Below are 112,277 nucleotides of genomic sequence, written 5' to 3'. Positions count from 1 at the left end.
CGTTGCGGGAAGAGCGCATTGTCATGCCTGAAGAACCGGACCAGACAGGCGGGGACGCATACGAGGCATGGGAACTCGCAGCGAACGCGGCTGAAGCCAATCCGCGCTATCATCCTGCCTCCCACGCGACGGAAGATGAAGCCGATTTCCTTGAAGACGGCGAGACCCCGGCCCCGCTGTCGGAACCAGATTTCGTGGACATGACGTCGGAAGATGAGGCGAATATTCGCGGTGCATAACGCCCTGTCATTCGGTAGGCCCGCCCGTTCTTGGCGGGCCTATTCGTTCAAATATCCTTCAGGCCCTCAAGTTCCTTGAACCGATACCAGTCAAGCAGCAGCATTGCGGGAAACATAATTGTTGACCAAGATGCGTTTGACTTTCAATTTTATTGTAATCTCAAACTGATTGTGCAGAAAATCGATCGCTATCGACTCGGGGCCGACGAATGCCAACTATTGATCTGAACGCGCGTATAATTCCCATTGAGACGCGCTGCTGGCGGTTGTTCCCCGGCAGCAGCTACCGTTTCTTAGATGTTTTCAGACACAGCGAAGTAGCGTTTCTCGATATGCCTGGCTTGGTTCTACCGGAAGGAAAGTTGGGCCAAAGCAAGGACCTACCTAAGCTTATTCGGCGCTCAGAGATCGTCCTTGAGAAGCTTGCGAAAGAGGGGAAGGAGCAGGCGCCGACTGTCACAGAAGACGAACTAAAGAACTTCAAAGTGGGAAGACGCCGGCAGCGTAACCAACAGGCATTGATCAACTTCTTCGATCACGCCGCAAAAGGTGATCTGATTATCACGCCTGAACCACTCTATCGCGGAAAGATACTTATTGGGGTCTTCCTAGACGAAAGCAATACAGCAGTTGAAGCGAAGTCTCCGCGCCACTATGGCCCCACGCCAGTTCCTGCGCGACGGATTCGTTGGCTCAAGGAAATTGAAGAGAATACTGTTTCATCTTCGTTATCCCAAAGCCTTCGCCACCAGCATCCGTTCAGTCTTATTGAGAGAAGCCGTTTCCCGGAGGTGTTTTCGCTTGCGTATGACTCCTTCGTCTATGGGGAAAGACACAGCAGCGTTCTCTTCAACAGGAAAGTGGATTACACCGACAGAGAAACCTCGTTGATCGGCCTCGTCTCCAGCATATCTGCCGTTTTCTGCGAAGCCGTTTCTACCGGAGATCAAGACGAAATAGACTTGCTCACGGCACTCCTTTCTCAAGCGAGCATGGAGTATCATTGTCAACAAGCGGCCGACATCCATTCCCCGGGTTTCAACCGCTTTATAAGCTCGACGGCAACGGCGCTGGTTATCGCAGCCTTCGTGGCGTCGTTGAGCCTGCTATCGGCCTGCGACAGCGCTGAATCGATGACAGCGACTCTGGCAAACATCGATTACGTCAACTCGTCGGCGCCAGCCGACGACGCCTGCACCGCACTAGTGTCTGAGACTACCGATCGGATACTGAAGACGATCGGGAGTGACAAACTCTGGAAAATGTGTCAGGCTATGAAAGATGCTGAAGCACGCGCAGGACTTGAGTCTAGCGCAAAGATCATCAAGTGATGGCCATGTCCAATGAATTGAAGGCTGCATTATATGGTGCCGTCGCTGGCTCTTTTATGAGCGCAGTTATCGGTTTCGGCTTCCAGTATCTCGGTGACGACATAACCATCAAGAAAACGGCACGCCTTGAGACGGTGCTAGATTATACTAAAGTCGATTCTCCGATCACGCCCATTGCGGCCAGATATATCTCAGTGCTGACCGACGGCGGCGAAATCGCTCCAGTTCAGATTGAGCTTCGAGGAAAACTGGCCGATGAAATCCTCAGAGCGGAAAAGCTTCGGTCGCTGTTTGCGGACGCGGGTCCGGCAATCGAGCAGTATCAGGATGCATTGCAGGGTTTCTCCAACACGATTGATTCCGCCAAAAGCGTAACATCGATGCGCGAATGGGCCGAGAACTTCGGTCGAGTCATTGATAGCCGTCAGATTCTAGATAACGCATTGCTCAACGAAGTTGGCGTAGGATCTGGGGCGTAGCCAATAGACATTCAGTTGGTGAGACTTAACACGTAGTGCGCCGCTAGGTCCGAGGTCGCGCCGTCGCGAGCGGCGAATTGCCGCAAAGTTTGATACACGCAACGCTGTAGAGCAGTCCATCGTAATACTGCGCACCTCTTCTTCACCACGTATTTGCGCGCTCCGCTCGCGTGAGATTGGTTTTCCAACCTCTCTTGAATGTTTGCTTCAAACTCACGTGCGGCTTTGGCAATGGGGAGGGGAACACCGTGCTAATTGGCAAGCCTCCGCGCTACGGGCGTCACAAATTTCCCGCCGTCACAATGTCACAAATTACATAATTCTAATATTATTTTTATTATTCTATTTCAATAACTTATTATGTCACATTTTGAGAGATTCGAGTTTTCGAGTCTCTCATCGCCCACCATTTTCTGTTTTCATTTCAAACATCTACAAGAGCGTGACTGTGCTGCGGCGTAGCAGTCTCTAAGGTATCCCATGTGTGGCAGTCATGCTCACCTACAAGATACCGCCCGAAAGATAGTCCGCCCAGGCAGCAGCAGCCTCTGCAACGGCATTAAGCGCCGCTTGCACCTCTTGTGGATTTGCAGCCACCCACACTATGCCAGCCGGTATTGCCCACTGAATTCCAGCATCGACGGCAGCGTCCGCCTTTCTACCGCACCAAGCAGCGATTGCCCCTGCAACTCTTCGGAAGAGTGAAGCTTTCGCTTCAAGCCTTACTGGGTCTGGCCGTTCCTGCAGAGCATCGCCCTTGAGTTCAATAACTGCTTCGACAATGATCTTGAAATCGGAAGGCGCAATGGGGTCGGGCTCGACCAACTCCGGCGGGCGATTATGATCACGCGGCGCGAGGTTGTTGCTGTAGGTTTCGAGGGCAATCTCCAACCGTTCGATACGCGAACGAAGCTCTTGCTGATAAGCTGCGTTCCCATCGTTGTTCGGCGTGGGACTGGGCACTAGACCGTTTTCGTTTACATCAACGATGCCGCCACCATTTTCCGTCGCGAACGAACCTCCTGCATATGCCGGGCCGTTTATGACGTATTCATTGAGTGCCCCCGCGGCAAGCGCTCCTGGCGTACCTACTATCAGCGGACGAGCATGCTCGTCCGTCAGAACACGCCCCTGCTCATCAGTCAGATAATCCTGACCTGGCGGCAACTCCGGAAACTGAGCCTCGTCATCCTCATCATCGATGAACTCGCTGATATCGGGTAACGGCTCATCGAGTGAATAGATTCCATCGTCGTGATCGTGGCTGACCGAGTCGTCGCCGTAATCCTCATCAGGATGGTCATTATGACGGATTGGTGCCCACTCATAAATACCGTCACTGGTCACTTCATCCACGGCTTGCTGGATGATCTCGAAGTCGACAAGGTCGGAAAATTCGCCTTGAAGTTCGGCGTCAGCATCGTATGGGCCACCGTGAACCCATAGAAAGCCGCCTTCACGACCGTTATACGGCGTCTCTTGCGCCGGGTCTTCGTATTGAGACTGGAACCATTGGACCATGGCTACAATCTGCCGGGCTTTGGATAGCCGGCGAAACTGCGACGGCGTGAACCGTTTGTCTTCTATGAAATACTCTCTGCCAGTCGCCATTATCCCGGTCCAGGTAGCTCGCCGTGTTGGTTGCATACTAGATGGCGGGCCTACCTTGGACCAACATCGTGCACCAGTTTACCAACAGCTACTTGTAACGATGTCCGCATATAAAGACATGAATGCTCTTGCCGTTGCGTACCCCAGTTCCCCCTAGCCCCCCTAAAGCCCCAGTTCCTCGCGGTGTTCGAGATACCATTCGACGAAGCGGCGGACGCCGGTGTCGACGCCGGTTTCGGGCTTCCTGCCGGTGAGCGCGACGAGGAGGTCGGGGCTCGCATAGGTGCGCGGCACGTCGCCCTGCTGCATCGGCAGCATCTTGCGCCTCGCCGGCTTGCCCATGGCGCTCTCGATCACCTCGATGAAATCGAGAAGTCCGACCGGCTGGCCGCCGCCGATATTGACGACGCGGAACGGCGCCTGGTGCGAGAGCGTGTCCTTCACGCTTCCTTCGACGCGATTTTCCTCCGACGGCGCGATCCGCGAGAGGTCGACGATCGAATCGACGAGGTCGTCGATATAGGTGAAGTCTCTGCTCATCTTGCCTTCGCCGTAGACCTCGATCTCGCGCTCCTCGATCATCGCCTTGACGAACTTGAAGAGCGCCATGTCCGGACGCCCCCAGGGGCCGTAGACGGTGAAGAAGCGGAAGGCCGTGGTCGGCACCCGGTAGAGGTGCGAATAGCTGTGAGCCATCAGCTCCGTCGCCTTCTTGGTGGCGGCGTAGAAGGTCAGCGGCTCGTCGGCGCGGTCAGTCTCGCGGAAGGGCACTTCCGGGTTCGCGCCATAGACCGAGGAGGTGGAGGCGAGCATCAGGTGACCGACCTTCAGGGTCTTCGCGAGTTCCAGGATGTTCCAGGAGCCGATGAGGTTGGAATCGAGATAGGCCTTCGGGTTTTCGAGGCTGTAGCGCACGCCCGCCTGGGCGGCGAGATGGACGATCACGTCGGGCTGGAAGTCGATCATCGCCTTTTCGAGCGCCGCGCGGTCTTCCAGCATGGCGAGCGTCGGGCGGAAGGCCGGGAACTGCGCAAGGGCTGCGTGCCGCGCCTCCTTGAGGCGGAGATTGTAGTAGGCCGTCATGCCGTCAAAGCCCGCGACCTCGTGGCCGTCCTGCAGCAGCCTGCGTGCCAGATGAAAGCCGATGAAGCCGGCGGTGCCCGTAATGAAATAGCGCATGATGTGACCTCGAAGAGAAAAAGCGGTCCCGCCGGGCCGACCCGCCCGCACGTTTGCCCTGAAAAGAGGGGCAAGAGGCATTAGCGCCGGTTGCAGCCGCCTGTCCAGCGCTCGCCGCCCCACCGCATTGCCGCAGGCGGGAATGAAGGGGACCTGTGGCCGCCGCGCCACCGGAGCGCCCTCACCCTCGTCCTTGGGTCGCCTTGCTCCGGCCCTTTCGGCCTGCTACTGGCAGGCAGGACCGGAGACATAGAGGAGACACTATGCGACACCATTCGTTTGGAAAGACGCCCTTCACCGTCAGCGAGATCGGCTTCGGGGCCTGGCAGATCGGCGGCTCCTGGGGCGATGTCTCCGAGGCCGACGGACGCGCGGCGCTCAATGCAGCGCTCGACGCCGGCGTCACCTTCATCGATACCGCCGACGTCTACGGCGACGGACGCTCGGAAAAGATCATCGCCGACGTGCTGAAGTCGCGCGGCGGTCAGCGCCCGATGGTGGCGACCAAGGCCGGCCGCCGCCTCGATCCGCACGTCGCTGAGGGCTATACCAAGGCCAATATCGAACGCTTCATCGACCGCTCGCTCACGAACCTCGAGGTCGATTCGCTCGACCTCGTGCAGCTCCACTGCCCGCCGCAGGACGTCTACTATGATCCGGCACTCTTCGAGGGCATGGAGGAACTGCGCAAGGCCGGCAAGATCCGCCACTACGGCGTCAGTGTCGCGCGCGTCGAGGAAGCCCTGAAGGCGATCGATTATCCCGGCGTCGTCAGCGTCCAGATCATCTACAACATCTTCCGCCAGCGGCCCGCCGACCTCTTCTTCAAGGAAGCGAAGCGGAAGAACATCGCCGTCATCGTCCGCGTGCCGCTCGCAAGCGGCCTGCTCTCGGGCAAGATCACTGCCGGGACCGCCTTCTCCGCCGACGACCACCGCAGCTTCAACCGCCACGGCGAAGCCTTCGACGTCGGCGAGACCTTTGCCGGCGTTCCGTTCGAGGTCGGCCTGCAGGCGGTGGAGGAAATCCGCAAGCTGGTGCCGCAAGGCGCGTCGATGGCGGCCTTTGCGCTCCGCTGGATCCTGATGAACGAGGCCGTGACTGTGGTCATCCCCGGCGCCCGCAACGCCGAGCAGGCTCGCGCCAATGCGGCAGCGGCCGAGCTGCCGGCGCTTTCGGCGGACGTGATGAAGGCTGCCCGCGACACCTACGACCGGCTGGTCGCACCGCACGTGCATCACCGCTGGTAACAGCAGCGCAAGTCCGGAAAAGGCGGAGGCCGGGTGATCGCTCACCCGGCCTCCAATCGTCTTGGGAGGACGATGATCAGTTGGTGCCCTTGAGGTCGACTGCGAAGAACAGCGTCTCGCCGGACGAGTCGTCGACGCCGTCATTATCGGTGACGGCGTAGGCGGTGCCGGCGGCGTCGAAGGCGAAGCCTTCAAGCTTGTCGACGACATAGCCGCTGGTGGCGGCCTTCAGGTCCGGAACGAAGTCGTGGACCTCTTCCTTGGCGACGGTGGGAAGCGCGCTGCCGATCGCGGCCGGCTTCAGGTCGGCGATAGCGACGCGGTAGAGCTTCTTGATTTTCGCCTGGTCGCCGATCTGGTTGTCGCGCTCGATGAGGTAGAGGTGGTCGCCATGAGCGGTGATCTCCGAAAGGCCGACCCAGCCGGCTTCGGTCTTCTCCAGCGGATAGCGCACGGCGCCCCATTCCTTGGCCTCCGGCTTGTAGGCGAGGAGCTTGACGGTGCCCTTCTCGTCGTCCTTCCACTCGCGCTGCACGGCCATCCACAGCACCGCGTCGTCGCCGGTGCCGACCCGCGTCACGCCTTCGAGGCCGAAGCGGGTCTCGCCCTTCAGCAGTTCGGCGGGGAGCGCGATCTCTTCCTTGATCTCACCCTTGGCGTTCACATGGTAGAGCGCATGCGGCACCAGCTTCTCGCTGTTGCCTTCCGAGGCGAGCCAGAAGCCGCCCTCGCCGTCGAGCGTGATGCCCTCGATGTCGAGCTTCTGGGCGGGCTCGCCATTGCGGGTCACGGCGAGCGCATCGGTGATCCGGGCGGGCTTCCTGGTTGCGTCGATCGTGAAGATCCGCGGCTGCATGCTGTAGAAGCTGTCATTGACGGCATAGAGCTGACCTGCCTTTTCCGCGTCGCCGACGAGGCCGGAGAGCGCGCCCCAGCCGATCGGGTTGCCGTCGACCGTTTCCGAACGGATCGTCGGATAGGCGGCTTCGCCTTCGCCGAGTTCGTAGAGCATCACGTGCGAGCGGGCGGCGCCGTCCTCGACGAGATCCGCCTCGTTGGCGGTGGCGAGAAGATTGCGGCCGGGAATGGCGACCGCTCCCTCCGGAGAAATGCCGGACGGCAGCAGGCCGAGCAACTGCGGCTCGGCGCCGGTGTCCTTGTAAACGCCGACCACCGAGGCACGCTCGGAAAGGACGAAGATGTAGCGGTCGTCGCCGAAGCGTGCGACTTCCAGGCCTTCAAGCTCGACGCCCTTCGACTTCGCGCGCTTGTCCGGGAAATGGCCGATCGCGGCAATCTCTCGCTCGAGCGAAGGACCCGATTCGAAGAGCACCTTGCCGGTCTTGTCGAAGATGGTGAAGCTGCGCGAGCCACCTTCGTAGTCGCCCTCGTTGGCGACGACGAGACGATCGTCATCGAGCCACTTGACGGCATCCGGCTCGCGCTTGACGCCCGCCTTCTTGCCGGTGAAGTTCAGCGCGCCGTCCGACTTGGTGTCGATGCCTTCGAGGTCGACGGTGCCGGCGGAGAAATGCGACACGACTGCACCGGTCTTGCCGTCGACGATCACGATGTGATTGTTCTCCTGCAGCGTCAGGGCAATCTCGCCGCGGCCGTTGATCGAGACGAATTCGGGTTCCGGGTCGTCGCCGCCGACCTCGGCAAGGCCGGTCAGCGTGACGTGCTTCATCGTGGCGCAATCGGCAGCACCGTCCTTCAGCGCGACGATTGCGAGATCGCCCGCCGGCATCTGCGGCAGCTTGCCGTCGTTCAGCTCCTCATCGCGCTCGTTCTCGATGGCGATGGCGGCGAAACTCTTGTCAGGGGAGACGGCGACGGAATCGGGCTGTCCGCCGAGGTCGCAGCTGGCCTCGACCGTCTTCGAGGCGATATCGACGATCGCGAGCTTGCCCGAGGGCTTCACATAGCTTTCCGAGGTGTTGACTGCCGCGAGCACCTTGCCGCCGGCGACGGCGACCGAGGTCGGCTCTCCGTCCATCATCAGCGCACCGCCGGCCTTCGGAGCGCGGGCGTCGGAGATGTCGATGAAGCCGATCGCGCCGAGCGGGCTGTCGGAATAGACAAGCGTGTTGCCGTCCTCCGTCGCGGCGATGATCTCCGCCGAGGTGACGGTGGACTTTTCCTTGTCGGCGGCAAGATTGGCGGCGACCGGGAAGGATGCGATACGATTGAAAACCTGTTCTGCGGCGGCGGGCATGGCCACGGACGTCAGCAGCGCAGTCATGAATGCTGCGCGCGAAATGCGGTACTTCATCGGAAAACCTCCTGCTTCCTCAAATGAGACAGGAGGCTTGTGCGCGTTTCCCGTTACACGCCTGTGACATCCCCGCCGAAATACCGGGATATTGCGTCGTGCCCGCGTCGAGGCTTACCCCCTGCCCTTCTCCCCGGCAAATTCGCTCGCCATCAGGAAGAGCGAAGCACCGAGGATCATCACGGCGCCCACCCAGAGATAACCGGCCGGCGCATAGCCGAAGGCGATCCAGCCGGCCAGCACGTTGAGCGGCAGCTTCAGATCGTCGAAGGGCTGGACGTAGGCGGCGTCGGCCGCCTTGTAGGCTGCCGTCAGGAAATACTGTCCGGCCGCCGTCAGCAGGCCGGCGACGAGGAGCACGGCAAGCCCACTGCCGGTCGGGACGGCGAAGCCTGCGACCGCTGCAAGTCCGGCATTGATCGGCGTCAGCAGCACGAGGAGCCAGATGGTGATCATTTCGGGCCGCTCATGTGCGGTCAGGTCCTTGACGAGCAGCGAGGACGCGCCCCAGAGCAGGGCAGCGACCACAGGCAGCAGCGAGGCCATGGTGAAGGCCTCCGACCACGGTTGCAGGATGACCATCGCACCTGAAAAACCGGTGAGCGTCGCCGCCCAGCGTTTCCAGCCGACCTCCTCTCCGAGGAAAAGCTTCGCGCCGACGATGATGAAGAAGGGCGAGGTCATCGCGAGTGCGATCGCCTGCCAGATCGGCACCGTGGCGAGCCCCTCCACCCAGGCCTGGACGCCGAAGGCCGCGAGCAGCACGCGCGCCAGGTGACGGCCCGGAAAGCGGGTGCGCATGGCCCGCAGGCCGAGCCGCCGCAGCAGCGGGACCGACAGGACGAGCGCGAAGGCATATTGCCAGAAGGCGATCGAGGTGGCAGGAAAGCCCTCGACCATCGCCACCCACTGGGTCGCGACGTTGACCACGGCGAAGGCGATGCCCGCCAGAACCATGAAAGCGGCGCCGAGGACGGCGCCGGACCGGGTGAGCGCAAGGCGGCTCTGATTCATGTCTTTTCCCTTCGACACAAAGGACCAGCACAAACCAGGACGCATGAGGGGTGACGCACAGGCGTGCGGGCAACGCTACGGCCCACGGCCGGCGCGCCTTCCCGTGCACGAAGCGAACCGTTCGTCCCGAAGCCGGGACCAACAGTTGCCACATCCTCATTCTCTTCCATCCGGACTGTGACCGTCGGCTCCGGCATCGCACCGGATCTGCTGACCCGCCCTCATCGGAAAGCGGCGCTCGCGGGCTCGAGGGCGAACCTCATACCGCCGGTGGGGAATTTCACCCCGCCCTGAGAACGAATTGCCGGTCTTCGGCCGGCGCAAGAAGGGATAGGCCAGAGTGGCTCGATATGCAATCGCCGGAAAAGGAAAAGCCCGGCCGTCGAGGCCGGGCTTCGTCAGGTCGATTCCAGGCGCTTGCGGAGGACGCCGGGTCCATCCGCCTGCGCGGGCGGAAATCAGCTGTTGACGGCGTCCTTCAGGCCCTTGCCGGCCGTGAACTTCGGAACGTTGCGCGCCGGGATGTCGACTTCCGCGCCGGTCGAGGGATTACGGCCCTTCGAAGCTTCGCGGCGGGAAACGGTGAAGGCACCGAAACCAGCGAGGCGAACGTCGCCGCCCTTCTTCAGCTCGCCCTGGACCGTTTCAAAAACGGCGTCGACGGCAGAAGCGGCGTCAGCCTTGGTCAGACCGGCCTTCTCGGCAACCGCGGATACGAGTTCGTTCTTATTCATGTTTCCACCCTTTCTGATTGGTATGAAACGACTCAATGGATAAGTCAGGCGGAGAATACGTAAGCATCTGCCCTGAGCAACCCAAAAGCACCGCAATCGCCCGGAAAACAAGGGGTTTCGGCTTATTTACACAAAAAAGGCTGGCAAAAATGCCAGCCTTTTCGATGTCGATGTGCCATTTTGACGAGACTATGGCCGAAAGTCCTCAGTGAGCGATGGTCTGCCCGGCGTCGTCGGTGACGTCGACCGCAGCCACGGTCGGGCCTTCGACGGTGCCGTCCCACTCGATCCGCTCGGGAACCCGGACCAGCGCCTGGCGGATCACCTCGCCCATCCGCGAAACCGGAACGATCTCCAGACTGTTCTTCACGTTGTCCGGAATGTCCGCCAGATCCTTGGCGTTTTCTTCCGGGATCAGGACCTTCTTGATACCGCCCCGCAGCGCCGCGAGGAGCTTTTCCTTGAGCCCGCCGATCGGCAGGACGCGCCCGCGCAGCGTGATCTCGCCGGTCATCGCGATATCCTTGCGGACCGGAATGCCGGTCATCACGGAGACGATGGCGGTCGCCATCGCGACACCGGCCGAAGGACCGTCCTTCGGGGTGGCGCCTTCCGGCACGTGGACGTGGATGTCCGACTTGTCGAAGCGCGGCGGCTCGATGCCGAAGTCCACGGCGCGCGAGCGGACATAAGACGCCGCCGCCGAAATGGACTCCTTCATCACCTCGCGCAGGTTGCCGGTGACCGTCATGCGGCCCTTGCCCGGCATCATCACGCCTTCGATCGTCAGCAGTTCGCCGCCGACCTCGGTCCAGGCCAGCCCGGTGACGACACCGACCTGATCCTCGCCCTCGGCCTCGCCATGACGGAAGCGCGGGACGCCGAGATAGTCGTGGATGTTCTGCGCGGTGACCGCGACCGACTTCACGTTGCCCTTGATGATCTCGGTGACCGCCTTGCGGGCGACCTTCATCAGCTCGCGCTCGAAGTTACGGACACCGGCCTCGCGGGTGTACTGCTGGATGATCGACACGATCGCGTCATCCGAAAGCGAGAACTCCTCGGGGCGCAGGGCGTGTTCCTTGATCGCCTTCGGCAGCAGGTGCCGCTTGGCGATTTCCAGCTTCTCGTCCTCGGTGTAGCCGGCGATACGGATGATCTCCATGCGGTCCATCAGCGGCGCCGGAATGTTCAGCGTATTCGCCGTGGTGATGAACATCACGTTCGACAGATCGTATTCGACCTCGAGGTAGTGGTCCATGAAGGTCGCGTTCTGTTCCGGATCGAGCACCTCGAGCAGCGCTGCCGACGGATCGCCACGGAAGTCCATGCCCATCTTGTCGATCTCGTCGAGCAGGAAGAGCGGGTTCGTGCGCTTCGCCTTCTTCAGCGACTGGATGACCTTGCCGGGCATCGAGCCGATGTAGGTGCGGCGGTGACCGCGGATCTCGGCTTCGTCACGGACACCGCCGAGCGCCATGCGGACGTATTCACGGCCGGTGGCCTTGGCGATCGACTTGGCGAGCGAGGTCTTGCCGACGCCCGGAGGGCCGACGAGGCAGAGGATCGGGCCTTTCAGCTTCGTCGCACGCGCCTGCACGGCGAGGTATTCGACGATCCGCTCCTTGACCTTGTCGAGGCCGTAATGATCCTCGTCGAGGATCTTCTCGGCGGCGTTGAGGTCGATCTTGACCTTCGACTTCTTGCCCCAGGGCAGACCGAGCAGCCAGTCGAGATAGTTGCGCACGACGGTCGCTTCCGCCGACATCGGGCTCATGTGACGCAGCTTCTTCAGCTCCGCCTCGGCCTTTTCCTTGCCTTCCTTGGAAAGCTTGGTCTTGTTGATGCGCTCCTCGAGTTCGGCCATCTCGTCGCGGCCGTCCTCGCCCTCGCCGAGCTCCTTCTGGATCGCCTTCATCTGCTCATTGAGGTAGTACTCGCGCTGGGTCTTCTCCATCTGGCGCTTGACGCGCGAGCGGATGCGCTTTTCGACCTGCAGAACGGAGATCTCGCCTTCCATGAAGCCGAGAGCCTTTTCAAGGCGCGCCTTGACGCTCACCGTTTCGAGCATTTCCTGCTTCTCGGTGATCTTGATCGACAGGTGCGAAGCGACCGTGTCAGCGAGCTTCGAGTAGTCCTCGATCTGGCTTGCGGCGCCGACGACTTCCGGCGAGATCTTCTTGTTAAGCTTGACGTAGTTCTCGAATTCCGAGACCACCGAGCGGCTCAGCGCCTCGATCTCGACGGCATCCTCGGCGGGCTCGGCCAGGATATGGGCACGGGCTTCGTAGAATTCCTCGCGGCCGGTGTATTCCTCGATGTTCGCGCGGGCGCGGCCTTCGATGAGCACCTTCACGGTCCCGTCGGGGAGCTTCAGCAGTTGCAGGACGTTGGCGACGGTCCCGACCTGGTAGATCGCCGAGGGTTCCGGATCGTCATCGCCGGCGTTGATCTGAGTCGCCAGCATGATCTGCTTGTCGGAACCCATGACTTCCTCGAGCGCGCGAATGGACTTCTCGCGGCCGACGAACAGCGGCACGATCATGTGCGGGAAGACCACGATGTCGCGCAGCGGCAGCACCGGATAGGTATTGCTCTCGGGCGCGACAGACGTAACTTCGGTCATGTTGTTTCCTTTCCATAGTCCCCCCTGTCGGGGGGACTGCTCCCGTAAGGCAAAGGCCGGACGGGCATTCCTTTTTTTGCTCCCCCAACAAGTGGATAGGCGCGGGGGTGAATTCAAGCCTGCTTAAACACCGCCCGCCCAGTTTGTGACGGAAGCGTTACAAATAGAAAGTCATCACCCCGGGTAACGCCCGGAGCTAGTCCGAGGCTGAAGCCGGGGCGAATACCGCATGTGCTGGTGACGCAGGATACCGGATTCGGGGCCGGGCACGCCACTCGGACACATGCATGTCGCTCGTGTTTTCTAGCCGATGTCCGAGGCAGGCGAAACCGGCACGGAATATAAAGGCAGTGTTCTGGCGCAGATTCTCGACGGATTCGCCCAAAACGAAAGAGGCCCGCGGGAATGCGGGCCTCTTCGACAAACTCTGATTGCAGCCGGCACGCCTTACGCAGAGGCGTTCGCCTTTTCTTCCTGCCGGTCCGCATAGATGTAGAGCGGGCGCGAAGTGCCGCGCACGACGTCTTCCGAGATGACGACCTCGCGGACGCCTTCCAGTTCCGGCAGCTCGAACATGGTGTCGAGCAGGATCTTCTCCATGATCGAGCGCAGGCCGCGGGCGCCGGTCTTGCGGACGATCGCCTTCTTGGCGATCTCGCGAAGGGCGTCCTCGTGGAAGTTCAGTTCCACGTCCTCCATCTCGAAGAGGCGCTGGTACTGCTTGACGAGCGCGTTCTTCGGCTCCGACAGGATCTGGATCAGCGCATCCTCGTCGAGGTCCTCGAGCGTCGCCAGCACCGGCAGACGGCCGATGAACTCGGGGATAAGGCCGAACTTCACCAGATCCTCCGGCTCGAGGTCGCGAAGGACCTCACCGACGCGGCGATCTTCCGGAGAAGACACCGTCGCGCCGAAGCCGATCGACGTCTTCTCGCCGCGGGCGGAGATGATCTTGTCGAGGCCCGCAAAGGCGCCGCCGCAGATGAACAGGATGTTCGTCGTATCGACCTGCAGGAACTCCTGCTGGGGATGCTTGCGCCCACCCTGCGGGGGAACGGAAGCGACCGTGCCTTCCATGATCTTCAGGAGCGCCTGCTGAACACCCTCGCCCGAGACGTCGCGGGTGATCGACGGGTTGTCGGACTTGCGCGAAATCTTGTCGACTTCGTCGATGTAGACGATGCCACGCTGGGCGCGCTCGACGTTGTAGTCGGCGGCCTGCAGGAGCTTCAGGATGATGTTCTCGACGTCCTCGCCGACATAGCCGGCTTCGGTGAGCGTCGTGGCATCCGCCATGGTGAACGGCACGTCGATGATGCGTGCGAGCGTCTGGGCGAGATAGGTCTTGCCGCAGCCGGTCGGGCCGACGAGCAGGATGTTCGACTTCGCGAGCTCGACATCGCCGCCCTTGGAGGCGTGCGCCAGGCGCTTGTAATGGTTGTGCACGGCGACCGACAGGATCTTCTTCGCCTGCTGCTGCCCGATGACGTATTCATCGAGAATCTTGATGATGTCCTGAGGCGTCGGGACGCCGTCGCGGGACTTCACCATCGAGCTCTTGTTCTCCTCGCGGATGATGTCCATGCACAATTCGACGCATTCATCGCAGATGAACACGGTCGGTCCGGCAATCAGCTTCCGGACTTCGTGCTGGCTCTTGCCGCAGAACGAACAATAGAGGGTATTCTTGGAGTCACCGCCGTTGCTTCCGCTGACCTTGCTCATGTCTCTTTCCTTCCAGCACGCCGCGCCGCCCTCGAAACGGAACACGGACCACTTACACCGCCCCAACCACAAAACGCCGCAATCGGCTGGAGCCAGTTCGATCTGGGGGTACTAACCGGCAGACGCACTATGCGCCTGTTGACCGGCGGCAACGAAAACCCCTTCAAACCGCAAGGCTATGTCACAAAACTTCAACACAGCCTTAATTGCTACTATTAGCGCGTTCCCCGGGAGATTAAACCCCCTCCTTCGTTCACAAGGGGGTCAACGGTCCATCCCGAACCGCGCAAACGGGCGGCCGTCAGGCCGCCGGTATTCCTTCGATTTCCTGGCGGGAGGTCAGGATCTTGTCGACGATACCCCAATCCTTCGCCTCGCTCGCCTCCATGAAATGGTCCCGGTCGAGGGTTTGTTCAACCTCGTCATAGGTGCGGCCGGTGTGCTTCTCATAGATTTCGTTCAGGCGGCGCTTCATCTTGATGATGTCGCGGGCATGCCGCTCGATGTCGGACGCCTGCCCCTGGAAGCCACCCGAAGGCTGATGCACCATGATGCGGGAATAGGGCGTGGTAAAGCGCATGCCCTTCTCGCCGGCAGCCAGCAGCAGCGATCCCATGGAGGCCGCCTGACCGATGCAGAGCGTCGATACGGCCGGACGGATGAACTGCATGGTGTCATAGATTGCGAGACCCGCGGTGACGACGCCGCCCGGGGAGTTGATATAGAGCGCGATTTCCTTCTTCGGGTTTTCCGCTTCCAGGAACAGCAGCTGCGCGCAGACGAGCGACGCCATCTGGTCTTCGACGGGGCCCGTCAGGAAGATGATCCGCTCCTTCAGCAGGCGCGAGAAAATGTCGTAGGACCGCTCGCCGCGATTGGTCTGCTCGACAACCATCGGCACCAGAGCCATGGCGGTATCAACTGGATTTGTCATGTCCGTCCTTCTTCGCACTGTCTTCCCGGACACGGAAGCCGCCGCGGGAATCATGTATTGTCGTGTCAATCCCTACATAGAGTGTCCAAGCCCCGGACTTCAAGACGTGAGGCGCCGATATCCTTAACCGCCGCAGGATGTGACGGGGACCAATGGATAGCCGCGCATCCCCCTCTCCGGCCGGCTTGCCGCGCTCCGCGCGCAGCCGGAACGACGAGCTACGCCACGGTGTGGTCGGGCTTACCCCGTCCGATCGCCACAAGGTCGGCAGACACAAGCCGGTGCAATCGACCCCTTTACGGGCGGAAGTATGGCGCGACCGTCCTGCACAGGAACGGCATCCTATGGTAAACGGCAAGTAAAAAATCGCCGAACACGTCGGAGAAACCGGATCGGAGGCAAAAACAGTCGGCGATTGGTAGCAACTGTTTAACGAGTATTGATCACCTTGCTTGGAATATCCTTTCATCCTCACCAGGGCTCACGGCTGTGCTCGACTTCAGAACGGGGTTGCTCCTCTGGACCATACAGGCCGCCTCGATGGGCGCGCTCCTTATCGTCGTGTGGCTACACGGCTTGAAGGACAGACACTTCCTGCTGTTCGGACTGGGGCTGATCTCCCATGCATCGGGCCTGGCGCTGGTCGGTGCGCGCGGGATGATCCCGGACTTTCTCTCCATACAGGTCGCCAACGGCGTCACCCTCACGGCCTTCGCCTTTTTCGTCGCCGCGCTCCGAAGGTTCGACGGCAATACCACACCGCCCTGGGCCACCCTCCCGCCGCTTCTCTGGATTACCGGAAACCTCTTTCCGTTCATCCGTGACGATTTCTCCAACCGCGTCATGCTCTACAGCGTCAGCGCGGCGCTCGGCTTCGCCCTGATGAGCTTCGTCATCGCACGCGGCGGCACGAGCTCACGACGCTACCGCTATATTCTGAGCGGAGTCTGGGCGATTCATGTGGCGAGCAACCTGTTGTTTGCCCTGCGGACTTGGCAACAGAACCCGCAGGGCTTTCAGGATGTCGGCGCCAATAGCTTTGTCAGTATTGTCGGCATTATCGGCTTCGTCACGGCGATCATGATCCTCGCCAAGCTGCTGATCGACCGTTCGGAGGAGCGCCTGAAGGAACTCGTCCGCACCGACCCGCTGACCGGCATCTACAACAGACGAGGTCTTCTGGAGGTCTACGAGCGCCTGCGCTCCATCCCCGTCCGCGAACGTCCGGTGCTTGCAGTCATCGTCTTCGATCTTGACCACTTCAAGCAGATCAACGACACCCACGGCCATCAGGCCGGTGATGCGGTCATCGTCGAATTCGCCCGCAGGGCGGCCGGCCTGATCCCGGCGGGCGGCGTGTTCGGTCGGAGCGGCGGCGAGGAATTCGCTGCCATCCTGCGGGTGGGCGAACCTCGCCACGCCGCCTTGGTCGCCGAGACCATCCGCCAGTCGGTGGCCACCAGCCCCGTCGCCACCGATGCCGCCGCAATCGAGGTGACGACGAGCATCGGGATCGCGACGATGCCCGCCGGAAGTGCCGATCTCGACCGCCTGCTGAGCGGCGCCGACCGGGCGCTATACGTCGCAAAGGACAAGGGCCGAAACCGTTGCGCGGTCTGGACCGGGGAGAGGATCCTTTCCGTGCACACCGACACGGCCGATCTCATCGACGACCAGACGGACCGCCAGGTGGCGGCCCTGCGCATACTCGCCAAGGCGGCGTCGGACGAGCACGACGCACTCGGCTCCTGAGCCCGCCTGCTCTCGCCCGTACGATGGCGCGACAGAAGCCATCTTCAACAAAGATGCGTTGGGTGCGTGCAAAAGCCTTGCCGTCGAACGACCGCGACCTACAATCCTCACGTGTGAAGAAACGAACCCGGTCGGGATGATCGGGAGAACGGAGTGGTCATGCGGAAATTCCTTCTCAACAGCGCCTTCGTTTCCCTCCTCGTCCTGCCGGCCAGCGGCCTCGCCCAGCAGGCGTCAGACGCCGTTGCGCCGGAACGCGCGACGGGATTTGCCGCCGCCACGCGCACCGAGGCGAAGAGCTTCATGGTCGCCGCCGCCAACCCTCTCGCCGCGGAGGCCGGGCGGACGGTGCTCGCACGGGGCGGCAATGCGATCGACGCGATGGTTGCGGTACAGACCGTACTGGGGCTCGTCGAGCCTCAGAGCTCCGGCCTCGGCGGTGGCGCCTTCCTTGTCTATTACGATGCCGCGTCGGGCAAGATGACGACCTTCGACGGACGCGAGACCGCGCCCATGGAGGCCACGCCGAAGCTCTTCCTCGATGCCGAGGGACAGCCGCTGAAATTCATGGATGCCGTCGTCGGCGGACGCTCCGTCGGCACGCCGGGCACCGTGAAGCTCCTGTCCGAGGTGCACAAGCGCTACGGCAAGACGGACTGGGCACAACTGTTCGAACCTGCGGAGAAGCTCGCCACCGACGGCTTTGCCGTTTCCCCTCGTCTCGCCTCGCTGGTTGCGGCGGAAGGTGATCGGCTCAAGAAATACGACGGCCCGCGCAGCTATTTCTACGACACCGCGGGCGCACCGCTGAAGGAAGGCACGATCCTCAAGAACCCGGCTTACGCGGAGACCCTGAAGGCGATCGCCGAGGGTGGCGCCGACGCCTTCTATTCGGGACCGATCGCCGAAGCGATCGTCAGGACCATTCGTGAAGCGAGCGACAATCCCGGCGTCCTATCGCTTGCGGATTTCGCTAATTACCGAATTATCGAACGTACACCGGTCTGCGTGACCTACCGGGCACTCGACGTCTGCGGCATGGGGCCGCCCTCCTCCGGCGGCGTCGCCGTCGGGCAAATCCTCGGAATGGTCGAGAATTTCGACCTCAAGGCACTCGGCGCCGACAACGTCGAGAGCTGGCGCATCATCGGCGACGCGCAGCGTCTCGCCTTCGCCGATCGCGAACGCTATCTCGCCGACACCGATTTCGTCCCCTCGCCGATCAAGGGGCTCATCGGCAAGGACTATCTCGGCCGGCGCGCAGCGCTCCTCGACGGAAACAAGGCGCTCGCCCCCGATGCGGTGACGGCCGGAGAACCGGAATGGGATCACGCCCTGCTCTTCGGCCGCGGCGAAGCGATCGAGCTTCCCTCGACCAGCCATTTCGTGATCGTCGACAAGGACGGCAACGTCGTCTCGATGACCACCACGATCGAGAGCGGCTTCGGCTCGCGGCTGATGACGAACGGCTTCCTGCTCAACAACGAGCTCACCGACTTTTCCTTCAAGACCCATGACGGTGGGCTTCCGGTCGCCAACCGCGTCGAGCCGGGCAAGCGCCCGCGCTCATCCATGTCGCCGACCATCGTCCTCAGGGACGGAAAACCCGTGCTGGCGATCGGATCGCCGGGCGGCAGCCAGATCATCGGCTACGTCGCCCAGGCGCTGATCGCCTATGTCGACTGGGGCATGCCGGTCGAGAAGATCGTTGCGCAGCCCCACTTCATAAACCGCTTCGGCCCCTACGAGCTCGAGGCCGGGACGACAGCGGAACAGATGGCGGAGCCGCTGAAGGCGCTCGGATACGAGATCAAGGCGGGCGAGATGACCTCCGGTCTCCACGCGATCGAGATCACCGCGGAAGGGCTCGCCGGCAGCGCCGATCCGCGCCGGGAGGGCGTCGCTCTCGGGGAGTAACGGAGAAGGCCTCGGCGGCCTTTCGGATCGCGACGAATTGCGCTAGGCCGATCGACATGTCCAGTCTCTCGTCCTTCCTCCGCATCGATCCCGAAACCCGCCGCGTCTCGCTCGACGCCCGCGACCCCGCCTTCTACAGCGACCCGAACCGCGTTTATGCGGCGCTGCATGCCGCATGCCCGACCTTCTACTGGGAGGAGCAGCGGCAGTGGTTCTGCACCGGCTACGAAACGGTGAACGCGCTGCTTCGGGACCGGCGTTTCGGCCGGCAGATCCTCCATATCGCGACCCGCGAGGAGCTCGGCATGCCCGAGCCGCTCGCCCATACCCGCCATTTCGATGCCGCCGAGGCGCATTCGCTGCTCGAACTCGAGCCGCCCGAGCACACGCGGCTCAGGACACTCGTCAACCGGGCCTTCGTCTCGCGGCACATCGAGAAGATGACCCCGGAGATCGAGGCGCTCGCAAACCGGCTGATCGACGGGTTCGAAAAGGACGGGAAGACCGAGCTTCTCTCCTCCTTCGCCGATATCATTCCGGTGACGATGATCGCCCGCATGATCGGCATTCCCGAGGAGATGGGGCCGCAGCTCCTGAAGTGGAGCCACGACTATGTCGGCATGTACATGTTCAAGCGCAGCCGCGCCGACGAGGAGGCTGCGGATCGCTCGGCGCGTGAATTCGCCGATTACGTCCGCGCGATGATCGCCGAGAGGCGGGCGGAACGCCGGGACGATCTCCTGAGCCACATGATCCACACCGAGCACAAGGGGCAGTTCCTCACCGAGGACGAACTTATCTCGACCACGATCGTGCTGCTCAATGCCGGACATGAGGCGACGGTGCACCAGATCGGCAATTCCGTGCGGGTGATCCTCGAAAGCGGCATCGAGCCTGCGACGCTCTTCTGCGATCCGAAGACCACGGAGCGCACCGTCGAGGAAACGCTCCGCATCTGCGCGCCGGTCCACATCTTCCAGCGCTACTGCCTCGAGCCGGCGGAAGTCGACGGCGTCTCCTTCAAGCGCGGTGACAAGGTGAGCCTGATCCTCGCCGCCGCCAATCTCGATCCGGCCAAATTCGCCGACCCACTGACCTTCAGGCCCGACCGCGACGAGGGCGTGAACCTCTCCTTCGGGGCCGGCATCCATTTCTGCATCGGCGCGCCGCTTGCGCGCCTCGAACTCAATCTCGCGCTGCCGATCCTCTTCCGCCGCCTGCCGGGCCTGCGTCTCGCCCGCCGCCCGACGGTCAAAGACGTCTACCATTTCCACGGACTGGAGCGGCTCGATCTCGAATGGTAGCCACCGGGCTCTGCCTTCGAGGGCCGCCCGGCGAACTGCGTCTTTCCGATAGCGTCAGATCTGGGCGAAACCGCCGTCGACCGACAGTTCGACACCGTTGATGTAGCTTGCCTTCGACGAAGCCAGGAAAAGGGCCGCTTCGGCGATCTCGTCGGGATGCGCCATGCGGCCAATCGGAGAGGCCGATTTCAGGTAGGCTTCGAAGCCGGCGATCCGTTCCTCGTCCATCTTCAGACCGTTCTCCATGATCGGCGTGCGGGTAACTCCAGGGCTCAGCGTGTTCACGCGGATGCCCCTGCCCTTCAGGTCATTGGCGAAGCTGCGGGCGAACGAGCGGACCGCCGCCTTCGATGCGTTGTAGGCGCTCAGCCTCTCCATGCCCTTGTTGCCGACGATGGAACCCGTGAGCACGATGTTGCCGCCGTCGCGCATGACCGGCAGCAGGACCTGCACGGTATAGAACACGCCCTTCACGTTGACGTCGAAGATGCGGTCGAAGAGCGCTTCGTCGGTCGTGCCGATGTCATTGTTCTCGGCGATGCCGGCATTGGCGAAAAGCACGTCGATCTTGCGTCCGTCTGCTTCGATACGTGCCCGCAGATGTTCCAGATCCTCGATCTGCGCCGAATCGGCGACGACCGGAACCGCCTTGTCTCCCAGCGCCGAGACGGCCTGGCTCAGTTTGGCGCCGTTGCGCCCGGTCACATAGACCGTCGCTGCGCCCGCTTCGAGGAAGAGCCTTGCCGCAGAGTAGCCGATGCCGGTCGAACCGCCCGTGACGACCACGACCTTGCCGTCGAAATGCATGTCCATTTGCGTCTCCTGAATTTCCTTGTTTCGCTAGTACCGTTGTTCGGTATTTCGGTTTTATTGAAATATTGAAGCCTGTCAACGGAAATGGTAGAGGCTGTGCATGGCCCAGTTCTTTCATCCCAGCCGTGAGGATCTTTCGCTCACCGCCGTTCTCGCCGCGCTCGGTGATCCCGCACGCATCGGCATCATGCGCAAGCTGATGCACGCCGAATGCGGGCAGAACTGCGGTTCGATCGCTCCCTGCAACGACATGCCGCGCTCGACGCTCTCCAATCAGCTGCGGATTTTGCGGGAGGCCGGTCTCATCCGCACCCACAAGCAGGGCGTCGAGAACATCAATGCCGTGCGCACGGACGATCTGGAGGCCCGTTTTCCGGGGCTCCTCGACAAGATCATGTCGCTCTACCCGATACCCTCAGCGGATCACGAAACGCTGCGGCCGTAAAATCCGGCCAGTCTCTCGAGTGTTTCACGCATCGCGTCGCGCAGCGTGTCCGGCGCCAGCACCTCGGCCTCGGTGCCGAGCCGCAGAAATTCCGAGATGGCGTGTTGCACCTGTCCGCAGGGCAGCGTGACGATCCACCGGTCTTCGTCCCGCTCGTCTTTCTCTGTCTCCATGCGCGCACGGACATACGAGGGAGAAATGTGCTCCAGGAGCCGCAAACCCCATTTGGAGACGCGGAGGGTCGCCGTGTTCGGATGAAGTTCCGCCTCCAGCCTCAGGGTGTTCTCCGTCCAGTAGCCGGCAAGGTCGAAATCCTCCGGACGCTCGAATCTCTCCTCGGTCACGAGAAGGTCGAGAATACGGGCGATGCGATAGGTCCGTACGTCGCCGTCGACCCGCGCCACCATGTACCAGGCACCGCCCTTCAGAACGACGCCGAGCGGCTCGGCCTCACGGTTCTTCTCTGCCTTCCAGCTGCGATAGCGCATGCGGACGAGCCTGCAATTCCAGACCGCGTCGGCGATGGCCTGCAGATGTGTCGGGCGCTCGCTCTCCCCGAACCACGTCGGCGCGTCGAGATGGAAACGTCCCTGCATGCGCGCCGCGCTCTGGCGAAGATCCTCCGGCAGCGCCGCCGTGAGCTTTTTCTGGGCGCCGGCCATCAGCGAACCGAGGCCGAGGTCTGCAGCGGCACCCGGAACGCCGGACAGGAACATCGCCTCCGCCTCACCCGGCGAAAGGCCGTTCAGGCGCACGCGATAGCCGTCGAGCAGGCGATAACCGCCCTCGGACCCGCGCTCGCTGTACACGGGCACCCCGGAGAGCGACAGCGCATCGATGTCGCGGTAGATCGTGCGGACAGAGACGCAGTTCTCGGCAGCAAGCGCCTCTGCGGTCACCAGGCCCTTCGCCTGCAAGGTCGTCAGGATGTTGATCAGCCGCACGGCGCGCATCGCAAAATCTCCGTTGCCGCAATTATCCTAAACCAACCTGACAAAAACTGACAGGTATGGTGCGCCACACTGCCTTCATCGTCTCAAACCGTGAAGGAGAAAACCGATGACCAGCCACGAACCGATTACCCTCTTCTATTCGCCGCAGACCCGCGCCACAGGTGCGCGCGTGCTTCTCGAAGAACTGGGCGTTCCCTACGAACTGCACGTTCTCAACATGAAGGCCGGCGAACAGCGGAATCCCGCTTATCTGGCGGTCAACCCGCTCGGAAAGGTTCCGGCCATCCTGCACAACGGGACGCTCGTCACGGAACAGGCGGCGGTCTACCTCTATCTCGCAGACCTCTTCGCGGAGAAGGGGCTCGCGCCCGCCATCGACGACCCCGACCGTGGAACCTATCTCCGCTGGATGGTGTTCTACGGCAGTTGCTTCGAGCCGGCCCTGATCGATCGGTATCTTCAGCGGGAACCGGCGAGCCCGAACGAAACGCCATACAGCAGCTACGACGACATGCTGGACGCACTGGAGGACGCGCTGAAGACCGGCCCCTACCTCCTCGGCGAACGAATGACAGCCGCCGACCTGCTCTGGGGTGTGGCGCTTCACTGGACGACGATGTTCGGGCTGGTGCCGGATCGTCCGGTCTTCCGCCGCTACATCGACCGGATGACCGGGCGTGACGCCTATGGGCGGGTTGCGGCAGAGGATGCGGCAATGGCCGCCGAACACCAGGCGGAAGCCGAACGGAGAACAGGCGCGGCGGCCTGACATCCGCCGGCCCGGCAGCGGTCGGGCCGGCGTTTCCGCTCAGAGACGGATCACGTAGTCCTTGCGAGTCGTTTCAACGACTTCCCAGGTTCCCTTGAAGCCCGGTCTCAGGATCATGCGGTCGCCGGCCTTGAGATGGACCGGCTCGCCGCCTTCTTCCGTGACGATCGAATACCCTTCGAGAACGTGGAAATACTCCCACTCGTCATAGGAGATGCGCCACTTGCCCGGTGTCGACTGCCAGACGCCGGCATAGACGCCGCCTTCCGACTCTTCGAGGTTCCAGGTGAGGAAATGCGGATCACCCGAAATCAGCCGGTCGGGCGCCGGTGCGCCCTCCTCCGGCTCGACGGCGGAGATGTCGAATGCGAGAGCATGACTCATGGATTACCGTCCTTCGCCGCGCCCTCCCGGACGCGGCCTTTCCTGCTGCCTGTCAGATCTTGGCGAGCGACTGCTCGAGGTCCGCGATGATATCGGCCGCGTCCTCGATACCGATCGAGAGCCGCACCACGTCCGGCCCGGCACCGGCGGCGATCTGCTGCGCCTCGGTGAGCTGGGCGTGGGTCGTGGAAGCCGGATGGATGACCAGCGAGCGGGTGTCGCCGATGTTGGCGAGGTGGGAGAAGAGCTGCAACCCTTCGACCAGTGCCTTGCCGGCGGCATAGCCGCCCTTCACGCCGAAGGTGAAGACGGCGCCGGCGCCCTTCGGCGAATAGCGCTGCTGCAGGGCGTGGTTCGGGTCGGTCCCGAGACCGGCGTAGCTCACCCAGGCGACCTTAGGATGCTGCTTCAGCCAGGTCGCGACCTTCAGCGCGTTGTCGCAATGGCGCTGCATGCGCAGCGGCAGCGTCTCGATGCCGGTCAGGATCAGGAAGGCGTTCATCGGCGCAATCGCCGGCCCGAGGTCGCGCAGGCCGAGCACGCGGCACGCGATCGCGAAGGCGAAATTGCCGAAGGCCTGGTGCAGAACCACACCGCCGTATTCGGTTCGCGGCGCCGACAGGGCCGGATAGTTGCCGGATTTCGACCAGTCGAACGTGCCGCCGTCGACGATGATGCCGCCCATGGAATTGCCGTGGCCGCCGAGGAATTTCGTCGCCGAGTGGACGACGATGTCCGCACCGTGCTCGAGCGGCCGCAGGAGATACGGCGTCGCCATGGTGTTGTCGACGATCAGCGGCAGGCCGTGCTTGCGGGCGACTTCGGCGATGGCCGCGATGTCGACGAAGGTGCCGCCGGGATTGGCGAGGCTCTCGATGAATATCGCCCGCGTGCGGTCGTCGATCTCCGCCTCGAAGCTTTCCGGATCAGCGGTATCGGCCCAGCGGACCTGCCAGCCGAAGCTCTTGAAGGCGTGGCCGAACTGGTTGATCGAACCGCCGTACAGCTTCTTCGCCGCGACGAAGTTGTCACCCGGCTGCATGATCGTGTGGAAGACCAGCATCTGCGCGGCGTGGCCGGAGGCGACCGCCAGGGCCGCGGTTCCGCCTTCGAGCGCGGCGACTCTCTCCTCGAGAACCGCCTGGGTGGGGTTCATGATCCGGGTGTAGATGTTGCCGAACTGCTTCAGCCCGAAGAGCGCTGCCGCATGGTCCGCATCGTTGAAGACGTAGGCCGTCGTCTGGTAGATGGGGGTGACACGGGCGCCGGTCGCAGGATCCGGCTGCGCTCCCGCATGCACCGCCAAAGTCGAAAATCCCGGGTTTCTGTCAGGCATTCGAGCCTCCCTTTTCTGGAATCCAGTCAGTCTTAACGGCTGCCGGCGCGAGTTAATCGCGATTTCCTCTTTCCCGCAAGGCGGCACAATCGACGAATATTGATCGAAATCAATGCAACTCCCCCGTCGCGGCAGATCATCTCATCAAACGATGGAGGTTTGCCATGGGCCAGATAACGAACGACCATTCCCGCGGGCCGATCGCCCGGATCGTCGAATGGATTACGAGAGGCTGGGAAGGCGCGAGCGAAGCGGAAATGATCGCCGCGCTCGACGAGAAGACCATCAGCGACATCGCCCATGACTGCGGCATATCGCCCGAACAGCTCGTCGAACTCGCCAAGGCCGGGCCCCACGCGGCCGACGAGATGCCGGAGATGATGCGGGCACTGCTCGTCGACCCGACCGAGGTCGAGCTTCGCTTCCGCGCCCTCTTCCGCGATATGCAGATCAACTGTTCGCGATGCCATGCCAAGCGCCAGTGCCGCGCCGACCTCAAGGACGGAACGGCGCCGACCGAATTCGTCGACTACTGCAGCAATTCCGACGATCTCAACGTGCTCAGGGCGATCCCCGAGGTTCGCCTGCACTAGAGGCCGAGGCGGGGAATTTCGATCGCCGGGCAACGGTCCATGACGACCTTGATCCCGGCGGCCTCGGCCCTCCCGGCCGCGGCATCGTCACGAACGGAAAGCTGCCCCCACAGGACCTTGGGCAGCGGCTTCATCTGAAGCACCTCGTCGACGACGGCATCGAGATACTCGGCGGCGCGAAAGACATCGATCATGTCGAGCGGCTCCTCGATTTCGGCGAGCCGTCCGACAACGGGCTGACCGAGGATTTCCTTGCCCGCCTGCCCCGGGTTGACGGGAATGACCTTGTAGCCCCTGGAAAGCAGGAAGCGCATGACCCCGTAGCTCGGCCGTGCCGCGTTCGGAGATGCGCCGAGAAGTGCGATGGTCCGTGTCCTGGTCAGGATATCGGAGATGTAGGCGTCGTCATACCGGTCGTGGTTCATGAGTTCACGGCTCCTTCTTTCCTCTTTTTTATTCGCTTATTCTTACTTTCTAAACTATAGTGACAACTATCGGGCACTGCAATTCGAGACAACGCATGACGAGAAGCGAAACGCCTGAAAGGAAGACGAAGATGAGACCGCTGTTGCTTGCCATTCCACTCGTCGCCCTGGCCACTTCGGCCTTCGCGCTGCCCAAGTATACCTCCACCAAGATGACCTGTGCGCAGGTCCAGGAGACCATTCGCGCCCACGGAGCCGTCATTCTAACCTATCCGTCGGAGCGTCTGCGCGGTCACATGCTTTACGACACCTATGTCTCCAGCCGCCAGTTCTGCCGACCGGGCGAGATCACCGACCGCGTCAGTGTCCCGAGCCGCGATCTGCGGTTCTGTCGGGTCCTGACCTGCAAGCCCGACCGGGAGCAGATGCGCGAGCAGCAGCAAAGGGATCAGCAGCCGAACGATCCCACGCACGGGATCTTCTGAGCGCGTTCCACCCCGATGATCCCTCGTGATGCTCGCCCCCTGAAGGGCGGGCCTCACAGGCGGGCGTGGTCCCTGCAGCGGACCCGGGGACCGCCCCGTCAATCGGGCAGGACGAGGTGCCCTTCTTCGTCGAGAGGAAAGAAGGGATTGTGCGCCACTTCCCAAAGATGGCCGTCCGGATCGGCGAAATAGCCCGAATAGCCACCCCAGAAGACCTTTCGGGGTGACTTGACCAGGCTGGCACCACAGGAGACGGCGAAGTCGACGACCCGGTCGACCTCCGCCGGGCTTTCGACGTTCTGTGCCAGCGTCACGCCGGAAAAACCGCCGGCGCCGGCCGGAACGCCTGCATCCGCCGCCAGCGCCTCCCGCGAGAAGAGCGCCAGCACGGTTCCCTTGAGCTTTATGAAAGTGATGGCCTCCTGCGAGGCCGGCGAGCGCACCCAACCGAGCCTCTCGTAGAAGGTGGTGCTGCGCCCCAGATCCTCGACGCCCAGGGTAACGATCGAAATGCGCCGTTCCAACGTCATGACACTCTCCATTTCACAGGATACGAAGTATACTTCGTTCTCTCTATGTATTCCGTTCGTTCACTGTCACATTAGGTAATTCTTATGTGTAGACGCCCAAAATCCGACAGTTTTTCGATAATCGTCAATTTTGAACACCCTTTCAGACGACGCGGCCGAGTGGCGTCGCCGCGGTCGCGTCCGTCTTGCGACGTCGCTATTCCCCTTTCCATTCCGGATGGCGCTTGTCGAGAAATGCCCCGATTCCCTCCTCGGCGTCCCGGGCGAGCATGTTTTCCACCATCACCCGTGCGGCATAGTCGTAGGCCTCTTCGAGCGGCATCTCGATCTGGCGGTAGAAGGCCTCCTTGCCGATCTTCAGAGTAAGCGGTGATTTCGAAGCAATGACGGCGGCATATTTTGCGACGACCTGCCCGAGATACTCTTTCGGCACGACCCGGTTGACGAGGCCGAAATCCTTGGCGGTCGAGGCGTCGATCGTCTCGCCGGTCAGCAGCATCTCCATCGCCTGCTTGCGATGAGCGGCGCGGCTGACGGCGACCATCGGCGTCGAACAGAAGAGGCCGATGTTCACGCCCGGCGTGCAGAACCGCGACGTGTCCGTACAGACGGCAAGATCGCAGGAGGCGACGAGCTGGCAGCCGGCTGCGGTTGCAAGTCCGTCGATTTCGGCGATGACCGGCTTCGGCAGATGGGTGATCTTCAGCATCAGGGCGGCGCACAGGCGCATTGTCCTGTCGAAGAAATGACGGCCGCGGTCTGGATCGCTGCGATGGGCGGTCATTTCCTTGAGGTCATGGCCGGCGGAGAAGAGCTTGCCGGCGGCAGCGATCACCACGACACGCACCGCCTTCTCGGCGGCAGCCTTGTCGAGTTCCGCGGCCAGGGCCTCCATGAGGGCGATCGAGAGGACGTTCGCCGGCGGATTGCTGAGCGTCAGCCGCAGGACCCCATCGGCAAAATCCACAAGAACAGGCCCACGCCGCTCCTCTCCCCCATCTCTCCTCAACGGCACAACTTCGGACATGACCTCTCCCTTCGTCGTGTTTGCATCGCTGCCGAAGCCTGCCATAAAACGTGACCGGCGCACCAGTGCATCTTTGACCGCAGCAGAACCGGACGGAACCCGCTATGCAGCCTGTCATGACCGTCGAGGAAATCTCCGCCTTCCTGGAGACGGACTTCCCGCAGATCCATACGGACGGGCGAGTCTTCACCGTGACCGCGATTGCGCCCGGCAGCGCCACGATGCGGTTCGACCCGACCGACCGCCACCTGCGTCCGGGTGGAACCGTCTCCGGCCCGTCGATGTTCGCGCTCGCCGACGTCGCCGCCTATGTGGCGATCCTCGCCCATATCGGACCTGCGGCGCTCGCCGTCACGACGAGCCTCAACATCAATTTCCTGCGGCTGCCGAAGCCGGAGCCGATCACCTGCGATTGCCGTATCCTGAAGCTCGGCAAGCGGCTCGCCGTGGTCGACGCCCTCCTCCATCAGGGTGACCCGGAGACGCTGATCGCGCAGGCGACGGCCACCTATTCGATCCCGCCCAGGGAGACCTCGACGCCGCATTCGACCGGCGATCGCCCACATAACGGCGCGAAATAATGCGGCATCATTTTACCACATACATAACTCATTGATTTCACACACACAATTCTAAGGTCGGCGGAAACGACTGTCTTGACCGCTTTCAGCCACCACAGTATAAGCCTGCGCAGTCTGCGGCCCTTCCGGGCTGCATTCTTTTTCGTGGCCTTCGGGTCCTCGAAACCAAGCAACAAGAAACGCCCCTGACGCGGTTCGCGTGGAGGGGTTCCAAAACGGAAAGTGAAGAAAGATGTCTACTTTCGTTCAGAAGCCTGCAGAGGTGGAGAAGAAGTGGATCCTCATCGATGCCGAAGGCCTCGTTGTCGGTCGTCTCGCCACCCTTATCGCCATGCGCCTGCGTGGCAAGCACAAGGCCACCTACACCCCCCACGTTGACGACGGCGACAACGTCATCGTCATCAATGCCGACAAGGTCGTCTTCACCGGCAAGAAGTACTCCGACAAGAAGTACTACTGGCACACCGGTTACCCGGGCGGCATCAAGGAACGTACCGCTCGCGCCATCCTCGAAGGCCGTTTCCCGGAACGCGTCCTCGAAAAGGCCGTCGAACGCATGATCCCGCGTGGCCCGCTTGGCCGTCGCCAGATGAAGAACCTGCGCGTCTACGCCGGCTCCAACCATCCCCATGAAGCGCAGCAGCCGGTCGCTCTCGACGTGGCCAAGCTGAACAGCAAGAACGTAAGGAGCGCCTGATAATGGCTGATCTCTCTTCCCTGAAGGACCTCGGCACGACCCAGGAAGCATCCGCTCCGGTTCACGTCCGCAAGGTCGATTCGCTCGGCCGCTCCTACGCGACCGGCAAGCGCAAGAACGCGATCGCCCGCGTATGGGTCAAGCCGGGCACCGGCAAGATCACCGTCAACGGTCGTGACTTCGGCACCTATTTCGCCCGTCCGGTCCTGCAGATGATCCTGCAGCAGCCGATCGTCGCCGCTGCCCGCACCGGCCAGTTCGACGTCGTCGCCACCGTTACCGGCGGCGGTCTTTCCGGCCAGGCCGGTGCCGTTCGTCACGGCATCTCCAAGGCACTGACCTACTTCGAGCCGGGCCTGCGCTCGGTCCTGAAGAAGGGCGGCTTCCTGACCCGCGACAGCCGCGTCGTCGAACGCAAGAAGTACGGCAAGGCCAAGGCCCGTCGTTCGTTCCAGTTCTCCAAGCGTTAATCGCCGGAAACCGGAAACGGAAATCAAGGCGGGGCTTCGGCTCCGCCTTTTTCGTTTGTGCGGCCTGCGGCCGCCGGAAGAAACCTCTGGCATTCGCTCCTCCCGTCCCTAATATCCGAAGCATACGGCGACGCCCCCTCGAGAGACTCCATGGTCAGCAAATCCATCGACAACGCCTTCACCGCCAGAACCATTCGCGGCGCGGCCACCGACCCGACCTATGCCGGGGCCCTCTCCTTCATGCGGCGGAAGTATTCCAAGACGCTGAAGGGTGTCGACGCGGTCGTGCTCGGCATTCCCTTCGATGCCGCCGTCTCCAATCGCCCGGGCGCTCGCTTCGGGCCGCAGGCGATCCGCCGGGCTTCCGCCATCTTCGACAACGATCCGCAATATCCCTTCGCACGCGATCTCTTCGAGCAGATGGCCGTGATCGACTACGGCGATGTGCTGCTCGATTACGGCAATCACCAGAAGACGCCCGGCCTGATCGAGAAGGAAGCGACGAAGATCATCGCCTCGGGCGCCTATCTGCTCGGGCTCGGCGGCGACCATTTCGTCACCTGGCCGCTCCTGAAGGCGCACGCCGCGAAATACGGGCCGCTGGCGCTCGTCCACTTCGACGCCCACCAGGACACGTGGGACGACGACGGCAAGCGGATCGACCACGGCTCCTTCGTCTGTCGCGCGGTGCGCGAGGGCGTGATCGATCCGGCCCGTTCGATCCAGATCGGCATCCGTACCCACGCGCCGGAGGATTTCGGCATCCGCATCATCCACGGATGGGAAGTGGAGGACATGGGCGCCCAGGCGATCGCCGACACGATCCTCGCCCATGTCGGCGACCGTCCCTGCTATGTTACCTTCGACATCGATTGCCTCGACCCTGCCTATGCGCCCGGAACGGGCACGCCGGTCGCCGGCGGGCCGTCGTCGGCGAAGGTGCTTTCGGCGCTGCGCAAGCTCGGCGCCCTCGACATCCGCGGCTCGGACATCGTCGAGGTGGCGCCGGCTTACGACCACGCCGACATCACCGCAATTGCTGGCGCAACGGTTGCGATGTATATGCTCGGACTGCGCGCGGAAAAGCTTGCGACACGCGCCTGACACATTGATTCAACACACTCAGAAACAGAGTCCGAACTCTTATCCAAAGCACTGACAGGACAGGAAAAATGGCAGCGAAGATCTTCATCGACGGCGAACACGGCACCACGGGTCTGCAGATCCGCACGCGCTTGGCCGCTCGTCGCGACATCGAGCTGCTGTCGATCCCGGAATCGGAGCGGCGCAATGAGAAGATGCGCGAGGACCTGCTGAACAGCGCCGACATCGCGATCCTGTGCCTGCCGGACGACGCCTCGAAGCAGGCCTACGAAATGACGGCAGCGAACAACAACGTGCGGCTCCTCGACGCCTCGACCGCCTTCCGGGTCCATCCGGACTGGGCCTACGGCTTTGCCGAGATGGACAGGGCGCAGAAGGAGAAGATCCGCTCCGCCCGCTATGTCTCCAATCCCGGCTGCTATCCGACCGGCGCCATCGGCCTTATTCGTCCGCTGAGGGCTGCCGGCATCCTTCCGAACGGCTATCCGGTGACGGTGAATGCCGTGTCCGGGTACACCGGCGGCGGCAAGCAGATGATCGCCCAGATGGAAGACCAGAGCCGTCCCGACGCGATCACCGCCAACAATTTCCTCTACGGGCTGACGCTGAAGCACAAGCACGTACCGGAGATGAAGGTACACGGCCTTCTCGACCGCGCGCCCCTCTTCTCGCCTTCCGTCGGCCGCTTTGCCCAGGGCATGATCGTCCAGGTGCCGCTCTTCCTCGACGGCCTGAAGGAAGGGACGACAATCGAAGCGATCCACGCCGCCCTCGTCGCGCATTATGCCGGCCAGGACATCGTCCGTGTCGTTTCCCTCGAGGAGAGTGCGGCACTTGCCCGCGTCGACGCCGAGGAACTGGTCGGGCAGGATACGATGAAGCTCTTCGTCTTCGGCACCGCAGGCGGTGCGCATGTCAACCTCGTCGCCCTGCTCGACAATCTCGGCAAGGGCGCTTCGGGAGCTGCCGTGCAGAACATGGACCTGATGCTCTCGGCCTGATCCCGGCGACGGGCATCGCAGCGACGAAAAGGAGTCTACGATGCTCGACCATGTCGGACTTTCCGTTTCGGACTATCCGAAGTCAAAGGCCTTCTACGACGCTGTGATGCCATCGATCGGGGCCTCCTGCATCATGGCGGTGACGGCGGAGGAGACCGACGGCACCTACGAGGGCGCCGGCTACGGTTCCGCCGGCAAGCCGTCCTTCTGGATCGGTACCGGCGGGCGCAGCACGGGACAGGTCCACATCGCCTTCGCCGCGCCGAACCGCGCGGCGGTCGATGCCTTCTATGCGGCGGCCATGGCGGCCGGGGCGCGGGACAATGGCGGACCCGGATTGCGGCCGCATTACCATCCGGACTACTACGCCGCCTTCGTGCTCGATCCCGACGGCCACAACATCGAGGCGGTTTGTCACGCGCCGGCGTAACCGCCCGAGCCGTTCGTCTCGCCACTGTTCATTTCCTGACCCGGCACGGCGGGTTCTACGTTCGAAAACGTCGAACAATTCGTCGCCGCAACGACACATCGTCACGCGGCGGGCCGATCGCTATATCTGTTGAACAACAGATGAGGCACGACATGAGCAACGAACGTTTTCCGGTCTATTTCATCCCCCACGGCGGCGGCCCCTGGCCGTTCATGGATTTTCCGGCGGGTCCCGACGGCAAGAAGCCCTGGGGCGATCTTGACGCCTTCCTGAAGGGGTTCGATGCCGAGATCGGCCGCCGTCCGAAGGCCATTCTCGTCGTCTCCGGCCATTGGGAGAGGGAGCCGGTTCCGACCGTCTCCACGGCGGCCCGGCCCGGAATGCTCTATGATTATTCCGGCTTTCCGGAAGAAACCTATCGCCTGAGTTACCCGGCCCCCGGCTCCCCCGAGGTGGCGCGCCGCGCGAAGGCCCTACTGGAGAAGGCGGGCATTCCAGCCGCAGAGGACGCGACCCGCGGCTTCGACCACGGCGTCTTCGTGCCGCTGATGGTCGCCTATCCCGATGCCGACGTGCCAGTGGTCATGATTTCGCTGAAGAACACGCTCGACGTCGAGAGCCATGTGGCGATCGGCAAGGCGCTGGAGCCGCTGCGCGACGAAGGCGTCCTGATCCTCGCCTCCGGCATGAGCTACCACAACATGCGGATGTTCTTCCGCGACGCACCGGAGCACAGGCAGCAGGCGATCCGCTTCGACGACTGGCTGAGCGAGACTGCGGCCATTGCCGATCCCGGCGAGAGGATGGCGCGGCTTGCGACCTGGGACCGCAATCCGGACGCCCTTGCCTGCCATGTTCCCGACCACGATCATCTGGTTCCGCTGTTCGTAGCAGTCGGGGCGGCCGGTGCGGATGCCGGCCGTCACGTGTTCCGGGGAGAGTTCCGCGGCAAGCCCTATTCGGGCTACCGCTTCGGCTAACGCAGGAGCAGGCGAGCGTCAGTCACGGACGGCGATCGCCACTTCCGGCGGGTACGCGCCGACGAAGCCCCTCCAGTGCGCGACCGCAAAGCCGAGCACGATCAGCGCGCCCGCCTGATGGGTGAGCGCGGCATGGAGCTGAACCTGCGTGAGCAGTGTCGTGATACCCAAGGCCGCCTGGACGGTGACCAGTAGAAAGAGCACGACCGAGCGCCGGGCGTGGGTCGTTTCCGGTGCCGCCCGCAGCGATCCGATCATATGCATGAGCGCGGCGGCAAAGAGCACATAGGCGCCGATGCGGTGGACGAACTGCACCGTCTTCGGGTTTTCGAAGAGATTGATCCAGGCAGGCTGCTGGATGAAGAGGTCGCCGGGGATGATCGCGCCGTCCATCAGCGGCCAGGTGTTGTAGGTGAGCCCGGCGTCGAGGCCGGCGACCAGTGCTCCCAGATAGATCTGGAAGAGCGCGAGGACGGTGATCGCCGCCGCCCAGGTGCGGGAGCTCTCCGTCGGCGGCTCGTCGTTCGAATGCGGCGCCAGCCCACGCATGATCCACATGCAGGACGAGAAGATCAGACAGGCCATCACGAGATGGGTCGCCAGCCGGTACTGGCTGACGTCGACGCGCTCGGCGAGCCCGGACGAGACCATCCACCAGCCTATGAAGCCCTGGAAGGCCCCGAGAGCGAGGATGCCGAGGAGCGGACCCTTGAGCCGCCGCTCGATGCGGCCGGTCACCCAGAAGAAGAACAACGGAACAGCGAAGATCACGCCGATGCCGCGGGCGATCAGCCGGTGCGCCCATTCCCACCAGAATATCCGCTTGAACTCCTCGACCGTCATGTCCTTGTTGATCTGCGCATACTCGGGGATCCGCTGGTAGAGGCGGAATTCCTCCTCCCACTGCTCGGCATTGAGCGGCGGGACGACGCCGTGGATCGGCTTCCATTCGGTGATCGAGAGGCCCGAATCGGTGAGCCGCGTCGCGCCGCCGACAAGCACCAGACAGAACAGCGCAAAGAGCACGAAGGCCAGCCAGATGCGGATCGCCCGGCGGTTCCTCTCTCCCCGCTCGATCGTCTCGAGCACACTTGCTTCAACAGGATTGGTCGTGCTTGCCATATCGCTTCCTCTCATCGGCTGTTGATTTGCCCGAGTTCCCCGTGCAAAACAAGCCCCGGATGGTGGCGACGGCCGACCGCTCCGGCATTCGTGACCAAACACCCCGCCGGCGGACGCATCCGGAACAGAGGACAAGTGACGATGCCTGCGAAACTGCGTTCATTCATCGGGACGATCCTGATCATCTGCCTCGTCATTCTCTATGCGCTGGTCGCCACCACGATCGCCTCGGCGCTGCTCGCCACCTCGCCCTGGTGGGTCCACTTCCTCTATTTCCTGCTTTCGGGCCTTCTCTGGGTGCTCCCGGCCATGCTGATCATCAAGTGGATGGCAGGTCCCGTCCGGAAATAGCCCTTTCCACCACGTCAAGTTACCACTCGCTAACCGCGTTCCGCGGAAGTTGCGGATCGCGCCATACGCTTAAGTGTTTGTACGGCGGCGAAGGACTAGCATTCGGCACGAATTTTCCGCGCCGGAGAAACCCTTGCAGACCACGATCCTTGACAACCACCGTATGGCTGCCGAACCTCTGTCGCCGGGGAAACCGAGGGCTGTGGGGGCCGACAGGACCATGACTATCGGCGTCGCCGAGGATGTGAAAATCGAAGTCTTCGACCGCATGGAGCCGCTGGAAAGCGAATGGCGGCGCCTGCAGCGTGATTCCTTTACCTCGCTTCACCAGGGCTATGACTGGTGCGATGCCTGGGCACGCAGCCACGGCCATCCACTCGCCGTCGTGCGCGGCTCGATCGCGGGCGAGACGTGCTTCATCCTCCCGCTTGAGATCGTCACCGCGCGCTCCGTCCGCATCGCGCGCTATATCGCCGGACCGTTCAACAACATCAACAACGGGCTCTTCATGCCCGCCTTCCGTGATCGCTGCAGTCCGCAAGTCGCCCGATCTGTAGCGCACGCGATCGTTCGAGCGCTCAGCGGGCGTGCCGATCTGGTCTGGCTGCAGAACATGCCATTCGACTGGCGGGGAGAGCGCCATCCGTTTGCGGCGCTGCCGTCGGTCGAGAACCAGAACCATGCCTTTCAGCTGGCGCTCGCCGCGGACATGGAAGCGACGATACGCCAGCTGAATGCCAAGCGCCGCCGCAAGATGTATCGCAACCAGTGCCGCAAGATGGAAGCGCATGGCGGCTTCGAACACCTCGTCGCCGCGACCGCTGCGGAGAAGGCTGCACTGATCGACCTTTTCTTCCGCCAGAAGGCTATTCGTTTCGAGGCACAGGGCCTTCCTAACGTCTTCCGGCCCGACGAGATCCAGGCCTTTTTCCGCAACCTGTTACAGGTCGCGCCGAACGGCTGCGACACACCGCTGCAACTGCACGCGATCCGCCTCAACGGCGAAAACGAGGGCAAGATCGCCGCGATTGCAGGTCTTTCGCGCAAGAACGACCACGTGATCTGCCAGTTCGGCTCGATCGACGAGCGTCTGGTCCCGGACACCAGCCCCGGCGAACTGCTCTTCTTCCTGATGATCGAGAAGGTGATCGACGAAGGTGCTGCGATCTTCGATTTCGGGGTCGGCGACCAGTGCTACAAGCGCCGCTGGTGCACGATCGAGACGGTGCAGCGCGACGTCCTGCTGCCGATCTCCGGCAAGGGTCGCATCGCCGCGGCGGGACTTCAGCTGGTAACGAGGACGAAGGCGGCCATCAAGCGCCACCCGGGGCTCTACGCCTTCATTCAGCGCTTTCGCGCCCGCGCAGACAGGGAACCGACAAACGAAGCAAGCGAGTGACGCGGTCGGCAATCGCCGCTCGGGTCAGGCGGCGCTGCGTTTGCGCTCGTCCCGGCTCTGCAATCCTCCTGCCGTCATCAGGACCAGATCCGCGTAACCGACCTTTTCGAACTCGTCCATGATGGCGGCGAGGTCCTTCATGTCCGGCCTTGGCGCCGAAAGGATGATCTCGTAGCGGTGGTTGCGGCTGAGCCGCGCTACGCCTTCGGCATTCGCCGGACCGCATTCGACGATGACGAGGTCGTAGGCCTCGGCCAGCGCGTCGGTGATCATCGACAGCCGGTCGGCGCCGCGCATGGCGCGGCGGATATCGGAGTTGCCCTTCGGCACGATATGGGCGGAGGAGAGCCGGTCGGGGTGGATCGTGTCGCCGAAGGCGGCGGTTCCGGAGAGGAGGTCGGTGATGCCCGACAGGTCCTTGCGCGACGCCATCAGCGTCGTCGGGCAGCCGGACCCGGTCATGTCGATCAGCACCACGTGACGGCCGCCTTCGGCAATTTCGCGGGCCAGCATGACGGTCGCGGTCGACCCGTCGTCACCCGTCGGCGAGATGGCGAGCGCGGTCCGCACGCCGCTCGTCACGAGGTAGCCTGCAACGGACTCGATCGAGAATTCGTCCTTGTCGTCCACGGCAGGGGCTGCGGCCGCCGGGGCCGGAGGCAGATCGAGCACCTCTTCCATCTCGGCGGTCAGGGCCTTGTCGGGTGCGACCGACAGCAGATTGGCGGGCAAATCCCGGCGGGGACGCACCGTCTGAGGCTCGTCGTAGCGGTCGTGCTCGCGCTCCGGCAACCGCTCACGGTCGCGGCCCCCGTCCGGGCCATTGCCATTGCCGTCGGCCGGCTTGAAGGCGCGGCCGCTGAAGAGCTCCGTCAGCATGACGATAACGACACTCAGCACCAGAACGGCAAGTGCCGCGACGATGGTGATCGGGATCACCTTCGGGAAATCGGGTTCGATCGGTTCGCTCGCCTTCGAGATCACGCGCGCATCCGCGGGGCTCGCCGCGCTTTCCAGACGGGTGGTCGCCTCGCGGTAGCGCGAGAGGTACGTTTCGAGAAGCTGCCGCTGCGCGGCCGCCTCGCGTTCGAGCTCGCGAAGGCCGACCTCGCGCGAATCGGCCTGGGCATAATCGGCCTTCAGCATGTTGAGCTTGGCGACGAGCTGTTTCTCGCGCAGCCGGGCAACGCTTGCGTCGTTCTCGAGGCTTGCGGCGACGTTCGATGTCTCCGAGGCGATCTGCTGGCGGATGCCGGCGAGCTGCGCCCGCAAGGCCTTGATCCGCGGATGGCCGTCGAGCAGCGTGATCGAAAGCTCGGAGATCTGCGCGCGGACGCCGGCCTCACTTTCCTTGAGCCGCTGGATCGTCGCATTGCTGACGACTGCGTCGATCATGTCGGCGGGGCGACCTGCGGCCAGTGCCGCGCGGACGTTCTCTGCCTTGGCCTCCGCGTCCGCCATTTCGCTGCGGACGCGCGCGAGTTCGGCCGAAATGTCGTTCAACTGCTGGCCCGAAAATGTCCCGGTGTCGGACGTCTGCACGATGTCGTGGGCGGCGCGATAGTCCGCGACTTTCTGCTCCGCCTCCTTCACCTTCTCGCGAAGGTTGGCGATTTCGGGTTCGAGCCAGCGGGCGGCCTGCGAATTCGAGTCGAGCTTGGCGCCGCGCTGCAGGGACAGGTACACATCGACCATCGCGTTCGGGATCGCCGCCGCGAGCTCCGGGTCCTTGGAGGTGAAGGCGACGGCGATCACGCGCGAACGCTCGACCTGGTAGACGGAGAGTTTTTCAAGGAACGTGTCGACGACACGGTCCTCCGGCGCGCGTTCCAGCGGGTTCTTCTTCAATCCCAGCAGGATCAGGAGTTCGTCCGTGGCCGAGGGACTGGCCACCGGGTCGAACTCCTCGCGTTCGTAGAGCTTCAGATCGCGCGCGACCTGCTTGATGAGGTCGACCGAGCGCAGCATCTGCACCTGGCTCGCGATATTCAGTTCGTCGAGCAGCGGCTGCAGGTCGGCGCTGTTGGCGCCCTGCCCCATGAAGTTCGGTTCCCGCGCCTCTATGAGGATGCGTGTTTCGGCCTGATACCGCGGAGAGATGGCGTTCGCGCCGGCGAATGCGAGCCCCGCGGCAAGCGCGGTCGCGGCAAGAATCCGCCCCTTCCGCTGCCAGACGGCACGGAACAACTGGGCAAGATCGATATCCTCGTCCTGACGACTGTTGCCTACGCTCGACATACTGCACTCCCGGTCCGGATTTCGGCCAAACGTAAACGACTATGGTAACGCAAGGGTTAACCGGCGGCCCCACCGTTCTCCCGGGCCTCTTTCTGCCACGGCTTCTTTACCCGCCATTAACCCTAATCGAAGGATAACAGAGCAAGTTCAGAGGTACCGACTCGGGAGCGCAAACGGCGCAATGGAAGTGGCTGTCATAAAGCGGATCATGTATTTCGTCGTCGCGATGACGTTGGCGGCGCTTGCGGGCTGCGGCAGCTACCAGCCTGCGCCGAAGGCCTTCCATGAATCGACGATCGGCGCCTATCGCCTCGGTAGTGGCGACCGCCTGAGGATAACGGTCTTCGAGCAGGACACCCTCACCAACACCTATACCGTCGACCAGGCGGGCTACATCGCCTTCCCCCTCATCGGACAGGTCGCCGCCCGCGGCTCGACCCTCGCCCAGCTTGAAGGCACGATCGCCCAGAAGCTCCGCCAGGGCTACCTGCGCGATCCCGACGTCAGCATCGAGATCGACCGCTACCGGTCCATCTTCATCATGGGCGAGGTCGGACAGCCGGGCCAATACTCCTACGTACCGGGCATGACGGTTCAGAATGCCGTCGCCGTCGCCGGAGGCTTCTCGGCCAGAGCGAACCAGAGAGATGTCGATATCACGCGCAACGTCAACGGCGAGATCATGACCGGCCGCGTGCCGATCACCGATCCTGTCCTCGCGGGCGACACCGTCTATGTGCGAGAACGGCTCTTTTGATCCATGCCTGAAGGTTCGCCGCTCCGCATCGTCCACTGCTTCCGATCACCCGTGGGCGGAATCTTCCGCCACGTGCGTGATCTCGCAGAGCAGCACAGCCGCGCCGGCCATCAGGTCGGCATCGTCTGCGACAGTCTGACCGGCAACGACCACGAAGAGCGGCTTTTCGAACAGATCCGGCCGTTCCTCGCCCTCGGCCTTACACGCATTCCCATCCGCCGTTCGGTCGGCTTCGGCGATCTCGCCACCATCCGCAACAGCTACAAAGAAATAAAGAGCTTGCAGCCTGACATCCTGCACGGCCACGGCGCCAAAGGCGGCGCCCTGGTCCGCATCGTCGGCTCAGCCCTGCGGGTCCGAAGGTATCGCGTCGCCCGCTTCTATACGCCCCATGGCGGCAGCCTGCACTACGAGCAGGCGACCTTCTCCGGACGCGGCATCTTCGCGCTCGAACGGCTGCTCGAGCGCTTCGGCGATGCGCTGATCTTCGTCTGCGACTTCGAACACCGGACCTACGAGAAGAAGGTCGGCAAGCCTCGCTGCGACTGGCGAACGATCCACAACGGGATCAGCGACACCGATTTCGAGCAAATCCCGACCCGCTCCGACAGCGTCGACTGCATCTATGTCGGCATGCTGCGGGACTTGAAAGGGCCCGACATCTTCATCGACGCCTTCGCCCGCACGGAGCGGCTGGTCGGACGCCCGCTCTCCGCCCTCGTCATCGGCGACGGACCGGATCGGGACAAATACGAGACCACGCTGGTGCAACAGGGGCTCGGACGTCGCGTCGGCCTCCTGCCGGCGATGCCGATCAAGGACGCCTTCGCGACCTCGGATCTGGTCGTGGTGCCTTCGCGGGCGGAATCGATGCCCTATATCGTGCTAGAGACGCTGGCCGCCGGAAAGACGCTCATCGCCTCGCGCGTAGGCGGCATCCCGGAAGTTCTCGGTGCCGAAAGCGAGGCGCTGGCCGAGCGCGGCGACGCCGCCGATCTCGCGCGCGTGATGGCGAAGGCGCTCACCACACCCGGATGGGCGAAAACCGTGATGCCCGACCCCGCCGCATTCAAGGCAAAATTCTCCGCCTCCGTCATGGCCGAGAAGATGCTCGTCTTCTACCGCGAGCAGCTTTCGGCGATCTGAACGGAAACCGCCTCAGCTCCCGGCTTTTGCCGGAACGACCTCCTTGACGAGCGGCGGGTAATCGTCCGGCGTCAGGGTTTCCTTCTCGAGCAGCAGCGTCGCGCCCTCGCGCAACCGGTCGATCCTCGCTTCGAGAATGCGCTTCGCCTCGGCATAGGCCTTCTCGATCATCGTGCGGATGGCAAGGTCGATCTCACGCGCGGTTGCCTCCGAATAGTCCTTGGGCCGCATGCGGAATTGATTGTCGTCCAGCCACTGCATTCGTTGCGGCTCCAGCACGGCCTGCCCGACCGATTCGTCCATCCCGAAACGGGTGACGATCTCGCGGGCGATGTCGGTCACCTTGGCGAGATCGTCGGCCGCCCCTGTCGATATCTCGCCGAAAATCAGGTCTTCCGCCGCACGGCCCGCGAGCAGCGCCACCATGCGCTCCTTGAGTTCGCCGGTGGTGATCAGGAAGCGATCCTCGGTCGGCCGCTGCAGGGTGTAGCCGAGAGCGCCGATCGAACGGGGAATGATCGACACCTTCTGCACCGGATCGGCGCGTTTGAGCGAGGCGGCGACCAGCGCATGGCCCATCTCGTGATAGGCGACGCGCTCGCGCTCCTCGGGGTTGAGGATGCGGCTGCGGCGCTCCGAGCCGGCGATGATCCGCTCGACGGCGGCGACGAAGTCCTCCATGGCGACCTTGGCCGCACCGCGTCGTGTGGCGACGATCGCCGCCTCGTTGATGAGATTGGCGAGATCCGCACCGGTGAAGCCCGGCGTCAGGCCGGCGATATCGTCGACATCGACATTCTGGTCGATCAGGACGCCCTTCATGTGAACCTTGAGGATCGCCTCGCGACCCTTCCTGTCCGGGCGGTCGATCACCACCTGGCGGTCGAAACGGCCGGCGCGCATCAGCGCCGGATCGAGGATTTCGGGCCGGTTCGTCGCCGCAAGCAGGACGATGCCGACGCGTGGGTCGAAGCCGTCGAGCTCGGCGAGCAACTGGTTCAGCGTCTGCTCCTTCTCGTCATTGCCGCCGAAGCCGCCGAAGGAGTTGCGCGCTCGCCCAAGTGCATCGAGTTCGTCGATGAAGATGATGCACGGGGCGGCGGCGCGGGCCTGTTCGAAAAGGTCGCGCACGCGCGCCGCGCCGACACCGACGAACATTTCCACGAATTCCGAGCCGGAGATCGAGAAAAACGGAACGCCCGCCTCGCCCGCGACCGCGCGCGCCATCAGCGTCTTGCCGGTGCCGGGCGGCCCGACCAGGAGAATACCCTTCGGGATGCGCGCCCCGAGCCGTCCGTAGCGGTCCTTGTCCTTGAGGAACGAGACGATTTCCTGGAGCTCGGCTTCCGCCTCGTCGATGCCTGCGACGTCATCGAAGGTGACGCCGGTCTTGCGCTCCAGATAGATTTTCGCCCGCGACTTGCCGATGTTGATGAGCCCGCCCATGCCCTGCCGCTCGGCGATGCCGCGGAAGAAAAACGACCAGAGCGTGAAGAAGACGACGACGGGGAGGATCCAGGAGAGCAGCGTCGTCAGCCAGTTGCTGTCCGTCGCCCCGGAAACCTTGACGCCGGCTTTCTCGAAGATTGCCGCAAGTTGCGGATCTACACGGTTGGCGATGAAGTACTTCTTGTTGTTCTGCGGCTCCTTGAACTCTCCTTCGATCCTCGTCTCCGTCAGCGTCACCGAGGCGATCCGGCCGTCCTGGGCCAACTGCATCATCTCGCTGTAGGAGAGCTGCGCATAGTCCCGGTAACCGAGCCAGGCCTGAAACGCCAACAGGAGCGTGAAGACAAACAGGAAATAGCCGATGTTGAACGCGTGCTTCTTATCCATGGCCGCCACTTTCTCTTCGTCCTGTCGCTCGAGCAAGTCATGTCAGACATGATCCGTGTCATGGTTCGTTGATCGGAGTCAAATTTCCCTTTCGCTGTGGGGCTAGACTGTCACAGCGACAGCCCCCCGGAACGTACCGGAATGGGACAGTGCGCGAGCCCCTAAAGGATTCTTAGGACCTTCCTGTCAGAATAACGTCGACGGGGGGCAATCCGGCGATGAACCAGATGGAAAAGCACGAGCAATTCGACATCGACAGACTGCGCCGCAAGATCACGCAGGGCAGTGGCGGCGATGCCACCAGCCCCCCGCAAGAGGGCGGCAAGATCAACGCTCTTGCGAGGCAGGTCGCCGACCATTTGAGCGAAGGTAACTATTCTCCCGCGATCATCATCGGACAGATGAGGCTCTTCGAGTTCCTCTGTCTCCTGGCGCTCGGCCTGGGTGCCTTCTATTTCGTCGCGGATGCCTCCTCGCCTGCCCTTTGGGTCGACCTCGCCGTTGCGGTTCTCGCCTCCGGCGCGACCATCCTGGTGATGCAGATCACCGACTGCTACCAGGTGCCTGCCCTCAGGGCGCCTCTGCGATCCGTGCCGCGCATCTGGGGGTCCTGGATAGCGGCAGCTGTCCTTGCGGCGCTCGTCCTGTTCCTCGCAGGTGATCATGCGTTCGCGTCCCGCGGCTGGCTAACCGTCTGGTTCGGGATCGGTAGCGCCTTCCTGCTGCTGGAGCGTGTGCTGTTCGGCTTCCAGATACGCCGCTGGGCACGCAACGGCGTGATGGAACGTCGCGCGGTCATCGTCGGCGGCGGCCAGCCGGCCAAGGACCTGATCCGCGCGCTCGAGATGCAGCCGGACAACGACATCCGCATCTGCGGCATCTTCGACGATCGCGGCACCGCCCGGTCGCCGACGGTGGTCGCAGGCTATCCGAAGCTCGGCACCTTCGCCGAACTCGTCGAATTCGCCCGCCTCGCCCGGATCGACATGCTGATCATCTCCCTGCCGCTCAGCGCCGAGGAACGCATCCTGCATCTCCTGCGCAAGCTCTGGGTGCTGCCGGTCGACATCCGCCTCGCTGCCCATTCGAACAGCCTGCGCTTCCGCCCGCGTGCCTATTCGCATGTCGGCGCGGTTCCGATGCTCGACATCATGGACAAGCCGATCCGCGACTGGGATTCGGTCGCCAAGCGCATCTTCGACATTGTCTTCAGCCTGCTCGCGCTCGCCGTCCTCTGGCCGGTAATGGTCGCTGCCGCCGTCGCGATCAAGGCGACCTCCAAGGGGCCGGTCTTCTTCATCCAGGAGCGGCACGGCTTCAACAACGAAATCATCCGGGTCCTGAAGTTCCGTTCCATGTACACGGAAATGAACGATCCGACCGCCAAGCGCGCGGTCACCAAGAACGACCCGCGTGTGACCCCCGTCGGACGGTTCCTGCGCAAATCCTCGATCGACGAGCTGCCGCAGTTCTTCAACGCCCTGCGCGGCGATCTTTCGCTCGTCGGACCGCGCCCGCATGCGGTGCTCGCGCAGACTCACGAGCGCAAGTATTCCGAGATCGTCGAAGGCTATTTCGCCCGTCATCGCGTCAAACCCGGCGTCACCGGATGGGCGCAGATCAACGGCCTGCGCGGCGAGGTCGACACGGACGAGAAGATCAAGCTGCGCACCACCTATGATCTCTATTACATCGAGAACTGGTCGCTGCTTTTCGACCTGAAAATCCTGTTCCTCACACCCATCCGGCTTTTCAACACGGAGAACGCCTATTGAGTGCGAACCACGTCCTTTCCGGTCGTAGCGCGCCGTCCTCCGCAGCGATCGTGTCGCTGATCGGGACGGCAAGCCTCGCCGCCGGCGTGTTCCTCTCGGGCTTCGTCATCTCCGAACCGGCACCGTATGAACTGTGGATGGTCGGTCAGATCGCCCTCTGGTTCCTCTTCGGCCTGAAGATTTCGCGCGGAACCGCGCCGCTGCTCGCGCTGCTCCTCGTCTTCAACGTCGGCGGCATCCTCTCGCTGACGGTCATGCAGGACCTCGGCGACGGTCCGATGTACCTCGCCGTTTCGACCTTTCTCGCCCTCACCGCGGTGTTCTATGCCGCCGCCATCGAGGACGACGCGCGGCGGCTCAAGCTGATCTTCGATGCCTGGGTGGTCGCGGCGATCGTCACGTCGATGCTCGGCATCCTCGGCTATTTCCACGCCTTTCCGGGCGCCGAGGTCTTCACCCGCTACGACCGCGCCATGGGCGCCTTCCAGGACCCGAACGTCTTCGGTCCGTTCCTGATCGCCCCTTCGCTCTACCTGATCCACGGCCTTCTGACCGGCCGCCTCATCGACGCGCCCTTCAAGGTCGCCGGCCTGCTTGTGGTCGCGCTCGGCGTGTTCCTGTCCTTCTCTCGTGCCGCCTGGGCCCTCTTCCTCTTCTCCGCCGTCGCCCTGGTCTTCGTCCTGCTCCTCAAGGAGCGCACCGGCGCATTCCGCCTGAAAATCCTGGTCCTGACGCTCGCGGCCGTCGTCGTGCTGGTGCTCGCCCTCGCGATCGCGCTTCAGGTGGAGCAGGTCCGTGACCTCTTCCTCAGCCGCACCGGCATCCAGGAATACGACAGCGGTCATCTCGGGCGCTTCGAGCGCCATCGCCTCGGCTTCCTGATGTCCATGGAGCGGCCGCTCGGCATCGGTCCGATGGTCTTCAGCACGATCTTTCCGGAGGACGAGCACAATATCTGGCTGAAGACACTGACGAGCTACGGCTGGCTCGGCTTCGTCAGCTTCGTCTTCCTCATGATCTGGACGTTGCGGATCGGCTTCCGCTTCCTGCTGCGCGATCGCCCCTGGCAACCCTATCTCATGATCGCGTGGATCACCATCATCGGCCATGCGGCAATCGGCAACGTCATCGACATCGATCACTGGCGCCACTTTTACCTGCTGCTCGGTATCGTCTGGGGATGCGGAGCGCTCGAACGGCGCCACCAGAGAAGCCTCGGAAGGCGGATGCTGTGAGCCCCACACCCAACCCGGCGAACGCTCCCCTCTCCCTGCTGCAGGTGCTGGAGCCGAGCGGCGGCGGATCGGGCCGCCATGTCATCGATCTCTGCGGCGGCCTCGCCACCCGCGGCCACGCGGTGACCGCCGTCTATTCGCCGGTGCGCGCGGAGCCCCGCTTCGTCGAGGACCTCCTCTCCCGCAACCTTCACCGGGTCATCGCCCTTCCGATGGAGCGCGCCGTCGGCCCCTGGGACGCGGTCGCCTGGTGGCGCCTGCGGGAGATCATCGGCCGCGAAGGTCCCTTCGACATCATCCACGGCCACAGTTCGAAGGCGGGCGCCCTCACCCGATTGAGGCTGCCCGGACGCCACACGCCGCGGGTCTATACGCCGCATGCCTTCCGCACCATGGACCCGACGCTGGGCCGCAAGGGCCGGCTCGTCTATGGCGCCGTCGAACGCTTTCTCGGCCGCCATCTCAGCGACCGCGTCATCTGTGTTTCGAACAGCGAGTACGATCACGCGATCTCGCTCGGCATCCCGCCCGACAAGCTGCGCGTCGTCGTCAACGGCGTCGCACCGATCCCGTCGGATCGGCGTGGCGCGCTTCGCGCCGGCTGGGGGATTTCCGAGGATGCCGTGGTCTTCGGTTTCGTCGGCCGCCTGCAGCCGCAAAAGGCACCGGAACGGCTGGTTGCCGCCTTCGCCCGCATCGCTGCGCGAATGCCACAGGCGTTCCTGCTGATGATCGGTTCCGGTGAGATGGAACCGGAGCTGCGCCGGCAGATCGCCGCGTCAGGCTTTTCCGATCGCATCCGCCTCACCTCCGAACTTCCCGGAAACGAAGCGATCCAGGCCTTCGACGCGCTCGTGATGCCGAGCCGGTACGAGGCGATGTCCTATGTCATGCTGGAGGCGGCGACCGCAGGCAAACCGCTGATCCTCACAGAGGTCGGCGGCGTGACGACGGTGCTCGAGGACGGCGTCAACGGCATCCTCGTCGGCAATGACGACGACCCGACGGAACTGGCCGCGGCCATGGCATCGCTCGGCGCCCCCGCCACACGCACGCGGCTGACCGCGAATGCAGAGGGCCGCGCCGGCCGCTACGGGCTGGACGTGATGGTAAACCAGACCCTGTCGGTCTACCGGGAACTCGTCGCGCGACCTGCCGGTTTGATTTTGGAGAACGCGGGAGCATATACTGCATCATGATGACGAACACGATCTCGCCTGCACAAGTCCGCGCCGCAAGGGCGCTTCTCGGTATCAGTGTCGATGAGCTGTCGGCGGAAAGCGGTGTCTCCGCTTTCGTCATCCTGCAATGCGAATCACAGGTCCCGGGCAAGGCCGTCGATGCCGCGGCCCTCGAGGCACTGCATGGCGCACTCCAACGCCTCGGCGTCACCTTCCTCGCCGACGGCGACTGCGCGATCGGCGGTGAAGGGGTTCGTCTGACGAGACGCGAGCCCGGCGACGAAGGCATGCCGCCGGAAAAGCTCAACGCCAGCAACGACGACTGACGGCACCGCTCGTCCAGCGTCGACGATCGGCCATCAAGGGCTCGAATCGTCGCCGCACGGCTGCGGAAAACGCTTTTCCGCGGCTCCGCCGAGCGTCGCGGTTCGCTTGTTTTTCTAGAGATTATGCTGGGATATCAAGAATTTAAATGGTCGGGGCGACTGGACTTGAACCAGCGACCCCTTGACCCCCAGTCAAGTGCGCTACCGGGCTGCGCTACGCCCCGACCAGCTTCTTGCAAAGCACGTTCTCCTTAATGGCTAGGTCACGGCTGTGCAAGGGAAAAAGTACGCCAAAAAGGATTTGCCGACAAGAATGGGTCAGCGCACCTGGTCGAGCAGGCGCTTGCATTCCAGCAGGTCGAAGAGCGCCTCCTGCAGCAGGGCGCGATCTTCCTTGCCGACCGATCCCTTGCCGTTCGTCACCTCCGGCGCGTCGTCGCCGTTGCCGCCGAAACCGAAGAAGCGCCCGGTGCTGCGTGCTTTCGGACGGCCGACGATCTGGTCCTCCTCCGGCCCGGCAAGGCGTGGTTCTTCCTGCTTGCCGCTGCTTGCGGCGACAAGTGCCTCCATCGCCGCGACGTCGCCGCTCGCGACCGCCATGACGAACTTGTTGCCGTTGGTCTTCAGGAGCTTCTGGACACCCTTGATGGTGTAGCCCTGATCGTAGAGCAGATGGCGGATGCCCTTGAGGAGTTCGATGTCGTCGGGCCGGTAGTAGCGCCGCCCGCCGCCCCGCTTCATCGGCTTGATCTGCGGAAAGCGGGTCTCCCAGAAACGCAGGACGTGCTGCGGCAGATCGAGATCGTCGGCGACCTCGCTGATGGTGCGAAATGCATCCGGGCTCTTGTCCAAGATTCAGCTCCCGTCCTTGAAGCGGCCCGTGCGGCAACAACCCCGGGTCATGATTCGGAGCATTTCAACGGTTTATCGAAGAGATTTCAAGTATCCGGAGAGCGCGGCGTCCCCGCGGTCCACCGCAATCGGCATCAGGAGGCTGGGTTCTGCGGCTTCTGCTTGGCCTTGCGGGAAAGATGTGACCGCAGGATGCGCTGCTTCAGCACGTTCGACGCCTTGAAGGTCATCACCCGCCGCGGCGAGATTGGCACTTCTTCGCCGGTCTTTGGATTGCGGCCGATGCGCTCGTTCTTGCTGCGCACCTGGAAGGTGGCGAACGATGACAGCTTCACGGTTTCACCGCGAACGATGGCGTTGCAGATCTCGTCGATGATCGTTTCGACCAGTTCAGCCGACTCGGTACGGGACAAACCCACCTTACGGAAAACCGACTCTGCCAAATCCGCTCGGGTAACTGTCTTCCCAGCCATGTGATCCGCCCGCCTGAAACAGTCATTTTATCAAATCGCGATGACAGTATTGCCGAAGAGCTTGACGGTCAAGCTCTTGTTCGACATCCGATTTTTGGTCGCCGCTATTACCAGCGGACGAGCACGGCACCCCAGGTGAAGCCGCCACCCATCGCCTCCAGCAGGACGAGATCGCCCTTCTTGATGCGACCGTCGCCCGCTGCCGTGGCGAGCGCGAGCGGAATGGACGCGGCAGAGGTGTTGCCGTGCAGATCGACGGTGACGACGACCTTTTCGACCGGGATGCCGAGCTTCTTGGCCGATGCGTCGATAATGCGCCGGTTGGCCTGGTGGGGAACCATCCAGTCGATGTCGTCGGAGGTCGTTCCGCTCGCCTCGAAGACCGCCTCGATGACGTCGGTGATCATGCCGACGGCATGCTTGAAGACCTCGCGGCCTTCCATGCGCAGATGGCCGACCGTTCCGGTGGACGACGGCCCGCCGTCGACATAGAGCTTTTCCTTGTGAACGCCGTCGGAGCGCAGCTGCGCGGCGAGCACGCCGCGATCGGCATTGGTGCCGTTGCCCTCGTCCGCCTCGAGTACCAGCGCGCCGGCGCCGTCGCCGAAGAGAACGCAGGTCGTGCGGTCCTTCCAGTCGAGGATGCGCGAGAAGGTCTCCGCACCGATGACGAGCACGCGCTTGGCCAGCCCGCCGCGAATGTAGAGATCGGCAGTCGCCATCGCATAGACGAAGCCGCTGCAGACCGCCTGCATGTCGAAGGCGAAGCCGTGATGGATGCCGAGACGGTTCTGGATGTCGACCGCGGTCGCCGGGAAGGTATTGTCCGGCGTTGAGGTCGCACAGATGATGAGGTCGATGCTGTCGGCAGACATGCCGGCATTCTCGAGCGCGGCACGCGCCGCATCGGCGCCGAGAGACGCAGTCGTCTCCCCCTCACCCGCGACATAACGCTGACGAATGCCCGTGCGCTGCACGATCCACTCGTCAGAGGTCTCTACGATGTTTTCCAACTCGCGGTTGGTCATCACTCGCTTCGGGAGCGCTGCCCCGAAACCGCGAACGACAGAACGGATCATGCTTTCAAACTCCACCGATCATGCTGCTTCGGGCCCTGCACTGGAGGAGTGCCGTGCATGATATTCTTTCAGGTCGTTTTCAATCTTTTGTGTCAGGCCATTGCGGGCCATGTCATAGCCGACGTCGATCGCGGCTGCAAAGCCCTCGGCATCGGTGCCGCCGTGGCTCTTGATCACGATCCCGTTAAGGCCGAGGAAGACCGCGCCATTCACCTTGCGCGGATCCATCTTCTCGCGCAGCCGGTCGAACGCCTCCTTGGCGAGGAGATAGCCGAGCCGGGCGAGGAAGGTCCGCGACATTGCCGCGCGCAGGTACTCGGCGATCTGCCGCGCGGTACCCTCGGCGGTCTTCAGCGCGACGTTGCCGGTGAAGCCTTCCGTCACCACGACGTCGACCGTTCCCCGGCCAAGATCGTCGCCTTCGACGAAGCCGTAATAGTTGATCGTGTCGAGGCCAGCCTCGCGGATCAGCCGGCCGGCTTCCTTGACCTCTTCCTGGCCCTTGACCTCCTCGACGCCGACGTTCAGCAGGCCGACCATCGGGCGTTCGATCTCGAAGAGCGCGCGCGCCATCGCCCCGCCCATGACGGCGAAGTCGAGAAGCTGCTGCGCGTCGGCACCGATCGTGGCGCCGACGTCGAGCACGATGCTCTCGCCCTTGAGGGTCGGCCAGATGCCGGCGAGCGCCGGACGCTCGATGTTTGCCATGGTGCGAAGGCAGAAGAGCGACATGGCCATCAGCGCGCCGGTATTGCCGGCGGAGACTGCGACATCGGCTTCCTTCGCCTTCACGGCCTCGATCGCCTTCCACATGGAGGACTTGTAGCGGCCGCGGCGAAGTGCCTGGCTCGGTTTCTCGTCCATGCCGACGGCGATCTCGCAGTGATGGAAGACCGACTTTCCCCTCAGCGCCGGATACTGCGCGAGGATCGGCGCGCATTTCTCCTGCTGGCCAAACATGACAAAGCTGACGCCCGGATGACGTTCCAGCGCCTTGGCGGCGCCGGGAATGACAACCTCAGGGCCGAAGTCGCCTCCCATCAAATCAAGGGAAATTCTGATCACTCTCGTCTGATCCTTCCTTTCGCTGCCCGGCGAAATTTCGGCCAAAATACCGTTTTTGCGGTCCCGCACAACCGATTTGTGCCGACCGTTTCCGTTTGCGAACCGCGATTATTCCTTCTTCCAGTCCTTCAGGACGGCGAACGGCGACGGCTTGCGGTCGCTCTCCCCGTTGTCCTCTACATGGCCATCGAAGGCGGCGCCGGCCTTGCGCGGATAGGGATCGATGGCAAGGGCCGTGAACTCGGAGACCAGTGCGCCCGCATCGATCGTATCGCCGGTGAAGGTTTCCGGCATGTCGGGACCTTCGGGATCGAGAATCATCTCGCCCGCTTCGTTCGTCAGTATGCGGGACAGGCGCGATCCCTCCGGCACGAAGACCTGATCGATCTCCTGGTCGATCTGCGAAACCACCGGCTCGAGCGTGACGACACAGGCTTGCACCAGTTCGGCCTTCACCCGGCCCTTGATGCGGATGCCGTCCTTCTTCCAGCGCGCGATCTGCAGATCGGCGCCGAGACTCTCGACCGCTTCCACGTTCCAGAGCGCTGCCAGCGCACGGCGCTCGCGCTCGTCGGCCTCGACATGGACCTGAACGGGATTCGCCGACACGTGGCCGACCTTCACCAGATAGGAGAAGGCCGCGTCGCCGGCATGCTTGTGATGTGAACTCATTGCAGTCGCGGCCCTCCGGGAACGGCCATTGTGACGGACCCGGTTTCCACGCTTTCTTCGGGAACGTCGCGCAGATGCGCTTCCTCCTCGATCATCCAGCGGGCCAGCCCTTGCATGTCGGGGGCGTCATCGCCCCTTTCGGGATATATATTGCGCGCGAGCGCCTGCGCCAACAGCTGGTGGTCATCTTTGTCGAGCGCGGCACCGTAGGATTCGGCGCGGCCATAGAACCGGCCGGCAAGCTTCTTCATCCGCTTCGGCACGCCGGGGTCGCCGACACCCAGTTCGCGGATGGAATGATCGACATCCTGAAAGAAGGCGTCGATGATCTCCTGGGCGAGTTCCTGGCCGCTGCGCGCCGATTTCGCCGTGCGCCTGAAGAATAGAATCAGCACGATCGAGAGCATCTCGAAACGGCCCATCACCGTGTCGGGAATCGAGAGGTCACTATAGAAATACGGTGTACGCGCCGCCGCAGTGAGCGCCGCATACTGTCGTTCCATGATCTGCCGGTTGTGCTTTTTCTGCCGGAAAAATCCGAATAGCATCGATTCTGCCAAAAAGGGCCGCGGGAACATCCTCGCCGGCCCATGGTCGTGTTGCATGATTGCGAAAGCTGGTTTACCGAAGCAGACGCGAATTGCAATGCCGTTTTGTGCCGCCTGCCATGCACGCCATGCGCCGGACGAGCCGAAGCGAGGAGCTTTGTTGTCCGCCGGTCTTCCCCGGAAAGGCCACAATGATAGCGCAACAGGTTCGCGGGCGCCCCGGCGCTCCAACGGAAAAGTCATTGGGAGACGTGTGGTTGGAAATGCGATACATCAGATCGGACAGGCGATTTCTCGGCGCCGCCCTCGCCCTCGCCGTCGCAGTGGGCGGTCTCTCCGGCTGCAAGACCTCCGAAGTCTTCCATAACGGCTACATCGTCGACCAGGCCGCTCTCGACCTGGCCCCTGAAGGTTCGAGCCGCGAACAGGTTCTCCTGTCGCTCGGCACGCCTTCGACGACCGCGACCTTCGATGCGGAGGTCTTCTACTACATCTCGCAGAAGCGCACCCGTTCGGCGGCCTTCATGAAGCCGAAGCTGGTCGACCAGCAGGTGCTTGCGATCTATTTCGACAAGGACGGCGTCGTCGCCCAGCGCGCCAACTACACGCTCAAGGACGGGAAGGTCTTCGACACCATATCCCGCACCACGCCGACGGGCGGCAAGGACCTCACCTTCCTGCAGCAGATCCTATCGGGCGGCGGCGGCGCAGCCAACTCCGTCAAGCACATGTTCAGCAATCTCTGATCAGGTTCGTGCCGGCGCCCGAGCGGGCGTCGACCGAGCTCCGGAACGGACACAAACGAAAACCCGCGGAAATCGCTTTCCGCGGGTTCTTCTTTTGTCGGTTGCCCACGCCTTCGTCAGGCGGCGAGCATCGCCAGCAGCAGCAGCGCCACGATGTTGGTGATCTTGATCGCCGGGTTCACGGCCGGGCCAGCGGTGTCCTTGTAGGGATCGCCGACGGTATCGCCGGTGACGGACGCCTTGTGAGCGTCCGAGCCCTTCAGGTGCTTCACGCCATCCTTGTCGATGAAGCCATCCTCGAAGCTCTTCTTGGCATTGTCCCAGGCTCCGCCGCCGGAGGTCATCGAGATCGCAACGAAGAGGCCGTTGACGATCACGCCGAGCAGCGAGGCGCCGAGTGCGGCGAAAGCCGAGGCCTTGGAGCCGGAGATCAGCAGCACACCGAAATAGACGACGAGCGGCGCCAGCACCGGCAGCAGCGACGGCACGATCATTTCCCGGATCGCCGCCTTGGTCAGCATGTCGACGGCGCGGCCGTAATCCGGCTTCACCGTACCCTGCATGATGCCGGCATTTTCGCGGAACTGCCGGCGGACCTCCTCGACGATCGAACCGGCGGCGCGGCCGACGGCGGTCATGGCGATGCCCCCGAAGAGATAAGGGATGAGGCCGCCGAAGATCAGGCCTGCGACGACATAAGGGTTCGACAGGCTGAACGAGATGTCACCGATGCCCGCAAAATACGGATAACGGTCGCTGTTGGTCGCGAAGAACTGCAGGTCGTTCGAATAGGCCGCAAAGAGCACGAGCGCACCCAGGCCGGCCGATCCGATCGCATAGCCCTTGGTCACCGCCTTGGTGGTATTGCCGACCGCATCGAGCGCGTCGGTGGACTTGCGCACTTCGGACGGCAGGCCCGCCATCTCGGCGATACCGCCGGCATTGTCGGTGACCGGGCCGAAGGCGTCGAGCGCGACGATCATGCCGGCGAGGCCGAGCATGGTCGTCACCGCGATTGCGGTCCCGAACAGGCCGGCGAGCTGGTAGGTCGAAATAATGCCGCCGACGATGACGATCGCCGGAAGGGCGGTCGACTCGAGCGACACGGCAAGCCCCTGGATGACGTTGGTGCCGTGGCCGGTCACCGACGCCTGGGCGATCGAGTTCACCGGACGCTTGTTCGTGCCGGTATAGTACTCGGTGATCACCACGATCAGCGCCGTGACGACGAGACCGAGAATGCCGCAGAAGAAGAGATTCCATCCGGTAACGTCGGCACCTGCGACCGTGCCGATCGTACCCCAGCCGATGGTGAGCGACGTCGCCGCGCCGAGCCCGAGGAGCGAGAGGAGCCCGGTGACGATCAATCCCTTGTAAAGGGCGCCCATGATGGAGCCGTTGGCTCCGAGCTTGACGAAGAAGGTGCCGATGATCGAGGTGATGATGCAGGCGCCGCAGATTGCGAGCGGATAGATCATCGCCGTTTCGAGCGCCGGAGTGCCGGCGAAGAAGATCGCTGCGAGCACCATGGTCGCGACGACGGAGACAGCATAGGTCTCGAAGAGGTCGGCGGCCATGCCGGCGCAGTCGCCGACATTGTCGCCGACGTTGTCGGCGATCGTCGCCGGATTGCGCGGGTCGTCCTCCGGAATGCCGGCTTCCACCTTGCCGACGAGGTCGCCGCCGACGTCCGCACCCTTGGTGAAGATGCCGCCGCCGAGACGGGCGAAGATGGAGATAAGCGAGGCGCCGAAGCCGAGCGCGACGAGCGAGTCGATGACCTCGCGGGAGCCCGGTTCATGGCCGAGCACCGCCGTCAGGACGTAGAAGTAGATGGAGACGCCGAGCAGCGCGAGGCCGGCGACCAGCATGCCGGTGATCGCACCCGACTTGAAGGCGATGTCGAGGCCTGCCGAAAGGCTGCCCGAGGCAGCCTGGGCGGTGCGGACGTTGGCGCGCACTGACACGTGCATGCCGATGAAGCCTGCGGCGCCCGACAATACAGCCCCGATCAAGAAGCCGATTGCGGCGCTTCCCGAAAGCAGAAGCCAGGTGCCGATGAACACCACGGCCCCCACCATGGCGATCGTCATGTACTGACGCGCGAGATAGGCCTGTGCACCCTCTCGGATGAAGCCCGCGATTTCCTGCATACGCGTATTGCCCTGGTCGGCGGCAAGCACCGAGCGGGTCGCCCAGATCGCATAGGCGACCGAGAGCAATCCACATAGAATAACGCCCACAAGTACTGTCATTCGCAATACCTCCAATTTCGCCCGGACGCACTGTCGCGCCGCGCGGTCCCTTCGCCGGACTCAAGCCCCTCCTCAGAAGCTGATCGGCCCGGACGCGAGATTGCGTGGAGGATCGAATGGCGTCAAGAGCCGCCTTTTGCAGCCGACGCGATGGAAACAGGCGAAATGTCGCGGTTTTTTCAGGCCCTTGCGCGCGCGGCCCGCATCTGCAGCAGCACCAGCACCAGACAGACGATGGTGACCGGCCAGATGACGAGGTTCATGAAGGACCAGCCATAAGCGGTGAAGACCTTGCCCGACGAAAACGAGGAAAGCGCCACCAGCCCGAAAAGGATGATGTCGTGGAAGCCTTGCACCTTGTCGGCCTCCTGCGGACGATAGCTGGACGCGACGATGGCCGTCGCGCCGATGAAGCCGAAGTTCCAGCCGATACCGAGCAAGACCAGCGCGCCCCAGAAGTTCCAGAGTTCCACGCCCATATGGGCGACGACGGCACAGGCCATCAGGATCAGAAGGCCTGCGATGACCACCGTCTCCGTGCCGAAACGCGAGATCAGCATGCCGGTGAAGAAGCTCGGCGCGAACATCGCGATCACGTGCCACTGGATGCCGAGCGTCGCGAGATCGGAGGAAAAGCCGCAGCCGACGACCATGGCGAGCGGTGCCCCGGTCATCATGAAGGTCATCAGCGCATAGGAACTGACGCCGCAGATCATGCCGGTGATGAAGCGCTGCGTCATCACGATCTCGCGCAGCGGCCGCGCGGGCGCGCCGTCGGTGCCGGTGCGGCTGTCCATGGCCGGCAGGTTCAGGAAAGAGAGAACACCGATCGCAGCGAGCATCAGCGGCACCATGGCCGTGAAGGCGCCGGCAAAGGTGACCGGGGCGAAGTAGTCCTTCATCCAGATTGCAAGCTGCGGCCCGACGATCGCCGAGACGATGCCGCCCGCGAGGATCCAGGAAATGGCCTTGCCCTTGTAGAAGGTCGGAGAGGCGTCCGCCGCGGCGAAGCGGATCTTCTGGGTGAAGCCGCCCGAGAGACCAATCAGCAGCAGGCCGAAGGCGAAAAGCCAGAATTCGGAGCGGAATAGCGCGAGAGCCGCCACGGTGCCGCCGAGCGCACCCATGAGCGCGCCGAACATGAAGCTCGTTCTGCGGCCGAGGAAACGTGAAGCCAGGGCGACGACGATCGCGCCGATGGCGACGCCGATGTTGAAACCGGTGAGCGGGGCGGTGGCGAGCGATTTGTCGGCGCCGAGAAGCTGGAACCCCGCAAGGCCGCCGACGGAGAAGCTCAGGGGTGCGGCCGAGCCGAGAATCGACTGGGCGGCCGTAAGGATGAAGACGTTGCGCTTGGCTGAGCTCAGTTGCGTTTCCAGCCCGCCTGCTTCGACAGCGCTCATTTCGGCTCCTATCGCCCGTTCGTCACTTTCCGGCAGGTCCGCGAACCTGCTTGGCGATACGGTCGAGCACCGCGTTGACGAGCTTCGGCTCCTCCCCTTCGAAGAAGGCGCGGGCGATCTCCACGTATTCCGTGGCGATCACGGCGACGGGGACGTCCTTGCGCTCGAGGAGTTCGAAGGTGCCGGCGCGCAGGATCGCGCGGACGGTGCTGTCGATGCGCGACAGCGGCCAGTCGTCCTGCAGGGCGTTGCTGATCAGCGGGTCGATCTTGGTCTGGTCGCGGACGACGCCGGAGACGATCGAGCGGAACCACGAGGGATCGGCCTTCACATAGGTGTCGCCGTCGATCTCCTGCCCCAGCCGATGAGCCTCGTATTCGGCGACGACTTCGAGCACGCCGGAGCCGGCGATGTCCATCTGGTAGAGCGCCTGCACGGCAGCGAGGCGCGCAGCACCCCGCTGGTTCGCGACCTTGATCGTCGGCTGCTGCTTCTCGTCCTTGCCCATCGGTCAGCCACCCAGTTTCCGCTTGAGCGCGATCATCGTCAGCGCGGCTCGGGCGGCAAAGCCACCCTTGTCCAGCTCGGAGCGGCGGGCCCGCGCCCAGGCCTGCGCCTCGTTTTCGACGGTCAGGATGCCGTTGCCGATCGGCAGCGATTCCGACACCGCCAGATCCATCAGTGCCCGGGAGGATTCGTTGGACACGATGTCGAAATGGTAGGTCTCGCCACGAATGACCATGCCGAGCGCGACGAAACCGTCATATTCGGTGCCGCCGGCATCGGCGCCGTCGAGCGCCATGGCGATCGCCGCGGGAATCTCGAGCGCGCCGGGAACGGTTACGACATCATAGGTCGCGCCCGCCTCGGCGAGCGCCGCCTTGGCGCCGTCGAGCAGCGCATCCGACATATCGTCGTAGAAACGGGCTTCTACGATCAGAAGATGGGGGGCCGATTGCGTCTGTGGCATGGGTATGATCCTGGAAACGGGGAAAATCGGGCGCGGCCCGAACAGACCGCGGTCAAACCATGCCCGCCCGCCATTGGCAAGTGTTTTTAGACCGGCCCTGCCCAAATGCGAAACGTCGACGCCGACATGGCGCGCGGACGACGCCTCCAAAGAGGCGATTTCATGGCGACAATCGTTACGATTGTTTAATCGAATTCAACAGCTTAGTGATTGGAAGTTGATCTGGAAGCGGCTCATATCTCTCTTCGTAAGCGCCACGGAAACCCTCCCGTTCCGCTGACTTCATCAAAGGAGAAAAGTCATGAACCGCTTTACCAAGATTGCATCCGCCACCCTGTTCGCCGTTCTTTCCGCCGCCGGTTACAGCCACGCTGCGACACCGCGTGCTGTCGACGACGCGCTCCGCTCCACGGCGAACCCCGCATTCAACGTCGTCGAGCTGTCGTCGCTCGACCATCGCAGCCCGCGCCTTGCGGAATACAAGGACGTGAGCCCCGCCTCCATGTCCGCCCGCGACCTGCAGGCATCGATCGAGTCGAACCACAACCTTCGCCGGCAACTGACCGCCGAGAACGTCGAGATCGGCAACATCGTCGGCGCCGAACGGGCAGCCGACGGCAGCTTCGTCTTCTACCTCCGCTGACCGGCCCTTGCGGCAGGATCAAAGGGCGCCTCGCGGGTCTTCCCGCGGGGCGTCCGCGCGTCAGCTGTTCTGCGGCAATGCCGTACTTACCCGGCAGAAACCGACCCGGTCGTCCGGTCGGGGAATTCCGCAAGCCGCGCGGCATAGCGCGCCATGGTGTCGACTTCGAAGTTCACCTTGTCGCCCGCCTTGCGCTCACCCCAGGTGGTGACCTCCAGCGTGTGGCGGATCAACAGGATGTCGAAATCGGTGCCGTCGACCGCATTGACCGTGAGCGAGGTCCCGTCGAGCGCCACCGAGCCTTTCGGCGCGACGAAGCGGGCGAGATGCTCCGGCACCCGAAGGCGGATACGCACGGCCTCGCCTTCCGGCGCCACGGAGAGAATCTCGGCGGTGCCGTCGACGTGGCCGGAAACGATATGGCCGCCTAGCTCGTCGCCGATCTTCAGTGACCGTTCGAGATTGACGTGCGTCCCCTTCGTCCAGCTGCCGATGGTGGTGAGCCGCAGTGCCTCTTCCCAGGCCTCCACCTCGTACCAGCGGGCATTGCTGCCCTGCTCCGGCAGGCCGGTGACAGTGAGGCAGGTGCCTGCATGGGCGATCGACGCCCCCATGTCGATGGTCGCCGGATCGTAGCTGGTGGCGATCCGGAGCCGAACGCCCTCCTTCAGTGGCGTGACGGACTCGACGGTGCCAATATCGGTGACGATGCCGGTGAACATCAGATCCCTCTCTCGTAGTCGTCGAAGCGGTCGGCGCCGAAAACGGCCGAACGCACGTGCTTGAAACCTTCCGGTATATGGTCGGTGTCGACCGGTGCGGCAATACCGCCAGGACCGATCGCTCTCGGTCCGTGGAACAACAGGATGCGATCGACCAGCCCCGCCTCTATGAAAGCCCTCGCGGTCTTTGCGCCGCCCTCGACGAGGACGGAAGAGATGCCCCGCGAGACCAGCCCGAAGAGCAGGCTTTCGAGATCGTTCGCCTCCACCACCTCGACGCCTTCGGCCTCCAGCGCTGCGCGGCGGGCTTGCAGGCTTTCGGCAGAGCCTTCGCCGGCGACCGCGATCACGGGAACCTTTCGCGCCGAGAGCACGAGCTTCGAGGTGAGCCGCAGGTCGAGATTGCGGTCGAGGACGACGCGCACTGGTGAATACGCTTCAAGACCCGGCAAACGAACGGTGAGTTCCGGGTCGTCGGCGAGCGCCGTGCCGATGCCGACGAGGATGGCGTCGGTCTCGGCCCGCAGGACATGCACCTGCTCGCGTGACTCGGGGCCGGTGATGGCGATCTGGCCCTCACCCTTTCGGCCGATCATTCCGTCGGACGATATGGCAAGTTTCAGAATCACTTGCGGACGTTTCTTGATCTGACGCGTGAGATAGGCGGCGAGCGCCCGGCGCCCCTCCTCCTCGTGAACGCCGGTGACGACCTCGATGCCTGCGTCCTCGAGGATTTTCACGCCGCGCCCGGAGACGCGCGGGTCCGGATCGAGGACCGAAATCACCACGCGGGCGATGCCGGCGGCAACGATCGCATTGGCGCAGGGCGGGGTCCGGCCGTAGTGCGAACAGGGTTCGAGGGTCACATAGGCGGTCGCGCCGCTCGCCTTCTCTCCGGCCTCGGCCAGCGCCTGCGGTTCGGCATGGGGGCGCCCGCCCTCGGCCGTCACGCCGCGGCCGACGACTTCGCCATCCTTGACGATCAGGCAGCCGACGGAGGGATTGGTGGAGGTTCGTCCCAGATGCGTGAGCGCGAGACGCAGCGCCGCTTCCATGAACCACCGGTCGTCGGAAGCGGCGTCCACGGTTCACTCCATCCCGTGGTCACGGGAGATCTTGGCGTTGATTTCGGCGATCACGTGCTCGAAATCCTCGGCATGCGAGAAGTCGCGATAGACCGAGGCGTAGCGGACGAAGCCGACGTCGTCGAGGCTCTTCAGCGCTTCGAGGACCTGCAGGCCGATCGCTTCCGATGAGATCTCCGTCTCGCCGGAGCTTTCGAGCCGCCGGACGATGCCGGAGACCGCCCTTTCGATCCGGTCGCGGTCGACCGGCCGCTTGCGCAGCGCGATCTCGAAGGACCGCACCAGCTTGTCGCGATCGAAGGGAACCTTGCGGCCGGTCTTCTTGACCACCGTCAGTTCACGCAGTTGCACCCGCTCGAAGGTCGTGAAGCGACCACCGCAATCCGGGCAGATGCGGCGCCGACGGATGGACGTGTTGTCCTCCGCCGGCCGCGAGTCCTTGACCTGGGTCTCGTCCGATCCGCAGAAAGGGCAGCGCATCCGCGTTCCTTACATGTAAGGGTACATCGGGAAGCGGCCGGTGAGAGCCACGACCTTCTCGCGGACGGAAGCCTCGACGCCGGCATTGCCCTCGTCGGAATTGGCGACCTTCAGGCCGTCCAGAACCTCGATGATCATGTTGCCGATCTCACGGAACTCGGCTTCCTTGAAGCCGCGGGTCGTGCCGGCCGGCGTACCGAGGCGAACGCCCGAGGTGACGAAGGGCTTTTCCGGATCGAAGGGGATGCCGTTCTTGTTGCAGGTGACGTAGGCGCGGCCGAGCGCCGCTTCGGCGCGCTTGCCGGTGGCGTTCTTCTTCCTGAGGTCGACGAGCATCAGGTGGTTGTCGGTACCGCCCGAGACGATGTCGACGCCGCCGGCGGTCAGCGTATCGGCAAGCGCCTTGGCGTTCTTGACGATCTGCGCGGCATAGTCCTTGAACTCCGGCTTCAGTGCTTCACCGAGGGCGACTGCCTTGGCGGCGATGACGTGCATCAGCGGTCCGCCCTGCAGGCCGGGGAAGACGGCGGAGTTGATCTTCTTGGCGATATCCTCGTCATTGGTGAGCACCATGCCGCCGCGAGGACCGCGCAGCGACTTGTGCGTCGTGGTGGTCGCGACGTGGCAGTGCGGGAACGGCGACGGATGCTGGCCACCGGCGACGAGGCCGGCGATGTGGGCCATGTCGACCATCAGCCAGGCGCCGACTTCGTCGGCGATCTCGCGGAAACGCTTCCAGTCCCAGATACGGGAATAGGCGGTGCCGCCGGCGATGATCAGCTTCGGCTTGTGCTTGCGCGCCTTCTCGGCAACGTCATCCATGTCGAGCAGGTTGTCGCCTTCACGCACGCCGTAGGAAACGACGTTGAACCACTTGCCGGACATGTTGACCGGCGAGCCGTGGGTCAGGTGTCCCCCGGAATTGAGGTCGAGGCCCATGAAGGTATCGCCCGGCTGCAGCAGCGCCAGGAACACCGCCTGGTTCATCTGTGAACCGGAGTTCGGCTGAACGTTGGCGAAGTTGACGCCGAAGAGCTTCTTGGCGCGCTCGATCGCCAGTTCCTCGGCGATGTCGACATACTGACAGCCGCCGTAATAGCGCTTGCCCGGATAGCCCTCGGCATACTTGTTGGTCATGATCGAACCCTGCGCCTCGAGCACGGCCCGAGAGACGATGTTCTCGGAGGCGATCAGCTCGATCTCATGGCGCTGGCGACCCAGTTCCTTCTCGATCGCGCCGAAGATTTCGGGATCGACCTCGGCAAGCGGACGGGAGAAGAAGGCATCGGTGTTCGACATAATAGAAAGCTCCTGAACGGGTTGATGCCAAGGGGTCTTAGCCTCCTGCAGGATCAAGAGCAATACGGGTTACGACATTTGAGCATCAAAGAGCGGTAACGCCCCGTATCGACGAAAAAAGCCGCGCTCGAAAGAGGCGCGGCTTTGAAGGAGAGCGGCAAACGCCCTTACTGCTGCGGCACGAGGTCGTCGTCGACGGAGATCGAGCCGGCGACCTGTTCGACGCCGATATTGGTTTCGAGCGCGAGCTGGACGTTGCCGTCGAGCTGGTAGATGTCGTCGCGGAACTGGACGACATTGTCCTTCGCCGACCATGCGGTCAGATAGACCCAGTGGACGCCGACTTCGTCGCTCACCGGGATCGGGGTGTTGACGCGCGATGCGATGACCTGCTCGATCTGCTGGCGGCTCCAGCCTGGCGTGTACTTCAGCACCCAGACGATCAAGTCGCGGACGTTCTGCACGCGCACGCAGCCGGAAGACTCGAAGCGCATCAGCTTGTTGAACAGGCCCTGGGTCGGGGTATCGTGCATATAGACCGCTTCCGGGCTCGGGAAGTTGATCTTCGTTGCGGACATGGCGTTGATCTTGCCCGGGTCCTGGCGGAACATCAGGTTCGGTGCCTTGGGCGCGAACCAGTCGACCGTTTCCGGCGCCACCTCGTTGCCGTTGCCATCGATCAGGCGGATGCTGTTGCGCGCCAGATAGGTGGGATCCTTCTGCATCAGCGGCACGATGTCCTTCTCGACGATCGAGCGCGGCGCAGTCCAGTACGGGTTGAGGATGATGTCGGAAACCTTGGAGCTCACCAGCGGCGACGGACGGCTGATGCGGCCGACGATCGCGGTGTTGCGCAGCGCGACGCGGTCATTCTCGACGGCCTCGACATAGGCGGCCGGAATGTTGACCATGATGTAACGCGCTTCGAGCTGCTTGCTGACGACGTCCTGCAGGCGCTGCAGGTTGACGTTGAGCTGCATCAGGCGGGTATCGGCCGGAACGTTGAGCGCCTTCAGCGTGAATTCGCCGAGCACGCCGTCGTCCGGAAGGCCGTGACGGGCCTGGAAGCGCTTAACCGCACCGTCGACATAGGTGTCGAACGAGTTGGAAAGCCCGGCCGAGCGCGGCAGGTCTCCGGAGATCATCAGGCGCTGACGCAGCACCTGCACCGACGGATCGATGGCTCCGAGCTGCAGCTTGACGCCCGGATTGACCTGCGGCCAGCCGCCATTGGCGACGATTGCCTGATAGTTGGCGATCGCCTGCTGCACATGCATGACGTTGCTGGGGCTGAGGATCGGCGTGTTCGACACGACGTTGGCGTTTGCGCGCGAAACCTGCGCATCGAACTGGTCGTCCCAGTTACCCCGGCGCGGCGCGTTGATGACGTCGTCGATCGCAGTCTGCGCGGCCGCCTGCCCGGCGAGTGCGGCGACACCGGCGACAGCGGCACCTCGCAGCAGAGCACGACGCGACATGGCAAGTTCTGCAGACTTATTCGACATATTCCCTACCATTTTTCCCAAAAGGACAGACAGCCAGGCTATACACAGGCATGGTTAACAAACGCGCATGCGCATGGCCGGCATCCCGGAAATCGGCCATCCGAACAGGAGGGCCACGCGGCGCTTCTTCCTCCCCGGCGCTCCCATATCAATATGGCCAATTCGTGTCACCGGCCGCCACTCACGAATCCGTGTCGCCTTGCGCCATCGAACGCACGCAGGCGCCGTGGCGGGCAGATTGCTGCCGCCAGGCGCCTCGTCGTGCGACTGCATGACTGGAGGAAAATGCAGTACCTCGCAGTGCCCCTTGTGGATCAGAGGCGGTAGAGGATCTGGTCGTTCCAGAAGCGGTCGAGGCGCTGCAGGAGCTTGTTCATCTGGGTGAACTCGTCCGAACCGATGCCGCCGACCTTCTGGATCGAGCCGATGTGGCGCTCGTAAAGACGGGCGACGGTCTCGGCGACTTCCTGGCCCTTATCGGTCAGGCTGATGCGGACCGAACGGCGGTCGATGCGCGAGCGCTGGTGATTGATGAAGCCGAGGTCGACCAGCTTCTTGACGTTGTACGACACGTTCGAGCCGAGATAGTAGCCCCGCGAGCGCAGCTCGCCGGCGGTCAGCTCCGAATTGCCGATGTTGAAGAGAAGGAGCGCCTGGACGGCATTGACGTCGCTGCGACCCTGACGGTCGAACTCGTCCTTGATGACGTCCAGAAGGCGGCGATGCAGCCGCTCGACCAAGTGGAGCGATTCCAGATAGAGCGAGCGGATTGCATCGTCATGCGGGTCATGTGTTGCCGGCTGCGGCTTCAGTTTCGTGTTCATGTCGATCTGCCTCACTGTTTGTCTGGCGGCTTTTGGTTTTCTTCCCGCCTTGTGAGGGACACTATCGAATGCGCCTAAAATTCTATTTAAAATGCAGGCTTAACAGGAGCTTACCGAAACACGAGTGTCGATCAGGGTAAATCAACCCTTATCTCCTGGGCCTTGCGGCGCTGTTGCAGCCAGAGCGCGGCACGGAACGCGAGGTAGGCGACGACCACTGCCGAGTGCATCGGAACGACGAGATTGTTGCTGCCGTAGACGCTGCTCCAGACACCGTACATCAGGATCTGGGCGCCGGCCGCGACGACCCAGATCACCGGCCCCCAGGAGACGGCGAGCCAGAGCCCGAGCGCGGCGACGGGAAAGACGACGGCGAGACTGCTGGCGGCGACTTTCCACGGCAGGTTCAGGAGATCGAAGCGGGCGCTGCCGCCGAACGAATAGCCGACGAGCATCGCCCAATACTGTAGGCCGAACCACAGGCAGGAAACCGCGACCAACCGGAGGAAGGTCACGAACAGGGTCTCCGTTAGGCTGCGCTTCGGCACGTGCGGCGAATCAGCTTCCATCCGCAAAACATAGGCGGACGCCGAAGCCGCCGCCAGCGACTTCCAGTGAAAAGGCGGGGACTGCCCGTCTTCGCCCACAGCGCATCGTTTGAAGTGCCGACAGCCGGCGCCGCAACGTCCGAAGGGGCTGCGACGACGTTTGCTTTTGCACGGCTCTGCTCTCGTGCTATGCAGCCGGCGGTTTGAGCCACCAAGCGAGGACGAGTGCCATGACGCAGGACAAAACCCACCTTGTCGACGAGATCACCGGTCACCGGCGGATGCGACGCAACCGCAAGGCCGACTGGACGCGGCGGCTGGTACTCGAGAACCGGCTGACCGTCGACGACCTGATCTGGCCGATCTTCATCATTCCGGGCACCGGCATCGTCGAACCGATCGCAGCAATGCCGGGCGTCAACCGCATGTCCGTCGACAAGGCCGTGGAAGCGGCGAAGGCGGCGGCCGATCTCGGCATCCCGGCGCTCGCGACCTTTCCGAATGTCGAGATGGAGCTGCGCGACCAGACGGGATCACAGATCCTCGAAGCCAATAACCTCATCAATCGCACGACCGCGGCAATCAAGAAGGCCGTGCCGAATATCGGCGTCATCACCGATGTGGCGCTCGACCCGTTCACCAGCCACGGCCATGACGGCATCCTGCGCGACGGCGAGATCGTCAACGACGAGACGGTCGACCAGATCGTCCGGGCGGCGGTGCTGCAGGCGGACGCCGGCTCCGACATCATCGCCCCCTCCGACATGATGGACGGCCGCATCGGCGCGATTCGTCGCGGCCTCGACGCCGCCGGCCACCAGTCGGTCGGCATCATGTCCTACGCGACGAAGTTCGCCTCCTGCTACTACGGCCCCTACCGCGAGGCGATCTCGACCGGCGGCCTGCTGAAAGGCGACAAGAAGAGCTACTACATCGATCCGGCGAACGGCACCGAAGCAATGCGCGATGCGGCCCTCGACGTCGAGGAAGGCGCCGACATGCTGATGGTGAAGCCGGGCCTGCCCTATCTCGACATCTGCTGGCGGATGAAGGAAGCCTTCGGCCTGCCGGTCTTCGCCTACCAGGTTTCCGGCGAATACGCGCAGATCAAGGCGGCCGCGATGAACGGCTGGATCGACGAAGAGAAGGCGATGATGGAAACGCTGCTCTGCTTCAAACGGGCGGGCTGCGACGGCATCCTCACCTACTTCGCGATGGACGTCGCAAGAAAGCTTGCGAAATAAAGGCGATACCCCGCCGAGGCGGATTGCCAACGTCCGCCCGACACCCCATATGCGTCTTCAATCGAAAGGAGCGCATGTCATGACCTACAATCCAAATCCGCTCTACGCGGCCCCGGACGACTGGCGGGCCTATAGCGGGGTTCTGTCGCGGCGCGTCTTCGCCTTCATCATCGACTACCTGATCATCGCACTCCTGTGGATCCCGGCGGCCGTGCTCGTCTTTTTCGTCGGCATCCTGACGCTCGGCCTCGGCTTTATGCTCTATCCGATCCTGTTTTTCATCGTCGCCGGCCTCTATTTCGGCATATCGCTGGCGGGCCCGTTCCAGGCCACCCCCGGCATGCGCGCCATGGGAGTTGCCATGGTGAGGGTCGACGGTCGCAAGATCGACTTCGTCACCGCGATCGCGCATCTCGCGCTCTTCTGGATCCTGAACTCGGTGCTGACGCCGCTGATTCTCCTTGCCGGCCTCTTCACCGAACGCTCGCGTCTGGTCCACGATTTCCTCGTCGGCACCGCCACCATCCGCACGGCCTGACGAAGGCCGCGATGTCGTGGCAGGCGCACAGGACACCTGCCTCGGCTCTCCATCGCGCAAGAATATTTCCTGGACCTCGCGACATTTGAAACGCTAGGACTGTTCCGCTCGCCCTTGGATCGACATAAAGGGCCGTGCCCGGACAGCCCGATCGGCCGGCCCCTGCAGCGGAACCAATGAATGCCGGACTTCCATCTCGTCGCCACTTTCGTCGTCATCCTTGCCACGATCATCGCCTTCGCAAGCGACCGCTATTCGGTGGAGGCGGTTTCGCTCGGTTCGCTCGCCACGCTTCTCGCGATCTTCGGCGCCTTTCCGATGCGCGCCCCGGACGGCAGTGTGCTCGGGCCGGACGCGCTGCTCGCGGGCTTCGGCAATCCGGCGCTTGCGACCGTCATCGCGCTGCTGATCGTCGGCCAGGGCCTCTTCGCCACTGATGCGCTGGAGCGCCCTGCCCGTGTTCTCGGCAATCTCGGCGCCAACCGGCCATGGCTCACCATCGCCATCATTCTCGGCGTGACCGGCACCACCAGTGCCTTTCTCAACAATACGCCGGTTGTGGTGATCTTCATTCCGATTCTGACGGTCGTCGCGGCGCAACAGAGGGTGCCGAGTTACAAGATCTTCATGCCGCTCTCCTTCATCACCATTCTGGGCGGCATGACCACCATCATCGGCTCCTCGACCAACATGATCGCGGCCGGGCTCGCGGCGCAGCAGGGCCTCCAGATCGGCTTCTTCGACCTGACCGGCATGGGCGCACTGCTCGCCGCCGTCGGCAGCGTCTACGTGCTCATCCTCATGCCGCGCCTTCTCAAGGACCGCATATCGGCAGCGTCACGCGAGAACCAGGTCACCGGCACGCAGTTCGTCGGCGAGATCCTCCTGACCGCGGGCCACCGCTATATCGGCATGACTGCCAAGGCCGGGTTCTTTCCGGAAATTCGTGATCTGACGCCACGCCTGCTCCTGCGCCGCGACGTTCCGATCCGCCCGCCCTTCGAGAACATCACCCTGATGCCGGGCGACATTCTGATCGTGACGGGGACGCGCAAGGCTTTCATGGATGCAATCGCCAAGGGCGAGAAGGGAACGACAGGGCTGGAGGGCGAGGACGGCTACAGCAGCAACATCGACGTCGTGCCGCCCGGCGCCCATTACCACATCATCGAGGCGGTGATCGCGCCGGGCTCGCGCTACGAAGGCCGCACGATCCAGCTCTCCGGTCTGCAGGCGCAGTTCGACGTCGCCGTCTTCGGCGTGCAGCGCAAGAGCCGCATGGCGCGCACCGCCCTTTCCGAAATACGGCTCGAAGCCGGCGACACGCTCCTGATCGGCGGCACGATGGACGCCCTCGCCGCGATGCGGGGCAACCACGACATCCTCCTGCTCGAGTACTCCGCCGAATCCGTGCCGCAGAAGCGCAAGGCGAGGATCGCCGCCGCAATCTTCGCCGGCATCGTGTTGCTCTCGGCGTTCGACATCTCCCCGATCGTGGTCAACGCCATCGTCGGCGCCGGCCTGATGATCGCGCTTGGCTGCCTGACGCTCAATCAGGCAAGCCGCGCCTTCGACAAGCAGATCTACCTGATGATCGGCACTGCGATCGCGCTCGCGACGGCGCTGGAGCATACCGGCGGGGCCTCGCTGATTGCGCAGGAGACGATCGCCCTGATGGATGGCGCGCCGACCGCCGTCATGCTTTCCGTGCTCTTCCTGCTGATGGCGGTGCTGACCAACATCCTCTCGAACAACGCCGTCGCCGCGCTCTTCATGCCGATCGCGCTCGACGTCGCCCATCGTGTCGGCGCGCCGCCCGGCGCCTTTGCCGCCGCGGTGATCTTTGCCGCCAACTGTTCCTTCGCGACCCCCGTCGGCTACCAGACCAACCTGCTCGTGATGGGACCTGGCCACTACCGCTTCGCCGATTTCGTGAAGGCGGGCGCACCGCTCGTCGTCATCATATGGTTGACGTTTTCCATTCTTGCGCCATGGTATTATGGACTGTAGCCGCGAAAGGATCGGGCCCCGGCCACGATGAACACCCAGACGTCCCCTTCCCCGCAGTTCTACCTCACGGCGCCGGCGCCGTGTCCCTACCTGCCGGGTGAGAAGGAGCGAAAGGTCTTCACCCATCTCGTCGGACCGCGGGCGACCGAGATGAACGACCTTCTGACGCAGGGCGGTTTTCGCCGCTCGCAGAACATCGCCTACCGGCCAGCCTGCGAATCCTGCCGCGCCTGCATCTCCGTGCGTATCCTGGCCCAGGAATTCACGCCCGGCCGCTCCTTCCGTCGGGTGCTCGCCGCCAATCGCGACATCGTCGCGACGGCTTGTCCGGCGCAGCCCTCCTCCGAACAATTCAGCCTCTTCCGCCGTTACCTCGATCATCGCCACCAGAGCGGCGGCATGTCCGACATGACGGCACTCGACTATGCGATCATGGTCGAGGACACCCATGTGCAGACCAGGATCATCGAATACCGCCTGCGCGCACCCGGCGACGGGCTGAAGGGGCAGCCGAAGGGCGAACTGGTCGCGGTCGCGCTCAGCGATCTCATGAGCGACGGGCTGTCCATGGTCTACTCGTTCTTCAATCCGGCCATGGAGCAACGCTCGCTCGGCACACTGATGGTCCTCGACCACGTCAACCGGGCGAAGGCGCTCGGCCTGCCGCATGTCTATCTCGGTTACTGGGTCAAGGGATCCGACAAAATGGGCTACAAGATCCGCTTCCAGCCACAGGAGCACCTCCTGAGCCAGGGCTGGCAGCGTTACACACCCTCCGAAACCTCCGACGACTAGGGCCGGTTTCCGTCGCGGTTTTGCAGCGCCGACATGGGCGATTTTCGCCATATCCCTTCGGGACGCGGCGGATCTTTACTCCGGGTGCGTCGCCACGGCCTTGCGGGTAGGCTCCACGACGGAAATCCCTCCCCTCCGGCGACAAGATCCAACCGAGTCACGCCCGCCGTACCGCACCGGTGACGGCCGGCTGCCGTTCCGGATCTGCCGCCGCGGACAGCCCGGCGTCTGGGCTCAGGCGTTGCGCAGGATGACGGCCTCCACGGGCCGACGCGGCGAATAGGGCAAGGCCGGCGCATAGCCGAAGCGGAGTACGAGATCGGGACGGCGTCCGTCCAGTCCCGCGACACTCGCCACATCGGCACGCAGCGCGGCGACCTCCACCGGCTGGTTGACGAATGCGGTCCGGATGCCGAGCGCCGTCGCCGTCAGGCAGAAGCGCTGGCAGGCGCGTCCTGCGGCGATCCATCCGGCCGGATTTTCCGGCGCGGCGGAGAAGACCGCAATTCCCGCGGAGCTGTCCATCTGGCGCGCGTACTTGTCGGCCTCGGAGCGGGGCTTGAACGCCATCTCGAAGGCGTGCGGCCCGAGCCACTCCGGCAGGGCCGGATTGCCGCTCGCCGCGGCGTACAGTCCGTCCCCCCTCCCGATTGCCGCCGAGGGGCTGAAGCGGATCCATCGCTTGAGTTCGGCGACGAAGGCACGATCCGCCATCTGCGCGTCGTTGCCGGCGATCACGAGGTCCCGCATCCGGCCGACCGCACCCTGATCGGTCAGCAGAGCCAGATGGACGCCATCGACATCGGCACTCTTGCGGAGTCGCTCGAGGTCGGCGGATGGCACCGGCCGGCCGTCATAGACGCTGCGTGTCGACTGTCTCCTCGGGATGGCGGTGAACATCTTCCAAGTATCGGGATCGGCCGCCATACCATCGCTGATGAAAGCCAGCGATGCTCCCGTTTCATTATCGTCCCGCGTCACCGCGACCGCGCCGGGGCGGCCCGTCGCGATCGCGGCGATGGCGAGATTCTCGACGGCGCAGCCGAGGCTGACATAGAGATGGTGATCGTCAGGATCGACGACCGGCGTGCGACGGGAGAAGTCCGGCCGGATGGCAATGCCGCGATCCGACATCTGAAAGCGCCACGGCTGCGTATTGTGCCCGTTGGCTGCGAGCGTGGCATAACGAACGAGGCCGCGATCCGTTACTGGTGGCATCAGCGGAACGCGCAGATCCCTGGAATAGCGGGCGTAGCGAGCGGCCGCGCGCCTCGCCTCCACGACGATGCCGGCGCCGCCGAGCGCCAGTGCCGCGGAGCCTCCGGTCAAGATTCCACGTCGCGTCAGCATCCGGCTACCTTCCGTCGATCAAAGGAGAAATGATACAACCGAAGGATAACGATACGGCGGCGGCGATCAACCCCTACGAGAGGAAAACTCACCGGCAATATTGACGGTGGAGCCGCCGAACGGCGATTGCCCCGATTCCGGAGCTGGCGAACCGCCGCGCCCTGCACAAGGGCAAGGCAGAAGGGCGTGGCTTTGTCTTACGGCAAGACGATAGCCATGTTATAACGTCGTTGCAACACCAGGATCACGGCCATGAACATCACCATTCGCAAGATCGGCAATTCGGAAGGCATCATCATCCCGAAGGAAGTCCTCGACCGGCTGGGCCTCAAGGCGGGCGACATCGTCGAGCTGACCGAAAATCAGGACGGCTTGCTGCTGAGGTCCACGGATGATGACTTCGCGCGGCAGATCGCTCACGCCGAGCGTTTCATGGAGAAATACAAGACTGCGCTGAAGAAGCTTGCGGAATGACGGACTTCGTCTTTCTTTCACGCCCTCTCGTCGAGGCCTTGCATCGGATGCAGATCGAGCGTTTCGGTGGCGCCGACGGCCTGCGTGACGGCGGGGCTCTGGAGTCGGCACTGGCACGGCCCGTCCACCGCGCGCATTACGGCTCCAGCGACCCTTGCGAACTGGCCGCGTCCTACCTTTTCGGATTGGCGAGAAATCACGCTTTTATCGACGGGAACAAGCGTATCGCGATCGTGACTGCCGCCGTCTTTCTGATCGAAAACGGCTACGAGATCGAGGCAACCGACGCCGAACTCTACGCCTTCGTCATGGCCGTCGCGGCCGGCGAGATCGACGAGGACGGTGCCCGGCGTTTTCTAGCCGATCACACCCTGCCCCGTCGCTGATCTCAGCCGGAGAACTTGCCGCTCCGCGGGAAGCCCTTTGGCACCAGCCGTCCGGCGGAGGCGCGGTCGCCCATCCACTCGACCAGTTCGTCCTTGCTCTTGGTGAAGACGCGGCCGGCGCTGTCCTCCCAGGTCAGACCGTCGGCGATCGCGAAGCACTTCACGTCCGAGATGCCGCCGTCCTTGTAGCGCTGCAGGCGCACGCCCTTGCCGCGCGACATCTCCGGCACCTGCATGAGCGGGAAGACCAGAAGCTTGCGGTTCTCGCCGACGACGGCGACATGGTCGCCGGTGACGGGCACGACGAGCTTCGTCTCGTCCGGCATGCCGACGTTCATGATCTGCTTGCCCTTGCGGGTATTGGCGACCATCTCGCTTTCCGGGATCACGAAACCATTGCCTGCCGTGGAGGCGAGCAGGAGCTTGCGCGAGGGGTCGTGCACGAAGGCCGTCAGCACATCCTGATCGTTCTCCATGTCGACCATGATGCGGATCGGCTCGCCGTGGCCGCGGCCACCGGGCAACTTGTCTCCGCCGAGCGTGAAGACCTTGCCGCCGGTGGTGACGAGCAGGATCTTGTCGGTCGTCTGTGCCGGAAACGCGACCCTGAGGCCGTCGCCCTCCTTGAAGGTGAGGCTCGACGTATCCGAGATATGGCCCTTGAGGGCGCGGATCCATCCCTTTTCCGAGACGACGACGGTGATCGGTTCCTTCTCGATCATCGCCTGCTGGATCGCCTCGATATCGGCCTCCGGTGCATTCGAGAAGGTGGTGCGGCGGCGACCGAGTTCCGTCGCCTTGGCATACTTCTTCTTGACCTCGCCGATCTCCCAGGCAACCGTCTGCCACTGCTTGTCGTCCGAGGCGAGCAGCGACTCGATCTCGGCCTTCTCGGCGGAGAGTTCCTCGTGCTCCTTGCGGATCTCGAATTCCTCGAGCTTGCGCAGATTGCGCAGCCGCATGTTGAGGATCGCCTCGGCCTGGACGTCGGTCAGGTCCCATCTCGCGATCAGGACCGGCTTCGGCTCGTCCTCCTCGCGGATGATGCGGATCACTTCGTCGAGGTTGAGATAGGCGATCAGCAGGCCGCCGAGGATTTCGAGACGCCGGTCGATCGCCGCGAGCCTGAAGCGCGAACGGCGCACCAGCACGTCCTTGCGGTGGTCGAGCCATTCGGTCAGGACCTCATTCAGGGCCATGACCTTCGGCACCTTGCCCATCGAGAGCACGTTCATGTTCAGCGGAATGCGGCTTTCGAGTTCCGTCAGCTTGAACAGCGACTCCATCAGCAGCGTGGCGTCGACGGTGCGGCTTTTCGGCACCAGCACGATGCGCACGTCCTCGGCCGACTCGTCGCGGATATCCTCCAGCAGCGGCAGCCTGCGCGCGATCAGCAGCTCGGCGATCTTCTCGATGAGCCGCGACTTCTGCACCTGGTAGGGAATCTGCGTGACGACGATCTGGTAGCCGCCGCGGCCGAGGTCTTCGGTCTCCCACTTCGCCCTGACGCGAAAACCGCCGCGGCCGGTGCGATACGTCTCGACCATGCTTTCGCGGCTCTCGATGATGATGCCGCCGGTCGGGAAATCCGGGCCTTCGATGCCGCCGCGCTGCGGGTTCGCCGGATCGGCGATCAGTTCCTCGACGGTGGCGCCGGGATTCTTGATGAGATAGAGCGCCGCGTCGCAGATCTCATGGACATTGTGCGAGGGAATGGAGGTCGCCATGCCGACGGCGATCCCGGAGGAGCCGTTGGCGAGAAGGTTCGGGAAGGCGCCCGGCAGAACGACCGGCTCCTCGTCTTCCTCGTTGTAGGTCGGGCGGAAGTCGACGGCGTCCTGGTCGATACCTTCGAGCAGAAGCGCCGCGACCTCGGTCATCCGCGCTTCGGTGTAACGATAGGCGGCGGCGCTGTCGCCGTCGATGTTGCCGAAATTGCCCTGCCCGTCCACGACGGGATAACGCTGCGAGAAATCCTGCGCGAGACGCACCAGCGCGTCGTAGACCGACTGGTCGCCGTGTGGATGGAACTTACCGATGACGTCGCCGACGATGCGGGCGCACTTCTTGAACGCCGAGTTCGGCCGGATGCCCATCTCGCTCATCGCATGGATGATGCGCCGGTGCACCGGCTTCAGACCGTCGCGCACGTCGGGGAGCGCGCGGTGCATGATCGTCGACAGCGCATAGGCAAGGTAGCGCTCTTCGAGCGCTGCCCTCAAATCCACCGGTTGAATATTGTCGCCGCCGTCACCGGGCGGCAAAAGGCTCTTTCCCATGCCCCCTTGCTAGCGGAGATGACCCCGGACGGCAAGGAATCCGGCCGATCCGATTGTGGATTACGGCCGTTTCGGGACAACGCGCCGCAGCGATGTCCGCAGGACGATTAACCTTGCCGAAACGGCCCAACTTTCCCGCTATACTTCTCCCGAAACAGACAGTAGGCTCCGACGCCGAAAAAGCTTCAATGATTACACCGATTTCAAGAGGATTCATTATGACACAGTCCCGGGCGACCAAGCTTTTCCTCGCCGGAACCTTCCTGACATCTCTCTCCGGCCATGCCTGGGCGCTGGATGGTCAGGATCTGCTTAAGAAGATCAATGCCGCCTATGCAAGCGGCAGCGCGACGATTTCGGCCGAGTCGGTCGAGGTGGATGGCAGCGACGTCGTCCTGAAAGGCGCCAAGTTTACGACGCTCGGCGAGAAGCAGTCGAGCGTCAATCTCGGTGACCTGACGCTGACGAATGTCTCCGAGGAAGACGGTGGGGCCTATTCCATCGAGCGCATCGACTTTCCTCCGGTCAATTTCACCGAAGAGAAGTCGTCCGTGACGGTCGACGACCTCTACCTCGCCGGCGTCTGGGTGCCCGCCAGCACCGAAGGCAACGATCTTTCCTCGATGATGCTCTACGAAGAGGCCCATAGCGGACCGATCAAGGTTATCTTCGACGGCAAGGAAGTCTTCTCCATGGAGGAAGCGAGCGGCACGCTCGATGTCGCCGAGGACGAGGAGTCGATGAGCTTCGAGGCCGACATCACCGGCATCAAGGCCGATCTCGCCTTGGTCAAGGACGCCGAGAGCAAGGAAGCCATCGAAGCCCTCAATCTGAAGACGATCGACGGCGAAGTCACCGTGAAAGGCAGCTGGGAGCTCGCCACCGGCACAATCAAGGTCGAGGAATACGCCTTCGACTTCGCCAATATCGGCATGCTGAACCTCGCCTTCAGCGTCTCCGGCTATACCATGGACCTCGTCAAGCAGTTGCAGGAGACCGCCCGCACGATGCAGTCCCAGCCGCAGAACGAGCAGGCGCAGCAGGCTGCCGGCCTCGCCATGCTCGGGCTGATGCAGCAGATGTCCTTCAACAACGCCGAAATCCGCTTCGAGGACGACGGCATCACCAGCCGCGGCCTGGACTACGCCGGCAAGCAGCAAGGTTCCTCGGGTGAGGAAATGGCACAGATGGTGAAGGCCATGGTGCCGATGATGCTCGCCCAGGCCAATCTCGGCGCCTTCGCCAATGAGGTCTCCGAGGCCGTCAACAGCTATATCGACGATCCGAAGAGCCTGACGATTTCCGCCACGCCGGAAAAGGCCGTGCCCTTCCCGATGATCATGGGTGCGGCCATGGGTGCGCCGGACACGCTCCCGAAGGTGCTCGGCGCCAAGGTGACGGCGAACGACTGACGCGCCTTTTCGGCAAATCATTTGTTGCTCTCGAAAGGGCGCGGCTTGCCGCGCCCTTTCGTCGCGGATAGTGGTAGTTTCAGCGCCGCGCGATTGACGGGACCGACCCGCCCCGTCAATCCTTGGTTGCTCATCGACAACCATGGATCTATCGCGCAATGTTTGCCTGGCGACCCCGACCGGTCGAAATCACCGAAAAACTGAACGACACCTCGTTCGAACCCGCGCACGCCGCCTATTATGACGGCAAGAGCGGCGACTGGCTGCGGCTCCTCTTGCAGGCCCGGGTCGATTTCCTGTCGATCTGGCGCCCCGCCGACTTCACCGAACGGGTAACCGCCACCCGCGTGCTCGGCCGGCAGATCGTGCTCGTCAACGCGCCGGACCTGATCCGCCAGGTCGTCGTGAAGCGCCACGAGAACTACGAGCGCAAGAGCCCACAGATGCGCCGGGCGCTCGAATACCTGCTCGGCGACGGCCTCTTCATCTCCGACGGCGAGACCTGGAAGCAGCGGCGCGCGCTCGTCAACGACATCGTCCACACCAACCGTGTGCCGAGCTTCGGGCCGGTGATGGAGAAGACCGCCGGCGAGCTCGTCGAACGCTGGAACAGCATGCCGGACGGGGCAAGCGTCAATGTCCTGCACGAGATGGCCGGACTGACGGCCGAGATCATCTCGCGCAGCGTCTTCGGCAACAATCTCGGCAAGGAGAGCGCCGATGCCGTCACCGACGCCTTCACGAGCTATCAGTCGCTGATCGACTCCATCAATCTCGGCTATTTCATCGGCTTCGACGAAGGCCTGCCGGTGCTGCGCACGCCCTCGCTCCGCCGGTCGGTCAAGCGCATCCACCGGATCATCGACAAGGTGGTCGAGGACCATCTCGCCGGGCGCGGCGACCACAACTCCATGGTCGAACTCCTGATCCGCCGCCAGGAGCGCAGCCCGGAGCTGAAGCTCGACCTCGTCGCGCTGCGCAACGAGGCGGCAACGATCTTCATGGCTGGCCATGAGACCACCGCCGCGACGCTCACCTGGGCCTGGTACCTGCTGTCGCGTGCCGGCTGGGCGGAACAGGCCGTGCACGAGGAGATCGCCCGCGTCTGCGGCGATCGCACGCCGACGATCGACGATGTGCCGAAGCTCGACTATTGCCGCGCGGTGATCGAGGAGACGCTCCGGCTCTATCCGCCGGTGCCGATTCTCGCCCGTCAGACGAAGCAGGCCGACACGATCGGCGACCTGCCGGTCGAACCGGCGTCGCTCGTGCTCATCGTGCCCTGGCTGCTGCACCGCACGCCGAGCCTCTTCGAGGACCCGCATCTCTTCCGGCCCGAGCGCTTCCTCGGCGACCGCCGGCCGGTCCCCTACAGCTATATTCCGTTCGCGAGCGGTCCACGGGTTTGCCCCGGCATGAATTTCGGCCTCACCGAAGCGATCCTCTGCCTTGCGGTCCTCGCCCAGCGCTTCCGCGTGCGTGTCGATGCCGACCACAAGGTGGAACCGCTCTGTCGCCTCACCCTGCGCCCGAAGGGCGGGCTGCCGGTGACGCTGCATCGGCGCTGAAGGAGGTCGACAATGGCAACGGACGACAAGACGCCGGATGTGAAGGCGGCCAAGCGCAAGGCCTGGGTCTATGCCGAGGAACAGCGGCCCGCATTCGCTGACTGGCTCGCCGGCGGCGACCGGCGCAAGCGCTTCGTCCGCTACTGGTTTTCGGACAACGTCTGGAACCTCCTGCACCTGGCCGGACATTTCGGGCTGAAGCTGCTGCCGATGGACGCATGTTCGGCCTTCGGTGCACGGCTCGGCGTCTTTGCCATCCCGCGCTTCCACAAGGCGGCGGAGAAGAGAACCCGTGCGACGATCGCGGCGCTCTGCCCGCACCTCAGCCCTGCGGAGCAGGAGGCACTGTTCATCGAGAACTGCCGCTCGCAGGGGCGAATCATGACCGAGTTTTCCGTCGTAAACCGTCTTGCGGAACATCCAGAGCGCATCGAGGTCCACAACATGGAGTGGGTGCTCGACGCCGCCAAACGCGGCCCGGTCATCTTTGTGGGCATGCACCTCGGCAATTGGGAGATCGGGCCGATCGTGCTGCAACGTGCGGGTCTCGTTCCCTACATCAATTACACACCACCACCTGGCCGCGCCAAGGCGTGGATCTCGGAGCGTGTCCGGCGCAAGAACGGATTGAACTTCCTGCCCCCTGGGCTCCAGGGCATCCGCCCTGCCGTCAGCGCTCTGAAGAAAGGCGGCATCGTGTCCGCCTTCTGCGACGAAGGCGTCGGTGGCAAGCTGCGCGGCCCCCTCTTCGGCCGCAAGCCGCATCTGGAAGGCAATCTCGCGATGACCGTGCGGCTCGCCCGGATGACCGGCGCCACCATCTGCCCATGGTACAATCTGCGCACCGACGGCTTCCGCTTCGAGGCGCATGCGCTACCGCCGATCGTGCTGCCACCGGAGACGAAATCCGGCGAGCGCCTGCTCGACGACATCCAGCTCCTCAACGACGCGATCGAACCGGTGATCCGTGAGCATCTGGGCCAGTGGTTCTTCCTCGACAACGCCTTGCCCAAGAGCTGATACGCAGAACAGAAAAGGCCCCGGAAGCAACAGCTTCCGGGGCCTTCTTCATTTCGGCAGGAAAATCGGTTCAGTCCTTTTTCGGCTGCGGCACGACACGCAGCGCCAGCTCGCGCAGCTGCGTCGGGGTCGCCTCCGAAGGCGCGTTCATCAGCAGGTCCTGCGCCTGCTGGTTCATCGGGAACAGGGTGACCTCGCGCAGGTTCTTCGCGCCGACGAGCAGCATCACCACGCGGTCGATGCCGGCCGCCATGCCGCCGTGCGGCGGGGCGCCGTACTGGAAGGCACGGTACATGCCGCCGAAGCGTTCCTCGACGTCGGCCTTCGAAAGACCGACCATCTCGAAGGCCTTGACCATCAGCTCCGGCGACTGGTTACGGATCGACCCGGAGGCAATCTCGAAGCCGTTGCAGACCATGTCGTACTGGTAGGCCTTGATCGACAGAGGATCCTGACCTTCCAGCGCTTCCATGCCGCCCTGCGGCATCGAGAACGGGTTGTGGGCGAAGTCGATCTTCTTCTCTTCCTCGTTCCATTCGAAGAACGGGAAGTCGACGATCCAGCAGAGTTCGAAGCGGTCGCGGTCGATGAGGTTCAGTTCCTCGGCGGCGCGGTTGCGCGCTTCGCCGGCGAACTTGTAGAACTTCGCCGGTTCGCCGGCGACGAAGAAGCAGGCGTCGCCTTCATCGAGGCCGAGCTGGGTGCGGATCGCTTCCGTGCGCTCCTCGCCGATGTTCTTGGCAAGCGGGCCGGCCCCTTCGAGGACCGCGCCTTCCTGGCGCCAGAAGATATAGCCGAGACCCGGCTGGCCCTGCTGCTGCGCCCAGCCGTTCATGCGGTCGCAGAAAGCGCGCGAGCCGCCGGTCTTCACCGGGATCGCCCATACCTCGACCTTCGGGTTGGAGGCGATCATGTTCGCGAAGACCTTGAAGCCGGAGCCGGCGAAATGCTCGGTCACGCTCTCCATGACGATCGGGTTTCTGAGGTCCGGCTTGTCGGAACCGTATTTACGGATCGCCTCGTCATAGGGGATGCGCGGGAATTCCTGCGTCACCGGCTTGCCTTCGGCGAACTGCTCGAAGACGCCGCGCATGACCGGCTCCATGGTCGTCCAGACGTCTTCCTGGGTGACGAAGCTCATTTCGAGGTCGAGCTGGTAGAATTCGCCCGGCAGGCGGTCGGCGCGCGGGTCCTCGTCGCGGAAGCACGGGGCGATCTGGAAATAGCGGTCGAAGCCGGCAACCATCAGCAGCTGCTTGTACTGCTGCGGGGCCTGCGGCAGCGCAAAGAACTTGCCCTGGTGGATACGCGAGGGCACGAGGAAGTCGCGGGCGCCTTCCGGAGAGGAGGCGGTCAGGATCGGCGTCGAATATTCGGCAAAGCCGATCTCGCCCATGCGCCGGCGCATGTCGGCGATGATCTGCGTGCGCTTGACGATGTTCCGGTGCAGCGTCTCGCGGCGCAGGTCGAGGAAGCGATACTTCAGGCGAACGTCTTCCGGATAGTCCGGCTCGCCGAAGACCGGCAGCGGCAGTTCCTTGGCCGCCGACAGGACTTCGATCTCCTGGGCGTAAAGCTCGATCTCGCCGGTCGGCATGTTCTTGTTGATCGTGTCTTCCGAACGGGCCTTGACGAGGCCGTCGATGCGGATGACCCATTCGCCGCGCACGGTTTCCGCGAGCTTGAAGGCCGGGCTGTCCGGGTCGGCGACGACCTGGGTGATGCCGTAGTGGTCGCGCAGGTCGATGAAGAGCACGCCGCCATGGTCGCGAACGCGATGAACCCAGCCGGAAAGCCGGACGGTGTTGCCGACATCGGACTTACGGAGAGCGGCACAGGTGTGGCTGCGGTAACGATGCATTTTGCTAAATCCTGGACTTGGGCGCCGGCAAGAAAGGCGAAAAAGCGCCCCGAACTGCCGAGAGAAAATCGGGCGGAAAAGCGCACGTGCCGTCCGATTTGTCAAGGCTGGAGCAGATATGGTCGCTATTTCGGCTATAACGGCAGAAGCGGCTGGTCTAGATATGGCATCCTGTCTCGGCAGCGACTCAAAGACGGCAACGCCAATCCGCTCAGGCCCTCATGAACGATATCCGTCCCCTCATTCCCCTGCTGATTACAGCCGGCATCCTCATCGGGGGTAACGGCCTGCAGGGCACGTTCATCTCGCTCAGGGCGCTCCAGGAGGGGTTTTCCACCTCCACCATCGGGGTGATCGGCACCGGCTACAATATCGGCTTCGCGATCGGCTGCATTTACGTCACCCGCATCATCCGTTCGATCGGCCATATCCGCACCTTTTCGGCGCTCGCGGCGATCGCATCCGCCGCCTCGATTTCGATGCTGCTCGCGATCAACCCGGCGTCGTGGTTCGCGATGCGGCTTCTGCAGGGCCTCTGCTTCGCCGGCCTCTTCGCCGTGGTCGAAAGCTGGCTCAACGCCCGCGTCACCAATGCCACCCGCGCCCGCACGCTCTCCGTCTACCGTTTCGTCGACCTCGGCTCCGTGACGCTCGCGCAATACCTGATCCCTGCCGTCGGCATCAGCGGATTCGAACTCTTCGCGATCGTCTCGATGGCACTCACCCTTTCGCTCGTGCCGATCTCGTTTGCCGACCGATCGAGCCCCGAACCACCGGAGGCGGTGCGCTTCGATCTGAAACTGCTCTGGAAGGTCTCGCCGCTGGCGACCGTCGGCTGCGTCGTCGTCGGGCTCACCAATTCGACCTTCCGTTCGCTCGGCCCGGTCTATGCCGACGGCATCGGCTTTTCCGTAACCTCGATCGCCACCTTCATGAGCCTCGGCATCTTCGCGGGCGTCGTGCTGCAGTATCCGCTCGGGCATTATTCCGACAAGCTCGACCGCCGGCGAATCATCCTGGTTGCCACCTTCGGCGCCTTCGCGTCCGGGCTCTTCATCACCTTCGTCGCAGGCTCGAACGAACTGCTGAATTACGTCGGCATCTTCATCTTCGGCGCCTTCGCGATGCCGCTCTATTCGCTCTGCTCGGCGCATGCCAACGACCACGCGGCACCCGGTCAGCATGCGCTCGTTTCGGCCGGCACGCTGTTCTTCTGGTCGGCCGGCGCCGTGGTCGGGCCTCTTTTCGCCTCGTTCATGCTCGATCACTTCGGGCCGCAGGCGCTCTTCATCTACACGACCGTCGTGCTCGGCGTCTTCATGGTCTACACGCTGCTCAGGATGACCGTCCGCGAAGGGGTGCCGGCCACCCCGCGGCGGCCGCGCTTCCGCAACCTCCTGCGCACCTCGACCTTCTTCAGCAAGCTTGCGGCACCACCTTCCGAAAAACAGGACTAGCGCCGATCACCCCGAGCCTGCGGCAGTTTGGCGGCCGAAGCCGTATTGATGAATTTCGCTCTCAACTTTAAAAGGGAGACATCTTCATCCGTCTGGTATCCCGAATGCTCCCGCTGACCCGCCGCAATCTCCTCAAGGCCGCCGCTGTCGGCGGCGCCTACGCCTCGGGTGTCGCGCTTGCACCCGGCATCACCCGCGCACTCGCCGGTGCGACGACCGACCCGCTGCTGCTCGAAGCCTACGAGCTGACGGCGATGATCGACGGCAAGGCCCCGAGCAAGGGCGTGATGAGCTACCGAACGTCCGCTTCGCCGGCGGATGTAGCGCCGCCGGTTCTCAGGGCGCGGCGCGGCGAGCCGTTCTCCGTGCGGTTCGAAAACCTGCTCCAGGAGCCTACGACCGTGCACTGGCATGGACTGCGGATCGCAAACGCCATGGACGGCGTTCCTTTCCTCACCCAGCCTTACGTCTATCCCGGCGACGGCTTCGATTACACTTTCACGCCGCCCGATGCCGGCACCTTCTGGTACCACCCCCACTGCAATACGCTGACGCAGATCGGCCGAGGGCTCGCCGGCATGTTCGTCGTCGAGGACCCGAACGACCCCGTATTCGACGGTGAGATCGCGCTCAACCTGCGCGACTGGCGGCTCGGCGGCAATTCGCAGTTCATCGCGCAATTCAAGGCACGCGACGCCGCCAAGGCCGGCACCTTCGGCACGGTCCGCACCGCCAACTGGCAGGTGGAGCCGAGTTACGATGCACCGGCCGGCGGGCTCATCCGGCTGCGTCTCCTCGCCTCCGACGTCACGCGCATCTTCAACCTGAGGCTTGCCGGTGCGGAGGCGGTGATCGTCGCCATCGACGGTCAGCCGGTGCCTTCGATCATGCCGCTCGACATGGCGGTCGTCTCGCCCGGCCAGCGCCTCGATCTCGTCCTGCGCATGCCCGATGACGAAGGCGCGACGGTCGTAATCGAGGACGTCCGGCCATCGACGCCGAAAACAGTCGCGCGGCTCAGGGCCGTCGGCGCATCGCTCAAGAGGAGCCTCGGCGACGTGCCGCCGCTTGCCGCCAATCCGCAAGCCGAGCCCGATCTTTCCACGGCGACCGAGGTGCCGCTGATCCTCAGCGCCACCGCCGAACAGGCGGCGAAGGATTCCATCTGCGGCTCCCTCGGCTATTCGTTCTGGGCGATCAACAAGGTGCCCTATCCCGGCGACAGTGCCGATCCGATGGCGCCGCTTGCGGAAATGAAGCGCGGCAGGACCTATGTCTTCAATCTCGAAAACGTCACGCCGCACGCGCATCCGATCCACCTGCACGGGATGAACTTCAAGGTGATCTCCTCGTCGACGCGAAAGGTCCTGCCGCTCGTCTCCGACACCTATCTCGTGCTTCCCGACGAGAAGGTGCAGCTCGCCGTCGTCGCCGACAATCCGGGCGACTGGGTGCTTCACTGCCACATCATCGAGCACCAGAAGACGGGTATGACGAGTTTCGTGCGGGTGGTATAGCGGGGCTTCCTGCCCTTCCCGACCGGAGCCGTTCCATGCCGTCGCTCACCGACACCCTTCGCATCCACGAACCCTATCCCGGCCTCTTCGCCTATTACGACGGACGGATCGAAGGCGTGCGGCTCTGGTCGGAGGAGCGCAACTGGATCGATGACGGAGCATATTCGCTCGGTATCGCCAGCTTTGCGATCGTCTCCGGACGGGAGGCCGTCGTCTACGACACCCACGTCTCGCTCGACCATGCCCGCGCGATCCGCGCGCATCTCGTAGGCCTCGGCGTCGAGACGATCCGCGTCGTGCTCAGCCACTGGCACACCGACCACATCGCCGGCAATGCGGTCTTTGCCGATTGCGAGATCATCGCCAACCGGCTGACCCACGAGGCGATGGTGGCAAACCGCGAGGCGCTTGCGGCAGAAACGCCGCCGATCGCGCCGCTCGTCCTTCCGACGCACCTTTTCGAGGAAGAGCTCACGCTCGACCTTGCAGGGCTCGAACTGCGGCTGATGCGCTTCGACATCCACAGCGCCGACGGCACCGTGATCCTCATTCCCGCTCTCGGTGTGCTGCTTGCCGGCGATACGCTGGAGGACACCATCACCTACGTCTCGGAACCCGAGCACACGCGCACCCACATTGCCGAACTCGACCGGCTGGCGGCCCTGCCCTTCCGCCGCATTCTGCCGAACCACGGCGCCGAGGCGGTGATCGCCGCCGGCGGCTACGAGGCGAGCCTGATTTCCGCGACCAAGGCCTATCTCGAACGCCTGCTTTCCCGACTCGACGACCCGGCAATCGATACCGAACCGCTCTCCGCCTTCGTCGCGCCGGAGATCGAAAGGGGCTGGATCGGTTATTTTGCCCCATACGAAGAGGTGCACCGCGAGAACATCGCGGCCCTGCGCAAGGTGGCGCGCTGACCCTCTTCTGTCGTTTTGCCGCGTCACTTCGCCCGGAAATGACGCCATGGTGGCCGGAACCGGCTGTTCATATTGACATCGCAGGGCGAACGCGGAAGGAAGGTGGATCACAAATTCCATCAAGACCGAGACGACATGATCGAAACGACCGCTGCCCTCGAGGAAGCCTGCAAACAGCTCGCCAAGTCCGACTTCATCACCATCGACACCGAATTCCTGCGTGAATCCACGTTCTGGCCGGAACTCTGTCTGATCCAGATGGCGAGCCCGGACCTCGAAGTGATCGTCGATCCGCTCGCCAAGGGCATAGATCTCGCCCCCTTCTTCGCGCTGATGGCGGACACTTCGGTCGTGAAAGTGTTCCATGCCGCCCGCCAGGACATCGAGATCATCTTCCACCTCGGCAATCTCATTCCGCATCCGATCTTCGACACGCAAGTTGCGGCGATGGTTTGCGGCTTCGGGGATTCGGTCTCCTACGACCAGCTCGTGCAGAAGGTGAAGAACGTCCACATCGACAAGACTTCGCGCTTCACCGACTGGAGCCGGCGGCCGCTTTCCGACAAGCAGCTCGAATATGCGCTCGCCGACGTCACCCACCTGCGCGACGTCTACCTGAAGCTCAAGGACGAACTCGAGCGCGAGGGACGTGCCGGCTGGCTCACCGAGGAGATGAACATCCTCGAATCGCGGGAGACCTACGACCTGCACCCGGACGATGCCTGGCAGCGGCTGAAGATGCGCCTCCGGAAGCCGCAGGAGCTCGCCGTCATCAAGTATGTCGCCGCCTGGCGCGAGCGCGAGGCCCGCAACCGCAACGTCCCCCGCTCCCGCGTGCTGAAGGACGACGCGATCTACGAGATCGCCCAGCAGCAGCCGAAGGATGCCGAGGCGCTCGGCCGGCTACGCACCATCCCGAAGGGCTGGGAACGCTCGAACGCCGGTGCGGCCATCGTCGAGGCAGTGAAGGAGGCGCTCGCCCTTCCGAAGGCCGACATGCCGCATGTGCATCGCCACGCTCATGCGCCCGACGGGGCGGCCGCCTCCGTCGAGCTTCTCAAGGTGCTCTTGCGTCTCACCTCGGAAAAGCACGGCGTCGCCACCAAGGTCATAGCCAACACCGAAGATCTGGAAAAGATTGCCGCCGAGGGCGACAAGGCCGATGTCGGCGCCATGCACGGCTGGCGCCGCGAGCTCTTCGGCGACGTGGCGCTGAAGCTGATCGCCGGCAAGGTCGCATTGCGCTTCGTCGACAAACGGGTCGAGGCCGAGGAAATCTGAGGCGGAGCTGGCGCTGACGACATCATGGAACTGCCCGCCGCCCTGCGCCGCGCCGTCGACGACGCCCTCCAAGGCGAACCGCTCGACCGCCTGACCCGCGCCAGCCAGACCCTTTCCGACCGCTATCGCCGCGAAGTCCGCGACGGGCGTTTCCATATCGACGGGACGCTCGCGGCCAAGGCCTATCTCGCCACGCGGCTGCCGGCGACGTTTGCCGCCGTCCGCGCCGCGCTCGACATGGTGGCCGAGGCCTCGCCCACCTTCGCACCGCAAACGCTGCTCGATGTCGGTGCCGGCCCCGGCACCGCGCTTTGGGCCGCCGCCGACTGCTGGCCGGAGCTCCGTCAGGCGACGATCGTCGAGGCGAGTGCAGCGATCCGCACTGTCGGCGAGGCGCTCGCAAGATCCTCGACCGTCGCCTCGACATGGCTTGCCGGCGATGTCACGGGCGCGCTTCCCGTCACGGCTCCGGCGGACCTCGTGACGCTTGCCTATGTGCTCGACGAGATCGCCGAAGGCGCCATTGCGGACGTCACGGGCAAGCTCTGGGCGCTCACCGGCCAGACGCTCGTCATCGTCGAGCCCGGCACGCCCGCCGGCTGGCGCCGTATCCAGATCGTCCGCGACACGCTGATCAAGGCCGGTGCTCATCTGGTTGCACCCTGCCCGCACGCCGCCCCTTGTGCGATCGCCGGCACCGACTGGTGCCACTTTTCGCGGCGTGTGGCGCGCTCCCGCCTTCACCGGCTGGCCAAGCAGGCGGACGTGCCCTGGGAAGACGAGAAGTACATCTTCATTGCCGCCTCGCGGACGCCGGCCGAGTCGCCCCCGGCGCGGATCCTCGCGCCGCCGCGCGTCGCAAGCGGCCTCGTGCGTCTGAAGCTCTGCCGTTCGGACGGCGGCATCGGGGAACTCGTCGTCAGCCGGCGCGACGGCGACCTCTTCCGCGAGGCGCGGCGGGCCGACTGGGGCGACGGCTTCCATCTCCCGCAAGACGAGGACAGTGTGGAAGACGACGGCCACGACGGCGCGTGAACCGATGCATGAAAGCCACCGCCGGAATCAAAAGAGCCGGCGCTTGACCTGCACCGGCTCCTGCGAATGCTGACGATCCGCCCGGTTCAGAGTTTCAGGACGAAGGTCGATCCGCTCTCCAGCGACTTGAGCGCGCCGTTCGGATCGTAGAGAGCGGCACCCGATGCGCCCGGCGCCGCCGACGGACCGCTCGTCGTGTACTCCACAGTCCAGTCCACCTGGGTTTTCGAGCTTTCGGTCGGCGACATTGTCTGCCAGGCGACGCTGGACTGATCGCCCGTCTTCGGAGTTCTCTGATAGATCGTGATGCCGGACGAGCCGGCGTTATTGTTGAAATTGATGCTGTAGGTCGACACGATAACTACCTCTCTGTGTTCGATGACGGCAGACTACGCCGCAAGACGCGAGACACAACGACCGAAAATGGGCGCACTTTCGAGGAAAGAGACAGGGTTGCGGCAAGGATAACGGACCGTCTAGAAGCCCAGCAACCCTTAACCTTCGGCTACGGGCCGAAAATGTCTCGCCCTGTTACTCGAAACGGAAGGCGAGCCGCTTGCCGGTCAGCCGGGCGAGTTGCTGCAGGCGTCCTTCGAGCCGTTCGCCGGCAAAGCCGCGATACTGCGGCGGCACGACGAATTCGAGGTCGAGGTCCGGCTTCGACGACCGCGCGAAGGTGAGATTGTCGACCACGCCCGGCATTGAGGCGGAGAAGAGATAGACGACCCGCAGCAGACCGCCGACGAGCTTTGCCCGCTGCAGCAACCGTTCGGTCGCAATCGCCGCGAGCGGGCCGGTCTGACCGTCGTCGTTGAGCCCTTCGAAGCGGTAGTAATTGGTGAGCGCGATGAAGGCGCGTCCCGGATGGGTGATCCCGATGAAGGACGAATGGGCGATGATGTTCAGCGCCTGAAGCCCGCGGTAATCCGGATGCGCACGCCAGCTGATGTCGGCGAGCAGGCAGGCGGCCTGCCGGTAGCGGCCTTCCTCCACCGTCTCGTCGATGTCGAAGAAGGGCATCATGCGACCGGTCCAGTCGGCGAGCTCACGCGCGTGTTCCGGCGAACGGGCTCTCAGGATCGCCAGTTCGTCGGCGGCGGCGAGCAGCGGATCGGCGGCGCGGTCCTCCTCCGAAAGCAGCGCATAGAGATAGCCTTCGCGCACCCCTTGCGCCGAGAAGGAGACCTTCGCCGGCTTCATCGCGTCGAGTACCTCGCGCATGGCGATCGCGCCGTAGGGCAGAAGGGCGCGGCGGCTCTTGGAAATCGCCTGCCAGGCCGGATCGCGGTTGTCGCCGCTGGCGATGATCTCGTCGAGGAAACGGACGATCTCGTCACAGGGCAGTTCGTAGCCCTGCATCATGTGGAGCGGATAGTTGCGCTTCTCCATGTGAAGCTTGGCGACGTTTCGCCAGGTCCCGCCGACAGCGTAGAAAGTGCGCCCCTCGCCCTTCTCCAGCATGGTGGTTTCCCGGATCAGCCGCCGGGCGATGGTGCGGGCCTTGACGATCGAGCCCTCGGCCGTCTCCGACAAGCGAAGGCCGCCGAGCGGCAGCGTGATACCCTTGCCGAGATCGCGGCCTCGAATGTCGATGAGCTCGAGCGATCCGCCGCCGAGGTCACCGGCGATGCCGTCCGGATCGTGGAAGCCACTGACGACGCCGAGCGCCGAATAGAGCGCCTCCTGCTCGCCGCTCAGAACCTCGATGCCGTGCCCGAGGATCGCTTCGGCCTCGCGGATGAAATCCGGGCCGTTGGCAGCCTCCCGCGCGGCCGCGGTCGCCAGTACGTAGATGGAGGTTGCCTGCGCCTGCTCGGAGAGCGCACGGAAACGCCGCAGTGCCGCGAGCGCACGGCGCACGCCCTCCTCGTCCATGCGCCCCGTCGAGGCGAGCCCCTTGCCGAGGCCGCAGAGAACCTTTTCATTGAACAGGATGGCAGGCGACCTGGAAAGACCTTCATAGACGACGAGGCGGATCGAGTTCGAACCGATGTCGATGACGGAGACAGGGGCGATACCGGGTAAACGTCCCTGCGCTTCTGATCGTGTCATGAAGTACCAGTTATTTCTTTCGGCCGGATATCAGGCCGGCGATCAGCTTCGGCGCGCTCGATTTCAACGCTTCGCCCCGGCCGGAGAGGCTGGGATTGGTCATGAAATACTGTTGCGCATTGAACGGTTCTTCTCCCGGGCGCACTTCCATGCGGCGGGAGGTACCGTCGGGCAGTATCTCGTAGCTCTGCTGGTTGTCAATCAGATTGCCCAGCATAATCTGTGAAAGAACCTGCTCGTGAACCGTCGGATTTATCAGGGGAACCAGCGTTTCGACGCGCCGGTCGAGGTTGCGCGGCATCATGTCCGCGGACCCTATGTAGACGAGCGCCTTTTCCGACGGCAGACCGTAGCCGTTGCCGAAGCAGAAGATGCGGCTGTGCTCCAGGAAGCGGCTGACGATAGACTTCACCCGGATATTGTCGGAAAGCCCCGGCACCTGCGGACGCAGGCAGCAGATGCCGCGCACCACGAGGTCGACATCCACGCCCGCCTGGCTTGCGCGGTAAAGCGCGTCGATGATCTCCGGATCGACGAGCGAGTTCATCTTCATCCAGATCGCCGCCGGACGGCCGGCCCGGGCGTGTTCGATCTCTTCGGCGATATGCTTGAGGATACGCGGACGAAGCGTATAGGGCGATACCGCCAGCTTCATGCTTTCCTCCGGCTCGCCATAGCCGGTGATGAAGTTGAAGACGTTCGCCATGTCGTGGGCGATCTTCGGATTGCAGGTAAAGAAGGAGAGATCCGTATAGATCTTCGCCGTGACCGGATGGTAGTTGCCGGTGCCGAGGTGGCAGTAGGTCCTGAGCTTGCCCTCCTCGCGACGAACGACCATCGACATCTTGGCGTGCGTCTTCAGTTCGATGAAGCCGAAGACCACCTGCACGCCGGCGCGTTCGAGGTCGCGCGCCCAGCGGATGTTCGCCTCTTCGTCGAAGCGCGCCTTGAGCTCGACCAGTGCCGTCACCGACTTGCCGGCATCGGCCGCATCGATGAGGGCGCGGACGATCGGACTGTCGTTTGAGGTCCGATAGAGCGTCTGCTTGATCGCCAGCACGTCCGGATCGCGCGCCGCCTGCAGCAGGAACTGCACGACGACATCGAAGGACTCGTAAGGATGATGGACCACCATGTCCTTCTCGCGGATCGCCGCAAGGCAATCGCCGGCATGTTCACGGACCCGCTCGGGGAAACGGGCATTGTAGGGTTCGAAGCGCAGGTCGTCGCGCGGCGCCTTGGCGATCTCGGAAAGCGTGTTGAGCGCCAGCAGGCCGGGCAGGATCGCCACCCGGTTCTCCGGCACGCCGAGTTCGTGGACGACGAACTGGCGGAGCGCCGCGGGCATTTCCGAATCCGTCTCGATGCGGATCACCGAACCGCGGCGGCGGCGCTTCAGCGCGGTCTCGAAGTAGCGCACGAGATCTTCGGCTTCTTCCTCGACTTCGATATCGCTGTCGCGGATAATCCTGAACGTGCCGAAGCCCATGACCTCGTAGCCGGGATAGAGCCGGTCGATGAACATGCCGACGACATCTTCCAGCGTGATGTAACGGAGCGTGTTGCTGTCGTCCGGCAGCCGAATGAAGCGGTCGAGCGTGGTCGGCAGGCGCAGGAGCGCCGTCATCGGCTCGCGGCCCTGCTTGCGTTCGAGCTGCAGCCCCATCGAGAAGCCGAGGTTCGGGATGAAGGGGAACGGGTGCGCCGGGTCGATCGAAAGCGGCGTCAGCACCGGAAAGATCGATTCTTCGAATTCCGTCTCCAGCCAGAGGCGATCCTCGTCGGAGAGTGCGGCCGGACGGACGATGAGGATGTCCTCCTTCGCGAGATACTGCTGCAGGACGGCGAGCGAGGCCTGCTGCTCCATCTGCAGATTGTCGATCTCCTTCAGGATCTCCTCGAGCTGTTCGAGCGGCGTCTTGCCGTCGGGGCTCCTGATGGTGATGCCCTGGCGCACCTGCCCTTCGAGGCCGGCGACGCGCACCATGAAGAACTCGTCGAGATTGGTCGCGGAGATCGACAGGAAGCGGACCCGCTCGAGCAGCGGATGGGCCGTGTTCAGCGTCTCTTCGAGGACGCGGCGATTGAATTGCAGCCAGGAGAATTCGCGGTTTATGAAACGCGAAGGACTGGTCATCAGATCTTCCGTTTCGGCGCCCGCATTGGCCCCGACCGTTTCCATCCCGGTTGCAACGTGATCCATGATTCCGTCCTTGATGTTCGCGCTCTGGCGCCCACTATAACAGCTTCAAGACGTCACTGTGACAATTCAATCGTGATGGTCGTCGCCGTGGAGTTCGTCGAGGACCTCCGCGACCAGCGCCCGCGAAATCTTCGCCCGACGCGCCAGAGCCAGCCGGTCGATGCGGTCGACGACGTCCTGGGCGGCGGCGAAGGAACGCTCCATCCGTTGCACGATGTAGCCGACGATGCGGTCATCGATCACGAGCTGCCGGTCGGCGAAGAGCTTGACGATGAGCTGCGCAAGGAGCTCCTCCTCCGGCTCGCCGATCTCGACCATGGTGGCGGCCTTCAGCCGCGAGCGCAGGTCGGGCAGCGCGACGGCCCAGGACAGAGGCCACGTGCGGGACGTCATCAGCAGGCTGGTGCCGTTCTCGCGCACGCTGTTGATCACGTGGAAAAGCTCGACCTCGTCGAAGCCTCGCCGCTCGGCATCCTCGAAGAGGACCGGACCCGCGGCGGCGGCAAGGGCAGCCTCCGCGCCGGCGACCGGATGGATATCGACAGCGCCGCTCTGCTCGCGCCAGATCTCGGCGAGATGCGACTTCCCCGAGCCGGCAGGGCCTGCGAGGATCACCACCGGCGACGGCCAGTGCGGCCAGGAATCGATGATGGCGACGGCCGCTTCCAGACGGCCTGAGACCAGCAGGTCGTCGCGGCCGGTCGCAGCGGCATGGCCGAACACCAGCGGAAGCTGCTCCGCCACTTTCAGCTTCGCCTCAAACTTCTTGTTTTCACTCATTTACTTCTCTGAAGCACCGGGCTCCTGCTCGCCACCGCGGCCGGGCGCCTGTCCATAATACAGATCGCTCTCAAGATACCGCCCCAGGGCAAAGCGGACAAGGACGCCGATCGCCGCCGCCGCAGGCACGGCGACGAGCACGCCGACGAAACCAAAGAGCGCGCCGAAGGCGAAGAGGGCGAACATCAGCCACACCGGATGCAGCCCGACGCTCTGGCCGACGAGTTTCGGCTGCAGGATGTTGCCTTCTAGGAACTGGCCGGAGAAGAAGAAGATCACCACGATGACGACGTGGACGTAATCGGGCCAGAACTGCACGAGCGCGACGCCGGCGGCGAGCACCAGGCCGACGGTCGAGCCGACATAGGGAATGAAGCTGATCATGCCGGTGAAGAAGCCGATCAGCAGCCCGAAATTGAGGCCGATCAGCGAAAGGCCGACGGCATAATAGATACCGAGGATGAGGCAGAGCGATCCCTGCCCGCGCACGAAGCCGGCGATCGTCTTGTCCATTTCGGTGGCGATCTCGCGGACCGCACCGACCTGGTTGCGTGGCACCCAGCTGTCTACCTTCGCCACCATCCGGTCCCAGTCGAGCAGGAGATAGAAGGCGACGACAGGGGTCACGACCAGGAGTGCGGCAATGTCGACGAGCGCCTTGCCGGAATTCCAGATCTGCGCCACCAGCGTGGCGACGAAGCCGGCGCCCTCGGTCAGCAGCTTGGAGAAATTCTCCTTGATCGTCACCATCTGGCCGTCGAGCCATCCCGGCAGCCAGCGGGCGTTGGAGGTCGCGATGAAGTTCTGCAACTCGCTGACATAGCCTGGAACGTGCTGGATGAAATCATTGAGCTGGGTGGCGAGCACCGGAATGATGATCATCAGCGCCAGCACGAAGACGAAGATGAAGGTGACCAGAATGAGCGTCGTCGCCATGAACCGGTTGAGGCCGAGCCGCTCCAGCCGGTCAGCGACGGGGTCGAGGAAATAGGCGAGCGCCATGCCCACAATGAACGGCAGGAGAATGGTGCGGAACAGGAACAGGAACAGGATGAAACCGGCAAGCGTCGCGAGCCCGAAGAATGCCTGCCGCTTCAGGGTAACGCCGGAAATGTGCTGGGTCATGCTCGAAGCTCCGCTGCGATCGTCGGGATAGGAAGTAGAATGGCTGGGGCTCAAGGGTCAAGGGCCGCCTGAAGCCATCCTTGGTCACTTCCGCCGCCGCAGTGCGGCCGTCCCATCCGCGCCGACGAGGAGGTGTTCAGACGCCCCGCCGGTTGCCCCAGAGCATGACGTGGAGTTGCGGCAGCACATGGGCGGAAAACCAGCGCTCGCCTGCAACCGCGTCGACCAGCCAGCGCATCCGCTCCGTCAGCCCGTCGATATCGACGTTCCCTTCGCCGTCTGCCGGCGGCGGCGTGTGATTGCCCGGCTGCAGATAGACCGGGAGCGCCGGAAATCGTGCCGCGACATTGCGTGCAAAGGCGAAGTCTTCCGCGTCGAAGACGACGAATTTCAGGACGGTCTGTGGCCCCTCTCCCGCCGCTCCCACGCAATCGGCGAGAGCAGTCAGATCGCACACCATGCCGCTCGACGGCGGCTTGGGGCTGAGCACCAGCGTGTCGAGCTGCGAGAACCACGGCCTTGCAAGCGACCCTTGCGTTTCGAGCGCGAAGCGATAGCCCTCGCCGTGGCCAAGGTCAATCAGGTCACCGAGCGGCTGGATCGCCGGATTGCCGCCCGACAGCGAGACCGTGAGCGGCTTGCCGCCGGAGAGCCGCGTGACATCGCTCCAGATTTCCTCCGTCGACATCGGCTTCCAGTCGTGCCGAAACCGGCTCTCGACTGCGTGCAGGCTGTCGCACCAGCTGCAACGGTAGTCGCAGCCGCCGGTACGAACGAAGACGGTCGGCAGGCCGATCAACACCCCCTCACCCTGGATCGTCGGCCCGAAGATCTCGCTCACCAGCACGGTCGAGGAAGATGCCTCCGTCATGGCCGGTATTCCGCCCAGGTCTTCGGCGTCTCGCTTACCCTGACCGCCGAGGTTTCCGGCAGCCGCACCTTGCACCAGTCGTAGAAATGCCGGGCGAGGCACTCGGCCGTCACCTTGTCGTGGCCGAGCACGTCGTTCAGGTGGCGGTGGTCGAAGACCTCGTCAATGTAGCGCTTCAGCGGCGCCAGCTCGTGATAGTCGCGCACGAAGCCGTGTTCGTCGAGTTCGGCGGCCGAAAGCTCCACCTCGACGACATAGTTGTGGCCATGCAGACGCGCGCATTGATGATCCGCCGGCAGGCCCTTCAGCTGGTGCGAGGCGGAGAAATGGAACTCCTTGGTGATGCGGTACATCAGCGGACCTCTTCCGCCCTGAAGGTGCCGGTCGCCGCCACCCAGAAATCAGGGTCCTCGTAGTCGGTCGGATCGCTGACGCCGGCGAGATGGAAGGCCTCGCGCCGCTCGACGCAGGTGCCGCAGCGGCCGCAATGGCGCTCGCCGCCCTTGTAGCAGGACCAGGTCCGCTCGAAGGGCGTGCCGTGGCGTGCACCGTCGGCGACGATGTCCGCCTTCGAGGCGTTGACGTAAGGCGCGTAGAGCCGCACCGCGGCATAGCCGTCGAGGGCCGCGTCCTGCATCACCTGGAAGGCGTCGATGAAGCCCGGACGACAATCGGGGTAGATGAAGTGGTCGCCGCCGTGCACCGCCACGGCGACCGCATCCGCGTTGCGAGCCGCAGCGACGCCGAAGGCGATCGCCAGCATGATGGCGTTGCGGTTCGGCACGACGGTCACCTTCATCGTGTCCTCGGCATAGTGGCCGTCCGGCACGTCGATGGAGTCAGTCAGCGCCGAGCCGCTCAGATGCCGGCCGACGGCGGAAATGTCGATGATCTCGTGCGGCACGCCGAGCCCGGCGGCGCATTCGGCCGCATGGTCGAGCTCCTTCCGGTGACGCTGTCCATAGTCGAAGGAGATGAGGGCCAGAAGTTCGTGTTCCGCCGCGATCCTGTGGGCGAGCGAAACGGAGTCCAGTCCGCCGGAGCAGACCACGATGGTTTTCATTATGTTCGTCCTTGTTTTGACCGGGTAGGCTGCGACCGGTATGCGTTACGGCGCGCTCCTTACCTCATGGCCGGCAGTTTGTGAACGAAAATCTTCCCCCGCCGCCGCGCAGACGCCGGCATACCTGCTTTTTCACCGGGATTTGCCGGTATTTCCCTTGAATCCCCGGCCCGGTCATGCCATTGCGCGGGAGAACGACGACACCCGATTGGAGAGCCCCATGTCCGAGAACGGCAAGAACGGCCTGACCTATAGCGACGCCGGTGTGGACATCGATGCCGGCAACCTGCTGGTCGAGAAGATCAAGCCCGCCGTCCGGTCCACCCGCCGCCCCGGCGCAGACGGCGAGATCGGGGGCTTCGGCGGCCTCTTCGATCTGAAAGCCGCAGGCTTCAAGGACCCGGTCCTCGTCGCCGCCAATGACGGCGTCGGCACCAAGCTCAAGATCGCCATCGACGCCGGCATCCACGACACCGTCGGCATCGACCTCGTCGCGATGTGCGTCAACGACCTCGTCGTACAAGGCGCCGAGCCGCTGTTCTTCCTCGACTATTTCGCGACCGGCAAGCTCGATCCCGACCAGGGTGCGGCGATCGTCGGCGGCATTGCCGACGGCTGCCGGGAAGCCGGCTGCGCGCTGATCGGCGGCGAAACCGCCGAAATGCCCGGCATGTATGCCGGCGGCGACTACGACCTCGCGGGCTTCGCGGTCGGTGCGGCCGAACGCGGCCAGCTCCTGCCTGCCGGCGACATCGCCGAAGGCGACGTGATCCTCGGCCTCTCCTCCTCCGGCGTCCATTCCAACGGCTTCTCGCTGGTGCGCAAGATCGTCGAACTTTCCGGCCTCTCCTGGGACGCACCGGCACCGTTTACCGAAGGCGTAAGCCTCGGCCGGGCGCTGCTTGCGCCGACCCGCATCTACGTGAAGCCGCTCCTGAAGGCGATCCGCGAAACGGGCGCACTCAAGGCGCTCGCCCACATCACCGGCGGCGGCTTCCCGGAAAATATTCCGCGCGTGCTGCCGAAGCACCTTGCCGCGGAAATCGACCTCGGCGCCTTCCGCGTGCCCTCCGTCTTCTCGTGGCTTTCGAAGGCCGGCGGCGTCGCCCAGAACGAGATGCTGCGAACCTTCAACTGCGGCATCGGTATGATCGTGGTCGTCGCCGAGACGGACGCCGCCCGCGTTGCCGAAGTCCTCGCCGGCGAAGGCGAGACGGTCGTCACCCTCGGCCGCATGGTCGCCCGTGCCGACGGCGCTCCCGGCACCGTCTACAAGGGCACGCTCGCCTTATGACCGCCCCGCGCAAACGCGTCGTCGTCTTCATCTCCGGCGGCGGCTCCAACATGATGGCGCTGTTGGCGGCAACGGAAGCCGCCGACTTTCCCGCCGAAATCGTCGGCGTGATCTCCGACAAGGCCTCCGCCGGCGGCCTCGCCAAGGCGGAAGCGAAGGGCATTCCGACCTTCGTTTTCGAACGCAAGTTCTATGCCGGGAAGGCGGAACACGAGGCGGCGGTCCTCGCGAAGCTCGGCGAGATCGCGCCGGACCTGATCTGCCTCGCCGGATACATGCGCCTTCTGTCGGCCGATTTCATCCGATCCTACGAGGGGCGCATCCTCAACATCCACCCTTCCCTGCTGCCGCTCTTTCCGGGGCTGCACACCCATCAGCGGGCAATTGATGCCGGCATGAAGGTCGCGGGGTGCACGGTGCATTTCGTCACCGAAGGCATGGACGAAGGCCCGGTCATTGCCCAGTCGGTCGTGCCGGTCCTGATCGACGACACGCCGGAGACACTGGCTGCACGGGTGCTCACCGTCGAGCACCAGACCTACGCCGCGGCCCTCAAGCTCGTTGCCTCTGGAAAGGTTTCGATGCGCGGCGACGGCAGCGTCGAGCGGCTCTCTTCCGAGACCGATCCGGCAGGCCGCTTGATCAGCGCCTGAGCCAGCATCCCGCCGCCGTAGATCAGCTTCAATAGCGATCTCTTAACCATAGCCGTGCAACCGTTGCGATTATTGCAATTGATACGGTTCGGTTATGTCCAAGTCTTCATTTCTGTCGGCATTGCTCCTCGCCAGCACAAGCCTTTCGGCACCAACTGCCCTGGCCCAGGACGCCACCGCGGGTTCCGTCCGCTACTATGCCGGCATCGGGATGGCGAACCTCAAGGCCGGCGAATATGTCTATGATGGCGATCGCAAACTCAGCCAGCTCGACTGGGAGAGCAAGGGCGTCATCACCGGCACGATCGGCGGCGAGGTCGATATCGGCTATGCCTGGAAGCTGAAGGGCAGGCTCGATGTCGGTCTCGGCGGCGACGGCTTCATGGAAGACCGCGATTGGCTCGATGCCTCCTACTCCGGCTGGACGCACCAGTCGCTGCATCCGGACACCGAACTCGATCGCTATGTGAATGTCTTGCTCGAAGCCGAGAAGACGCTGGTCGATACCGGAGCGACGCGTCTCGGGGTCGGCGGCGGCATCGGCTATACCGACGTCAAATGGACGGCGCGCGGCGGCAGCTACATCTACACGGACGTCACGCTGCACGACACGGTGGGTAATTTTGCCGACGGCGTGAAAGGTATCAGCTACGAGCAGCGCATTCCAACGGTCTTCCTCAGCGCTAATGCCGAACAGCGGATCGGCGCATTGACCTTGTCCGGCGTTTTGCGCGGCGGTGCGGCGATCAGCTACAAGGGCATCGACGACCACTGGCTGAGAAATCTGCGCTTCACCGACTCGCTGGACCCCGCGCCGATGGTCGGAGCGACGGTGACCGCCGATTACCAGATCCTGCAATCGGCTTCCGTCTATCTCGGCGGCGACTTCCAGAAAATCTTCAAGACGCGCGGCGATACGCATGTCCGCAACACCGTCACGGGTGCCAGCGGCAGCTTCGAGGACGGTGCGGCGGCCGACTTCCAGTCGATCACCATCTCGGCCGGCGTCAAGGGAACCTTCTAGACGGTTTTGCGACGCCTCACCGGGCGCATCCTCAACATTCACCCTTCCCTGCTGCCGCTTTTTCCGGGGCTGCACACCCATCAGCGGGCGATCGACGCCGGTATGCGCGTCAGCGGCTGCACCGTGCACTACGTCACCGCGGGCATGGACGAAGGGCCGGTGATCGCCCAGTCCGTCGTGCCGATCCTTCCCGACGATACGGAGGACAGCCTGGCGGCGCGCGTGCTCACCGTCGAGCACCGGACCTATCCTCTTGCGCTGAAACTCGTCGCCGAGGGCAAGGTGCACATGCGCACCGACGGCACGGTCGAACGGGCCGGCTTCTTCGGCGATCCGTCCGCGACGCTCGTTTCCGCCTGACGCCAAGGCACGCCGAAGCGCTACCCCTTCTTCTTGCGTGATCCCATGAAGACCTCCGCCGCCTTCGCCTGCAGGCTGCGCGGGGCAAGTCGCGTCGAAAACGCCATGATGCGGTTGGCAAGGCCAGTGACGACCGCCGGCCTGCCGGCATAGAGCGCCCGAAGCCCCTCGTCCACCACGGGTTCCGGCTGCATGAGGTCGGCACGGGCGCCCCATTTCAGAATATGGCCAGCGCGCGCCCAGAAGTCCGTTTCCGTCGGTCCCGGACAAAGCACGGTGACGACGACCTTGCGCCGGCGCAGTTCCTCGTGCAGCGCATGCGCAAACGAGAGCACATAGGCCTTACTGGCGGCATAGACCGCATAACCGGGAATCGGCTGGAAGGCGGCGGTGCTTGCGACCAGCAGAACATGGCCGCCGCCACGCTCGGCCATGTCTGCGGCAAAGGCGTGGGTGAGTTCGGTGAGTGCGCCGACGTTGACCGCCACCATGCCGCCGACTGCCTCGGCCGGCTGGGCGTGGAAGCGTCCGTGGAGCCCGAAGCCGGCATTGTTGATCAGTGTCTCGATCACGATGCCGCGCGCGTCGACGGCGCGCTTGAGAGCCTGCACTGCACCGATGGCAGTGAGATCGGCCGGCTCGACCGCAATCTCGACGCCGTGACCGGAACGAAGCGCTTCGGCGAGTTCCTCGAGGTGGGCCGCATGCCTTGCCGACACCACGAGATTATAGCCGCGCCGGGCGAGCGCCTCGCAGAAGGCGCGGCCGAGCCCGCCCGTCGCTCCCGTCACAAGAGCCCATTTCGGCGCGCCGTCCGCCATAACCGTTTCCTTCCGATCGAGGGAGATGCCGCAAGATAGCGGCCACGGCGGGAGCGTCAACAGCAACTGTCACGACACACCACAGCGGGCCGTTGCGTCCCGTCTGCCACCGAAAAGTAGGTTTAGGTCCAGTTTTGGACGGCAACAAACCCAGATATGGCCCCTGCAAGCCGTTGATGATAAAGGCCTTCCTCTCGTATTAAGAATGCACGAAATGTTCAGCCGTGGGGGTCTTTCAATGCATTACCGGAACTTCAAATCGGCAGCGGCCTGCTGCCTCCTGCTCACCGCACCGACTGCGGCGCTCGCAGAGGACACGTTGTTCTCCTCATCCGACGGCAGCTTCGTGATCTTCGGCGGCGTCGGGCTCGCCAACGTCAAGGCCGACGAATTCGTCTACAACAACGGCAAGAAGCTCAGCGAGCTCAACTGGGAAAGCAAGGGCATCACGCTCTTCACCCTCGGAGCCGACGCCCAGCTCGACAAGAACTGGAGCATCCGCGGCGATTTCAACGTCGGCACCGGCGGCGACGGCCATATGGTCGACTACGACTGGATGAGCGCGACCCACAGTGACTGGAGCGACCGCTCCATCCACCCCGATACGCGGCTCGACCATTACTTCAGCGGCTCGCTGGAAGTCGACCGCGCCGTCTACGGCGACGACAGCACCAATCTCGCCGTCGGTCTCGGTTTCCGTTACACGGACGTCAAGTGGACCGCATACGGCGGCTCCTACATCTATTCGAGCGGCGACCCGCTCTTCCGCGACCTGACCGGCACCTTCACGCCCGGTGAAAAGGGCATCAGCTACCAGCAGCAGATCCCGGTCGGCTTCCTCAGCGTCAACGGCGAGCACAAGGTCGGCAAGTTCACGATCAGCGGCGGCCTGGAAGGCGGCCTGAGCTTCGGCATCGAGGACATCGACGATCACTGGCAGCGTGACCTGCGCTTCTATGACAGCATGAAGGTGGCCCCGATGCTCGGCGCCAAGGTCTCCGTCGACTACGCGCTGACCGAGAGCGCCTCTCTCTACGTCTCCGGCGCCTACCAGCAGGTATTCCACGCCTATGGCGACATGAAGTACTACGACACGACGACGGACACCCTCGTGGGTTCGGAAAAGGACGCCGCCGGCGCAACCTTCCAGTCGATGTCGATTTCCTTCGGCCTCAAGGGCACGTTCTGACGGGTCTCGGGGGCGGTGCGAAAGGCTCCGCCCCTGTTCTTTCTGCTAGCCCTCCTGAGCCTGCAACGCCGCTGCCCCGACCAGACTTTCCCGGTTCAGCGCCGCCCATTGCAGCAGCATGATCGTCTTGGCGTCGCAGATCGCGCCCGTCCCGATCATTTCGAGCGCCTCGTCAAGCGCAACCTCCGAGAGTTCCAGATCCTCGTGCTCGTGGTCGACGCCGCCACCTGTCGCAACCTTGTCGGCCGCGGTGACCATTGCGGCATAGAAATAGATCTTTTCCGTCAGCGATCCGGGCGAGCTGTACGCGGTGAACAGAAAGCGTGGCCTGTCGATCCGGTAACCGGTTTCCTCGAGCACTTCGCGGCAGACGGCCGCTTCAGGCTCCTCGTCGTCGACGGCGCCGGCCGGAACCTCCAGCAGGAAGGCCGGATCACCCATCAGGTGGACGGGAATGCGGAACTGCCGCACGAGCACGACCGTCTCGCGCGTCGGATCGAACAGCAAAATCGCCACGGCGCGGCCGCGGTCGAAGACCTCCCAGACGAGTTCGGTCTCACGGCCATCGTCACGGCGATAGTCGAAGGTGACGCGCCGCAGATGGCTCCAGCCCTTCCAGAGCGTCTCATCCTTGCGGATGGTGATCCCGGTGCGGTCGAACTTGCTCATGCGGCGTCCTTTGTGAGCCATACCTTGTTGTCGTGGAAGGCCGCGCCACCATGGGGGGCGACCACGTCGGCGCCCGTCAAGACGTTGATGCCCTCGCCGTCGACATGCGCCTTGTTCGGCCAGAGCCCCTCGGCCACCAGCACGCCCGGCTTCACGGCCTCCGTCACACGGGCGTGGATACGCACCTCGCCACGCCCGTTGCCGATGCGGACAAGATCGCCGGCCGCTATGCCGAGCCGGGCGGCGTCGGACGGATTGATCATCACCTCCGGCCTGCCCTCCTTCTCGATCGAGGTGCGGGTCTCGGAGAAGCTCGAATTCAGGAAATTGCGCGCCGGCGAGGTGGCAAGGCGGAAGGGATGCCCGGCATCCGCCACCTCGATGAGGTCCACCTGGTCCGGAAAGGCCGGCAGCCGCTCGACCGGCCCGAGAATGCCGACGGAAGCCGGCGGCCGGTTCGGTGCCGGAGCCCCTGCCCAGTCGGGGCGGAAGCGGAACTTGCCGTCGGGATAGCCGAAGCCGTTCAGGAAATGCGCGTCCTCGAAGGAGGGTTGGCAGTCCAGCCACTTCTCTTCGACCAGCACATCGAGGCCCGGCTTGCCACTCGCCTCCAGTATGTGGTCGATATGCTCGCGCTCCGTCAGGCCGAAGCCCGGACGGTCGGCGACGCCGAGACGTTTGGCGAGTTCCTCGATCACGAAGAGATTGGTGCGCACCGTCGCCGGCGGCTCGACGAGCTTCGGCCCGAGCAGGATATGGCTCTGCCCGCCGGCACGGTAGATGTCGTCGTGCTCGACGAACATGGTGGCCGGCAGCACGATGTCGGCAAGCTCGGCCGTCTCGGTCATGAACTGCTCGTGGACTGCAACGAACAGGTCATCGCGCAGGAAGCCGCGCTTCACGAGGCGCTGTTCCGGCGCGACATTGGCCGGATTGGTGTTCTGGATCAGGAGCGCCGTCACCGGTCCGCGGTGGCGCAGCGCCTCCGCGTCGCCGGTCAGCACCCGGCCGATCTGCGACTGGTCGAGGACGCGGACATCGGGATCGAGATAGGAGGCGCCCGTCAGTTCCGCCTTGTTCAGACGGAAGATGTCGCCGTTGTTGTGGAAGGCGCCGCCGCCCTCGTACTGCCAGCTGCCGAGCACCGTCGGAACGCTGAGCGCCGCGTGCATGGAGGCAACACCGTTGCGGCTGCGGGCAAAGCCGTAGCCCAGCCGGAAGAAGGTCTTCTTCGTCGTGCCGACGAGCCGCGCGAAGGCCTCGATCTCCTCGACCGACAGTCCCGTGATCGCTGCCGCCCATTCAGGCGTGCGGGTTTCGAGATGCGCCTCCAGCCCCGCCGGATCGTCGGTGAACTTATCCATGTAAGCGCGATCGGCATGACCGTCGCGGAAGGCGATGTGCATGACCGCGCAGGCAAGCGCCGCATCGGTTCCGGACCGAAGAACGAGGCCGAGATCCGCCTGCTTCATCGTCGGATTGTCGTAGACGTCGACGACGACGATCTTGGCGCCGCGCTCCTTGCGGGCGCGGGTCGCGTGCGTCATCACGTTGACCTGGGTGGCGACCGCATTGGTGCCCCATATGACGACGCAATCGGCCTTCGCCATCTCGCGCGGATCGACGCCGCGCAGCGCCCCGGTGCCCATCACATAGCCGGTCCACGCTATGTTGGTGCAGATCGTGCCCATGAAGCCGGAATAGCGCTTGGCATGGCGCAGGCGCTCGATCGAGTCGCGCTGCACCTGCCCCATCGTGCCGGCGTAGAAATAGGGCCAGACCGCCTCGCTGCCGTACGCCTGCTCGGCCTTGACGAAGGCGTCGGCGATCTCGTCGAGCGCCTCGTCCCAGGAAACCTCCTGCCAGGCGCCCTCGCCCTTGCCGCCCTTGCGCCGCTTCGGCGTCAGCAGCCGTTCCGGATGGTAGAGCCGCTCGGCGTAGCGGGCGACCTTGGCGCAGATGACGCCGGCGGTGTAATCGTTGTCGGCGGCCCCGCGGACGCGTCCGATGCGGCCGTTTTCGTCGATATCGACGTCGAGCGCGCAGGTGGATGGACAGTCGTGCGGACAGGCCGTATGACCGACGGAACGGGTTCGGATGGGGCTCGCTAAGTTCATGCCCGCATGTATATGGCAAGCGGCAGGCGCCTTAAAGGTCCATTCCAAGAATTCATAAGAACCATCGGAAACACAGATGAACTACCGCCACATCTACCACGCCGGCAATTTCGCCGATGTGCTGAAGCACGCCGTTCTGGCGCGTCTGATTGTCTATCTGCAGCAGAAGGACAAGGCCTTCCGCGTGCTCGATACGCATGCCGGTATCGGGCTCTATGACTTCTCCTCCGAGGAGGCGCAGAAGACCGGCGAGTGGCGCGACGGCATCGGCCGGCTGATGGAGGCCGATCTTCCGGAGGGCGTCGCGGCCCTGCTCGCACCCTATCTCGACGCCATCCGCACGCTCAATCCGCAAGGACCGATCACCCTCTACCCCGGCTCGCCGAAGCTCGCGCGAATGCTCTTCCGTCCTCAGGACCGGCTTTCGGCGATGGAGCTTCATCCGGACGACAACCGCGCGCTCGCCCGCCTCTTCGAGGGCGACTACCAGGTGCGGGTGACCGAACTCGACGGCTGGCTCGCGCTCGGGGCGCACCTGCCGCCGAAGGAAAAGCGCGGCATCGTGCTCGTCGATCCGCCCTTCGAGGAGGCGGGCGAATACGAACGGCTGGTCGACGGCCTCGCCAAGGCCTATCGCCGGTTCGCGACCGGCACCTACTGCCTCTGGTATCCGATCAAGAAGGGCGCGCCGGTCGCCGAATTCCACGAGGCGCTGAAAGCCCTCGAAATCCCGAAAATGCTCTGTGCCGAGCTTTCGGTGCGCAGCGACCGCGAGACGACGGGGCTCTCCGGCTCCGGCCTCGTCATCGTCAATCCGCCCTTCACGCTGAAGGACGAATTGCATCTGCTGCTGCCCGAACTGAAGCGCGTCCTCGCGCAGGATCGCTACGCCTCGCAACGTTGCTTCTGGCTGCGCGGAGAGAACTGAGGAAGCCGCTTCCTGCGGCGTCGATCGCCCTTGACCTCTTGCCGGTTTGACAACATTCTTGCCGCAAACGGGAGAGAGCCATGGGTGCGAAAATCCTCGTCAGCACATGCCTCGCGGTCGTCGCCACGGCGCTTACGGTAGCGGACAGCCGGGCCGCGACACCGCGTTGCGACGACGCGGCCGTCGTCGGGTCGGTCGAAAGCCGGTTCTCCCGCAACAACCGGCAATTCCTGAAGATCGATCTCTCGATCGCCGACTTCGGCATCATCCGCGAAACCGGCTTCCGGCCGACCGACGCGACACATCGCGTCGAACGGCGCTTCTGCCATGCGACGATCACCACCAGCGACGGCCTCGGCCGCAATCTCTGGTATCTGATCGAAAGCACATGGGGCTTTGCGGGTCTCGGTTCGTCCGTCGAGTTCTGCACCGACGGCCTCGACCCGTGGCACGTCTACGGCGCCCGCTGTGCGTCCCTGCGCTGAATCGATGCGAACGTCTGCTCGACTGAACGTGCTGCGCGCGGCCGCTCTCGCCGGTGCCACCGTCATCCTCCCGTATGGTGCGGGAGCGGACGAGCCTCCGAAGCCTTCCGGTTTCGACTTCTATGTGCTGGCGCTCTCCTGGTCGCCGACCTTCTGCGCAAGCGCCAAGGCCGCCGGCAACCGGGACCAGTGCGGCGACGGAAAACGCTATGGGCTCGTTGTGCACGGGCTCTGGCCGCAGAACGAACGCGGCTATCCGGAAAACTGCCCGACCAACCAGCCGCGGCGCGTGCCGGACAAGCTCGAACGCACGCTCTTCGACATCATGCCGAGCATGGGACTGATCGGCCACCAGTGGCGCAAGCATGGCACCTGTTCCGGACTCAGCCAGATGGACTATTTCGCACTCACCCGCGCGGCCTACGAACGCATCCGGATCCCCGACACGCTGAAAGCGGCGGAGAAGACGATGACCGTCGACGTCGATGCGATCGAGACGCAGTTCACGCGCGCTAATGCCGGCCTCTCTCGCCAGGCACTGGCGATCACCTGCGAACGCGGCAAGCTCTCGGAAATCCGCGTTTGCCTGACACCGGAGCTTGCCTTCCGCGATTGCCCGGCGATCGACGCACAGGCCTGCTCCCTCCCCTCCGTCACCGTGCCGCCGGCACGCTGAACAACCGAACTGGAAGAACGATGAAACTCCTCTGCTCCTCCACCTCGCCCTATTCCTCGAAAGTGCGCATGGCACTCCGCTATCTCGACATGGAAACAGAGGTCGTGCGGGTCGCCACCACCGAGGACCCGCCGGAACTGATCGACAACAATCCGCTCGGCAAGATCCCGACGCTTCTCACCGGCGAGGACGGTCCGATCTTCGACAGCCGCACCATCATGCACTATCTCGACCGCCGCTCTAAAGGCGGGCTCTACCCCCGCAAGAACCGCAAGCGCACCGAGGCAGAGGTGCTCGAGGCGCTCTGCGACGGCATCACCGACTGCCTCGTCGCGATCGTCTACGAGCGGCGCCAGCGCCCGGAAGAACGCGTGCACCAGCCCTATATCGACCGGCAATGGCAGAAGGTGAGCCGTGGGCTCGATTACCTGAACGCCAACCTGCCGAAGACCGGCAAATCGCTGCATGGCGGGCACTTCTCGCTCGCCGCGCTGATCGGCTACCTGATGCTGCGCTTCCCCGGCGAGTGGGAGGACGGACGCACGGCGCTTGCCGCCTGGCCGCAGAAGTTCGAGAAGCGCTTCGAGGATTATGCGGAACTCAGGCCGCAGGCATAGTCCCGGCGGCGACAACGCCAACGCAGAACAAAAAAGCCGGGCGCTGGACCCGGCTTTGCTCGTGATGTCGTCTTTCAGCGATCAGAACTTGACGCCGATACCGACCTTGACGCTGTGATCGTCGAAACCGCGCGAAACGGTCGTGCCGTCGAGGCTGAAGTCACGCTTCTGGTAGTCGCTGTAGCGGTACTCGACGCGAGCGATGATGTTGTCGGTGACCTTGGCTTCGACACCGGCACCGACGGTGTAGCCGGCGGCGATCTTTTCATCCGAGTCCGTGGCGCTCTCGAGCTTGTTGTTCGAAAGTGCGAGACCGGCCGTACCATAGATCAGGAAGGGGTTCATGTCGTAGCCGACGCGGCCACGGACAGACCCGTTCACGCCCTGCTTGCCGGTCAGGCCGGCGCCGGCGCTGCCGTCTTCACCGGTGTAGCCGATGTCGGCTTCCGCACCGTAGACGATCTGACCGTTCTGGAAGTTGTAGCCGCCGTAGAGCGAGCCACCGAAGCCCTTGGCGTTGTAGTCGCCACCGCCGAAGCGGCCCCAGTCGTAGTTGGCGGTCGCACCGACATAGGCACCGGCCCAGTTGCTGACGGGCGCGCTGTAGCTTTCGGTCGCGGCAGGAGCCTCGGGGATCTGATCGACGGCGTCGGCGGCCTGAGCGGTCGAGAACGTCGCGACACCGGCGGCGGTTGCCATGAGGATCATAACGAGTTTACGCATACTAGTCTCCTTTTCAGTCCGTTGCCGCAGGCGAACATATCGAAGTGGCGGCTGGAACAATTGAGCGGGTTATCTCGCCCGTTCTGAGAGTAAATGTGGCGGCCAATTGAGGAATTGAAAGAGCCGAATTGTGAATTCATTGTGGCACAGAAATGACAGAAATTAGATGTTGCTAATCCGCAACAAACTTTTTGTTAACTATGTTTGCTGTGATTTCGATTAATACTGATTAACGTCGAAAAACATCTCCAGTCTTATCAAGTAGAACGAATGACGGGATGCCGAAAAGAATCTGCATTCCCTATTTAAGAATGAGCGATACGACATATATGCGAGGCAGTTCATCGGAAGTCGAAAGCAGAGCGGAAATGGAAAAAGGCATAGCGAAGACCGCCCTCGTCACCGGTTCGGGTAAAAGACTTGGCCGCGCGATCGTCGAGGATCTGGCGCGCCACGGTTTCGCCGTCGCCATCCACGTCAACGGTTCGGTGGACGAAGCCGAAGCGCTTGCAGACGACTTGCGGCGGGACGGCGCGCGGACAGCAGTGCTTGCCGCCGACTTCCGCGACGTCGGGCAGACGACCGCGCTCATGGGTGCCGCCAACGCCGCTCTCGGCCCGATCGGACTGCTCGTCAACAACGCCTCGGTCTTCCTGGAAGACGCGGCCCAAACCTTCGACGCGGAGAGCTTTTCCGCCCATTTCGACCTGCATGTCCGCGCACCGTCGATCCTCGGCGCGGCCTTCTTCCGGCAGGTGCCGGACGACGCACAGGGGCTGATCGTCAACATCGTCGACCAGCGGGTGCTGGCACCTACGCCCTCCTTCTATTCCTACACGCTGTCGAAATCGGCCCTGCTTGCGGCGACTCGCACCATGGCGCAGGCTTTTGCCCCGAAGGTCAGGGTCAACGGGATCGGCCCGGGGCCGACCTTCCGGAGCACCCGGCAGGAGGAAGCGGACTTCCAGGCGCAGATCGATGCCCTGCCGCTCGGCCGCGGACCGGAGCTTGCGGAATTCGGGCGAACGATCCGCTTTCTTTTTGACACGCCGTCGATCACCGGCCAAATGATTGCCGTCGACGGCGGCCAGCATCTTGCCTGGCTGAGGCCGGGCACGGAGATTGTGGAATGACGGGAGGAAAGCTGCCGGACGGCGGCGTTCTCTATGACGGCACGGAGGATGAGGACGAAGGCGTCGTCGAGAGCGAATCGCCGGTGTCCGCGCTTTCGATCGACTGGAACGAGGGCGGCATCGACCACCAGGGCCTCTCCGGCGCCGAACTGATCGGCGAATTCGTCAAGAAGCTGCCGAACAGCCCCGGCGTCTACCGGATGATGAATGCCGAGGGCGACGTGCTCTATGTCGGCAAGGCCCGCAGCCTCAAGAAGCGTGTCGGCAACTACGCGCAGGGCCGCGTGCACTCCAACCGTATCGCCCGCATGGTGCGCGAGACGGCGCACATGGAATTCGTCACGACCCGGACCGAGGTCGAGGCGCTGCTTCTCGAAGCCAACCTCATCAAACGCCTGAGGCCGCGCTTCAACGTCCTGCTGCGCGACGACAAGAGCTTTCCGTATATCCTGATCACCGGCGACAGCCGGGCCCCGGCGATCTTCAAGCACCGAGGCGCGCGTTCCCGCAAGGGCGATTATTTCGGCCCCTTCGCCTCGGCGAGCGCGGTCGGCCGCACGATCAACTCGCTGCAGCGGGCCTTTCTCCTGCGCACCTGCACCGACAGCGTCTTCGAAACGCGCACACGGCCGTGCCTGCTCTACCAGATCAAGCGCTGCTCCGGCCCCTGCACGCATGAGATCAGCGACGAGGGCTATGCCGGCCTCGTCAGGGAGGCGAAGGACTTCCTCTCCGGCAGGAGCCAGAACGTGAAGGCGGCGATCGCCAGGGCGATGAACGAGGCGGCGGAAAACCTCGACTTCGAGCGCGCCGCCGTCTTCCGCGACAGGCTGGCGGCCCTTTCCCACGTGCAGAGCCATCAGGGCATCAACCCGGCCGGCATCGAGGAGGCCGACGTCTTCGCGATCCATCACGAGGGCGGGCTTTCCTGCATCCAGGTCTTCTTCTTCCGCACCGGCCAGAACTGGGGCAACCGCGCCTATTTCCCGAAGGCGGACCCGCAGCTTTCCGGCGCCGAGGTGCTCGGCGCCTTCCTCGCACAGTTCTATGACGACAAGCCCTGCCCGCGGCAGATCCTGCTCTCGGAGACGATCGAGGAACAGGAGCTGCTCGCCGCCGCCCTTTCCGAGCGGGCCGGCCACAAGGTCCATGTGCTCGTGCCGCAGCGCGGCGAGAAGAAGGACATTCTCGACCACGTGATCGCCAATGCCCGCGAAGCGCACGGCCGCAAGCTCGCCGAGACGGCCTCGCAGTCGCGCCTGCTGCAGGGCTTTGCCGAAACCTTCAGCCTGCCTTACGTCCCGCGCCGCATCGAGATCTACGACAACTCGCACATCATGGGCACCAATGCCGTCGGCGGCATGGTGGTTGCCGGGCCGGAAGGCTTCGTGAAGAACCAGTACCGCAAGTTCAACATCAGATCGACGGACATCACCCCCGGCGACGACTTCGGCATGATGCGGGAGGTGATGACGCGGCGCTTCTCGCGTCTCCTGAAGGAAGAGGGCAAGCCCGACCGCAGCCAGCCGCCGGTCGACGAGGCAGAGAACAACCATTTCCCGGCATGGCCGGACGTCATCCTGATCGACGGCGGCCAGGGCCAGATGACCGCCGTGCGCGCCATCCTCGACGACCTCGACATCCGCGACTGCGTGACGGCGATCGGCGTCGCCAAGGGCGTCGACCGCGATGCCGGCCGCGAGCGCTTCTTCATCGAGGGGCGACCCGACTTCACCCTGCCGCCGCGTGACCCCGTGCTCTACTTCATCCAGCGGCTGCGCGACGAGGCGCACCGCTTCGCGATCGGATCGCACCGGGCACGACGCAAGAAGGAGATGGTAAAAAACCCGCTCGACGAGATCGGCGGCATCGGCCCTTCCCGCAAGCGGGCGCTTCTCCAGCATTTCGGGACGGCCAAGGCCGTCTCGCGGGCGGCGATCAGCGACCTCACCTCGGTCGAGGGGATTTCCGAGGCCGTCGCCCGCCAGATCTACAATCACTTCCACGAGAGCGGCGCCGACTAGGGCCGGTGGCCCGAGGCCGATCCCGGCACCGGTACGCCGGCAATATCGGGTGTCGCAATCGGAAGCACCTCAGTTCCGCCGCAGGTCTATGTGACGGAAGACGAAAAAACCCGTGGGTGACCAGTTGACGGTGAAGAGAGAAAACCGTCATCTACACCCGAATTGAGAAATCACAGGTCTTTCATGGCTTCCCGCGCATTAAACATCCCCAATCTGCTGACCTATGGCCGCATCGTCGCGGTTCCCGTCATCGTTCTCTGCTTCTTCGTCGAGGGACGACTCGCGAGCTCCGACTGGGCCCGCTGGACGGCGCTGACGCTCTTCATCATCGCCTCGGTCACCGACTTCCTCGACGGCTACCTCGCGCGCATCTGGAACCAGACCTCCAACATCGGCCGCATGCTCGACCCCATCGCCGACAAGCTGCTGGTCGCCTCCGTCCTGCTGCTCGTGGCAGCCGACGGTACCATCGCCGGCTGGTCGCTGTGGGCGGCGATCACCATTCTCTGCCGCGAGATCCTTGTCTCGGGGCTCAGGGAATACCTGGCGGCGCTCAAGGTCAGCGTGCCAGTCACCCGCATCGCCAAGTGGAAAACGACGATCCAGATGGTCGCGATCGCCTTCCTGCTCGCCGGCCCCGCCGGTGACAAGGTCCTGCCCTATACGACAGAGATCGGCATCACGCTCCTTTGGGTCGCGGCCCTGCTGACGATCTACACCGGCTACGACTACTTCCGTGCCGGCGTGAAGCACATGGTGGACTGACCGCGATGAAGCTCGTCTATTTCGCATGGGTACGGGAGAGGATCGGCAAGGGCGAGGAAGAGCTCGACCTGCCGGAGAACGTCGTCACTGCCGGCGACCTTATCCAGTACCTGAGCGGGCTCGGCGAGGAATACGAAGCGGCCTTCCAGTTTCCGCAGGCGATCCGCGTCGCGGTGAACCAGGAGCATGTCGAGCATGACGAGCCGATTGCCGGCGCCCGCGAAATCGGCCTGTTCCCGCCGATGACGGGTGGCTGACATGACTGCCGCGCCGAGCATCCGCGTCCAGCGCGAGGATTTCGACGCTACCGCCGAGACCGCGGCGCTGACGGAAGGGCGCCGGGACATCGGCGCGATCGTCAGCTTCGTCGGCCTCTGCCGGGACGAGGCCGGCACCCTTTCGGCCCTCGAACTCGAACACTATCCCGGCATGGCGGAGGCGGAGATGCGCCGTATCGCCGGGATCGCCGTCGAGCGCTTCGGGCTCCTCGGCCTCACCGCCATCCACCGCTACGGCAAGATCGCCCCCGGCGAGAACATCGTGCTGGTCCTCGCTGCCGCCCCGCACCGTCAGGCCGCCTTCGACGGCGCTGCGTTCATGATGGATTACCTGAAGACCTCCGCCCCCTTCTGGAAGAAGGAGCACCGGCGCGACGGTTCGGCCGGCGACTGGGTCTCGGCGAAGGACGCCGACACACAAGCGCTCGACAAGTGGCGGTAAGCGGCTCGGTCAAGGAATCGCCCGCTCCTGCCGGCTGATCACCAGCACGGTCACCAAGCCTCCAACGATGACGAGATCACGCCACAGAATGGGGCCGTAACCGCTCCAGAGTGTCTCGGCGAGCGCGACGGCGGCCGCACCGAGCGCCGAGCGCAGCGGCACGGAATAGCCGCCGGCGGCCGCCACCAGCACCACCTTGAGGCCGAACATAAGCCCCGCCCCGAAATCCATCGTGCCGTAATAGGAAGTCGCGAGCACGCCGCAGACGGCCGCGATCGCCGCGGAGGCGACATAGGACCAGACGAAGACGGCGCGCGCATCGGTGCCGCACATCTCCGCGGCCAGCGGGTCGTCGGCGACGCCACGCCAGACCCGGCCGAGGCGGGTGCGCGCAAGAAGCAGGTGGCCTGTCACGACGAGCGAGACCATCAACGCGGCATTCACAAGCTGGATGACCGTCAGCGTCACCTTGAAGCCGCCGTCGGCCCAGAAGACGACTTCGCGATTGAGGAAGGGGGAGAGCCACAGGCCGCGGCTCTCCATGGCGATCCGCACCATTTCTTCCAGCACCACGAGCACGCCGAGGGAAGCGACGATCACCGTGTTCGGCGAGGCACGCCGCAGCGGCAGCATCACGTGGCGGCCGATCAGCACCGCGGCGCCGAGCGTATAGAGCAAGGAGGCTGCGGCACCGAGCGCGAGCGCCGCCGGCAGCACGAGATAGAGCTGGTTCCAGCCGGCATGGGCGAAGAAGACATAGATCTGTCCGGCAAAGGCGAAGAGCACGCCGAAGGTGATGTCAGCACGGCGCGTCATGGCGAAGGCAAGCGAGTAGCCGAAGGCGAGCGCGGCATAGAGCGCGGCGACCGGCACGGCATTGGCGAGTTGTTGCAGCAGATAGGCCATATACCCCTCTTCCCTCGGCAGTTTTATAACTATCATTTTTCGTTTTACCAGTTATAATTCTGCCATGACCTTCGCCTGGACCCCTCATCGCTTCTCCGGTGGAACACTGGCCTTCGACGTCGCCAACAGCGTCGTCCTGCGCTCCGACCCGGACCGCCGCATCGATCGTTTCGACGATCCGGCGCAACTCGACCTGTTCGTCCCGGCCGCCCGCACCCATGGCGCGGAACGCGATCTCCTCGCACGGCTCGCGCCGCTGTCGCCCGGCGGAAGGGGGCGGTTCATCCGCCTGCGCGAGGAGATCGACGGCTATTTTCGCGCCCGTGCGACCGGCCTCGATACGCGCGAAAGGCTCGCCTCCCTTCTGGAGGCGATCGCCGCGAACCTGCGTGCGGCGGAAAGCGGCGATGCGCTCGATGCCGCAACCGCGTTCTCCGCGCTCCGGCTCGTGTCGGCGCCGGAACAGGACCGGATCAAGATCTGCGCCAATTGCGGCTGGCTGTTCCTCGACCGCAGCAAGAACCGCAGCCGCACATGGTGCGACATGGCGGTCTGCGGCAACCGCACCAAAGCGCACCGCCACTATCGCAAGAAGAAGGAAGCCTTGTCATGAAAACGAGATGGATCGCGGCCGCCCTGCTCGCGCTGCTGCCGCTCGCGGGCTGTCAGCGGGAGGACGCGAACGAGCCACTCCAGGTCTCGGGCCGTGTCTTCATCTTCAACTACCGCATCGCCGCTGCGACCTACGTCATCACGCTGGCGCGCAATGGCCCGCTGCCGGAGGAGAGCTTCGCCGAGACGACCTACGAGAACCCGGCCGGCGGCCCGCCGCTCGTGACGCGCTCGAAGATCTTCCCGTTCTGGGAGAAGGTGTCGCTCGAAAGCCCGCCGGTCCACTGCATCGTCAAAAGTAAGCCCTATGCGGTGACGATCCGCATCCTCGACGACAAGGACGCGGTGATCCAGACGATCGAAACGAGCGTGACCTCGACGCTCGACCAGAGCATCCTGCCGGCGAAACCGCTGGTGGTCGGGCCGATCTACACGCCCAATCCGGAGGTCTTCAAGGGCGACGGCAGCCAGGATTTCGATCCGGACAAAGATTGCCCGGCGCCGGCTTCCGGGACGTGATCGGCCAGCCCCAAAAGCAATAAAGCCGGAGCGTTTCCGCCCCGGCTTCCCGAATGTCTTCAAATGCTTGAGGCGACAGCCTCAGGACTTGATTCAGCCGACGATCTCGGTGTCGGAGAACCAATACTTGATTTCCTGGGCGGCGGTTTCCGGGGCGTCCGAGCCGTGAACCGAGTTCTCGCCGATCGACAGCGCGAAGGTCTTGCGGATGGTGCCTTCGGCGGCCTGGGCCGGGTTGGTGGCGCCCATGATTTCGCGGTTCTTCAGGATAGCGCCTTCGCCTTCGAGGACCTGTACGACGGTCGGGCCCGAGGTCATGCCTTCAACGAGTTCGCCGAAGAACGGACGTTCCTTGTGCACGGCGTAGAAGCCTTCGGCTTCGCGCTTGCTCATCCATACGCGCTTCGACGCGACGACGCGCAGGCCGGCATCTTCGAGCATCTTGGTGATCGCGCCCGTCAGGTTGCGCTTCGTTGCGTCCGGCTTGATCATCGAAAACGTGCGTTCAATCGCCATGGTTCTCATCCTTCTGTTCTATGGGGAAAGTGGGCGGTATCTACCCGCCTCAAGGCCCGAAAACAAGGGGGATGGACGAATTTCACGAGACCGTCATATCATTGCCCGCCGACATGGCCGGCCGCGGTTCCCGAGCGGTTCGACCGCGCGGCAATCGACAGGAGCCCTTCCATGAAAAACCCCGCAGACGGCGCCAGCCGCTTCACCGCGGCCCTGCCCGGACTTGCCGTCCATTGCTCCATCCTGCAGGCCTCGACCGGCCGCTTCCGGCAGTTCCGGATCGATGAGCCGGCGGTCATCCTCGTCAGGCAGGGCTGGAAGCGCGTCATCACGGACCATGACGAGGTCATCGCCGGC

110 protein-coding genes, 1 tRNA gene, 1 pseudogene and 1 riboswitch (2 of these 113 running past the window's edge) are annotated in these 112,277 nt (G+C 63.7%); of the genes and pseudogenes, 59 read left to right on the top strand and 53 right to left on the bottom strand.

All coding sequences use genetic code 11. The features are described 5' to 3' along the window. The 3 genes from DFR48_RS05265 to DFR48_RS05255 all read left to right on the top strand — a co-directional run. On the top strand, positions 1-239 hold the 3' portion of the coding sequence (locus DFR48_RS05265) for a hypothetical protein (protein ID WP_114362132.1). Its footprint begins 280 nt before the window's first position; 239 of the gene's 519 nt are visible here — the last part of the coding sequence; the start codon falls outside the window, past its left edge; it ends in the stop codon at positions 237-239. Positions 240-448: 209 nt separating this feature from the next. Then, complete coding sequence (locus DFR48_RS05260) at positions 449-1,570, top strand: hypothetical protein (RefSeq protein WP_114362131.1); 1,122 nt, start codon at positions 449-451, stop codon at positions 1,568-1,570. Between the two features lie 5 nt (positions 1,571-1,575). Further along, entirely contained in the window at positions 1,576-2,049 is a 474-nt protein-coding gene (locus DFR48_RS05255) for a hypothetical protein (RefSeq protein WP_147273508.1), read from the top strand. Between the two features lie 501 nt (positions 2,050-2,550). On the opposite strand, the gene DFR48_RS05250 is transcribed toward DFR48_RS05255, so the two are convergent. Continuing rightward, entirely contained in the window at positions 2,551-3,660 is a 1,110-nt protein-coding gene (locus tag DFR48_RS05250) for a hypothetical protein (RefSeq protein ID WP_114362127.1), read from the bottom strand. A 162-nt stretch (positions 3,661-3,822) separates the two neighbouring features. Next, positions 3,823-4,839: an NAD-dependent epimerase/dehydratase family protein gene (locus DFR48_RS05245; RefSeq protein WP_114362125.1), complete on the bottom strand. Its 1,017-nt coding sequence runs from the start codon at positions 4,837-4,839 to the stop codon at positions 3,823-3,825. 263 nt (positions 4,840-5,102) lie between these two features. Between DFR48_RS05245 and DFR48_RS05240 the strand changes: the two genes are divergently transcribed. Next, positions 5,103-6,089 (top strand): aldo/keto reductase, encoded by a 987-nt coding sequence (locus DFR48_RS05240; RefSeq protein ID WP_114362124.1) that lies wholly within the window; start codon positions 5,103-5,105, stop codon positions 6,087-6,089. Positions 6,090-6,165: 76 nt separating this feature from the next. Here DFR48_RS05240 and DFR48_RS05235 read toward each other — a convergent pair whose 3' ends face one another. The 6 genes from DFR48_RS05235 to DFR48_RS05210 form a co-directional block, all read right to left on the bottom strand. Beyond that, positions 6,166-8,364, bottom strand: a complete 2,199-nt coding sequence (locus tag DFR48_RS05235) for an esterase-like activity of phytase family protein (RefSeq protein WP_114362122.1) — start codon at positions 8,362-8,364, stop codon at positions 6,166-6,168. Between the two features lie 114 nt (positions 8,365-8,478). Beyond that, the gene (locus DFR48_RS05230; protein ID WP_114362121.1) at positions 8,479-9,378 is read right to left on the bottom strand and encodes a DMT family transporter; all 900 of its coding nucleotides are present in this window, start codon (positions 9,376-9,378) and stop codon (positions 8,479-8,481) included. Positions 9,379-9,532: 154 nt separating this feature from the next. Further along, a riboswitch (FMN riboswitch) is annotated at positions 9,533-9,680 on the bottom strand. A gap of 156 nt (positions 9,681-9,836) precedes the next feature. Beyond that, the gene (gene hupB, locus DFR48_RS05225) at positions 9,837-10,112 is read right to left on the bottom strand and encodes a DNA-binding protein HupB (RefSeq protein WP_112687112.1); all 276 of its coding nucleotides are present in this window, start codon (positions 10,110-10,112) and stop codon (positions 9,837-9,839) included. A gap of 205 nt (positions 10,113-10,317) precedes the next feature. Beyond that, a complete protein-coding gene (lon, locus tag DFR48_RS05220; RefSeq protein WP_114362119.1) occupies positions 10,318-12,738 on the bottom strand; it encodes an endopeptidase La in 2,421 nt (806 codons plus the stop codon). Between the two features lie 447 nt (positions 12,739-13,185). Next, complete coding sequence (clpX, locus tag DFR48_RS05215; protein WP_112687108.1) at positions 13,186-14,463, bottom strand: ATP-dependent Clp protease ATP-binding subunit ClpX; 1,278 nt, start codon at positions 14,461-14,463, stop codon at positions 13,186-13,188. Positions 14,464-14,764: 301 nt separating this feature from the next. Then, positions 14,765-15,397: an ATP-dependent Clp protease proteolytic subunit gene (locus tag DFR48_RS05210; protein WP_112687106.1), complete on the bottom strand. Its 633-nt coding sequence runs from the start codon at positions 15,395-15,397 to the stop codon at positions 14,765-14,767. 489 nt (positions 15,398-15,886) lie between these two features. Between DFR48_RS05210 and DFR48_RS05205 the strand changes: the two genes are divergently transcribed. From DFR48_RS05205 to DFR48_RS05195, 3 genes are all read left to right on the top strand, one after another. Continuing rightward, complete coding sequence (locus tag DFR48_RS05205; protein ID WP_114362117.1) at positions 15,887-17,149, top strand: GGDEF domain-containing protein; 1,263 nt, start codon at positions 15,887-15,889, stop codon at positions 17,147-17,149. A 159-nt stretch (positions 17,150-17,308) separates the two neighbouring features. Then, positions 17,309-19,066, top strand: coding sequence for a gamma-glutamyltransferase (gene ggt / locus DFR48_RS05200; RefSeq protein WP_114362116.1), 1,758 nt, complete (start codon positions 17,309-17,311; stop codon positions 19,064-19,066). Between the two features lie 56 nt (positions 19,067-19,122). Beyond that, complete coding sequence (locus DFR48_RS05195) at positions 19,123-20,370, top strand: cytochrome P450 (protein WP_114362114.1); 1,248 nt, start codon at positions 19,123-19,125, stop codon at positions 20,368-20,370. 54 nt (positions 20,371-20,424) lie between these two features. Here DFR48_RS05195 and DFR48_RS05190 read toward each other — a convergent pair whose 3' ends face one another. Next, on the bottom strand, positions 20,425-21,183 hold the full coding sequence (locus DFR48_RS05190; protein ID WP_114362112.1) for an SDR family NAD(P)-dependent oxidoreductase: 759 nt from the start codon (positions 21,181-21,183) through the stop codon (positions 20,425-20,427). A 100-nt stretch (positions 21,184-21,283) separates the two neighbouring features. On the opposite strand from DFR48_RS05190, the gene DFR48_RS05185 reads away from it, so the two are divergent. Then, complete coding sequence (locus DFR48_RS05185; RefSeq protein WP_114362111.1) at positions 21,284-21,628, top strand: ArsR/SmtB family transcription factor; 345 nt, start codon at positions 21,284-21,286, stop codon at positions 21,626-21,628. Here the strand turns inward: DFR48_RS05185 and DFR48_RS05180 are convergent. Continuing rightward, the gene (locus DFR48_RS05180) at positions 21,607-22,581 is read right to left on the bottom strand and encodes a helix-turn-helix transcriptional regulator (RefSeq protein WP_114362109.1); all 975 of its coding nucleotides are present in this window, start codon (positions 22,579-22,581) and stop codon (positions 21,607-21,609) included. The genes DFR48_RS05185 and DFR48_RS05180 overlap by 22 nt on opposite strands. Before the next feature lie 106 nt (positions 22,582-22,687). Between DFR48_RS05180 and DFR48_RS05175 the strand changes: the two genes are divergently transcribed. Further along, a complete protein-coding gene (locus DFR48_RS05175; RefSeq protein ID WP_114362107.1) occupies positions 22,688-23,350 on the top strand; it encodes a glutathione S-transferase family protein in 663 nt (220 codons plus the stop codon). A 39-nt stretch (positions 23,351-23,389) separates the two neighbouring features. Here DFR48_RS05175 and DFR48_RS05170 read toward each other — a convergent pair whose 3' ends face one another. Together DFR48_RS05170 and DFR48_RS05165 are read right to left on the bottom strand one after the other, a co-directional pair. Continuing rightward, a complete protein-coding gene (locus DFR48_RS05170; protein WP_114362106.1) occupies positions 23,390-23,734 on the bottom strand; it encodes a cupin domain-containing protein in 345 nt (114 codons plus the stop codon). Positions 23,735-23,786: 52 nt separating this feature from the next. Next, complete coding sequence (locus tag DFR48_RS05165; RefSeq protein WP_114362105.1) at positions 23,787-25,070, bottom strand: O-acetylhomoserine aminocarboxypropyltransferase; 1,284 nt, start codon at positions 25,068-25,070, stop codon at positions 23,787-23,789. Between the two features lie 164 nt (positions 25,071-25,234). On the opposite strand from DFR48_RS05165, the gene DFR48_RS05160 reads away from it, so the two are divergent. Continuing rightward, positions 25,235-25,663 (top strand): DUF6455 family protein, encoded by a 429-nt coding sequence (locus DFR48_RS05160; protein ID WP_114362103.1) that lies wholly within the window; start codon positions 25,235-25,237, stop codon positions 25,661-25,663. Here the strand turns inward: DFR48_RS05160 and DFR48_RS05155 are convergent. Beyond that, positions 25,660-26,088, bottom strand: coding sequence for a CoA-binding protein (locus tag DFR48_RS05155; protein ID WP_114362102.1), 429 nt, complete (start codon positions 26,086-26,088; stop codon positions 25,660-25,662). The genes DFR48_RS05160 and DFR48_RS05155 overlap by 4 nt on opposite strands. A gap of 131 nt (positions 26,089-26,219) precedes the next feature. Here DFR48_RS05155 and DFR48_RS05150 point away from each other — a divergent pair, with 131 nt between their 5' ends. Next, the gene (locus DFR48_RS05150; RefSeq protein ID WP_114362100.1) at positions 26,220-26,573 is read left to right on the top strand and encodes a hypothetical protein; all 354 of its coding nucleotides are present in this window, start codon (positions 26,220-26,222) and stop codon (positions 26,571-26,573) included. Between the two features lie 98 nt (positions 26,574-26,671). Here the strand turns inward: DFR48_RS05150 and DFR48_RS05145 are convergent, their stop codons facing one another. Together DFR48_RS05145 and DFR48_RS05140 are read right to left on the bottom strand one after the other, a co-directional pair. Further along, a complete protein-coding gene (locus DFR48_RS05145) occupies positions 26,672-27,103 on the bottom strand; it encodes a VOC family protein (RefSeq protein ID WP_210205956.1) in 432 nt (143 codons plus the stop codon). Positions 27,104-27,299: 196 nt separating this feature from the next. Then, on the bottom strand, positions 27,300-28,130 hold the full coding sequence (locus tag DFR48_RS05140; protein WP_114362320.1) for an enoyl-CoA hydratase: 831 nt from the start codon (positions 28,128-28,130) through the stop codon (positions 27,300-27,302). Positions 28,131-28,234: 104 nt separating this feature from the next. Between DFR48_RS05140 and DFR48_RS05135 the strand changes: the two genes are divergently transcribed. From DFR48_RS05135 to DFR48_RS05105, 7 genes are all read left to right on the top strand, one after another. Next, positions 28,235-28,711, top strand: a complete 477-nt coding sequence (locus DFR48_RS05135) for a PaaI family thioesterase (protein ID WP_114362099.1) — start codon at positions 28,235-28,237, stop codon at positions 28,709-28,711. Positions 28,712-28,943: 232 nt separating this feature from the next. After that, complete coding sequence (rplM, locus tag DFR48_RS05130) at positions 28,944-29,408, top strand: 50S ribosomal protein L13 (protein WP_112687076.1); 465 nt, start codon at positions 28,944-28,946, stop codon at positions 29,406-29,408. 2 nt (positions 29,409-29,410) lie between these two features. Beyond that, positions 29,411-29,878, top strand: coding sequence for a 30S ribosomal protein S9 (rpsI, locus tag DFR48_RS05125; protein ID WP_112687074.1), 468 nt, complete (start codon positions 29,411-29,413; stop codon positions 29,876-29,878). Between the two features lie 150 nt (positions 29,879-30,028). Further along, positions 30,029-30,982 (top strand): agmatinase, encoded by a 954-nt coding sequence (gene speB, locus DFR48_RS05120; RefSeq protein WP_114362097.1) that lies wholly within the window; start codon positions 30,029-30,031, stop codon positions 30,980-30,982. Positions 30,983-31,050: 68 nt separating this feature from the next. Next, positions 31,051-31,983, top strand: coding sequence for an N-acetyl-gamma-glutamyl-phosphate reductase (gene argC / locus DFR48_RS05115; RefSeq protein WP_114362095.1), 933 nt, complete (start codon positions 31,051-31,053; stop codon positions 31,981-31,983). A 40-nt stretch (positions 31,984-32,023) separates the two neighbouring features. After that, on the top strand, positions 32,024-32,413 hold the full coding sequence (locus DFR48_RS05110) for a VOC family protein (protein ID WP_114362094.1): 390 nt from the start codon (positions 32,024-32,026) through the stop codon (positions 32,411-32,413). A 152-nt stretch (positions 32,414-32,565) separates the two neighbouring features. Continuing rightward, positions 32,566-33,393 carry a DODA-type extradiol aromatic ring-opening family dioxygenase gene (locus DFR48_RS05105; RefSeq protein WP_114362319.1) on the top strand — a complete coding sequence of 276 codons (828 nt, stop codon included), beginning with the start codon at positions 32,566-32,568 and terminating at the stop codon, positions 33,391-33,393. 18 nt (positions 33,394-33,411) lie between these two features. On the opposite strand, the gene DFR48_RS05100 is transcribed toward DFR48_RS05105, so the two are convergent. Next, positions 33,412-34,515 carry a COX15/CtaA family protein gene (locus DFR48_RS05100; protein WP_114362092.1) on the bottom strand — a complete coding sequence of 368 codons (1,104 nt, stop codon included), beginning with the start codon at positions 34,513-34,515 and terminating at the stop codon, positions 33,412-33,414. 141 nt (positions 34,516-34,656) lie between these two features. On the opposite strand from DFR48_RS05100, the gene DFR48_RS05095 reads away from it, so the two are divergent. Further along, positions 34,657-34,866 carry a DUF2842 domain-containing protein gene (locus tag DFR48_RS05095; protein ID WP_112687064.1) on the top strand — a complete coding sequence of 70 codons (210 nt, stop codon included), beginning with the start codon at positions 34,657-34,659 and terminating at the stop codon, positions 34,864-34,866. Positions 34,867-34,999: 133 nt separating this feature from the next. Further along, a complete protein-coding gene (locus tag DFR48_RS05090; protein WP_245415529.1) occupies positions 35,000-36,265 on the top strand; it encodes a GNAT family N-acetyltransferase in 1,266 nt (421 codons plus the stop codon). 24 nt (positions 36,266-36,289) lie between these two features. Here DFR48_RS05090 and DFR48_RS05085 read toward each other — a convergent pair whose 3' ends face one another. Continuing rightward, on the bottom strand, positions 36,290-38,503 hold the full coding sequence (locus DFR48_RS05085) for a GumC family protein (RefSeq protein ID WP_114362090.1): 2,214 nt from the start codon (positions 38,501-38,503) through the stop codon (positions 36,290-36,292). A gap of 181 nt (positions 38,504-38,684) precedes the next feature. Between DFR48_RS05085 and DFR48_RS05080 the strand changes: the two genes are divergently transcribed. Then, the gene (locus DFR48_RS05080) at positions 38,685-39,260 is read left to right on the top strand and encodes a polysaccharide biosynthesis/export family protein (RefSeq protein WP_114362088.1); all 576 of its coding nucleotides are present in this window, start codon (positions 38,685-38,687) and stop codon (positions 39,258-39,260) included. 3 nt (positions 39,261-39,263) lie between these two features. Then, positions 39,264-40,406, top strand: a complete 1,143-nt coding sequence (locus tag DFR48_RS05075; RefSeq protein WP_114362086.1) for a glycosyltransferase family 4 protein — start codon at positions 39,264-39,266, stop codon at positions 40,404-40,406. A 12-nt stretch (positions 40,407-40,418) separates the two neighbouring features. Here the strand turns inward: DFR48_RS05075 and ftsH are convergent, their stop codons facing one another. Then, positions 40,419-42,242 carry an ATP-dependent zinc metalloprotease FtsH gene (gene ftsH, locus DFR48_RS05070; protein ID WP_114362084.1) on the bottom strand — a complete coding sequence of 608 codons (1,824 nt, stop codon included), beginning with the start codon at positions 42,240-42,242 and terminating at the stop codon, positions 40,419-40,421. A gap of 218 nt (positions 42,243-42,460) precedes the next feature. Here ftsH and DFR48_RS05065 point away from each other — a divergent pair, with 218 nt between their 5' ends. Genes DFR48_RS05065 through DFR48_RS05050 form a run of 4 tightly spaced genes read left to right on the top strand, consistent with a single transcriptional unit; the run spans position 42,461 to position 46,759 of the window. Further along, positions 42,461-44,017, top strand: a complete 1,557-nt coding sequence (locus DFR48_RS05065) for an undecaprenyl-phosphate glucose phosphotransferase (protein ID WP_114362082.1) — start codon at positions 42,461-42,463, stop codon at positions 44,015-44,017. Continuing rightward, a complete protein-coding gene (locus DFR48_RS05060; protein ID WP_210205955.1) occupies positions 44,014-45,252 on the top strand; it encodes an O-antigen ligase family protein in 1,239 nt (412 codons plus the stop codon). Before DFR48_RS05065 ends, DFR48_RS05060 begins: the two co-directional genes overlap by 4 nt. Beyond that, a complete protein-coding gene (locus DFR48_RS05055; protein ID WP_245415528.1) occupies positions 45,249-46,451 on the top strand; it encodes a glycosyltransferase family 4 protein in 1,203 nt (400 codons plus the stop codon). Before DFR48_RS05060 ends, DFR48_RS05055 begins: the two co-directional genes overlap by 4 nt. Beyond that, positions 46,448-46,759: a hypothetical protein gene (locus DFR48_RS05050; protein ID WP_245415527.1), complete on the top strand. Its 312-nt coding sequence runs from the start codon at positions 46,448-46,450 to the stop codon at positions 46,757-46,759. Before DFR48_RS05055 ends, DFR48_RS05050 begins: the two co-directional genes overlap by 4 nt. A 147-nt stretch (positions 46,760-46,906) precedes the next feature. On the opposite strand, the gene DFR48_RS05045 is transcribed toward DFR48_RS05050, so the two are convergent. From DFR48_RS05045 to DFR48_RS05015, 7 genes are all read right to left on the bottom strand, one after another. Next, positions 46,907-46,983: transfer RNA gene (locus DFR48_RS05045), tRNA-Pro, on the bottom strand. Positions 46,984-47,077: 94 nt separating this feature from the next. Next, a complete protein-coding gene (locus tag DFR48_RS05040; RefSeq protein WP_114362079.1) occupies positions 47,078-47,611 on the bottom strand; it encodes a MerR family transcriptional regulator in 534 nt (177 codons plus the stop codon). Between the two features lie 134 nt (positions 47,612-47,745). Then, on the bottom strand, positions 47,746-48,084 hold the full coding sequence (locus DFR48_RS05035) for an integration host factor subunit alpha (protein WP_112687048.1): 339 nt from the start codon (positions 48,082-48,084) through the stop codon (positions 47,746-47,748). Between the two features lie 107 nt (positions 48,085-48,191). Beyond that, on the bottom strand, positions 48,192-49,163 hold the full coding sequence (locus DFR48_RS05030; RefSeq protein ID WP_114362077.1) for a beta-ketoacyl-ACP synthase III: 972 nt from the start codon (positions 49,161-49,163) through the stop codon (positions 48,192-48,194). A gap of 18 nt (positions 49,164-49,181) precedes the next feature. Beyond that, positions 49,182-50,228 (bottom strand): phosphate acyltransferase PlsX, encoded by a 1,047-nt coding sequence (gene plsX, locus DFR48_RS05025; protein WP_114362315.1) that lies wholly within the window; start codon positions 50,226-50,228, stop codon positions 49,182-49,184. 108 nt (positions 50,229-50,336) lie between these two features. Beyond that, positions 50,337-50,900, bottom strand: coding sequence for a YceD family protein (locus tag DFR48_RS05020; protein ID WP_114362076.1), 564 nt, complete (start codon positions 50,898-50,900; stop codon positions 50,337-50,339). After that, positions 50,897-51,505 carry a ubiquinol-cytochrome C chaperone family protein gene (locus tag DFR48_RS05015; RefSeq protein ID WP_114362074.1) on the bottom strand — a complete coding sequence of 203 codons (609 nt, stop codon included), beginning with the start codon at positions 51,503-51,505 and terminating at the stop codon, positions 50,897-50,899. The genes DFR48_RS05020 and DFR48_RS05015 overlap by 4 nt, the downstream gene beginning before the upstream one ends. A 194-nt stretch (positions 51,506-51,699) precedes the next feature. Between DFR48_RS05015 and DFR48_RS05010 the strand changes: the two genes are divergently transcribed. Then, positions 51,700-52,194, top strand: a complete 495-nt coding sequence (locus tag DFR48_RS05010; protein ID WP_114362314.1) for an outer membrane protein assembly factor BamE — start codon at positions 51,700-51,702, stop codon at positions 52,192-52,194. A 116-nt stretch (positions 52,195-52,310) separates the two neighbouring features. On the opposite strand, the gene DFR48_RS05005 is transcribed toward DFR48_RS05010, so the two are convergent. From DFR48_RS05005 to DFR48_RS04990, 4 genes are all read right to left on the bottom strand, one after another. After that, a complete protein-coding gene (locus DFR48_RS05005) occupies positions 52,311-54,449 on the bottom strand; it encodes a sodium-translocating pyrophosphatase (RefSeq protein WP_114362072.1) in 2,139 nt (712 codons plus the stop codon). A 179-nt stretch (positions 54,450-54,628) separates the two neighbouring features. Next, positions 54,629-55,852 carry an MFS transporter gene (locus DFR48_RS05000; RefSeq protein WP_114362071.1) on the bottom strand — a complete coding sequence of 408 codons (1,224 nt, stop codon included), beginning with the start codon at positions 55,850-55,852 and terminating at the stop codon, positions 54,629-54,631. 22 nt (positions 55,853-55,874) lie between these two features. Next, positions 55,875-56,360 (bottom strand): transcription antitermination factor NusB, encoded by a 486-nt coding sequence (gene nusB / locus DFR48_RS04995; protein ID WP_114362070.1) that lies wholly within the window; start codon positions 56,358-56,360, stop codon positions 55,875-55,877. A 3-nt stretch (positions 56,361-56,363) separates the two neighbouring features. Then, a complete protein-coding gene (locus DFR48_RS04990) occupies positions 56,364-56,822 on the bottom strand; it encodes a 6,7-dimethyl-8-ribityllumazine synthase (protein WP_114362068.1) in 459 nt (152 codons plus the stop codon). Between the two features lie 301 nt (positions 56,823-57,123). Between DFR48_RS04990 and DFR48_RS04985 the strand changes: the two genes are divergently transcribed. Beyond that, on the top strand, positions 57,124-57,465 hold the full coding sequence (locus tag DFR48_RS04985; protein WP_114362066.1) for a hypothetical protein: 342 nt from the start codon (positions 57,124-57,126) through the stop codon (positions 57,463-57,465). Positions 57,466-57,551: 86 nt separating this feature from the next. On the opposite strand, the gene DFR48_RS04980 is transcribed toward DFR48_RS04985, so the two are convergent. From DFR48_RS04980 to DFR48_RS04950, 7 genes are all read right to left on the bottom strand, one after another. Continuing rightward, on the bottom strand, positions 57,552-58,187 hold the full coding sequence (locus tag DFR48_RS04980; RefSeq protein WP_114362065.1) for a riboflavin synthase: 636 nt from the start codon (positions 58,185-58,187) through the stop codon (positions 57,552-57,554). Further along, entirely contained in the window at positions 58,187-59,272 is a 1,086-nt protein-coding gene (ribD, locus tag DFR48_RS04975) for a bifunctional diaminohydroxyphosphoribosylaminopyrimidine deaminase/5-amino-6-(5-phosphoribosylamino)uracil reductase RibD (RefSeq protein WP_280956400.1), read from the bottom strand. The genes DFR48_RS04980 and ribD overlap by 1 nt, the downstream gene beginning before the upstream one ends. Positions 59,273-59,275: 3 nt before the next feature. Beyond that, positions 59,276-59,752, bottom strand: coding sequence for a transcriptional regulator NrdR (gene nrdR / locus DFR48_RS04970; RefSeq protein ID WP_112687028.1), 477 nt, complete (start codon positions 59,750-59,752; stop codon positions 59,276-59,278). Positions 59,753-59,761: 9 nt separating this feature from the next. After that, entirely contained in the window at positions 59,762-61,051 is a 1,290-nt protein-coding gene (gene glyA / locus DFR48_RS04965) for a serine hydroxymethyltransferase (protein WP_114362063.1), read from the bottom strand. 167 nt (positions 61,052-61,218) lie between these two features. Then, positions 61,219-62,556 carry a L,D-transpeptidase family protein gene (locus tag DFR48_RS04960; protein WP_114362062.1) on the bottom strand — a complete coding sequence of 446 codons (1,338 nt, stop codon included), beginning with the start codon at positions 62,554-62,556 and terminating at the stop codon, positions 61,219-61,221. A 314-nt stretch (positions 62,557-62,870) separates the two neighbouring features. After that, complete coding sequence (ldtR, locus tag DFR48_RS04955; protein WP_112687282.1) at positions 62,871-63,380, bottom strand: transcriptional regulator LdtR; 510 nt, start codon at positions 63,378-63,380, stop codon at positions 62,871-62,873. A 131-nt stretch (positions 63,381-63,511) separates the two neighbouring features. Then, on the bottom strand, positions 63,512-63,949 hold the full coding sequence (locus tag DFR48_RS04950) for a DUF6163 family protein (protein WP_114362312.1): 438 nt from the start codon (positions 63,947-63,949) through the stop codon (positions 63,512-63,514). 209 nt (positions 63,950-64,158) lie between these two features. Here DFR48_RS04950 and hemB point away from each other — a divergent pair, with 209 nt between their 5' ends. The 4 genes from hemB (at position 64,159) to DFR48_RS04930 (ending at position 68,515) form a co-directional block, all read left to right on the top strand. Next, entirely contained in the window at positions 64,159-65,172 is a 1,014-nt protein-coding gene (hemB, locus tag DFR48_RS04945) for a porphobilinogen synthase (protein WP_114362060.1), read from the top strand. A gap of 79 nt (positions 65,173-65,251) precedes the next feature. Continuing rightward, positions 65,252-65,710 carry an RDD family protein gene (locus DFR48_RS04940; protein ID WP_114362058.1) on the top strand — a complete coding sequence of 153 codons (459 nt, stop codon included), beginning with the start codon at positions 65,252-65,254 and terminating at the stop codon, positions 65,708-65,710. Between the two features lie 180 nt (positions 65,711-65,890). Next, positions 65,891-67,720 (top strand): SLC13 family permease, encoded by a 1,830-nt coding sequence (locus DFR48_RS04935; RefSeq protein WP_114362056.1) that lies wholly within the window; start codon positions 65,891-65,893, stop codon positions 67,718-67,720. Between the two features lie 27 nt (positions 67,721-67,747). Then, positions 67,748-68,515 (top strand): arginyltransferase, encoded by a 768-nt coding sequence (locus DFR48_RS04930; protein ID WP_114362054.1) that lies wholly within the window; start codon positions 67,748-67,750, stop codon positions 68,513-68,515. Positions 68,516-68,749: 234 nt separating this feature from the next. Here DFR48_RS04930 and DFR48_RS04925 read toward each other — a convergent pair whose 3' ends face one another. After that, positions 68,750-69,865 carry an Acg family FMN-binding oxidoreductase gene (locus tag DFR48_RS04925; protein WP_114362053.1) on the bottom strand — a complete coding sequence of 372 codons (1,116 nt, stop codon included), beginning with the start codon at positions 69,863-69,865 and terminating at the stop codon, positions 68,750-68,752. Between the two features lie 252 nt (positions 69,866-70,117). Here DFR48_RS04925 and DFR48_RS04920 point away from each other — a divergent pair, with 252 nt between their 5' ends. Next, a complete protein-coding gene (locus DFR48_RS04920; protein WP_114362052.1) occupies positions 70,118-70,339 on the top strand; it encodes an AbrB/MazE/SpoVT family DNA-binding domain-containing protein in 222 nt (73 codons plus the stop codon). Continuing rightward, positions 70,336-70,725 carry a type II toxin-antitoxin system death-on-curing family toxin gene (locus DFR48_RS04915; RefSeq protein WP_114362050.1) on the top strand — a complete coding sequence of 130 codons (390 nt, stop codon included), beginning with the start codon at positions 70,336-70,338 and terminating at the stop codon, positions 70,723-70,725. The genes DFR48_RS04920 and DFR48_RS04915 overlap by 4 nt, the downstream gene beginning before the upstream one ends. A gap of 2 nt (positions 70,726-70,727) precedes the next feature. Here the strand turns inward: DFR48_RS04915 and parC are convergent, their stop codons facing one another. Further along, positions 70,728-73,004, bottom strand: coding sequence for a DNA topoisomerase IV subunit A (parC, locus tag DFR48_RS04910; RefSeq protein WP_114362048.1), 2,277 nt, complete (start codon positions 73,002-73,004; stop codon positions 70,728-70,730). Between the two features lie 218 nt (positions 73,005-73,222). Here parC and DFR48_RS04905 point away from each other — a divergent pair, with 218 nt between their 5' ends. The 3 genes from DFR48_RS04905 to DFR48_RS04895 all read left to right on the top strand — a co-directional run bounded on the left by DFR48_RS04905 (position 73,223) and on the right by DFR48_RS04895 (position 77,004). Further along, positions 73,223-74,416, top strand: a complete 1,194-nt coding sequence (locus tag DFR48_RS04905; RefSeq protein ID WP_114362047.1) for a YdgA family protein — start codon at positions 73,223-73,225, stop codon at positions 74,414-74,416. A 158-nt stretch (positions 74,417-74,574) separates the two neighbouring features. Next, entirely contained in the window at positions 74,575-75,984 is a 1,410-nt protein-coding gene (locus tag DFR48_RS04900; RefSeq protein ID WP_114362045.1) for a cytochrome P450, read from the top strand. Positions 75,985-75,996: 12 nt separating this feature from the next. Beyond that, positions 75,997-77,004 carry a lysophospholipid acyltransferase family protein gene (locus DFR48_RS04895; protein WP_114362044.1) on the top strand — a complete coding sequence of 336 codons (1,008 nt, stop codon included), beginning with the start codon at positions 75,997-75,999 and terminating at the stop codon, positions 77,002-77,004. Positions 77,005-77,074: 70 nt separating this feature from the next. On the opposite strand, the gene aspS is transcribed toward DFR48_RS04895, so the two are convergent. Beyond that, positions 77,075-78,865 carry an aspartate--tRNA ligase gene (gene aspS, locus DFR48_RS04890; RefSeq protein WP_114362042.1) on the bottom strand — a complete coding sequence of 597 codons (1,791 nt, stop codon included), beginning with the start codon at positions 78,863-78,865 and terminating at the stop codon, positions 77,075-77,077. Positions 78,866-79,086: 221 nt separating this feature from the next. Between aspS and DFR48_RS04885 the strand changes: the two genes are divergently transcribed. The 5 genes from DFR48_RS04885 (at position 79,087) to DFR48_RS04865 (ending at position 85,075) form a co-directional block, all read left to right on the top strand. Beyond that, positions 79,087-80,322, top strand: a complete 1,236-nt coding sequence (locus tag DFR48_RS04885; protein WP_114362041.1) for an MFS transporter — start codon at positions 79,087-79,089, stop codon at positions 80,320-80,322. A gap of 104 nt (positions 80,323-80,426) precedes the next feature. Continuing rightward, a complete protein-coding gene (locus DFR48_RS04880) occupies positions 80,427-81,839 on the top strand; it encodes a multicopper oxidase family protein (protein WP_114362039.1) in 1,413 nt (470 codons plus the stop codon). A gap of 35 nt (positions 81,840-81,874) precedes the next feature. Beyond that, a complete protein-coding gene (locus DFR48_RS04875; protein WP_114362037.1) occupies positions 81,875-82,759 on the top strand; it encodes an MBL fold metallo-hydrolase in 885 nt (294 codons plus the stop codon). Positions 82,760-82,894: 135 nt separating this feature from the next. Then, positions 82,895-84,040: a ribonuclease D gene (gene rnd, locus DFR48_RS04870; protein ID WP_114362036.1), complete on the top strand. Its 1,146-nt coding sequence runs from the start codon at positions 82,895-82,897 to the stop codon at positions 84,038-84,040. Positions 84,041-84,064: 24 nt separating this feature from the next. Then, positions 84,065-85,075, top strand: a complete 1,011-nt coding sequence (locus tag DFR48_RS04865) for a small ribosomal subunit Rsm22 family protein (RefSeq protein ID WP_114362035.1) — start codon at positions 84,065-84,067, stop codon at positions 85,073-85,075. 86 nt (positions 85,076-85,161) lie between these two features. On the opposite strand, the gene DFR48_RS04860 is transcribed toward DFR48_RS04865, so the two are convergent. The 8 genes from DFR48_RS04860 to queC form a co-directional block, all read right to left on the bottom strand. Beyond that, on the bottom strand, positions 85,162-85,431 hold the full coding sequence (locus DFR48_RS04860; RefSeq protein ID WP_114362033.1) for a hypothetical protein: 270 nt from the start codon (positions 85,429-85,431) through the stop codon (positions 85,162-85,164). A gap of 175 nt (positions 85,432-85,606) precedes the next feature. After that, positions 85,607-87,127, bottom strand: coding sequence for an exopolyphosphatase (gene ppx, locus DFR48_RS04855; RefSeq protein WP_114362031.1), 1,521 nt, complete (start codon positions 87,125-87,127; stop codon positions 85,607-85,609). A gap of 10 nt (positions 87,128-87,137) precedes the next feature. Then, complete coding sequence (locus DFR48_RS04850; protein ID WP_114362311.1) at positions 87,138-89,309, bottom strand: RNA degradosome polyphosphate kinase; 2,172 nt, start codon at positions 89,307-89,309, stop codon at positions 87,138-87,140. Between the two features lie 87 nt (positions 89,310-89,396). Beyond that, positions 89,397-90,110 (bottom strand): DnaA regulatory inactivator HdaA, encoded by a 714-nt coding sequence (hdaA, locus tag DFR48_RS04845; RefSeq protein ID WP_114362030.1) that lies wholly within the window; start codon positions 90,108-90,110, stop codon positions 89,397-89,399. Beyond that, a complete protein-coding gene (locus DFR48_RS04840) occupies positions 90,111-91,235 on the bottom strand; it encodes an AI-2E family transporter (RefSeq protein ID WP_114362028.1) in 1,125 nt (374 codons plus the stop codon). It abuts the gene before it with no gap. Positions 91,236-91,371: 136 nt separating this feature from the next. Then, a complete protein-coding gene (gene queE / locus DFR48_RS04835) occupies positions 91,372-92,106 on the bottom strand; it encodes a 7-carboxy-7-deazaguanine synthase QueE (RefSeq protein WP_114362027.1) in 735 nt (244 codons plus the stop codon). Beyond that, positions 92,103-92,459 (bottom strand): 6-carboxytetrahydropterin synthase QueD, encoded by a 357-nt coding sequence (gene queD, locus DFR48_RS04830; RefSeq protein WP_114362025.1) that lies wholly within the window; start codon positions 92,457-92,459, stop codon positions 92,103-92,105. The genes queE and queD overlap by 4 nt, the downstream gene beginning before the upstream one ends. Beyond that, complete coding sequence (gene queC, locus DFR48_RS04825; RefSeq protein WP_114362023.1) at positions 92,459-93,169, bottom strand: 7-cyano-7-deazaguanine synthase QueC; 711 nt, start codon at positions 93,167-93,169, stop codon at positions 92,459-92,461. Before queC ends, queD begins: the two co-directional genes overlap by 1 nt. A gap of 220 nt (positions 93,170-93,389) precedes the next feature. On the opposite strand from queC, the gene purM reads away from it, so the two are divergent. The 4 genes and pseudogenes from purM to purN (DFR48_RS04805) all read left to right on the top strand — a co-directional run. Next, positions 93,390-94,463 (top strand): phosphoribosylformylglycinamidine cyclo-ligase, encoded by a 1,074-nt coding sequence (gene purM / locus DFR48_RS04820; protein ID WP_114362022.1) that lies wholly within the window; start codon positions 93,390-93,392, stop codon positions 94,461-94,463. Beyond that, the gene (purN, locus tag DFR48_RS04815) at positions 94,460-95,116 is read left to right on the top strand and encodes a phosphoribosylglycinamide formyltransferase (protein WP_114362020.1); all 657 of its coding nucleotides are present in this window, start codon (positions 94,460-94,462) and stop codon (positions 95,114-95,116) included. Before purM ends, purN (DFR48_RS04815) begins: the two co-directional genes overlap by 4 nt. A gap of 94 nt (positions 95,117-95,210) precedes the next feature. Next, entirely contained in the window at positions 95,211-96,140 is a 930-nt protein-coding gene (locus DFR48_RS04810; protein ID WP_114362019.1) for an omptin family outer membrane protease, read from the top strand. Between the two features lie 6 nt (positions 96,141-96,146). Next, positions 96,147-96,500: pseudogene (gene purN / locus DFR48_RS04805) on the top strand (phosphoribosylglycinamide formyltransferase); the annotation flags it as partial. A gap of 20 nt (positions 96,501-96,520) precedes the next feature. Here purN (DFR48_RS04805) and DFR48_RS04800 read toward each other — a convergent pair. Next, positions 96,521-97,321 (bottom strand): SDR family NAD(P)-dependent oxidoreductase, encoded by an 801-nt coding sequence (locus DFR48_RS04800; RefSeq protein ID WP_114362017.1) that lies wholly within the window; start codon positions 97,319-97,321, stop codon positions 96,521-96,523. A 238-nt stretch (positions 97,322-97,559) separates the two neighbouring features. Here DFR48_RS04800 and DFR48_RS04795 point away from each other — a divergent pair, with 238 nt between their 5' ends. Beyond that, on the top strand, positions 97,560-98,510 hold the full coding sequence (locus DFR48_RS04795; protein ID WP_114362016.1) for an omptin family outer membrane protease: 951 nt from the start codon (positions 97,560-97,562) through the stop codon (positions 98,508-98,510). Positions 98,511-98,555: 45 nt separating this feature from the next. Here DFR48_RS04795 and DFR48_RS04790 read toward each other — a convergent pair whose 3' ends face one another. Together DFR48_RS04790 and DFR48_RS04785 are read right to left on the bottom strand one after the other, a co-directional pair. After that, positions 98,556-99,179 (bottom strand): NUDIX domain-containing protein, encoded by a 624-nt coding sequence (locus DFR48_RS04790; protein ID WP_114362015.1) that lies wholly within the window; start codon positions 99,177-99,179, stop codon positions 98,556-98,558. Continuing rightward, on the bottom strand, positions 99,176-101,296 hold the full coding sequence (locus tag DFR48_RS04785; RefSeq protein WP_114362014.1) for a molybdopterin-containing oxidoreductase family protein: 2,121 nt from the start codon (positions 101,294-101,296) through the stop codon (positions 99,176-99,178). Before DFR48_RS04785 ends, DFR48_RS04790 begins: the two co-directional genes overlap by 4 nt. 76 nt (positions 101,297-101,372) lie before the next feature. Here DFR48_RS04785 and DFR48_RS04780 point away from each other — a divergent pair, with 76 nt between their 5' ends. The 4 genes from DFR48_RS04780 to DFR48_RS04765 all read left to right on the top strand — a co-directional run bounded on the left by DFR48_RS04780 (position 101,373) and on the right by DFR48_RS04765 (position 104,002). Further along, positions 101,373-102,224: a 23S rRNA (adenine(2030)-N(6))-methyltransferase RlmJ gene (locus DFR48_RS04780; RefSeq protein ID WP_114362013.1), complete on the top strand. Its 852-nt coding sequence runs from the start codon at positions 101,373-101,375 to the stop codon at positions 102,222-102,224. 80 nt (positions 102,225-102,304) lie between these two features. Continuing rightward, on the top strand, positions 102,305-102,709 hold the full coding sequence (locus DFR48_RS04775; protein ID WP_114362012.1) for a hypothetical protein: 405 nt from the start codon (positions 102,305-102,307) through the stop codon (positions 102,707-102,709). Positions 102,710-102,713: 4 nt separating this feature from the next. Further along, positions 102,714-103,385: a ribonuclease T2 family protein gene (locus tag DFR48_RS04770; RefSeq protein ID WP_114362011.1), complete on the top strand. Its 672-nt coding sequence runs from the start codon at positions 102,714-102,716 to the stop codon at positions 103,383-103,385. A 20-nt stretch (positions 103,386-103,405) separates the two neighbouring features. After that, complete coding sequence (locus DFR48_RS04765) at positions 103,406-104,002, top strand: glutathione S-transferase (protein ID WP_114362010.1); 597 nt, start codon at positions 103,406-103,408, stop codon at positions 104,000-104,002. A gap of 81 nt (positions 104,003-104,083) precedes the next feature. Here DFR48_RS04765 and DFR48_RS04760 read toward each other — a convergent pair whose 3' ends face one another. Continuing rightward, a complete protein-coding gene (locus DFR48_RS04760) occupies positions 104,084-104,725 on the bottom strand; it encodes an outer membrane protein (RefSeq protein ID WP_114362009.1) in 642 nt (213 codons plus the stop codon). Between the two features lie 368 nt (positions 104,726-105,093). On the opposite strand from DFR48_RS04760, the gene DFR48_RS04755 reads away from it, so the two are divergent. The 5 genes from DFR48_RS04755 (at position 105,094) to DFR48_RS04735 (ending at position 109,367) form a co-directional block, all read left to right on the top strand. Beyond that, complete coding sequence (locus DFR48_RS04755) at positions 105,094-105,858, top strand: SDR family oxidoreductase (RefSeq protein ID WP_114362008.1); 765 nt, start codon at positions 105,094-105,096, stop codon at positions 105,856-105,858. Beyond that, the gene (gene uvrC / locus DFR48_RS04750) at positions 105,855-107,882 is read left to right on the top strand and encodes an excinuclease ABC subunit UvrC (RefSeq protein WP_114362007.1); all 2,028 of its coding nucleotides are present in this window, start codon (positions 105,855-105,857) and stop codon (positions 107,880-107,882) included. The genes DFR48_RS04755 and uvrC overlap by 4 nt, the downstream gene beginning before the upstream one ends. Before the next feature lie 183 nt (positions 107,883-108,065). Continuing rightward, positions 108,066-108,647: a CDP-diacylglycerol--glycerol-3-phosphate 3-phosphatidyltransferase gene (gene pgsA, locus DFR48_RS04745; protein ID WP_114362006.1), complete on the top strand. Its 582-nt coding sequence runs from the start codon at positions 108,066-108,068 to the stop codon at positions 108,645-108,647. 5 nt (positions 108,648-108,652) lie between these two features. After that, complete coding sequence (gene moaD, locus DFR48_RS04740; RefSeq protein WP_114362005.1) at positions 108,653-108,904, top strand: molybdopterin converting factor subunit 1; 252 nt, start codon at positions 108,653-108,655, stop codon at positions 108,902-108,904. Position 108,905: 1 nt separating this feature from the next. Continuing rightward, complete coding sequence (locus DFR48_RS04735; RefSeq protein WP_114362004.1) at positions 108,906-109,367, top strand: molybdenum cofactor biosynthesis protein MoaE; 462 nt, start codon at positions 108,906-108,908, stop codon at positions 109,365-109,367. A gap of 9 nt (positions 109,368-109,376) precedes the next feature. Here DFR48_RS04735 and DFR48_RS04730 read toward each other — a convergent pair whose 3' ends face one another. After that, positions 109,377-110,273 carry a branched-chain amino acid ABC transporter permease gene (locus tag DFR48_RS04730; protein WP_114362003.1) on the bottom strand — a complete coding sequence of 299 codons (897 nt, stop codon included), beginning with the start codon at positions 110,271-110,273 and terminating at the stop codon, positions 109,377-109,379. A 64-nt stretch (positions 110,274-110,337) separates the two neighbouring features. Between DFR48_RS04730 and DFR48_RS04725 the strand changes: the two genes are divergently transcribed. Both DFR48_RS04725 and DFR48_RS04720 read left to right on the top strand, forming a co-directional pair. After that, positions 110,338-110,886 (top strand): CGNR zinc finger domain-containing protein, encoded by a 549-nt coding sequence (locus DFR48_RS04725; RefSeq protein ID WP_114362002.1) that lies wholly within the window; start codon positions 110,338-110,340, stop codon positions 110,884-110,886. After that, entirely contained in the window at positions 110,883-111,404 is a 522-nt protein-coding gene (locus DFR48_RS04720; RefSeq protein ID WP_114362001.1) for a hypothetical protein, read from the top strand. The genes DFR48_RS04725 and DFR48_RS04720 overlap by 4 nt, the downstream gene beginning before the upstream one ends. A 93-nt stretch (positions 111,405-111,497) precedes the next feature. Here DFR48_RS04720 and ndk read toward each other — a convergent pair whose 3' ends face one another. Beyond that, on the bottom strand, positions 111,498-111,920 hold the full coding sequence (gene ndk, locus DFR48_RS04715; protein WP_112686940.1) for a nucleoside-diphosphate kinase: 423 nt from the start codon (positions 111,918-111,920) through the stop codon (positions 111,498-111,500). A 171-nt stretch (positions 111,921-112,091) separates the two neighbouring features. On the opposite strand from ndk, the gene DFR48_RS04710 reads away from it, so the two are divergent. Then, positions 112,092-112,277, top strand: the 5' end (the start) of a protein-coding gene (locus DFR48_RS04710; RefSeq protein WP_114362000.1) for a helix-turn-helix transcriptional regulator. 681 nt of this gene lie beyond the right edge of the window; the window shows 186 of its 867 coding nt (coding positions 1-186); its start codon is at positions 112,092-112,094; its stop codon lies beyond the right edge, outside the window.

This window comes from Ciceribacter lividus (assembly GCF_003337715.1).
Lineage (GTDB): Bacteria > Pseudomonadota > Alphaproteobacteria > Rhizobiales > Rhizobiaceae > Allorhizobium > Allorhizobium lividum.
The sequence above is the reverse complement of the archived record's forward strand: the minus strand, read 5'-3'. Positions and strand labels throughout refer to the sequence as shown.

Coding starts and splice junctions, on each gene's coding strand:
- DFR48_RS05260 (WP_114362131.1), top strand. CDS start 449: ATGCCAACTATTGATCTGAACGCGCGTATAATTCCCATTGAGACGCGC.
- DFR48_RS05255 (WP_147273508.1), top strand. CDS start 1,576: ATGTCCAATGAATTGAAGGCTGCATTATATGGTGCCGTCGCTGGCTCT.
- DFR48_RS05250 (WP_114362127.1), bottom strand. CDS start 3,660: ATGGCGACTGGCAGAGAGTATTTCATAGAAGACAAACGGTTCACGCCG.
- DFR48_RS05245 (WP_114362125.1), bottom strand. CDS start 4,839: ATGCGCTATTTCATTACGGGCACCGCCGGCTTCATCGGCTTTCATCTG.
- DFR48_RS05240 (WP_114362124.1), top strand. CDS start 5,103: ATGCGACACCATTCGTTTGGAAAGACGCCCTTCACCGTCAGCGAGATC.
- DFR48_RS05235 (WP_114362122.1), bottom strand. CDS start 8,364: ATGAAGTACCGCATTTCGCGCGCAGCATTCATGACTGCGCTGCTGACG.
- DFR48_RS05230 (WP_114362121.1), bottom strand. CDS start 9,378: ATGAATCAGAGCCGCCTTGCGCTCACCCGGTCCGGCGCCGTCCTCGGC.
- hupB (WP_112687112.1), bottom strand. CDS start 10,112: ATGAATAAGAACGAACTCGTATCCGCGGTTGCCGAGAAGGCCGGTCTG.
- lon (WP_114362119.1), bottom strand. CDS start 12,738: ATGACCGAAGTTACGTCTGTCGCGCCCGAGAGCAATACCTATCCGGTG.
- clpX (WP_112687108.1), bottom strand. CDS start 14,463: ATGAGCAAGGTCAGCGGAAGCAACGGCGGTGACTCCAAGAATACCCTC.
- DFR48_RS05210 (WP_112687106.1), bottom strand. CDS start 15,397: ATGACAAATCCAGTTGATACCGCCATGGCTCTGGTGCCGATGGTTGTC.
- ggt (WP_114362116.1), top strand. CDS start 17,309: ATGCGGAAATTCCTTCTCAACAGCGCCTTCGTTTCCCTCCTCGTCCTG.
- DFR48_RS05195 (WP_114362114.1), top strand. CDS start 19,123: ATGTCCAGTCTCTCGTCCTTCCTCCGCATCGATCCCGAAACCCGCCGC.
- DFR48_RS05190 (WP_114362112.1), bottom strand. CDS start 21,183: ATGGACATGCATTTCGACGGCAAGGTCGTGGTCGTCACGGGCGGTTCG.
- DFR48_RS05185 (WP_114362111.1), top strand. CDS start 21,284: ATGGCCCAGTTCTTTCATCCCAGCCGTGAGGATCTTTCGCTCACCGCC.
- DFR48_RS05180 (WP_114362109.1), bottom strand. CDS start 22,581: ATGCGCGCCGTGCGGCTGATCAACATCCTGACGACCTTGCAGGCGAAG.
- DFR48_RS05175 (WP_114362107.1), top strand. CDS start 22,688: ATGACCAGCCACGAACCGATTACCCTCTTCTATTCGCCGCAGACCCGC.
- DFR48_RS05170 (WP_114362106.1), bottom strand. CDS start 23,734: ATGAGTCATGCTCTCGCATTCGACATCTCCGCCGTCGAGCCGGAGGAG.
- DFR48_RS05165 (WP_114362105.1), bottom strand. CDS start 25,070: ATGCCTGACAGAAACCCGGGATTTTCGACTTTGGCGGTGCATGCGGGA.
- DFR48_RS05160 (WP_114362103.1), top strand. CDS start 25,235: ATGGGCCAGATAACGAACGACCATTCCCGCGGGCCGATCGCCCGGATC.
- DFR48_RS05155 (WP_114362102.1), bottom strand. CDS start 26,088: ATGAACCACGACCGGTATGACGACGCCTACATCTCCGATATCCTGACC.
- DFR48_RS05150 (WP_114362100.1), top strand. CDS start 26,220: ATGAGACCGCTGTTGCTTGCCATTCCACTCGTCGCCCTGGCCACTTCG.
- DFR48_RS05145 (WP_210205956.1), bottom strand. CDS start 27,103: ATGACGTTGGAACGGCGCATTTCGATCGTTACCCTGGGCGTCGAGGAT.
- DFR48_RS05140 (WP_114362320.1), bottom strand. CDS start 28,130: ATGTCCGAAGTTGTGCCGTTGAGGAGAGATGGGGGAGAGGAGCGGCGT.
- DFR48_RS05135 (WP_114362099.1), top strand. CDS start 28,235: ATGCAGCCTGTCATGACCGTCGAGGAAATCTCCGCCTTCCTGGAGACG.
- rplM (WP_112687076.1), top strand. CDS start 28,944: ATGTCTACTTTCGTTCAGAAGCCTGCAGAGGTGGAGAAGAAGTGGATC.
- rpsI (WP_112687074.1), top strand. CDS start 29,411: ATGGCTGATCTCTCTTCCCTGAAGGACCTCGGCACGACCCAGGAAGCA.
- speB (WP_114362097.1), top strand. CDS start 30,029: ATGGTCAGCAAATCCATCGACAACGCCTTCACCGCCAGAACCATTCGC.
- argC (WP_114362095.1), top strand. CDS start 31,051: ATGGCAGCGAAGATCTTCATCGACGGCGAACACGGCACCACGGGTCTG.
- DFR48_RS05110 (WP_114362094.1), top strand. CDS start 32,024: ATGCTCGACCATGTCGGACTTTCCGTTTCGGACTATCCGAAGTCAAAG.
- DFR48_RS05105 (WP_114362319.1), top strand. CDS start 32,566: ATGAGCAACGAACGTTTTCCGGTCTATTTCATCCCCCACGGCGGCGGC.
- DFR48_RS05100 (WP_114362092.1), bottom strand. CDS start 34,515: ATGGCAAGCACGACCAATCCTGTTGAAGCAAGTGTGCTCGAGACGATC.
- DFR48_RS05095 (WP_112687064.1), top strand. CDS start 34,657: ATGCCTGCGAAACTGCGTTCATTCATCGGGACGATCCTGATCATCTGC.
- DFR48_RS05085 (WP_114362090.1), bottom strand. CDS start 38,503: ATGTCGAGCGTAGGCAACAGTCGTCAGGACGAGGATATCGATCTTGCC.
- DFR48_RS05080 (WP_114362088.1), top strand. CDS start 38,685: ATGGAAGTGGCTGTCATAAAGCGGATCATGTATTTCGTCGTCGCGATG.
- DFR48_RS05075 (WP_114362086.1), top strand. CDS start 39,264: ATGCCTGAAGGTTCGCCGCTCCGCATCGTCCACTGCTTCCGATCACCC.
- ftsH (WP_114362084.1), bottom strand. CDS start 42,242: ATGGATAAGAAGCACGCGTTCAACATCGGCTATTTCCTGTTTGTCTTC.
- DFR48_RS05065 (WP_114362082.1), top strand. CDS start 42,461: ATGAACCAGATGGAAAAGCACGAGCAATTCGACATCGACAGACTGCGC.
- DFR48_RS05050 (WP_245415527.1), top strand. CDS start 46,448: ATGATGACGAACACGATCTCGCCTGCACAAGTCCGCGCCGCAAGGGCG.
- DFR48_RS05035 (WP_112687048.1), bottom strand. CDS start 48,084: ATGGCTGGGAAGACAGTTACCCGAGCGGATTTGGCAGAGTCGGTTTTC.
- DFR48_RS05030 (WP_114362077.1), bottom strand. CDS start 49,163: ATGATCCGTTCTGTCGTTCGCGGTTTCGGGGCAGCGCTCCCGAAGCGA.
- DFR48_RS05020 (WP_114362076.1), bottom strand. CDS start 50,900: ATGAGTTCACATCACAAGCATGCCGGCGACGCGGCCTTCTCCTATCTG.
- DFR48_RS05015 (WP_114362074.1), bottom strand. CDS start 51,505: ATGCAACACGACCATGGGCCGGCGAGGATGTTCCCGCGGCCCTTTTTG.
- DFR48_RS05005 (WP_114362072.1), bottom strand. CDS start 54,449: ATGACAGTACTTGTGGGCGTTATTCTATGTGGATTGCTCTCGGTCGCC.
- DFR48_RS05000 (WP_114362071.1), bottom strand. CDS start 55,852: ATGAGCGCTGTCGAAGCAGGCGGGCTGGAAACGCAACTGAGCTCAGCC.
- nusB (WP_114362070.1), bottom strand. CDS start 56,360: ATGGGCAAGGACGAGAAGCAGCAGCCGACGATCAAGGTCGCGAACCAG.
- DFR48_RS04990 (WP_114362068.1), bottom strand. CDS start 56,822: ATGCCACAGACGCAATCGGCCCCCCATCTTCTGATCGTAGAAGCCCGT.
- DFR48_RS04985 (WP_114362066.1), top strand. CDS start 57,124: ATGAACCGCTTTACCAAGATTGCATCCGCCACCCTGTTCGCCGTTCTT.
- DFR48_RS04980 (WP_114362065.1), bottom strand. CDS start 58,187: ATGTTCACCGGCATCGTCACCGATATTGGCACCGTCGAGTCCGTCACG.
- nrdR (WP_112687028.1), bottom strand. CDS start 59,752: ATGCGCTGCCCTTTCTGCGGATCGGACGAGACCCAGGTCAAGGACTCG.
- glyA (WP_114362063.1), bottom strand. CDS start 61,051: ATGTCGAACACCGATGCCTTCTTCTCCCGTCCGCTTGCCGAGGTCGAT.
- DFR48_RS04960 (WP_114362062.1), bottom strand. CDS start 62,556: ATGTCGAATAAGTCTGCAGAACTTGCCATGTCGCGTCGTGCTCTGCTG.
- ldtR (WP_112687282.1), bottom strand. CDS start 63,380: ATGAACACGAAACTGAAGCCGCAGCCGGCAACACATGACCCGCATGAC.
- DFR48_RS04950 (WP_114362312.1), bottom strand. CDS start 63,949: ATGGAAGCTGATTCGCCGCACGTGCCGAAGCGCAGCCTAACGGAGACC.
- hemB (WP_114362060.1), top strand. CDS start 64,159: ATGACGCAGGACAAAACCCACCTTGTCGACGAGATCACCGGTCACCGG.
- DFR48_RS04940 (WP_114362058.1), top strand. CDS start 65,252: ATGACCTACAATCCAAATCCGCTCTACGCGGCCCCGGACGACTGGCGG.
- DFR48_RS04935 (WP_114362056.1), top strand. CDS start 65,891: ATGCCGGACTTCCATCTCGTCGCCACTTTCGTCGTCATCCTTGCCACG.
- DFR48_RS04930 (WP_114362054.1), top strand. CDS start 67,748: ATGAACACCCAGACGTCCCCTTCCCCGCAGTTCTACCTCACGGCGCCG.
- DFR48_RS04925 (WP_114362053.1), bottom strand. CDS start 69,865: ATGCTGACGCGACGTGGAATCTTGACCGGAGGCTCCGCGGCACTGGCG.
- DFR48_RS04920 (WP_114362052.1), top strand. CDS start 70,118: ATGAACATCACCATTCGCAAGATCGGCAATTCGGAAGGCATCATCATC.
- DFR48_RS04915 (WP_114362050.1), top strand. CDS start 70,336: ATGACGGACTTCGTCTTTCTTTCACGCCCTCTCGTCGAGGCCTTGCAT.
- parC (WP_114362048.1), bottom strand. CDS start 73,004: ATGGGAAAGAGCCTTTTGCCGCCCGGTGACGGCGGCGACAATATTCAA.
- DFR48_RS04905 (WP_114362047.1), top strand. CDS start 73,223: ATGACACAGTCCCGGGCGACCAAGCTTTTCCTCGCCGGAACCTTCCTG.
- DFR48_RS04900 (WP_114362045.1), top strand. CDS start 74,575: ATGTTTGCCTGGCGACCCCGACCGGTCGAAATCACCGAAAAACTGAAC.
- DFR48_RS04895 (WP_114362044.1), top strand. CDS start 75,997: ATGGCAACGGACGACAAGACGCCGGATGTGAAGGCGGCCAAGCGCAAG.
- aspS (WP_114362042.1), bottom strand. CDS start 78,865: ATGCATCGTTACCGCAGCCACACCTGTGCCGCTCTCCGTAAGTCCGAT.
- DFR48_RS04885 (WP_114362041.1), top strand. CDS start 79,087: ATGAACGATATCCGTCCCCTCATTCCCCTGCTGATTACAGCCGGCATC.
- DFR48_RS04880 (WP_114362039.1), top strand. CDS start 80,427: ATGCTCCCGCTGACCCGCCGCAATCTCCTCAAGGCCGCCGCTGTCGGC.
- DFR48_RS04875 (WP_114362037.1), top strand. CDS start 81,875: ATGCCGTCGCTCACCGACACCCTTCGCATCCACGAACCCTATCCCGGC.
- rnd (WP_114362036.1), top strand. CDS start 82,895: ATGATCGAAACGACCGCTGCCCTCGAGGAAGCCTGCAAACAGCTCGCC.
- DFR48_RS04865 (WP_114362035.1), top strand. CDS start 84,065: ATGGAACTGCCCGCCGCCCTGCGCCGCGCCGTCGACGACGCCCTCCAA.
- ppx (WP_114362031.1), bottom strand. CDS start 87,127: ATGACACGATCAGAAGCGCAGGGACGTTTACCCGGTATCGCCCCTGTC.
- DFR48_RS04850 (WP_114362311.1), bottom strand. CDS start 89,309: ATGGAAACGGTCGGGGCCAATGCGGGCGCCGAAACGGAAGATCTGATG.
- hdaA (WP_114362030.1), bottom strand. CDS start 90,110: ATGAGTGAAAACAAGAAGTTTGAGGCGAAGCTGAAAGTGGCGGAGCAG.
- DFR48_RS04840 (WP_114362028.1), bottom strand. CDS start 91,235: ATGACCCAGCACATTTCCGGCGTTACCCTGAAGCGGCAGGCATTCTTC.
- queE (WP_114362027.1), bottom strand. CDS start 92,106: ATGACGGAGGCATCTTCCTCGACCGTGCTGGTGAGCGAGATCTTCGGG.
- queD (WP_114362025.1), bottom strand. CDS start 92,459: ATGTACCGCATCACCAAGGAGTTCCATTTCTCCGCCTCGCACCAGCTG.
- queC (WP_114362023.1), bottom strand. CDS start 93,169: ATGAAAACCATCGTGGTCTGCTCCGGCGGACTGGACTCCGTTTCGCTC.
- purM (WP_114362022.1), top strand. CDS start 93,390: ATGTCCGAGAACGGCAAGAACGGCCTGACCTATAGCGACGCCGGTGTG.
- purN (WP_114362020.1), top strand. CDS start 94,460: ATGACCGCCCCGCGCAAACGCGTCGTCGTCTTCATCTCCGGCGGCGGC.
- DFR48_RS04810 (WP_114362019.1), top strand. CDS start 95,211: ATGTCCAAGTCTTCATTTCTGTCGGCATTGCTCCTCGCCAGCACAAGC.
- DFR48_RS04800 (WP_114362017.1), bottom strand. CDS start 97,321: ATGGCGGACGGCGCGCCGAAATGGGCTCTTGTGACGGGAGCGACGGGC.
- DFR48_RS04795 (WP_114362016.1), top strand. CDS start 97,560: ATGCATTACCGGAACTTCAAATCGGCAGCGGCCTGCTGCCTCCTGCTC.
- DFR48_RS04790 (WP_114362015.1), bottom strand. CDS start 99,179: ATGAGCAAGTTCGACCGCACCGGGATCACCATCCGCAAGGATGAGACG.
- DFR48_RS04785 (WP_114362014.1), bottom strand. CDS start 101,296: ATGAACTTAGCGAGCCCCATCCGAACCCGTTCCGTCGGTCATACGGCC.
- DFR48_RS04780 (WP_114362013.1), top strand. CDS start 101,373: ATGAACTACCGCCACATCTACCACGCCGGCAATTTCGCCGATGTGCTG.
- DFR48_RS04775 (WP_114362012.1), top strand. CDS start 102,305: ATGGGTGCGAAAATCCTCGTCAGCACATGCCTCGCGGTCGTCGCCACG.
- DFR48_RS04770 (WP_114362011.1), top strand. CDS start 102,714: ATGCGAACGTCTGCTCGACTGAACGTGCTGCGCGCGGCCGCTCTCGCC.
- DFR48_RS04765 (WP_114362010.1), top strand. CDS start 103,406: ATGAAACTCCTCTGCTCCTCCACCTCGCCCTATTCCTCGAAAGTGCGC.
- DFR48_RS04760 (WP_114362009.1), bottom strand. CDS start 104,725: ATGCGTAAACTCGTTATGATCCTCATGGCAACCGCCGCCGGTGTCGCG.
- DFR48_RS04755 (WP_114362008.1), top strand. CDS start 105,094: ATGGAAAAAGGCATAGCGAAGACCGCCCTCGTCACCGGTTCGGGTAAA.
- uvrC (WP_114362007.1), top strand. CDS start 105,855: ATGACGGGAGGAAAGCTGCCGGACGGCGGCGTTCTCTATGACGGCACG.
- pgsA (WP_114362006.1), top strand. CDS start 108,066: ATGGCTTCCCGCGCATTAAACATCCCCAATCTGCTGACCTATGGCCGC.
- moaD (WP_114362005.1), top strand. CDS start 108,653: ATGAAGCTCGTCTATTTCGCATGGGTACGGGAGAGGATCGGCAAGGGC.
- DFR48_RS04735 (WP_114362004.1), top strand. CDS start 108,906: ATGACTGCCGCGCCGAGCATCCGCGTCCAGCGCGAGGATTTCGACGCT.
- DFR48_RS04730 (WP_114362003.1), bottom strand. CDS start 110,273: ATGGCCTATCTGCTGCAACAACTCGCCAATGCCGTGCCGGTCGCCGCG.
- DFR48_RS04725 (WP_114362002.1), top strand. CDS start 110,338: ATGACCTTCGCCTGGACCCCTCATCGCTTCTCCGGTGGAACACTGGCC.
- DFR48_RS04720 (WP_114362001.1), top strand. CDS start 110,883: ATGAAAACGAGATGGATCGCGGCCGCCCTGCTCGCGCTGCTGCCGCTC.
- ndk (WP_112686940.1), bottom strand. CDS start 111,920: ATGGCGATTGAACGCACGTTTTCGATGATCAAGCCGGACGCAACGAAG.